A 113,862-nucleotide genomic window follows, 5' to 3' on the forward strand; every position below is an offset into this window, starting at 1 on the left:
TCTGACTGGGGATCGGCGCTGGTTTCAGCCGATTTGACCGGGTTGGTCGTTTCAGGGCGATAGTCTGGTTATAATGTCGCGATTATGCAACTGGAATCAAGGAGTCGTCGCTGGCTCTGTCGATTCACGCAATCAATTTATCCGGGGTACGGAAGAGCAACATGTTTGAAAACCTCCAAGACCGACTTTCCGGCAGTCTGCGCAAGATTTCCGGCCAGGCGCGCCTCACAGATGACAACATAAAAGAAACTCTCCGTGAAGTGCGGATGGCGCTGCTGGAGGCGGATGTCGCGCTGCCGGTGGTCAAAGACTTTGTTGAAGGTGTCCGCAATCGTGCCATCGGCCAGGAAGTCCAGCGCAGTCTGACGCCTGGTCAGGTGTTTGTGAAAGTGGTCCAGCAGGAGCTGGAGAGGGTAATGGGTGAGGGTAATGAGTCCCTTAACCTGAGTGTCCAGCCGCCGGCTGTGGTTATGATGGCCGGTCTCCAGGGTGCTGGTAAGACTACGACTGTCGCCAAGCTTTCCCGATTCCTCAAGGAACGTCAGAAGAAGTCCGTGCTGGTGGTGAGTGCGGACATCTATCGACCAGCAGCGATTCGTCAGTTGGAGACTCTTGCGGGTGAAGTCGGTGTTGAGTTCTTCCCGAGCAGCACCGACCAGGATCCGGTGGATATTGCCGAAGGGGCGATTGATGCGGCCAGGAAGAAGCACATTGATGTTGTGATTCTTGATACTGCAGGCCGCCTGCATGTCGATGAGCAGATGATGGGCGAGATCGGCAGGCTGCATAAGGCGGTCAATCCGGTTGAAACTCTGTTCGTGGTTGATGCCATGACCGGCCAGGATGCTGCGAATACCGCGAAAGCCTTTAATGACGCTTTGCCGCTCACGGGTGTGGTGCTGACGAAAACCGATGGCGACGCCAGGGGCGGTGCAGCTCTGTCGGTTCGTCACATTACCGGCAAGCCAATCAAGTTCCTGGGTGTGGGAGAGAAATCTGATGCCCTGGAGCCGTTTTACCCGGATCGAGTGGCTTCACGAATCCTTGGTATGGGTGATGTGCTCTCCCTGATCGAGGAAGCAGAGCGCAAGCTGGATCAGAAAAAAGCTCAGAAGCTCACCAAAAAGATCAAAAAAGGAAAGAGTTTTGATCTTGAGGATTTTCGCGATCAGTTGCAGCAAATGAAAAATATGGGCGGCATTGGTGGCTTGCTCGACAAGCTTCCGGGAATGGGGCAGATGGCCCAGGTGGCCCAGCAGCAGGTTAATGACAAGTCTATGGGGCAGATGGAGGCCATTATCTGCTCAATGACACCGAAGGAGCGGCGTTACCCTGATGTGATCAACAATTCCCGTAAACGTCGGATTGCCACCGGGTCGGGCACCCAGATACAGGACGTGAATCGCCTGCTGAAGCAGCACAAGCAGATGCAGAAAATGATGAAAAAGTTTGGCAAGAAAGGCGGTATGGCGAATATGATGCGCGGCATGGGAGGCATGATGCCACCTGGCGGCGGAGGCGGCGGAATGCCCCCGTTTGGCCGTATGTAAAAAGCCTTACATGGAAATCAGTGAAACAACTGGTTTTGCTGTTTTCTTTGGCGTTTATTTAGCATAGAATAGCGCCCCTTTCGAGTATGGGTCTTCGTGTCAGCTGGTGTTCAGCAGGCATGAATCGTACAAAGTTCGTACAACAGAACAGGATATTGGTTAAATGGTAACAATCCGTTTGGCTCGTGGCGGCTCTAAGAAGCGCCCGTTCTACCATCTGACAGTCACCGACAGCCGCAAATCTCGCGACGGTCGTTTTATTGAGCGTGTTGGTTTCTTCAACCCGATTGCCCGCGGACAGGAAGAGCGTCTGCGTGTTGATCGTGATCGTGTCGAGTTCTGGCTCGGTCAGGGTGCACAGACCAGTGATCGCGTTGCGCAGCTGCTTAAGGGCGCTGAGTAAGTTAGTACTGACCCCGGGGTTGATGGCATGACACAGAATTCGCAGGAAACTGTGATCGGCCGGATTACCTCGGTGTTTGGGGTTAAGGGGTGGCTGAAGGTTTTCTCCTTCACCGATCCCAAGGAAGGAATTCTCGACTATCCGGACTGGACTCTCGATCTGGATGGTAAGCGTATTCCGGCCAAGCTTGAGGAAGGTCGCCGCCAAGGGCAGGGGATCGTCGTCAGGTTGAAAGGTATTAATGACCGTGATCTGGCACGCACATACTGTGGTGCTGAAGTCAGGGTATCTACCTCTGAGTTACCTGAGCTCCCTGATGGGGAGTATTACTGGTTTCAGTTGGAAGGCCTTGATGTGTTCACGGTCGAAGATGAGTGTCTTGGTAAAGTGCATCATCTTCTTGAAACCGGATCAAACGATGTTCTGGTGGTGCAGGCGACTGTCGGCTCCATTGATCAGCGTGAGCGTCTGATTCCTTATCTGCCAGGCGAAGTGGTTCAAGATGTTGATCTTGAAGCAAAGCGGGTGGTAGTGGACTGGGATCCGGAGTTTTAACGGGTGTGGATTGGCGCAGTCAGTCTGTTCCCGGAAATGTTCAGTGCGGTGACGGATTACGGGATTACGAGCAGGGCAGTTCGTGATGGTCTTCTGACCTTCCAGAGCTGGAATCCCCGCGAGTTTACTCAAGACCGGCATCGTACGGTGGATGACAGGCCTTATGGTGGTGGCCCTGGAATGCTGATGAAAATTCAGCCCCTCAGGGACGCAATCCATGCGGCAAAAGAGGCAGCACCCGGAAACCCCTGTGTGGTTTACCTCTCGCCACAAGGTGAGGCGCTGAATCAGTCTGTTGTCGAGTCGCTTGCTGCCGAGCAGCAGTTGATTCTGGTGGCAGGCCGGTACGAGGGTGTTGATGAGCGCCTGATAACGGCGGAAGTTGATCGGGAAGTGTCACTGGGAGATTTTGTGCTATCCGGTGGCGAGCTTGCAGCGATGGCTGTTATCGACGCAGTTACGCGCCTCATCCCCGGAGCGCTGGGTCATGCGCAGTCGGCTGAGCAGGATTCTTTCGCCGACGGTTTGCTGGATTGTCCGCACTACACCCGGCCAGAAGTATATGAAGGTCAGGCGGTGCCGGATGTTTTATTGGGCGGTCACCATGATCAGATCCGGCGTTGGCGGCTGAAGCAGTCGCTGAGGCGAACCCGGGAGCGGCGCCCCGACCTGCTTGCAAAGCGGGTGTTTACGGACGAAGAGCGTGAGCTGCTGGAAGAGATTTTGAACGAACCGGGTGCCTCTGAATGATCAGGGCATTAACAGATTGGGTATCAGGAGCATTACGATGAGCGGCAAGAACAACATCATCAGTCAACTTGAAGCAGAACAGATGACCAAGGAAATCCCTGCGTTCGCGCCGGGTGATACCGTGGTCGTACAGGTTCGCGTAACCGAGGGTAACCGTGAGCGTCTTCAGGCGTTCGAGGGTGTTGTCATCGGCAAGCGTAACCGTGGCATGAACTCCTCTTTCACCGTGCGTAAGATCTCTTACGGCGTTGGCGTTGAGCGTACTTTCCAGAGCTTCTCCAAGCTTATTGACAGCGTCAGCGTGAAGCGCCGCGGCGATGTTCGTCAGGCCAAGCTTTACTACCTGCGCGATCTGTCTGGCAAGGCAGCTCGTATCAAGGAAAAGCTGGGCTGATCAGCAATACGCTGGACAGCAGGCAGAAAAAGGCAGCCCATGGCTGCCTTTTTTGTGTCTGACGTTCCGATATTCCTGGTGTGGGGCATTTGCAGTTTGAGGGCTTGCCATGAGAGCGGAAGACGAGTCAGTCGTTGTTCGGTTCGTTGATGCCATCTGGCTTGAAGACGGACTAGGCGAGAAGACACGGCAGGCTTACCGGAGCGATTTGTCCCGATTGTCGGAATGGTTGGAGGGGCAGCCTGGCAGCCCGGTGCTGACAAAAGTTCGCCGAACCGACCTCCTGGCCTGGATGTCCCGGGGACTGGCGGACGGGATCAAAAGCTCCACGGCGGCAAGGCGGTTGTCCGGGCTTCGTCGCTTCTACCGTTATCTGCTGCGCGAAGGACTGATAGCCGAGGATCCAACTCTGCGGATTGATAGTCCAAAATTACCTCGTCGTCTTCCGGACTCGTTGACGGAAGAAGAGGTGGATGCGCTGCTCTCTGAGCCAGATCCGGATGTTGCCATTGAGCTGCGCGATAAAGCCATGCTGGAGATTCTGTATGGTTGTGGCTTGCGGGTCTCCGAACTGACAGAGTTGCGTGTTGATCAGGTGAATCTGCGCCAGGGCGTGGTTCGGATTACCGGTAAGGGAGATAAAGAGCGGCTGGTTCCCTTGGGCGAAGAGGCTGTGGACTGGCTGCTCAAGTATATGAAGGACGGGCGGCCGGAACTTCTGAAGGGGCGGTCCTGCAATGCGCTGTTCCCGGGAAACCGGGCAGCGGCCATGACGCGCCAGACCTTCTGGCATCGGATCCGGCACTATGCCGTGCGGGTAGGGATCAGGAAGCACCTGTCTCCGCACACCCTTCGGCATGCGTTTGCCACGCACCTTCTCAATCATGGGGCGGACCTGCGCGTTGTACAGATGTTGCTGGGGCATTCGGACTTGTCGACCACCCAGATCTATACCCATGTGGCGCGTCAGCGCCTCCAGTCGCTGCATCAGGCTCACCACCCAAGGGGGTGAGTGGCCGGCGACTTGTGCGCGCGCGTGAACTTTCTTATTGCGTGCTTGTCGCATTGAATTGATTCCCGCTCTGTGGCAATACTGCCAGGGTTGTTTAACTGCTGACTGAAAAGGTTATTTCCCAGAATGAATATTAAACATGTGGTTTTGGCGCTTGGTTTCGCTGTCGGCTCTTTCAGCGTGGTGAATGTCAGTGCTGGCGAAGTCGAAGATCAGATTTCCGAGCGACTGACCCAGGCAGTCCCGGGCCTTGAGGTGGTATCGGTAAAAGAGTCCGAAGCCAAGGGGCTGTATGAAGTCCTTAGCAGTAAGGGGGACACGATTTACACAACCGACGACGGTCAGTATCTATTGACGGGGGATCTTTTGAAGGTTACCGATCAGGGTATCACCAATGTCACCGAAGCGGCCCGAGCTGAGGCCCGTCGCGAGATGATATCGGAGTATGATACCAGCAGGATCATCAGGTTCCCCGCCGAGAATGAGAAGGCGGTCATCAGCGTGTTTACAGACATTGACTGCCCCTACTGCCGCAAACTGCATGATGAGGTGTCGGAACTCAACGACTATGGCATCACCGTCGATTATTATGCCTTCCCTCGCTCCGGCCCGAATACTGCGTCTTTCCGTAAGTACGAATCGGTCTGGTGTGCTGATGATCAGCAGGCTGCGATGGATGCCGCCAAAGGTGGTCGAAGCGTTGATGATGCAAGCTGTAATAATCCGGTGGGAGAGCAATTCGAGCTGGGTGGCCGGGTTGGCGTAACCGGTACTCCGGCCATCGTGCTGGAAGATGGCAACATGGTACGGGGTTATGTTCCTGCGCAGCGTCTGGCCGAGGGTCTTGGTCTGCTCTGATAGCCTGTCGGAGTAGTCGCCCAAGCTGAGATACCAGGTATTTTCGATGGATCCGATTCAGGGCTTATTCACTGAGGTCTGAATCGGTATACTATGCGCCGCCTAATATAATTCATCAGCACCCCTTCGGGATCAGAGGTGAGAGTTTGAAAGACGTCAGTGTCGGAATCTGCGGATTGGGAACCGTCGGCGGCGGGACCTTTAATGTGTTGACCCGCAACGCACGGCTGATTGCCGGCCGGGCCGGATGCAATATTCGGATTGCCCGGGTTGCCAGCCGGCGTGCTCGCGACGATATGGACCTGGGAAATGTGCCTTTCAGCACTGACCTCTACGATGTGGTGAATGACCCGGAAATCGACATTGTGGTTGAGCTCATCGGTGGCTACGACGTGGCCCGGGAGTTGGTGCTCGCAGCGATCCGCAATGGCAAACACGTGGTTACTGCCAACAAAGCGTTGATTGCGGTTCACGGCAATGAAATTTTCGAGGCGGCTGAAAAAGCGGGTGTAGTGGTGGCCTACGAAGCGGGTGTTGCCGGTGGTATCCCGGTGATCAAGGCCGTTCGTGAGGGGATGGCTGCAAACCGTATTGACTGGATCGCCGGTATTATTAACGGCACCGGGAACTACATTCTGACCGAAATGCGCGCCGGACGAGAGTTTTCCGAAGTCCTCAAAGAAGCGCAGGATCTCGGTTATGCCGAAGCAGACCCGACGTTTGACGTGGAGGGCATTGATGCCGCCCACAAATTGACCATTCTGGCTTCGGCCGGTTTTGGTGTACCTCTGCAGTTTGAAAAGGGCTTTACTGAAGGCATATCAAAGATCACACCTCACGATATTGCTCATGCCGAGTTGTTGGGGTATCGCATCAAACACCTGGGTATTGCCCGTCGTCGGGATGACGGAATTGAGCTCCGTGTCCACCCGACTCTGGTGCCACGCAGTCATCTGATTGCCCAGGTTGATGGCGTCCTGAACGCTGTCCTGGTGGATGGTGATGCCGTAGGCCAAACCATGTACTACGGTCCTGGCGCGGGGGATGAGGCCACAGCGTCGGCTGTTATTGCTGACATTGTGGATGCAGCCCGTGCCGTGGCTAGTGAAAGCAACCTCCGTGTTCCGTACCTCGGGTTTTTACCCGATGCGATGGAAGACCTGAGTGTGCTGTCCATGGAAGACATTCAGTCCGCCTATTACTTGCGCATCACTGCACTTGACCGTCCAGGTGTTCTGGCCAAGATTGCTTCGATTCTGAGCGAGCACGGCATCAATATTGAGTCGATCATGCAGAAGGAATCGGAGCTGAAAGACGGTCGTATTCCGGTAATTATCCTGACTCATACGGTTCAGGAACGACAGATCAACCGTGCGATCGAGGAGCTGGAAGCCATGTCCGATACCGATGGCAAGGTTGTTCGAATCCGCGCTGAAAACTTTAACTGACAGGTGCGCACGTGAGATACATCAGCACGCGGGGCGAAGCACCCGCACTGGGTTTTGAGGATGTTTTGCTGACCGGACTGGCTACAGACGGCGGCCTTTACGTTCCCGAATCCCTGCCACACTTCAGTCTCGAAGAGATCCGGAGCTGGCGGGGGCTCTCTTACAGTGAGCTGGCTTTCAACGTCATGCATCCGTTTGTTGATGACGCCGTGCCGGCAGACGATTTCCGCAAAATGCTGGACGAGACCTATTCGGTCTTTGCCCACAAAGCTGTAGCCCCGCTGGTTCAGCTGGATACCAACGAATGGGTGATGGAGTTGTTCCGTGGCCCGACTCTGGCATTCAAGGACTTCGCCCTTCAGCTGTTGGGGCGTCTGCTGGACTACGTGCTGGAAAAACGCAAGCAGCATGTTGTGATCATGGGCGCTACCTCCGGTGATACCGGCTCGGCTGCTATTGAAGGCTGTCGACGATGCGAGCATGTGGACATTTTCATTCTGCATCCGCATCAGCGGGTATCGGAAGTCCAGCGCCGTCAGATGACCACTGTCCAGGGCGACAACATTCATAACATTGCTGTACGTGGCAACTTCGATGATTGTCAGCGCATGGTGAAGGAGAGCTTTGGCGACCAGTCCTTCCTGGGTGGCAAAACCCAGCTGGCAGCCGTGAACTCCATCAACTGGGCCCGGATCATGGCCCAGATTGTTTACTATTTCCATGCCTCCCTGGCGCTTGGTGGTCCGGATCGAAGCATGGCATTCTCGGTTCCCACCGGGAACTTTGGTGACATCTTTGCCGGCTATCTGGCCAAAAAAATGGGTCTGCCTATCTCCCAGCTGGTCATTGCCACCAACCGTAACGATATCCTGCATCGTTTCATGAGCGGCAACAAATACGAACAGCACCAGCTGGAGCATACGCTGTCACCAAGCATGGATATCATGGTGTCCAGCAACTTTGAGCGCCTGCTGTTTGATCTGCATGGACGAGATGGGCTGGCGGTGAAAACCCTGCTGGAGAATGCCGCCAAGGGGCCGGTCAGTATCGAGGATTACCGCTGGAAGCACGCACGCAAGCTGTTCGACAGTGATGCGGTGGATGACAAGGGCACCTGCGATACCATTCGTGAGATCTATGAGCAGAACGAATATCTTCTGGATCCTCACACTGCCATCGGGGTTCGCGCTGCGCGCAACTGTCGCCGCGACCAGGCGGTGCCGATGATTACTCTGGGTACCGCACACCCGGCCAAATTCCCGGATGCCGTGGCTGAATCCGGCCTGAGTGTGAAGCCTCCTCTTCCGGCCCATATGGCTGACCTGTTTGAGCGAGAGGAACGCTGCACCGTGCTGGATAACAATATTGCCGGTGTGCAGGAGTTTATCGCCAAGCACTGGAAAAACGCCTGATCGGGTATGACACCAAAAAAGATCCTGCGTCGCCCCCAGTCCGAGACACTCCCGGGCTGGGGGCAAGACCTGCCTCCCTTGCTTCGCCGCCTTTACGCTGCCCGTGGCGTTACGTCAGATGAGCAGCTGAGCTACACCCTGAAACACCTGGCCTCGCCCATGTCGCTTCGCGGCATCGATCGGGCTGTCGAGCTGCTTTGTGACGCGATTGACCAGCAACAGACGGTCCTTGTGCTCGGAGATTTTGACGCCGATGGAGCGACCAGCACAGCGGTAGCCATGCTTGGTCTTTCAATGCTTGGCCTGCAGAGTATTGATTTTCGCGTTCCCAGCCGGTTTGCAGACGGTTACGGCCTGACCCCGGGCATTATTGAGCGCCTGCGTGATGAAGGTCAGCTTCCCGACCTGATGGTTACGGTTGATAACGGCATATCCGCTGTTGAGGGCGTCCGAGCCGCCAAAGAACTTGGTGTGAAAGTGGTGGTGACGGATCACCACCTCGCCGGTGAAGAGCTGCCGGACGCCGATGCCATCGTTAATCCCAACCAGCCTGACTGCCCCTTTCTGAGCAAGAACGCCGCGGGTGTTGGCGTCATGTTTTATGTGCTCACGGCGCTTCGCAAGCGGCTCAGGGAAACCGGTCGTTTGCCTGAGCCGGAACCGAATCTGGGGAGTCTGCTTGATCTGGTAGCGTTGGGGACAGTCGCCGATGTGGTTCCCCTGGATCACAATAATCGCATTTTTGTGGAGCAGGGCCTGCGACGGATACGTCAGGGCCAGGCGCGCCCGGGCATTCTGGCCTTGCTGGATGTTGCTGGCCGGGATCATGGCACCATCAGCTCCACCGATCTCGGATTTGTTGTTGGACCTCGTCTGAATGCAGCCGGCCGGCTTGATGACATGAGTATAGGCATCGCGTGTCTGCTGGCAGACAGCCCGGATGAGGCCGGGCGCCTGGCCAGGGAGCTCGATACGTTTAACCGCGAACGCCGGACCATTGAAAAAGACATGAAGGCTCAGGCTCAGGATCTTCTGGCCTCCATGTCTCTGGATCTTGAAGGTCTGCCCTGGGGGCTGGCCCTGTTTGATCCAGACTGGCACCAGGGTGTCATCGGTATTCTTGCGGCCCGTATTCGTGAGCAAACGCACAGGCCAACCATTGCATTTGCTCCGGACGATAATGGCGAAGACATCAAGGGCTCTGCCCGCTCCATCCCGGGTTTGCATATCCGGGATGTACTGGCGGTGGTTGATTCCCGCCATCCCGGCATCATGAAAAAGTTTGGTGGCCACGCCATGGCTGCCGGCATGACTCTCGCCAAAGCCGATCTGGATGCCTTTTCTGATGCCTTCGATCACGCCGTTCGCGATGCTTTGTCGGCCGAGGATCTGGAGGCGGCGATCACAACCGACGGGCCTCTGGGTGCAGGCGAGCTTTCCCTGGATACTGCGGCACTGCTCAAGCGCGCCGGCCCCTGGGGGCAGCATTTCCCGGAGCCGTTGTTCGATGGCGAATTTCGGGTGGTGAGTCAGCGAATTGTGGGAGAAAATCACCTGAAGCTGGTGCTTCAGCCGTTTGACGGTGGTGGCATTATCGATGGCATCGCCTTCAACACAGGTCCGGAAGTGCCCGACTTCACCCGAACCGGGGCCCGGGTGGTATACAAACCGGATGCCAATACCTTTCGTGGACGTACCAATCTACAGTTGCTGATTGATTACCTTGAGCCGCTGGCCTGATATCTTTGGATTGGTTGGCCGGCCCGCGGCTTCCTTTGAAAACCCGCAGGCTGATTTACAAACCGATTTCCGGTAGAATTTCGCCTCTGTTTTTACTCTCCATTTTCAAGAACGAGTAAGGGTTTCATGGAAATTAATCCCATTGTGACGAAGATTAAAGAGCTTCGTGAGCGCACTGAAGCGCTCAGGGGGTATCTTTGACTATGATCAGCGCAGTGAGCGCCTGACCGAAGTTGAGCGTGAACTGGAGCAGCCAAGTGTCTGGGATGACCCGGAACGGGCTCAGGCTCTGGGAAAAGAGCGCGCGGATCTTGAACTGATCGTCAAGACCATCGACAACCTCACCTCCGGCCTCGAAGATGCCGAAGGTCTGCTGGATATCGCCGCAGAAGAAGAGGATGAGGGTACGGTAGCCGAAATCGAATCAGACCTCGAAGGTCTTGATAAAGATCTCGAAAAGCTCGAATTCCGCCGAATGTTCTCCGGCGAAATGGACGCTAACAATGCCTACCTGGATATTCAGGCTGGCTCCGGAGGTACCGAAGCCCAGGATTGGGGCAATATGCTTCTGCGTATGTACCTGCGCTGGGCCGAGCGTCGGGGTTTCAAGGCCGAAATTGTCGAACTGATGGAAGGTGAAGTGGCAGGCATCAAGAGCGCCACCATTCACATTCAGGGCGACTATGCCTTTGGGTGGCTAAGGACTGAAACCGGCGTTCACCGGTTGGTTCGTAAGTCTCCGTTTGATTCCGGTAACCGTCGCCACACGTCTTTCTCATCGGTGTTCGTGTCGCCAGAAGTGGATGACAGCTTTGAGATTGAAATCAATCCGGCAGATTTGCGGGTGGATGTCTACCGTGCTTCCGGCGCCGGTGGTCAGCACGTTAACCGGACCGAGTCAGCGGTGCGCCTGACTCATAACCCCACCGGCATTGTTGTGGCCTGTCAGGCTGGTCGAAGCCAGCATCAGAACAAGGACCAGGCCATGAAGCAGCTGAAGGCGAAGCTGTTCGAGCGCGAAATGCAGGAACGTAACGCCGAGAAGCAGAAAGCCGAGGATGCCAAGGCCGATATCGGTTGGGGCAGCCAGATTCGCTCTTATGTGCTGGATGACAGCCGCATAAAGGATCTGCGCACCAAGGTCGAAACCAGTAATACGCAGTCGGTGCTGGATGGTGATATTGACAAGTTCATCGAAGCCAGCCTGAAGATGGCGCTGTAATCAGCGCCTTTGCCACGCTAACCCGGACAACCCCGATTCCTAGTGAGCCAAAATGACTGATCAAACTCAGAATGCCACACAGCATGAGGACAACAAGCTGATTGCCGAGCGCCGCGCCAAATTGTCAGAGATGCGCGATCAGGGCAATGCCTTCCCCAACGACTTCCGTCGTGACGCCACCGCCGCCGAGCTTCAGGCGGAGTATGGTGATAAGACCAAGGAAGAGCTGGAGTCCCTGGGCATTAAAGTGGCCATTTCCGGTCGTATGATGCTTGACCGAAAGGCATTCAAGGTGGTTCAGGACATGACGGGCCGGATCCAGATTTATGCGTCCAAGGATGTTCAGAAAGACACCAGACACTGGGATCTCGGTGACATTGTGGGTGTCCGGGGGACCCTGTCTAAATCCGGTAAGGGTGACCTGTATGTCACCATGGACGAGTATGTACTTCTGACCAAGTCCCTGCGCCCGCTTCCAGAAAAGCACAAAGGCCTCACGGACACCGAAGCCCGTTACCGCCATCGTTACGTAGACCTGATGGTGAACGAAGACAGTCGCCGGGTGTTCTACGCGCGCTCGAAAATCATCAGTACGATGCGCCAGTACTTCACCGACCGTGACTTTATGGAAGTCGAAACCCCGATGCTTCAGGTGATTCCCGGGGGGGCTACCGCGCGCCCGTTCGTGACCCACCACAACGCTCTGGGCATCGATATGTACCTGCGTATCGCGCCAGAACTGTTCCTGAAGCGCCTGGTGGTTGGTGGTTTTGAGCGGGTGTTCGAAATCAACCGGAACTTCCGCAATGAGGGGCTTTCCACCCGTCATAATCCGGAATTCACCATGGTTGAGTTCTACCAGGCCTACGCGGACTATAACGATCTGATGGATCTTACCGAGGATATGCTCAGAACAATCACCGAGAAGGTGCTGGGCACGACCACGGTCGTCAATACCCGGACTCTGGCCGATGGCACTGAAGAATCCATCGAGTATGATTTTGGCAAACCCTTCGAACGCCTGACCGTAGTGGATGCCATCCTGCGCTACAATCCGGATATCAAACCGGAACAGCTTGCAGACGACGCCAGTGCCCGTCAGGTAGCGAAGGACCTGGGCATTCATCTGAAGGATGGCTGGGGCCTGGGTAAGGTGCAGATTGAGATTTTCGAGGCGACCGCTGAACATCGCCTGATGCAACCGACGTTTATTACCGAATACCCGAAAGAAGTGTCGCCCCTGGCACGCTGCAAAGACAGCAATCCATTCGTTACCGAACGCTTCGAGTTCTTTGTCGGTGGCCGCGAGATTGCCAATGGCTTTTCGGAGCTGAACGACGCGGAAGACCAGGCGGAACGTTTCCAGGCTCAGGTGGCAGAGAAAGACGCCGGCGACGACGAAGCCATGTTTTACGATGAAGACTACGTGATGGCCCTTGAATACGGGTTGCCGCCGACAGCTGGTGAAGGTATCGGCATCGACCGCCTGGCCATGCTGTTGACCGATTCGCAATCAATCCGCGACGTTATCCTGTTCCCGGCTATGCGCCCTGAGCACAAAGCCGATAACCGGAAAGACGAGGACTGATCCATGACCCCGGTTGAGGTTCTGGCCGGCCAGCTCCGCTCCGACCGGGGCTGGAGCGACTATCTCGCGCAGGAATTCCGGCAGCCCTATATGCAGGGCCTGGCGGAATTTCTTGCCGACGAGGAACAGGCCGGCAAGGTCCTTTTTCCTGCCAGTCACCATTGTTTCAATGCCCTGAACAGCACACCGCTGGATAAGGTAAGGGTGGTTATTCTCGGGCAGGACCCCTACCACGGTCCCGGCCAGGCCCACGGCCTGTGCTTCTCCGTGCGACCGAGCGTCGCGCCCCCTCCTTCACTGGTCAATATCTTCAAGGAAATCCAGGGCGACCTGGGTATTGCTCCACCAGACCATGGCTGCCTGCAACCCTGGGCGGAGCAGGGCGTGCTTCTGCTCAACAGCGTCATGACCGTTGTTCAGGGGCAAGCCGGCGCCCATCAGGGCAAAGGATGGGAAATCTTCACCGACAAAGTGATCGAAACGATCAATCGGGAACGGGAAGGGGTGGTGTTCCTGCTTTGGGGGAGTTATGCCAGAAAGAAAGGGCAGCACATCGACCGAAGCAAACATCTGGTTCTGGAAGGGCCTCATCCGTCGCCGTTGAGCGCTTACCGGGGCTTCTTTGGTTGCAAACACTTCTCGAAAGCAAACGACTGGTTGCAGCAGCAGGGAAAGCCCGAGGTTAAGTGGCAGTTGCCCAGAAAAGCTGAACTGATCGAGAGATACAAGCAAGATTGAAAGGGGAGTCAGTAGGCTTCGGGATGGGAGCCTGACTCCGCTCTGAAGGCCGGCGGCCAGACTCCCGAACGCAAAAAATGTATTACTGCAGCAACGCCATGGCCGCTTCCATCTGAGCGTTCAGATCCTCTTCCTCGCTCATGTCAATATTCGGATCCAGGCCAAGACGGTCAAAGGCTGAAATCCTGGTCCAGTCCATCTCGTTCCAGGGATGTTCTGAGCCCGCACCCAGTTGCAGATTGGCCACCATTACCAGATCCGCGTAATCGGCCGTCGGCACGTCTCTGCTGAAGTTGGTAAACTCCTGGGGAACATTCTGCAATTCCTTCGGGAAGTCCCATGTCTTGAGGATGGTCGCCCCAATCTTCGGGTGAAGCTCATCAATGACATTGTCCAGCATGATGCTGCTGATCTGGATATCCTGGTCTTCCACATAGCGCAGGATTGGCAGCACACCGATGAGATGAACCAGGCCTGCGAGGGTAGCTTGGTCCGGCTTGAGCCTGGTGTAGTGTTGAGCCAGAACATGGCACACACCGGCGACTTCCGTGCTGGTCTGCCAGGTGGCTCGCATACGCGTGTCGATCATGTCGGAAGTGGCCTGGAACATCTGCTCCATGGCCAGACCCATGGCCAGATTGCTGGTGTAGGCCATGCCCAGCCTGCTTACGGCCATGTTCAGGTTTTCAATGGCACGGCTACCGCGAAACAGCGGACTGTTGGTCACGCGGATGATGCGAGCCGAGAGAGCCGTATCGTTACTGATGACCTTCACCAGGTCGGCGATCGAAGAATCCTCGGACTGCGCAATATCTCTGACCTGAAGGGCAACCTCTGGGAGCGTGGGCAGCACCAGCTTGTCATTCTCGATGGCAGTGTTGAGATCGGCTTTGATGGTTTCGACAATATTCGACATGGTCTGTAAAGGTCCGCGTGTAGGTTCCGGCTAATGACCACAGCTTCCGTGGTGCTACCAGAAATATCAACTATGTGGGCTACTGCTTAGCAAAATAGCAAATTCTGATGAATTTGCCTGTCAACTTATGTATCTGATTGTGCGCTTTTTTCCCTTTCAGGTACGGAGTAAGGCAGTGGTATTGGCACCAGTACAGCCTCGGGCATGTCTTTTGGATGCAAGGGGGATTGGGCTGCATCGTGGCGCACGACCGCGAGCAATTCAACGCTGCCATCGCTGTATTCAACCGCGTTTACCACTTCTCCCATGGACCGCTCGTCAGATAACAGTGCGCTCCCGGGAGAGGGCACGTTTGCTGCCCGTTCAATACGAAAGCGGAAAAGACTTTTTTTCAGTTGCCCGAGAAAATGCATCCGGGCAATCACTTCCTGTCCTGTGTAGCATCCCTTCCTGAAATGTACACCACCGAGATGTTGCCAGTTCAACATCTGGGGTACGAAAGACTCCTGCGTGGCGGGTGTGAGGCGGGCAACCCCGGCCGCAATCTCGGATGCCTGCCAGTCCGCCAAAGCTATCTGGGCATTGGCAGATAGTGCTGGTTTGCTCTCGGCAGTCCGCCAGAATTCAAAGCGGGCCGTTCCCTCGGCTGTCGATTGTGTTTTCACCAGGACGCCGTCACTCAGCCGGGTTGATTTGCCCGGGTCCGTCAGAGTGTCCAGAGATTCATCGGCAAGGGTTTCGGCCAACCCGGTACCCAGAATGCCCAGAATCCTGGCTTCCGTGACACGCTCCATGGTGGTTCCACGAAACAGCATCAGGTATTTGCGTAAGTGGTTGATGGTGTCGTCAGCAAGCTCCGAAGGAAGGTCCATCAGGATATCGTCTCCGAACCGGACCATGCGGGTGAGGCAGTAGGCGCGACCCTTGGGGGTCGCCGCTGCAGCTCTTGGAGAGTAGCCGGAGACTACTTCATCCAGATTCTGGCTGAACTGGCCCTGGAGAAATTTGTCGGTGCCAGGGCCGCTGATGCGCACAATCACCCGGTCGTTCAGGACTGCCCAGCCGTCGGTCGGCAGGGGGTAGTCTGCAACCGCTGATACAGGCGTGTTTAAGTCGGTCATGGCGTGCTCCAGGATAGTGAATCAGGTGACTGAGTGCCCGGATCGGCTCAGTCTGAGCCAGACTCTCAGGCGCCGGAACTCTTCTGGCGGAACGTTCCCTGGCCCGCCTGGTGACGGTGCCAGCAGTATCGTGGTGTAAGAACGGATGTTGGTGTCGGCTGTCCGAAGTTTCAAGACTGCCAGCCCAGACCAGATTCGACTGGAAGCCAGCGGAATAACGTGAATCTGCCTGTTGTCCGGGGTTTTGGCGTACATCTTACCGTGTTCAATCAGAAGGCCATTCAATGCGCCGTTGCCCAGAAGTAATCCGTTGGACCGATACTGAAACGTCGCGCCACACAGTGCAATGGGTGCTGCAATGAGTAGCCAGATTTTACCGGCCATTGCCGCGACTGCCAGAAAGGCCAGCAGCAACAGCCAGGGAAACACCGCCAGAATGCCGACCAGCGGAGAGGGGGCTAGCGCCAGCTCAATCCGGTTGGACACGTTTGAGGATGATGTCGACCATGCGTTGAAGATCCGGGTCTTGCGGGCGACTGCGCTGCATGAACCATTCGAACATGTCGTTATCTTCGCAGCTCAGCAGTTTCTTGTAGCGGGCCTGATCCTCGGCGCCAAGGTCGCGATAGGCTTGCTCAACGAAAGGTATCAGGAGGTTGTCCAGTTCAAGCATGCCGCGACGGCTGTGCCACCACAGGCGGTTGAATTCGGCTTTTTCGGACGATGCGGCTGTCTCTGACATAATGTTTACCATCGAATCGTGTGTAACAGTTGGCGTTGTTTCAGGGCGCAAGCGTTCTGTAGGTTGTGGGAACCAGTACGGTATCACGGACCTCATTGAGCAGTCCCGGATAATCCAGCGTGTAGTGCAGCCCGCGGCTTTCCTTGCGTTGTAATGCTGAACAGATAATCAGGTCGGATACGGTCACCAGGTTTCGGAGTTCAAGCAGGTCGTTGGTTACCCGATAATTGCTATAGAACTCACCAATCTCTGCGGACAGCAGATCAACCCGGTGCTTGGCCCGCTGAAGCCGCTTGCTGGTTCGTACAATGCCTACGTAGTCCCACATGAAATGTCTCAGTTCATCCCAGTTGTGGGAGATAACAACGTCTTCATCCGAATCCCGAACCTGGCTTTCGTCCCAGTCAGGGGCCTCCGGCGGAGGCGGAATGTCCGCTTCCCGGCGGGTAATATCCGCGGCAGCAGCACGACCATACACTAAACACTCGAGCAGGGAGTTACTGGCCATGCGATTGGCTCCGTGGAGCCCGGTGAAGGCGGCTTCGCCCACGGCATAAAGCTGGTTTATGTCGGTTCGGGCGCGTTCGTCGCTGAGGATGCCGCCGCAGGTGTAGTGAGCGGCAGGAACGACCGGAATGGGTTCACGGGTGATGTCTATCCCGAACCCCAGGCATTTTTCGTAGATAGTCGGGAAGTGGTGCTTTATGAAGTCGGCAGGTTTGTGGCTGATGTCGAGGTACAGATGATCAGCCCCCAGCCGCTTCATCTCATGGTCAATCGCCCGGGCAACAATGTCTCTGGGTGCCAGTTCACCGCGTTCATCGAAACGGTCCATGAATCTGGAGCCATCCGGCAGTTTCAGCAGCCCTCCCTCGCCCCGAACTGCTTCAGTAATCAGAAACGACTTCGCGTGTGGATGGTAGAGGCACGTTGGATGGAACTGGTTGAACTCCATGTTCGCCACCCGGCAGCCTGCCCGCCAGGCCATAGCGATACCATCTCCAGACGCCCCGTCCGGATTGGTTGTATAGCGGTAAGCCTTGGAGGCACCGCCAGTGGCAATGACTGTGAATCTTGCCCGGAACAGCTCTACGTGATTGTCTTCAAGGTTCAGTATGTATGCGCCAACGCACCGGTTACCGGGCAGGGAAAGCTTGCGGTTCGTAATCAGATCGACTGCAACCCGGCCGGACATAAGTTCAATATTGGGTCTGGCCTGGGCCTGCGACGTCAGAGTGGTTGAAACCGCATGTCCGGTAGCATCCGCTGCGTGAATGATCCTTCGATGACTGTGCCCGCCTTCCCGGGTCAGGTGGTAGTGGGCGTCCTGATCCCTGGTGAAATCAACACCGGAATCGATCAGCCAGTCGATGCTTTCCTTGCCATGTTCCACGGTAAACCGAACTGCGTCCTCGTGGCACAGGCCTGCGCCGGCGTTGAGGGTGTCGGTGATGTGGTGCTCGGTCGAGTCCTGATTATCAAGAACCGCCGCGATTCCGCCCTGCGCCCAGAGTGTGGCTCCGCTGCTGATCTGGGCTTTGCTCACCACACATACTTTCAGATGCGCTGGCAGATTGAGAGCGACGGTGAGGCCGGCAGCACCACTGCCGATAATAAGAACGTCGTATTCGTAAGGCTGTGGCATTGGTTCGTTATCGCAGGCCATAATGTGGACGTGTATTGAACTAAACTTTACGCTTGCTGTCTATTTGGCCTGACAGGGTGAGCCGCCGGGCAGGTGGCCAAACCCGTTTCATGAACGGACGCCGGATAGCACAATGACGCAGCGAAACTTGGTACAGGCCCGACAGCTGGCCATTAAATCAGGGAACCCCGGCAACCAGTCCATGACTCCTGAGACAGAGAAACGACAGGGCGATCATTCCGACAGCCAGACGGATCTTCAGCTGATCCGTAAGGTGCGTAATGGCGATCGTGCCGCATTTGATCTGCTGGTGGTCAAATATCAATCCAGGGTCGCGTCGATTATTAGCCGTTACGTCTACGACAGTCAGGAAGTCATGGATCTGACTCAGGAAACCTTCGTTAAAGCGTTCAGGGCGATCGAACGGTTCCGGGGAGACAGTGCCTTTTATACCTGGCTGTACCGGATCGCGGTGAATACCGCCAAGAATTACCTTGAATCCCGGGGGCGGCGGCCTCAAGGCAGTGCTGATTCTGCGGAAGCGGAAAACTTCGAAGAAGGCTCCCGGCTTCGGGACACCGCTTCGCCCGAACGACTTCTGCAAAGGGAGCAGCTCCAGAAAGAGCTGAACAGGGCCATAGCCCAGCTCCCGGAGGAGTTACGCTCAGCCTTTCTTCTCCGTGAATATGATGGCCTTAGCTATGAGGATATTGCCGGGATACTGGAGTGTCCGATCGGTACCGTCCGTTCACGAATTTTCAGGGCAAGGGATGCGGTTGACCGACATCTCGGGCCTTTGCTCAACCACTCGGTGACGTAATTGAGGTTGCATCCCATGGATGATCGTCTCAGAGAAACATTGTCTGCCATGATGGACGACGAAGCTGATGAACTGTCAGTGCGTCGACTGTTGTCACATGATCGCCAGGACGAACTCCGGGCACAGTGGCAGCGATGGCAGGACGTGCGGGACCTTTTGCATGATGGCCACTCTCCGGCCCATGGAATGGACGTCAGTGTTGCCGTCCGTGAAGAGCTTGATGGGCGAGATTCCGCCGCGCTCGGGGCAACGCTTGCGGGTCGGGACAGCAAGGCACGCGGATGGCACTGGCCAGCGGCTGCCATGGTGGCGATGGCATTGCTGGTAGGATTCGGGGCTGGTGCCGGCTGGGACTCCTCCGGCACCGGACCTGCTCAGCCCCTTGCAGCCGCTGCACCGGAGGCGCCGGCGCCGGCTCCGGATCAGCCAGTCCGGGAGGTTGCCTTGCAGGGACTCGATGAAGAACAGTGGGAATATATGAGCCGTTACCTGCTGGAACATGCGCAACACAACAGTGTTGGTGCCGGGCGAGGTGCCGTCGGGTATGCCCGCCTGGTCAGCGCCAATGGTCCCGGTTACTGACATCCTGGAGTGAATGTAATCATGTATCAGGCTCTCATCGCTGTGTTTCGATGTCGTGTACTGTCAGTCTTGATGTGTCTGGTGCTCGCCCTTGCCGGCTCCGTGCCGGTTCTGGCCGACGATGAGGCATCCGCCTGGCTGAAAAGGCTCGGACCTGCACTGAATATGACCTCTTATCGGGGCGTGTTCGTGTATGCCCGCGGAGAACGTGTGCATTCCATGCAGATTGCCCATCGCTATATCGATGGCGCGGTTGAAGAGAGGCTGGTGTTGCAGGACGGCGGTACCGGCGAAATCGTTCGCAAGGGCATGAATGTTGTCTGCGTTCTTCCTGAAACAGGCCGCGTGCAACTCAATCAGGTTATTCCCTCTGGCCCCTTTGCCGAAGCGTTTACCAGTCAGCTTGTGCCGGTGAACCGTTGGTATCAGGCTGAAATGAAAGGAGAGGACCGGGTCGCAGGATATGATGTCGTTTCGGTGGCGTTGAGTGCCAAAGATCCCTATCGCTACAGTCATCAGCTTTGGCTGGAGAAGTCCACGGGGCTTCTGGTAAAGAGTCATGTGCGGAATTCTGAGGGTGATGTGCTCGAGCAGTTTCAATATACCAGTCTGTACATAGGCGAAGAGATCCCGGATAGCGAATTTGAAATACGTACTCAGGGGCGGGAGATCTCCAGAACGCTCGACGAAACTGCATCTACGGAATCCGTGGTTCAGCGAATGAACGGGTGGCAGTTAGGCTGGCGGCCTGAAGGATTCGTTCCGGCCGCGGCTCCCCGATCTGGCAAGGGTCAGGCAGTTGCTTTCTCTGATGGCCTGGCGGCTTTCTCTGTGTTCGTTGAACCGGCCGGCCCGGTAACAATGCCCACAGGTGCCTCTCTTATCGGTGCCACCACGGTTTACATGCGCCAGGTGAAGGAAGGTGAGAATGTCTTTCTGGTCACCGTCGTGGGTGAACTGCCTCCGCAGACAGCCCGTCAGGTTGCCGAGTCTGTCCGTATTGAAGATTCATTGGCTCTGGGTGCCGGCGGGTCATGATTACCGAAACTGGACGAGTTGTTGCCCTGAGAGGCGACCGGGCCTGGGTGCAAACGATTCGAACCAGCGCCTGTCAGAGTTGTTCAGCCCGGACAGGCTGCGGTCAGAAAGTCCTGGCTGCAGCTTCTGGCGGGCGTGCGAATCAGATACTTGTGTCCAATTCTGTGAATGCCCGGGTCGGAGACGAGGTCACCATCGGTATCGATGATCAGGCGTTGTTGGGTGCTTCTTTCCTGGTCTACGCGGTACCGCTGCTCCTGATGGTCGCTGCGAGTGTTATCGGGCATCAGGTGTCCGGTGGGCATGATGGAGTGTCGATGCTTGCGGCGATCGTTGGCCTTGGGTTGGGCTTTGTTGCGGGGCGGCATCTGCAACGCGCTGGCGATGTTGATTATGAACCCCGTCTGGTTCGGATAAACCGCATTGATTCTGAAAGCTGTCTCTGAACCCTACGCTTTTGTAAGTTGAAAATTGGTGGGGCGAGACCAAAAATACGCCGAGGTGTTTGAACTGCAGGGGGTACATCATGTCGAGTGCAACACACGTTGCCCAATCGTCACGGAGCTTTATACCCGGAAGGATGCCGGCCACTTTTCTGATCATATTATCCGCCATCCTCTTGGTGGTCTGGAGTCAGGCCAGTACGGCCCGAAATTTGCCCGATTTTACTGAGCTGGTTGAGGACAACGCCGACGCGGTGGTGAATATCAGCACCACGACCGAATCCAGGCGCAGCTATTCCCGTTCTCCCGGGATGCCCTTTGATGAGCGGCAGCTGGAACAGCTCCCCGAGTTTTTTCAGGATTTTTTCCGCGGCCCCCAGTCTCCGTTTGGCAGTGGTCCGCAGGGAGCGCAACCGGTTCGCTCCATGGGATCCGGGTTTATCGTATCCTCGGATGGATACGTACTGACCAATAATCATGTGGTTGAGGGTGCTGATGAGATTATTGTGCGCCTGAACGATCGACGCGAGCTGCCGGCAACGCTGGTCGGAACAGATCCCCGTTCGGACATGGCGGTACTGAAAATTGAAAACGGAGATGACCTGCCGGTGGTAAAGGTTGGTCGTTCCGGGGATCTTAAGGTGGGCGAATGGGTTTTTGCGATTGGCTCGCCATTCGGGTTCGATTACACGGTTACGGCGGGGATTGTCAGCGCACTTGGGCGTTCGCTGCCCTCGGAAAACTACGTGCCATTCATTCAGACCGACGTGGCCATTAACCCTGGTAACTCCGGTGGTCCCCTGTTCAACCTCGAAGGGGAAGTGGTTGGTATCAATTCTCAGATTTACACGCGCTCTGGCGGCTTCATGGGGGTCTCTTTCGCCATTCCCATTGACGATGCCATGAACGTATTCCGCCAGTTGCGCGACAAAGGTTCGGTTTCCCGCGGTTGGCTCGGCGTGTTGATCCAGGAAGTGAATCGCGACCTGGCCGAGTCCTTCGGTCTCAAGCGGCCACGTGGCGCGTTGATCGCCGAAGTGATGTCGGACTCACCGGCGCAGAAGGCCGGTCTGCAGGCAGGGGATATCGTTTTGAGCTATGACGGTGACGATGTTCAGCGTTCTTCAGACTTGCCGCCCATGGTGGGTCGCACACCAGTGGGCGAAACCGCCGAACTCCGAGTGCTCCGGGGCGGAGAGGAAATCGATCTCGATGTTGAGATCGGCCGGCTGCCTGAAGAAGGAAGCCAGCAAGCAGCTGCACCTTCTGGTGACGGTGGCGGCCCTCAATCTGCGCCGCTGGGCATGGTGGTCGAGCCATTGCCAGAGGATATGGCAGACTCCATGGGTGTTGACGGGGGTGTTCTGGTCAATAGTGTTGCCCGAGGGGCTGCGTCTGAAGCCGGTATACGGGCTGGCGACGTGATCACTGAAATTAACCGCGAGAGAGTAACCTCGGTTCAGGAGTTTCGCGAAGTCGTGGGGTCGCTTCCTGAGAGCAAAGTGGTCTCTGTTCGGGTTATTCGTCAAGGTCGGGCCCTGTATTTGGTCATGAAACCCTGACTGGCCCAGATCCGCTGAATTGACATTGGATTTCAAAGCCCTCCCGGGTGCCGGAAACGACACCCGGGAGGGCTTTTGTTATACTGGGCGTTCCAAAAACACGTGGTCGGGAAATGGATCAGTCCCATGATGAATAGACAGGAACTCTCTCTCCGCAAGTTACTGGAGTTTCGTAATGCCTGGGTCGGGTGGCTGGTTTTTGCCGTTGCGATTGCGGTCACCGTACTACTTTGGCAGGTGTCTATTTGGCTGGTTGATGACCGCACGGAAGCTCGTTTTCGTACCCAGTCCCTGCAGCTCAAATCCGCAATTGAAGAGCGCTTGCTGAACTACGAACAGGTACTGGCCGGCAGTGCCGGCCTGTTTGCGGTGGCTGGTGATGTTTCCCGAAGCCAGTGGCGCGAATACGTCGATAAGGTTGATATCGACCGGTATTACCCGGGGATTCAGGGTATCGGTTATGTTCGTCGTATTGGTGTGCGTCAGATGGCCGATCATATCGCCTCTGTCCGTTCCGAAGGCGTCCATAATTATCTGGTGAACCCGCTGGGTAGCGGTCCCTATTATTACCCCATGGTTTATCTGGAACCCGGCACAGAGCGTAATCGACGGGCGCTGGGGTACGATGCCTTCAGCGATCCCATCCATCGGCGGGCCATGGAGCGGGCACGTGACGATGCCACGCCTACGGTCACCGCGAAGGTGGTACTGGTGCAGGAAGAGCTTGGTGAAGATCAGGCGAGTTTTCTGATGTATTACCCGGTCTATCAGGGCGGTGAAGTGCCTGAGATCCGGGCCGAACGGCGCATGATGCTGGCGGGATACGTGTTCAGTGCATTCCGCATGAACAACCTGATCGACGGGATTGTCGGTCTGATTTCGCCGTTTCTTGATGTTCGGATTTATGACGCCGGCGTGGTGGAGCGGCAGAACCTCATGTACGGCTCCAATCTCGGTTCCCTTGATAACGAATTCAGTTTCCAGATGAGCCAGACCATAAGCCATGGTGGTCGTGACTGGGTGTTGCAGACCCGGTCCACACCTGCATTTGATTTTCTGGCCTCCGATCCCCGGCCTCCGATCGTTCTGGGTAGCGGGTTGGTGATCAGTGCCTTGCTGTTTCTTTTCGTTCTGGCTCTGATTCGTTCGCGTCTTATGGCTCAGATCAGTGCCGGGCGCTACCGGGCGATCACCGAGAGCGCCGCCAATGTCACTCTGGTGATGGATCGCGCCGGACAGCCACTCTATGCCAGTCCTTCCAGCCTCGATATTCTTGGTTTTGAACCGGATCAGGTTCAGTCTTTGAGCTTTGAGGAAATGGTTCACGTTGACGACTGGCCTCAGTTGCATAATAGCTTTGACGACTCGGTGCAGTCACCGGGCAAGCAGATGCCGGTTATTCGTGCCCGGATTCGTGATGCCGAGGGCCAGTGGCGGGATATGGAAGGTACGTTCACCGCCATGTTGTCGGTGCCGGGGGTGAACGGGATTGTTTTGAGTCTGCGGGATCTGACCCAGCTGAAAGCTGCCCAGTCGGAATTGCACCGGCTGGCGTTTTACGATCCACTGACCGGGCTTGCGAACCGTCAGCTGCTCCGGGACCGGCTCAATCATGTGGTCAGTCGCAGTCGGCGAAGCGGTGAACCGGCAGCGCTGATGTTCCTGGATCTGGATGGGTTCAAACGGATCAATGATACCCTGGGCCATGATTCTGGCGACGAACTGTTGCGTCAGGTGGCCCAGTGGCTTTTGGGTTGCGTGCGTGAAGAGGATTCGGTCGCGCGTCTTGGTGGCGATGAATTTGTGGTTCTGTTGTCCGGGGTTGGCGACGCTGCTTCGGCCGGCAAGGTTGCCGAGACAATTCTGCACAGTCTTTGCCAGCGAATCCGGTTGAATGATCACGAAGTTGGCATCACGGTCAGTATCGGTATTACCTTGATTCCGCACGATAGCGAGGATGCAGGGACGCTGATGAAATACGCCGATCTGGCCATGTACCGTGCCAAAGAGCTGGGCAGGAACACGTTCCAGTTCTTTACGCCGGCCATGAACATCAAGGCGGCGCGACGGCTTCTGCAGCAGGAAGAGTTGGCGTCGGCTCTGAACGGTGATCGCTTCGTTCTGCACTACCAGCCGAAGATTGATCTGGACCGTGAGCGGGTGATCGGTGTGGAGGCATTTTTGCGCTGGCATCACCCGGAGAAGGGCCTGGTTTCAGCACAGCAGTTTATTGGGCTGGCTGAAGAAACCGGCTTGATCGTGCGTCTGGGTGAGTGGGCGCTGAGGCAGGCGTGTATCCAGATCCAGGCTCTGGAGAGAGCCGGTTTCGAATCCCTGAATATGGCGGTGAACCTGTCTGTTCGTCAGCTTACTGACTCCGGTTTCCTGGACATGATACGCCGGGTTATCACCGAGACCGGCGTCTCGCCGGAATGTCTTGAGCTGGAGATGCCGGCGGAGCTGCTTAATGAGGATCCGCGAATGCTCCGGGAGTTGCTGGTGTCGCTCCATGATCTGGGGGTTTGTTTGATTCTGGATGATTTTGGCGCCGGCTCCTGTTCGCTGGTTGCACTGCAACAACTGCCGCTGGATGTGATCAAGATTGATCACCGCTTCATTCGTGATATCCCTTACAATGTCAGCGCCACGGACGTCGCTTCCGCCGTCATTGCCCTGGCTCGAAAGCTCCATCTGACGGTAGTGGCCGAAGGCGTGGAAACCCCGCAGCAGCTCAGCTTTCTCAAAACCCATGGCTGCGCCCAGTGCCAGGGCAATCTGTTCAGCTATCCGCTGGACGAGGATGCCCTGATTGGTTTCCTGATTCGACAGTATGAAGCGCCTCTGATTTCCTGATCATGGCAATGGTGGCCGGTAACCGGTAAAATCACGCCGTTTCCGGATCCGGGTAGCGGCGCTCCGGGCGCAATTCTTCGTCTTAACTGAGTATTCATTGTCTGTGACTGAACTGAGCCGAATCCGTAACTTCTCCATCATCGCCCACATCGACCATGGCAAATCAACTCTGGCAGACCGTTTTATCCAGGTCTGTGGTGGTCTGACCGACCGAGAAATGGCCGAGCAGGTTCTTGACTCCATGGATCTCGAGCGTGAGCGAGGGATTACCATCAAGGCCCAGAGTGTCACGCTGACATACAAAGCCCGTGACGGCCAGGAATACAAACTGAACTTTATCGACACCCCGGGGCATGTGGATTTCTCCTATGAGGTCTCGCGATCGCTCTATGCCTGCGAAGGGGCATTGCTGGTGGTTGATGCCGGGCAAGGCGTTGAAGCCCAGTCCGTAGCTAACTGCTACACCGCGATCGAACAAGGACTGGAAGTGGTTCCGGTTCTGAACAAGATGGATCTGCCTCAGGCTGAACCTGAGCGAGTAGCCGCGGAGATTGAGGATATCATCGGCATTGAAGCCTCTGATGCGGTTCGGTGCAGCGCCAAGAGCGGTCTTGGTATTGAAGACGTGCTGGAGGACCTGATCAAAAGGATCCCGCCTCCTGAGGGTGACCGAAGTGCGCCTCTGCAAGCACTGATCATAGATTCCTGGTTCGACAATTATCTGGGCGTCGTTTCGTTGGTCAGGGTCACCGAGGGTACTTTGAGAAAGGGTGACAAGATCGTTATCAAATCCACCGGCAAAGCCTGGAATGCCGATAAGGTGGGCATTTTCAATCCAAAACCAAAAGACACGGATGTGCTGGAGTCCGGTGATGTCGGCTTCGTGGTTGCCGGCATAAAAGATATCCATGGTGCCCCTGTGGGCGACACCATTGTGCACCAGAAGTTCGCTGACCAGACGCCCATGCTGCCCGGGTTCAAGAAGGTTAAACCCCAGGTGTATGCGGGACTGTTCCCGGTCAGCGCCGATGATTACAACGATTTTCGGGATGCTCTGGAAAAACTGACGCTGAATGACGCCTCATTGTTTTTTGAGCCGGAGAACTCCGATGCCCTTGGTTTTGGCTTCCGCTGTGGTTTCCTCGGCATGCTGCACATGGAAATTATTCAGGAGCGGCTGGAGCGGGAATACGACATCGATCTGATCACCACTGCGCCGACGGTTATCTATGAGGTGGTGACCAAGCAGGGTGAGACTCTGTCGGTAGACAACCCGTCCCGGCTTCCGGATATTGGTTCCATTGAAGAAATGCGTGAGCCAATTGTCGAGGCCAATATTCTGGTACCTCAGGAGCATATCGGCAACGTCATTGCTTTGTGTGAGGAGAAGCGGGGCATCCAGAAGAACATGCACTTTATGTCGACTCAGGTTCAGTTGACCTATGAGTTGCCGATGGCTGAAGTGGTGATGGACTTCTTTGATCGCATTAAATCGGCCAGCCGCGGTTTCGCCTCTCTGGATTACCACTTTACCCGGTTCCAGAATGCCAATCTGGTGAGGCTGGATGTTCTGATCAATGCCGAGCGTGTTGATGCCCTGGCTCTGATCGTGCACAAGGAACAGGCCCATCACAAAGGCCGGCAGCTGATTGAAAAAATGAAAGAGCTGATTCCGCGGCAGATGTTTGATATCGCCATTCAGGCCGCCATAGGAAACCAGGTCGTATCGCGGGTCACCGTCAAGGCGCTGCGTAAGAACGTTACCGCCAAGTGCTACGGCGGTGACGTTAGCCGTAAGAAGAAACTGCTACAAAAGCAGAAAGAAGGTAAAAAGCGTATGAAGCAGCTGGGTAACGTCGAGGTGCCTCAGGAAGCGTTTCTTGCCGTACTGAAAGTGGATAAATAGAAGGCCTCCTGGATGGATATCGATTTTCCCCTGGTACTGGTAGTACTGACCTTTGCAACCGGTCTGATCTGGCTGGCTGACAAGCTGTTTCTTCGAAACCGGCGTCTTTCTGCCTCCCGTGCCAATGGCGCCGGGGAATCAGTCGAGGCTGGCTCCACTACAGAATCAGAAGAGCCCAAGGAACCCTATCTGGTTGATCTGAGCCGATCGTTCTTTCCGGTACTGGCGATTGTACTGGTTCTGCGTTCGTTTCTGGTTGAACCCTTTCAGATTCCGTCAGGATCCATGCTGCCCACCCTGGAGGTGGGCGACTTCATTTTGGTGAACAAATACGCCTATGGATTCAGGCTGCCTGTTGCCGGAACCAAAGTGGTCCCTGTAGGTGATCCCCAACGGGGAGATGTGATGGTGTTTCGCTATCCGGAAGATGGCAAGACCAATTACATCAAGCGGGTGATTGGTCTGCCAGGTGATCAGATCCGTTACCAGGACAAGCAGCTCTTCATCAATGGCGAACGGGTGGAAACCCGCTTTATCGCGAGATTACCTCCGATGGAATTACGTCATGAAAGTCTCGGCGAAGTTGAACACGATATATTCCTGACCATGGGGCGCTCTGGTGTCAGTGGTGAGGGCGAGTGGCAGGTGCCGGATGGGCATTACTTCGTCATGGGTGACAATCGCGATAACAGTAATGACAGCCGCTATTGGGGAATGGTCCCTGATGAGCTGGTAGTGGGCAAGGCCTTTGCTATCTGGATGCACTGGAAATCCCTTACCAGTCTGCCATCCTTTGATCGTGTGGGCGGAATCGAGTAACTAGGACTATCTGGAGCGCAGTGATAATGAAAAAGAATAATTTTTCCGGCATGGGCCGTCAGCGGGGTGCCTCCGCATTGACCATGATGATCATGGCGCTGTTCTTTGGTGGCCTGCTGACGTTGGTGGTCAAGGTTGGCCCTGCCTACCTGGATGACATCACTATTCAGGAGGCGCTCGAGAGCCTGGATGGCACCGAGGGGCTTTCCAGGATGGGGCCGGCCCAGGTGCGCACGATGATTAACAAGCGGCTCAGTGTGAACAATGTCCGGGGATTTGATCCCAAGAATATTACGGTCGAAAAAGAAGACGATCTGGTCGTAATCAATGTTGACTACGAAGTGCGCAACAACCTGATCAGTAATCTGGATACGGTGGTTCGCTTCAAGCATAAATATGAGATGAAGGGCAAGTGAGTTCACAACCGGATCTGGAACAGCTACAGCGACGCATCGGCTATAAGTTCAAGTCGCCAGAGCGGCTTATGCTGGCTCTCACCCATCGGAGCTATGGGAATCAGAATAACGAGCGCCTCGAGTTCCTCGGCGATTCCATTGTCAATATGGTTATTGCCGAGTATCTGTTTCTGCACTTTGAGAAAGCCCGGGAAGGGCAGTTGAGTCGTTTGCGGGCCCGCATGGTGAAGGGGGTTACGCTCGCAGAGATTGGCCGTGAGTTCCAGCTCGGCAATTACCTGCGTCTGGGTTCTGGTGAACTGAAAAGTGGTGGCTTCCGGCGGGAATCCATCCTGGCAGATGCGGTAGAATCCATTATTGGTGCAATTTATCTGGACAGCGATTTTCATACTTGCCGGGAGCAGGTCTTACGTTGGTTCGAGCACCGGCTGGAAAAGCTTGATCTTCAGGATACCCAGAAGGATCCGAAGACCCGTCTACAGGAATATCTTCAGTCCCGCCAGTTCCCCCTGCCACGCTACGACGTTATTTCCGTAGACGGTGAGGCCCACAATCAGACATTCCATGTGTCCTGTGCGTTGCCTTCGCTGGATCGAAAGACCACCGGCACCGGTAGCAGTCGCCGGGTGGCCGAACAGCAGGCAGCCCGTAACGCCCTGAAAGAACTGGGCGTGGAGAATCAGTAATGAACGATATTACCCGTCCTGAAAATCCCGATAGTCGCTGCGGTTTCGTCGCTATCGTCGGCCGCCCGAACGTTGGCAAATCCACGCTGCTGAATCACATTCTTGGCCAGAAGCTGAGCATAACGTCCCGAAAACCACAGACGACTCGCCATCAGGTGCTTGGCATCAAGACAGTGGATTCGGTTCAGGCGATCTATGTGGACACGCCGGGCATGCACGAGGAAGAGCCTCGAGCCATTAATCGCTATATGAACAAGGCGGCCACATCGGCGCTGATTGATGTCGATGTGGTGGTATTCGTGGTGGACCAGTTGGCCTGGACGACAGCGGATGAGATGGTGCTGGAGAAGCTCAGTCGACTGACATGCCCGGTAATCCTGGCGGTTAACAAGGTCGATAAACTCGAAAAGCGGGAAAGCCTCTTGCCTCACCTCGATATGCTCTCGAAGAAGCGCGAATTTACCGAGATCATTCCACTTTCGGCCCTGAAAGAGACCAACCTTGAACCCCTGGAAGAGGCTGTCGGTCGTTACCTGCCGGAGAGTATCCACTTCTATCCGGATGACCAGATCACCGACCGCAGCGAGCGTTTTCTTGCTTCGGAGATTGTTCGGGAGAAAATCACCCGGCAATTGGGAGCGGAGCTGCCATACTCCGTGGCAGTAGAGGTTGAGGAGTTCAAGCGGGAAGGCAAGACGCTGCACATCTCCGCCCTGATACTGGTCGAGCGAGAGGGGCAGAAGAAGATCATCATCGGTGACAAGGGCGAGCGGATGCGCCGTATTGGCCAGGAGGCGCGAACCGATATGGAGCGGTTGTTCGACAGCAAGATCATGCTGAGGCTCTGGGTTAAGGTCAAGCGTGGCTGGGCCGATAACGACCGGGCCCTGAAGAGCCTGGGCATGAACGACCTCTGAGTCGGGTATGAAGGGACCTGAGTTGCAGGAGCCCGCTTACGTCCTTCATCGCCGTCCCTGGCGGGAAACCAGCCTGATGGTGGATGTCTTCTCTCTGAATCACGGTCGAATGACCGTGATTGCCCGGGGCGCTAACAGCGCCAAAAGCCCTCTGAAAGCCCAGCTTCAGCCCTTCCAGCCTCTGGTGATGGATTGGGCCGGCCGGGGCGACCTGAAATCCCTGGTCCAGGTCGAGGTGAGAACCGGCCCGGCACTGACCCGGACAGTAGCTCTCTACAGCGGGCTGTATCTTAATGAGCTGTTGCAGCGAATTCTGCCCGTTGCTGATCCCCATCCGACTCTGTTTGCGGCATACATAGATGCGTTGGGGTGTCTGTCCGCCACCACAGACGTGGAGCCGGTACTTCGGCGCTTTGAGCTCGCCTTTGCTTCTGCACTGGGTTACGACTTTTCCTGGGATCTTGCTACCGATACGGGGCAATCCGTCGAGTCCGCCCGGGAGTATTGTTATGATCCTGAGCAGGGTATTGTTTCCGCTGTGTCGCCTGGTGTGCGTCTGCGAAATCTGCGGGGCGAGGTTTTGCTGGAGCTCGCCCGTGAGGACCTGCAATCTGACAGCTGTCGACGATTGGCGAAACGGGTCATGCGGGTGCTTATTGATCACCTTCTGCAGGGCCGCCCCCTGAACAGTCGCAGCCTTTTCACTCATCTTCGGGGAGAGTCCCATGAATCCTAGAGTACTGCTTGGCGTCAATATTGATCACGTTGCCACTCTTCGTCAGGCGAGAGTGACCCGATATCCGGATCCGGTGCAGGCTGCGCTGATGGCAGAGGAGGCTGGTGCAGACGGTATCACGATACATCCCCGGGAGGATCGTCGTCACATACAGGACCGGGATGTACTGCTACTCAAGGAAGTGCTTCAGACCAAGATGAATCTGGAAATGGCGATTACTGACGCCATGCTGGCGTTTGCCGAGCAGGTTCGTCCTGAATGTGTCTGTCTGGTGCCCGAAAAGCGTGAGGAGCTGACCACTGAAGGGGGGCTGGACGTTGAAGGGCAGGAATCCCGGGTGGCCAAAGCCTGTGAGCGTCTCGCCCGAATAGGGGCAGAGGTGTCCTTGTTTATCGATCCGAATCCAGCCCAGATTGATGCCGCCGTAAGATGCGGCGCGCCAGTGGTTGAGTTGCACACAGGTGAGTACGCCGAGTCCGATACGCCCGAAGCGGAAAACGCTGCGTTCAAAACGATTGCCGATGCGGTGGCCTATGCCCGGCAGAAAGGGCTGATCGTCAACGCCGGTCATGGCCTGCATTATCACAACACCGAACGGGTGGCCGCGATCGAGGGGATCAACGAGCTGAATATTGGCCACGCCATCATAGCCCGGGCGGTTTTTTGCGGTTTGAAAGAAGCGGTTCGGGATATGAAGACCCTTATTGATCAGGCCCGAGGCCGGGGCTGATTCAAGACATCATCAGGTCGCTTCGCTAGTCTGGTGTCGTTCGCGGAACAGTGGTTGCCAGTCGGTCTGGTCACTCCAGATCTGTAAGCGCTCCATGGCCGAGAGAAGTTGATCTTTCTGGTGTTCGAGGTCCGGCGCGCTGCACTTGATGGCGGTTTCCAGATGATTGGCTGCTGCCCGCAGTTCCGGCACACCGCAGTACCGGGTAGCGCCATGAAGCTTGTGAACGCATTCGAGCAATTCCTCTATATTGTTGCTGACCCAGAGCTCCTGCACCCGTTCACGATCTATGTGCACCTGTTCCAGGAGCATGCTGAACAGCTCTTCGGCCAAATCGGCTTTGCCAGCGGCCAGTTGAATGCTTTCGTCAATGCTTACGCAGTCCTGTTGCATTTTTCGTGTCGACGGTCGAAGAACCCGGCGGGTATCCCGGACCTCAGGAATCGGAAGCCGGTCTTCCCTGTCGGACTTTGGGCAGACATAACCTGTGTATTCATGAATGATGTCGGTGAGTTGGCCGCTGCTGATAGGTTTGGGCATGTACCCGTCGAAACCTTGTCTGGTCAGACGTTCCTGCTCGTCTGCCAGAGCATGGGCGGTCAGGGCTATGATCGGCGTCCTGTGATTGCCAGTATCCATCTCCCTGAGTCGGGCCGTGGTTTCCACACCGTCCATACCAGGCATTTGCAGATCCATGAACACGAGATCAAAGGGCTTCTGTCTGGCTTTTGTCAGAGCTTCAAAGCCGCTGGTAGCGCTCACGGCGTCCAGTTGGCAGTCTTCCAACAGGGTCATGACCAGTTTCAGGTTGGCATCGTTGTCATCGACTGCCAAAACCCGGGGAACACTCGCAGTGGTGGCTCGGTGGGAGGTGACCTCATAGTCGGGGACGCGCCCGCTGGCATTGATGCCATGCACCAAAAGCAGAAGTTCATCATACAGGGAGTCGCGGCATACCGGTTTGGTCAGGTGGCCGCTGGCAAGTCCTGCCAACGGTGTGTCGTGGGTCTCCAGGGTGGGGGTCAGCAACAGTGTCCGGCAATCCCGTTCGATCTCCAGGGTACGCACTAGACTGCAGAACTGGCTGGAGTTGAGCAGGTGTCGGGTGATACCAACAATGGCTACGGCGTAACCGGTCTGGCTTTTTTGGGCTTCCTCTATGTGTTCCTGCAACGCGCCGGGTGAGGCCACCCGGTCAACGAGCATGCCCCAGTCCCGGAGCAGGTGCTCAACAGCCAGTCCGGTGGTTTTCTGATGCTCCAGATAGATCACGCGTTCCCCGCGCAGAGCATCCCGGGGGGCAATGGCCTCGCCACTGCTCGCGACTTCCGACGTGAGGGTAAACCAGAAGGTGGAGCCCTTGCCAAGTTCGCTTTCAAGCCCGATTTTGCCGCCCATCTCTTCCACCAGGCGTTTCGAGATGGCCAGCCCGAGCCCGGTGCCTCCGTATTGCCGGGCCGTAGAGGCATCGGCCTGGCTGAAGGCGTTGAACAGAGACTGCTGTTGGGCCCGGGAAAGGCCGACGCCGGAATCCGTGATGCTCAGGCGCAGAGTGACGCGGTTGGTGTCTTTCTCTTCTTCTTCCAGGCTTGCCCGCAGGACCACCTCGCCGGTCTGGGTGAACTTGATGGCGTTGTTGACGAGGTTGGTAATGACCTGTTTAACCCGTAAGGGGTCACCCATGATGTTGTCGGGCACATCGTTGTAGACCAGTGGCACCAGATCGAGGTTCTTGGAATGGGCGGCCGGGGCCAGCATGACCATGACCTCCTCGACGATGTCGCGCAACTGGAAGGGAACGCGGTCCAGGATTAGTTTGCCGGCTTCGATTTTCGAAAAGTCCAGAATGTCGTTGATGATGGTAAGCAGGATCTCGGAGGATTTCCGGATCGTGCTCAGATGATCTCGTTGTTGCCTCGGTAACGGGCCTTTCAGGAGCAATTCGGTGAAGCCAATGATGCCATTAAGTGGCGTGCGAATTTCGTGGGACATGTTGGCCAGGAATTCTGATTTTATCCGGCTGGCTTCAAGAGCTTCTTTCCGCGCGAAATCCAGCTCAATGTTCTGAATTTCGATAGTCTCCAGGGTTTCCCGAAGATCTTCGGTGGCCTGGTCAATGTTCTGCTGCATTTCTGCCTGGGCCTTGCTCAGCTCTTCCGCCATGGCGTTGAGTCCCGACTCAAGTTGTTCAAACTCGGGGCCGGCGCCGGTATGGACGCGGGTGTCAAGCTTTCCTTCCTTGAGTCTGGCAACCGCTTCGTTAAGCTCAAAGACCGGACTCGTAAACGCCCGGCTCAGGCGCAAGGCAATCGCCATACTGAGAAAGACACCGCCAACAACCAGCAGCAGGGATATCAGCAGGGCCTTGTACGTCTCCTTTTCGGTTCGGACGTGGGACATTTCGACAACTACCCAACCCAGGGGCTCCTGCAAGTCAGACATGGACTGGCGAGCACCTGGGTCGAGCATACTCTCGATCATCAGATCCTGGAGAAAGGCAGGGGTGATGAAGCGTGTACTGTTTTCCCTGGATACCCGAGTTGCGTGCTCGGGCGTGAGTTCGTCGGACTGCACTGTTTCGGAGCTTCCCGGTCCGGTGTGGAGCAGGCGAGAGCGGTCACTGCCAAAGAAGGTAATGGAGCGAACGTCCTGTTCTTCCAGAAGGGCATTGGAGAGGCTGCTCAGAAGGCTTCGATTGGCAGTGAAAAGACCATACTCGGAGCCCGCCGCAAGTTGACGTGAAAGCGATTCGCCCCGATCTTTAAGCAGGCTTTCAATGTTTTCAACCCAGCTATAGGTAAAAAACAGCCCAAGCATCAGGGTGGTCAGCAAGGTGGGAACCAGAGTTACCACCAACACTTTCTTGCGAATGCCCCAGCGTCGCATACTGTTGTTCCTGAGTTATTTCTTTTGTCCGCGCTGCGATGCGGAACACTTCCCTGTCAAGAATAGTTGATCCGGAACGGGATAACTGTGGTATCAGTCCCGTCCCTGCCGCAAAGCCATTGTGGCGGATATAGCCTCCGGTCATGGATATAGCGAGAAGCTGTATTGGGAGACCGGGGCGATAACGCGTATCATGCGAAACCAAAAGTGTACCATAGGGTTATCATATGCATTTTCCCACCATTGAAGATTATGTCGGACACACGCCCCTGGTTCGCCTGCAGCGTCTCCCCGGAGAGACCAGTAACGTGATTCTGGCCAAGCTTGAGGGTGACAATCCCGCCGGCTCGGTGAAGGACCGACCGGCTATCAGCATGATCCAGGAAGCGGAGCGCCGGGGCGACATAAAACCGGGTGATACCCTTATCGAAGCGACCAGCGGTAACACTGGTATCGCCCTGGCCATGGCGGCCGCGATCAAGGGTTATCGAATGGTGCTGATTATGCCCGCGAATATGAGTGAGGAGCGTCGGGCATCCATGCGTGCCTATGGTGCGGAGATCGTCACGGTCACCAGAGAAGAGGGTATGGAAACTGCCCGCGATCTGGCTCTCAAGATGCAAGCGGAGGGCAAGGGCAGAGTGCTGGATCAGTTCAGTAATCCGGACAATCCTCTGGCGCACTATCGTACTACGGGGCCCGAGATATGGGAGCAGACCGGAGGGCGTGTTACTCACTTTGTCAGCTCCATGGGAACCACAGGCACGATCATGGGCGTGTCCCGCTACCTCAAGGAGCGTAACCCGGATGTCCGCATCATCGGACTGCAACCCAAAGAAGGTGCATCCATCCCCGGGATCCGGCGCTGGCCCGAAGCCTACCTGCCGAAAATCTACGATGCGGCCCGGGTCGACCAGGTACTGGATATTGGTCAGGAAGAAGCCGAAAACACTATGCGGGCCCTGGCATCTGAAGAGGGTATTTTCTGCGGAGTGTCCTCGGGCGGGTCCGTTGCTGCCGCACTCAAGCTGTCTGAGCAGGTTGAAAATGCCATCATCGTGGCCATTATCTGTGACCGCGGCGATCGTTATCTTTCCACTGGTGTATTCCCGGGCGCCTGAATCCGATTATATCGAGAGATCCAAATATGAGCAGACGACGCAGGAAGGTTCTTCCGAAAGAGCCCGTGCGCTGTGAGATTGAAACTCTGAGCCATGATGGTCGGGGAATTGCCCGGCAGGATGGCAAGACCCAGTTTGTGGATGGCGCCTTGCCTGGCGAAACGGTGATGGCAAAAGTGGTGTCCAGTCGCAGCAAATTTGACGAACTGCGGACCGAAGAGGTTCTGGAGGCTGCCCCTGATCGCCAGACCCCGCCTTGCGAGTTTGCCGACCTGTGCGGCGGCTGCAGCCTCCAGCATATGAGTGGTGATGCCCAGATCGAGTTCAAGGAAAACACCCTCAGGGAGCATTTTGCCCATTTCGGGGGCATCGAGCCCGAGCAGTGGATCGAGCCGCTTCGCTCGGAGGACAGTCTCGGTTATCGCCGCAAGGCCCGCCTGGGTGTTCGGTACGTCAAGGCCAGAGAGTCTGTGCTGGTCGGTTTCAGGGAAAAGCGTAACAGCTTCCTGACCGACATCGATCGTTGTGTGGTACTCGATCCTCGTATCGGCGACCGGATATTGCCCCTGCGCAATATGCTTCATGAACTGGATGCGTACAGTCGGATCGCCCAGGTAGAGGTCGCCTGCGGCGATGATGTCGCAGTGATGGTGTTCCGCAATATGGATGAGCTGTCGGCCGGCGACCGGGAAACGCTGATTGCCTTTGGTCAGGCCCACGATTTGCATATCTATTTACAGCCGAAAGGGCCGGACACCGTGCACCGTATCTGGCCTGAGTCCGCCGGTCGGGATGACGAACGACTGAGTTACCGGCTGGATGAATTCGATCTGACCATGAAGTTTCATCCGATGGATTTTACCCAGGTCAACGCAGGCATTAACCGCGCCATGGTGCACAGGGCTGTGGAATGGTTGGATATTCGGCCAGATGAGCGTGTGCTGGATCTTTTCTGTGGTCTGGGTAATTTCACGTTGCCGCTGGCACGCAAGGGTGGACAGGTTGTAGGTGTAGAGGGTGACGAGACCATGGTTGTCCGTGGCCGCGAAAATGCGCAGCTGAATGGTCTCGACAATGTCGCGTTTCACGGGACTGATCTGCATGGTGATTTCACCGGTCAAAGCTGGGCAAAGGAAGGGTTCGACAAGATTCTCATTGACCCGCCGCGCTCTGGTGCCGAAGAAATCTGCAAATACCTGACAGCCTTTGGTGCCAGGAAAATTGTCTATGTGTCCTGCAATCCGGCCACTCTTGCGCGGGATGCGGGGGTCATGGTGCGTAATGGCTATCGTCTGGTGCGCGCTGGTGTGATGGACATGTTTCCTCATACCACCCATGTGGAATCCATCGCTTTGTTCGAGCGGGATTCCGGCTGAAGATGATATGGGCGGCCTGGGATGGCTGCGGTAACCATCAGGGTTAACAAGACTGATATGGTAAAAGTTCGCGAAGATTACGCAATGACTGGCGATGGCCAGGTGGATATCGAGGGCTGGGTCCAGCAGATTGGCTCGCAGACGTATCTTGAGGACGCGGATCAGTTCCGGCAGGCGTGCGAAAAAGCCGCCGAAATCGATCTTCAGGCGTTTCGCGAGGACCGTCTTTGGACTCCGGGCGCCAGCAGTTTCCGGATAGGCATCGAGATGGCTCAGGTGCTGGCGGAATTGCACCTTGATCAGGCCAGCCTTGTGGCGGCAATTCTCTACCGCGCCGTGCGTGAGGAACGGGTTCCGCTTGAGGATATCCGAAAGGAGTTTGGAGACGAAGTTGCAGGCCTGATCAATGGCGTGCAACAAATGGCCGCAATTTCCTCCATTCACCACCCGCTGAAGGGCAACGTCCTGGGGCAGAGTGAGGGCCAGCTCGACAACGTACGCAAGATGCTCGTCACCATGATTGACGATGTCCGGGTTGCCTTGATCAAGCTGGCGGAACGTACCTGTGCTATCCGGGCGGTCAAGAATGCCCCGGAAGAAAAACGCATGCGTGTGGCCGGGGAAGTCTTCGATATCTATGCGCCGCTGGCTCACCGCCTTGGCATCGGGCACATCAAATGGGAGCTGGAGGACCTTTCTTTCCGCTATTTGCATGGCTCTGCGTACAAGAAAATTGCCAAGCTCCTTGATGAAAAGCGACTGGATCGTGATGGTTACATCAAGCGGGTCATAGATACCCTGCAGACCGAACTGAAAGCCTATGGTATTGAGGGTGAGCTCTCGGGCCGTGCCAAGCATATCTACAGTATCTGGCGGAAAATGCGGAGAAAGGGTATCGATTTCTCCCAGGTCTACGATGTCCGTGCCGTGCGCATTCTGGTGCCTGAAGTGCGCGACTGTTACGCAGCGCTTGGTATCGTCCATACCATCTGGCGCCATATTCCCAATGAGTTCGATGACTATATCGCCAACCCCAAGGAAAACGGGTACCAGTCTTTGCATACCGCCGTCATCGGACCGGATGGCAAAGTCATGGAAGTCCAGATCCGAACCCACAAGATGCATGAGGAAGCGGAGTTAGGCGTTTGCGCTCACTGGCTTTACAAAGGGACCGACAAAGGCAACAAATCGACCGGTTACGATGCCAAGATCAACTGGCTGCGCCAGGTTCTGGAGTGGCAGGAGGAGCTGGGTGACCTGTCCGGTCTGGCGGATCATCTGAAATCCGATGTGGCATCGGACAGGGTCTATGTCTTCACGCCTGAAGGCCATGTCGTGGATTTGCCCCAGGGCGCAACCCCGGTGGATTTTGCGTATCGGGTCCATACCGAAATCGGGCATGCCTGCCGCGGGGCCCGGGTGAACAGCCGCATTGTGCCGCTCACCTATCCTCTTAAAACCGGCGATCAGGTGATTATCCTGACATCCAACAATCCGGCCCCCAGCCGTGACTGGCTCAACCCGAGTCTTGGCTACATTCAGACATCCCGGGCCAGGGCGAAGGTAACGCATTGGTTCAAACAGCAGGACCGTGGCCGGAATATTATCGATGGCCGGGCGATTCTCGAGGACGATTTCAAGCGTCTGTCACTTTATGACGTGGACCTTGGTGAACTCGCGCAGAAGGTCAATTACCAGAGTGCCGAAGATATGTTCGCCGCCATCGGTGCCGGTGATCTGAGGCCTACGCACGTGGCCAACGTGGCACAGCAGATGCTCGAGCCGAAATCCGAGCAGCTGGACCTCAAGCTCAGCACCCAGCGCCGCAAGCCCTACGATACCGAATCGGATATTCAGATTCTGGGCGTGGGAAAACTCAAAACCCAGGTGGCGAAATGCTGTAAGCCTTTGCCGGGGGATGCGATTGGCGGTTATATCACGGTCGGGCGAGGCGTTACGGTGCACCGTCAGGACTGTCTGACGTTTCTGAATTTGTGTGAGTTTGAGCCGAACCGGATCATTGAGGTGAGCTGGGGCGGGCAGCCGGCAGCCGTCTACCCGGTTGACGTTGAAATTGAAGCCTATGATCGCTCCGGATTGTTGAGAGACATAACTCAGGTGCTGTCATCCTCCAAGAGTGATGTTCTGGCACTCAACACGCTGAGCAACAAGGATGAAAATACGGCGACCATGACCGTGACCGTGGAGATCTCAAGCCTCGAACAGCTGGCGCGATTGCTGGCGCAGATCCGTAACCTGCCCAACATCATTGACGTAAGGCGTAAGCGCGGATGAGTTATACCATCGATGATCTGAAGACCCTGATGGCACGGCTCAGGGATCCGGAGACCGGATGTCCCTGGGACACCCGGCAGACCTACAAGTCCATTGTTCCGCATACTCTCGAAGAGGCTTACGAGGTTGCAGATGCTATTGATCGTGAGGATTACCCACATCTGAAAGACGAGTTGGGGGATCTCCTGTTTCAGGTGATCTTCTATGCCCAGCTTGGACGGGAAGATGGGCATTTTGACCTTGAGGACGTGGTTGACCACCTGGTGCGAAAACTGCTGCGCCGGCATCCCCACGTTTTTCCGGAAGGTACTCTGGCGAGTCGTATTGACCCGGACAACCGGCCGGATGAGGCCTGGATCAAGGAAAGCTGGGAGCGCATCAAGGCTGAAGAGCGAGCGATGAAGCCGGTGCTGGACGATGACGCAGCCGTCGGCCGGCTTGATGGCATCGCCCGAACGCTGCCGGCCATGGTCCGTGCAGAAAAGCTCCAGAAAAGGGCTGCACGTCACGGCTTTGACTGGCCGGATGTCGGCCCGGTTTTCGACAAGCTTCATGAGGAGATCAACGAGCTCAAGGAGGCGTGGGAAGCGTCTCAATCCGGAGACGGCGACCCGGACGCTGTTGAAGACGAGTTGGGTGATCTTTTGTTCGTCTGTGTGAATCTGGCACGGTTCATGAAAGTTAATCCTGAGCAGGCCCTCAATCGAACCAACCATAAATTTGATGCCCGCTTCCGGGCGATTGAACGTGTGCTTGAGAAAGAGGGTCGGGACATGGACGAAGAATCACTGGAGGCGCTGGACGCCGTCTGGCAGGCGGTTAAAGGCGTGGAGCGGGGCGACAACGGAAGTTGAGTAAATGGAGCCGGTAAGTACAATCCGTTACCAATTTTCTTGCCCCCGGGTCGATGGCTTCGTCTACACTTCCGGAAACGGACGCACAGTTTTCGTGCGCCGTGCGCCATCAAGAAGATGCAGGAGTGAAGGCACCATGAAAATCAAAGATCTGGTCAACTACTGGGACAAACATGCGCGTGGTCGGCTTACCCGCGATGCCTATTTCATGGCGTTGTCTGACCAGCATCACAAGCGCCTTGAGAAGCTTGCGGCGCTATATCCGATGAAATCCCCCCAGGATCTGATGCGAGACCTGATTTCTGCGGCACTGGATGAGATGGAAACCAGCTTTCCGTACGTTCAGGGATCCAAGGTGGTGGCCTACGACGAGGATGGTTTCGAACTCTATGAGGATCAGGGGCTGACCCCGAAATTTGTCAGCCTGAGCCAGAAGCACATCCAGCGCCTCAAGGCTCGTCAGCTGGAGTCAGTGGCCTGACGGGCAGGGTGCTGCCCGTCGTTACTTATTTGTCCTTACCTTCCAGCTTGTCCTTCAGCGGGCTCTGGCGCACCAGATCGTCCAGAGCCGCACCAATCATATCGTTCAGAATATCGCTCTCACTGCGATCCGGGTAAAGCTCCGCAAGTGCAGCCACTCGTGCAGCATCCTCCAGCGGCAGGCGCAGGTTGTAGTCGTGGGTGCGCTCCACGGATTCTTTTTGCGTTTCCCAGTGTTTGGGTAGATCTGTGACCTTCATGATGACTCCTTGCAGCGACAGGCTTGAATCGCCAATAGACTTTCTCGACTGTTCCTTAGTATCGTAAGTTTAGTTCGCCTCCGTCAATTCAAAAGGACGCCAATGTGACTGAGCTACATCCGGAACTCCGAGAAAACGTAAGAATGCTGGGTGAATTGCTGGGCCAAAGCATAAGGCGCTATCCCGGGCAGCATTGTTATGAACTGATCGAAGAAATCAGGGCCGCTGCCAAGGCCGATCGCCGCCAGGAAAGCGGCTCTGGTCAGCGCCTGGTTAATCTGCTCGGCAAGCTGAGCGATGATGAGCTGCTGCCGGTGACCCGGGCTTTCAACCAGTTTCTGAATCTGGCGAATCTTGCCGAGCAATACCACGGCATCCGCCGCAAACGGGGCCACCAGTCTGACCTGATGATCGAGTCTCTGGGTGAAGTGTTTGCGCGTCTGAAAAGCCAAGATGTCACGCCAGAGGAATTGCATAAACGGGTTGCGGACTTGCGCATCGAGTTTGTACTGACAGCCCACCCCACCGAAGTTGCCCGTCGCACCCTGATCATGAAATACGACGAAATGTCGGACTGTCTTGCACGCCTGGATCATGATGACCTGATGCCTGCGGAACGGGAAGAGATCGTGGGCCGCCTGTCTCAGTTGGTATCAGAAGCCTGGCACACCGACGAAATCCGGCACGAGCGCCCAACAGCCGTAGACGAAGCCAAGTGGGGGTTTGCGGTTATCGAAAACAGCCTGTGGGAGGCGTTACCACAGTTTCTGAGAAGTCTGGACACCTCTTTACAGGACGCCACCGGACAGGGGCTTCCCTTGCAGGCATCGCCTATTCGGATCGCATCCTGGATGGGCGGTGATCGCGATGGAAATCCGAACGTTACCCACAGTGTCACCCGTCGGGTATTTCTGCTCGGTCGCTGGATGGCTGCAGACCTCTATCTTCGCGATATTCAGTCACTGCGCGCGGAATTGTCAATGTGGCAGGCCAGTGACGAACTTAAAGCAGTCGCCGGTAATTCCCGGGAACCTTACCGTCATGTGCTTGCGGATCTCCGCGAACGGCTGATCAAAACCCGGGACTGGGCCGAGGCTAGCGTTAATGGAGATGCTGCCGATCCCACCGGTATTCTTTTTGAAAATGAGGATTTCACTGGCCCACTGGAGCTTTGTTATCGATCACTGATTGAGTGCGGTCTGGAAGATATTGCCAATGGTCCGCTGCTGGATACCATCCGGCGAGCGCATACCTTCGGCTTGCCTCTCATTCGGCTGGACATTCGCCAGGAAGCAACCCGCCATGCAGAAGCGGTTGCCGAGATGGTCGATTACCTCGGGCTGGGGAACTATTTGTCGTGGTCTGAGCAGGAACGTCAGGCTTTTCTGGTGCAGGAACTTCAGGGGCGACGCCCACTGGTACCCCGTAACTGGGAGCCTTCAGAATCGGTCCGGGAGGTGTTGGCGACCTGTGAAGTGGTGGCACAGCAAACTCCGGAAGCTCTGGGCTCTTATGTTATTTCCATGGCCAGCAAGCCTTCGGATGTTCTGAGTGTGATTTTACTGTTGCGGGAATCCGGCATGAGATTTCCGATGCGGGTCGTTCCTCTGTTCGAAACCCTGGATGATCTTCGTGGGGCGCCCGAAAGCATGGCGGCACTGTACGAGGTCGAGTGGTACAGAGAGTACTGCCAGGGCCGGCAGGAAGTGATGATCGGCTACTCGGATTCCTCCAAGGATGCCGGCCAACTGATGGCCGCCTGGGCTCAGTATCAGGCTCAGGAAAAGCTCACCAGGGTTGCCCGGCAATATGGTGTACATCTGACCCTGTTCCATGGCCGTGGCGGTACTGTAGGCCGGGGTGGCGGACCAGCCAATCGGGCGATTCTGTCTCAGCCGCCGGGTTCAGTAAACGGCAGCTTCCGAATCACTGAGCAAGGGGAAATGATCCGGTTCAAGTTTGGTTTGCCGAGACTTGCGATTCAGAGCCTGACGCTTTACACCACCGCCGTTATTGAAGCCACTTTGGCGCCGCCACCGGAGCCGGAGGACAGTTGGCGGGACACCATGGACTGGCTCACTGAGCGTTCGCTCGCAGCCTACCGCGATGTGGTACGAGAGAATCCGGATTTTGTGCCCTATTTTCGTCAGGTCACGCCGGAGCAGGCACTTGGCAAATTGTCGCTCGGTAGCCGGCCTGCTCGCCGAAAAGCGACTGGCGGCGTGGAAAGTCTACGGGCTATACCCTGGATATTCGCTTGGACTCAGATGAGACTGATGCTACCGAGTTGGCTCGGTAGTGATGTTGCACTTGAAGACGCTGCCGCCGAAAATCGCCTTCCGATTTTGAGGGAGATGATGCAGGGATGGCCATTCTTTCGAACTTACGTGGATATGTTGGAGATGGTTCTGGCCAAGGCGGATCTGCGCATCGCCAGCTACTATGAGCAGACGCTCCTGGACGACGAACGGTTAAAGTCTCTAGGTGAAAGTCTCCGAATGCGTCTTCGGGGCTGCATTGAGCGACTTCTGGAACTCAAGGAGCAAAGCGATCTGCTGGAGGGAGAACCCGTATTCGCACATTCTATGCGGGTGCGCAGCCCCTACACCGATCCCTTGCATTACCTTCAGGCCGAATTGCTCCGGAGAGATCGTGAAAGTGAAGGCAAAGGTGAGGTGCCAGAGCTGGTAGAGCGGGCTTTGAAAGTGACTATGGCAGGTATCGCGGCAGGTATGCGTAACACTGGCTGATTATAGGTTTCAGGAAGAGGGCCGGGTAGCCTGGCCATTGACCAGCAATAAAGGGAGTAAGCTGTGGCGCTGGCTGCACGATTGGAACGTTTTCTTGCCCGCAAGGGTATCAGCTATCGGGAATTGCAGATTGATCAGGTGACCAGCCTGGATGCGGCAGTTATCGCCTCAGGGCTGCCGCAGGATGTGTTTATTCAGGGTACTCTGCTGATCGACATCACCGGCGTGGTGATTGTTGTTCACAAGTTTGACAGTTCACTTGATCCAGATGCGATCAGTCAACTGACGGGCCGCCGCTTGCAGCCTCTGACCGCGCGTCAGACGACACGCTTGTTTGGGGATTGCGATCCGGGCTTCACCCCACCAATAGGGCAAGCTTACGAACTGCCCGTGTTTGTCGATGAGGACGTGTGGAAGGCGGAGCGGTTGGTGTTCTCTAGTGGCACTGACCATTCCCTGATAGAGATGGATCGTCGATCACTGAGGTTGGCACTGGCTGGTGCCAGGGAAGGGCGCCTGGTTATCCGGGGGCCAGGAAATGCTGACAGAGAGGCACTGACGCTGGAGGAAGTCGCCGATAAACTCCAGAAACTCTATCGTCTGCCACCCATGCCGGCCCTGGCTTTGCGTATTCTGCGACTAACCGCCAATTCTGATGCTACCGCCAGGGAGCTTGCCGAACTCATTGAGTTTGATCCCAGCCTGACCGCCCAGATAATGCGCTACGCCCGTTCGGCCCTGTTCAATTACCCCGGACAGATCAATTCCGTACAGGAGGCCGTTACACGGGTACTGGGCTTTGACCGTGTGGCCCATATTGCCCTGGGCATTGCCTCCGTCCGTGCCTTTGAAGTGCCTCGCCGGGGCATTCTCGGCATGGATAATTTCTGGCGTCACTCTCTGTACTGCGCCTTCCTGTGTCAGATGATTGCGCCAAGATGTGGTGGTGAGAAAGGGTTGGGTTATCTGTGTGGACTGTTACACAACTTCGGCCTGTTGCTGGTCGGACACCTTTTCCCGGCTGAATTTGACGAACTCAATGAACTTCGCGAGGCCAATCCCGAAGCCAGCATGCAATCCCTTGAGCAACAGGTATTCGGGCAGGGTAATGGCCAGGAAATCCTGTCGGTGGGCCACGGTGCAATAGGCGGAATTCTGCACCGTTTGTGGCAACTGCCAGATCCGGTGGTCAAGGCGGCCGGTGTTCACCAGCAACCCGGGTATCATGGCGAGCACGAAAACTACGTTTTGATGGTGCAATTGTCCAATGCGCTGCTGAAGGACCGTGGTATCGGAGACGAATTCAACCCCGACGATGTGTCAACCCTGCTGGAAGGCCTCGGTTTACTGCCCGATGTAGTGAACGAGCTGAATACGGAACTGGATCGCGTGGCCCCTGATCTGGACGTACTGGCGAACTCCCTGTCATCCTGACAAAAACGGACCGAATTCTGTGAGAAACGTGTACTTCCGTTGCATGATACGGAGGTCGACTTTCTCTGACGTGGCTGACTTCGTATAATGCGCCTTCGCCGTTTCCGGCTGACACCTGTTCCGTGCAGGAGAGGCTGTCGCAAAGGCAGGGTTTTTGCCACAGCTTTTCAAATGATAATGACTAAAACGGGAGCACAGCGTTATGCGAATCATCATGTTAGGCGCACCGGGCGCAGGTAAGGGAACTCAGGCTCAGTTCATCACGGAGCGCTTTGATATTCCCCAGATCTCTACCGGTGACATGCTGCGGGCCGCGGTTAAAGCCGAGTCTGAGCTGGGCAAACAGGTCAAAGAGGTTATGGCATCTGGCGGCCTGGTGTCCGACGACATTATTATTGCGCTGATTGAGGAGCGTATCCAGCAGCCGGATTGTAAAAACGGCTTCCTGCTGGATGGCTTCCCCAGGACTATTCCCCAGGCAGAGGCTCTTAAAGAGCAGGGCATTGCCATTGATTACGTGGTCGAAATTTCCGTTGATGATGAGGAAATCGTCAGCCGCCTGTCCGGTCGCCGGGTCCATGAGGGCAGTGGCCGTATCTATCATGTCAAATATGACCCGCCCAAGGCGGAAGGCAAAGACGATGAGACCGGCGAGCCGCTGGTTCAGCGTGAGGACGATAAAGAAGAAACGGTTCGCAAGCGTCTGAAAATCTACCATGATCAGACTGCACCCCTGGTAGGCTATTATCAGGACTGGGCGACAAAAGCCGCTGCTGCTGCACCGAAATATGTTCGGGTGGAAGGTATCGGCAGCCTGGACAGCATCCGCGATCAGATTCTGTCCGAGCTCAAGTAATCTATTGGCATCCTGACCTGAGGCTTTCACACCTGTGAAACTGTTGGCACTGGATACGTCATCGGAAGGCTGCTCAGCAGCCCTCCTTGTTGATGGCGAGATCTCCGAACGCTTTGAACTTGCTCCCAGGGGGCATACCCGGCTGTTGATGCCCATGGTGCGGGAATTGCTGGCTGAGAAAAAACTGCCACCGGCAGATCTGGGTGCTCTGGCCTTTGCGTGTGGCCCCGGCTCTTTCACGGGCGTGAGGATTGCTACCGGTGTTGTCCAGGGTCTGGCCTGGGGTCTGGACATCCCGGTTGTGCCTGTATCGTCGCTGGAGGCGGTCGCCCTGGGCGCGATTGAACGCATGGATGCCCGCGATGAAACCGGCATTGCAGTGGCCTTTGATGCTCGCATGGGTGAGGTCTATTGGGGCTGCTTTGCTTCCCGGGCGGGACTGCCCGTGGCGCTGGCTGCGGAACAGGTTTGTCCGCCCGAAGCGGTAACCCTGCCAGCCGGCCCCGAATCCTGGTGCGGAGCGGGTCAGGGCTGGCACTATCGGTCTGACATGCCGGCGGACGTATCAAAGCGAGTTGTTACCATCGACGATACTCTGGTGCTTCGTGCAGCCTGGGTCGCGCGATTGGCAGCGATTGCATATGAGCAGGGAAAGACCGTTGTCGCGGAGCAGGCTCAGCCGGTGTATATCAGGGATGAGGTGACCTGGAAAAAACTGCCCGGCCGATAGTCTCCCCGGTTGTTTGTTTGCGTGCGGGCGAGGTTAACTGCGCTGGGCAAATAATGATCAGCTGCCTTTTCTTCCATGCCAGAATGTTCCATACTTTCTGCGCATGTCTTCCTGTCATCCGGCCAGCGGTATCTGAACATGATTGGCGGTATTAACCCGGGTAACCAAGTCAATTTCCAGACCGGCAATAACAGCCCGGTTCGTGAGCGCAGTGATGCAGCTCGTGCGCCCGCGTCAGCACCGGAGAAAACCTCCGATCTTGCCCGCCGAGACCTTGCCGATGCCAGTCAGGGATTGGCCAGCGAACGTGATACCACTGAAAGCCTTGAACGCCGCGTTGAGGCCCGCCGTGCTGCCGAGGATGTCCGTTTGGAGCAGTTCCGTGCTGACGATGTATCCCTGCCAGCCGCCAGGGCTTTATCAACGTTTGCCTCTGTAGCCGCTGCCGGACAGGAAACTGGCAACAGCGGTAACCTTGCTGGCATCGATATTCTGGTCTGATGCCCGATTCTACGTTCTCACAACCGTCTGCTGTTTGCCCAACCACTATTTCTGTTGCCCGCAGTGCGCTGGGAGACCGATTCCAGGCTGAGGCGCTTGCGGAGTCCCTGGCGTTGGATAATCTGGGTGTCGTGCGGCCCAGGGATGTTCGTGATTTCCCGATTGTGTTGTTCCTTGATGAGCAGGGCCTGAGCGTGCAGGTTACCGGCAAAGGCGCACCCGGGCCAGTCCGCGCAGAATTCGTTACCGGCAAGATGGGGTATCGGCGTGAACATGGAGGGGGGGCCGGACAGATGGTGGCCAAGGCGGTTGGTCTTCAGAAAACCCGGGCATCGCTGCATGTGGTTGATGCGACCGCGGGGCTGGGCCAGGACGGCTTTATCCTTGCAAGCCTTGGCTGCAGGGTGACACTGTTTGAGCGTAACCCGGTTATCCATGCATTGCTGGCTGACGGACTGGCCAGGGCATCCCTGAATTCGGATTGCTCGGCCATTGTCGAGCGTATGCAATTACGGGAAGGCAGCAGTATTGATTGGCTCGCGCAGCCGGACACTGAGGCCGCAGATGTTATCTATCTGGATCCGATGTTTCCCCACAGGGACAAATCGGCGCTGGTAAAAAAGGAAATGCAGGTCTTCCGCACCATCGTTGGCGATGATGGGGATTCCGGGCAACTGCTCGCTGGCGCTCTCGAACGTGCCCGCTACCGTGTGGTCGTCAAGCGGCCCCGCAAGGCACCGATCATTGAGGGGCCGGAGCCGACCACTCGCATAGAAGGTAAGAGCAGCCGCTACGACGTATACTCAATAAGGGCGCTGCCACCCCAGTGAGCGCAGTCAGGCGCCCATCATGGTGACCTGCTGGATTGCTTGCCGCTTCTCGACACTCAGCACGAGGCGGGCATCGTCCGCCACCTCATCCAGACCTTCTTCGTAACATAACAAGCCATTGTCATCGGTAGTGATGACACCGTTATTCTGCATATTGGCGATAAAGTTCCGGAACAGACTCTTGTCAAAGAACTCCGGCGCATTAAGGCCGAACAGTATGGACATGCGTTCAGCCAGCAGTGCACTCTGCTCCTCCAGTTCGGTAGCACTGATCTTGCCCGAGCCGTACTTGCGGAGAATACCAAGGGCAATGTGGTAGCGTTCGACGGTCTGGATGATAAAACGGGAAAGGATCCTCAGCCTCAACATCGCCTCTGTTCCCTCTTCGGGCCTACCTATTCTGTCGTCCTCCAGGGACTTCAGCAGACCCTGCTCAATGAGGACATTGATCCACATATTTATGACGTTTTTGGCTTCATCTGGCTGGTATTTCAGGAACAGCTCAGATTGCAGGTAGGGATAGGCCACGCTGGCCAGGAATATGATCTTTTCCCGGCCCAGGGAATCTTTGTTTTCAAACAGACTGGCAATCAGTGCCGGCAGAGCGAACAGATGTTGGATGTTATTGCGATAGTAAGTCATCAGGATGGCGTTGCTGCCTTCCAGCGCAATAATGTCGCCGAGCTTCTGCGGCTGACGACTGACCAGCCCCATTTCTTCGCAGTAGGCGACCCAGTCCTTGCCGGAGCCTTCCGGCAGGGTTACCGTTTCCGAGTATGGAAAAGCCTTGAGCAACGTGGCGTACTGATCCATCAGGCGGACGAGCTGGTCTTCGTCCATGGCCAGCCGCTCAGCGCCCAGGAGAACGGTCGCGGCCATGCCGATGGGGTTGACGGCAACAGAGGCATTGATATTGGACGCCACCCGGAAAGATAGTTCTGATACTGCTGTGTTAAGCCAGCTCGGGCGGTATTCAGAGTCGTAGGCTTCTTCTCGCCAACTGTCATGGACATCATCGAGAACCTCTGACAGATGAATGGCTTCGCCAAAGTTGACTGCGACGCGTCCAAAAGAATTGCTGAGTTTGCGAACCGCTTTTGCCAGGCCGAAGATGCTCTCTTTTTCTTTTTTCTTGCCGCGAAGTTCACCGAGGTAGGAGCGTCCTTCCATGACCTTTTCATAACCAATATAGACGGGCACAAACACAATGGGTTTTCGGGGGTCTCGAAGATAACTGCGCACGGTCATGGCGAGCATTCCGGGTCGAGGCTGCAGCATCCGGCCCGTTCTGCTCCGGCCGCCTTCGACAAAATACTCAACAGAATAACCCCGGGAGAACATCACGTGCATGTATTCATTGAATACAGTGGCATACAGCGGATTGTCCTTGAAGCTGCGGCGCATGAAAAAGGCACCGCCACGACGCAGGATAGGCCCAACAACAGGCATGTTGAGGTTGATCCCGGCAGCAATGTGCGGCGGCATGAGGCCGTTCTTGTAGAGAACATAGGATAGCAGCAGGTAGTCGATGTGTGACCGGTGGCACGGGACGTAAACGACCGCATTGTCCTGTGCCACGTCTTTTACAACCCTGACATTGTTGATGGCAACGCCGTTGTAGATCCGGTTCCACAGCCATGACAACACGACTTCCAGAAACCGAATGGTGACGATGGACATGCTGGCGGCAATCTCGTCTGCGTATTTGTAGGCCTTGGCACGAACCTTCTCTGGTGGGATGTCGTCTCTGGCTGCGGTTTCCCGTATGGCTTCCTTCACTGCCTGGGTGCGCACCAGGCCCGCCACGAGAGTTCGGCGGTGGGAGAGATCCGGCCCCAGAACTGCCTGGCGAACCCGGCGAAAATGGGTTCTCAGGATTCGCGCCAGCTTACGGTTGGCGCGTTCCTCACTGTGCCTGTATTCATCAATAACCTGCTTCAAGGACAGCGGCTGGTTGAACTGCACATAGGTATTGCGACCGTGAACCATGATGATCAGGAATTTCTGCAACCGACCGGCAATGGACCAGGTGTCAGACAGCAGTAGTTTTACCAGGGATTTTTCTTTGTCCGGCGACCGCCCCCAGAACATGGAAACGGGCACGATCTGAACGTCCTGGTCAGGGTGTTCGAGACCGTAGTGCACGAGTGCCTGAAATTCGTTCGTGGGTGCCGGAGCCTGGCGCCCTTTGAAAAAGCCGCCAATCCGGCGATAGAGAAAAAAGAAGGAGTGAGAAGGGCCGTTCTTCACGGGTAGCGCATCGGTGGCGCCCGGCAAACCGGCACGGATCACTTCGTGCTCCAGAACCAGTCGGCTGGAAAGGGAGCTGTACTGCAGCACGTAGCAAACGGGTTTGTCGGGATCCAGGGCGAGGGCGTCCAGATTGTTTCCGCTTGCATCAGTCCGGACCCAGATGAACAGTATCTTGCGAAAAAGGGTCAGTATCAGGCTGCGAATGCCCTGGTAAAGACGCATAAATTGCAACTCCGTTGAAGAAACAGGTGCCAAGTTTACTTGGTTGAGTACAGAGCGGAAAGTCGGAGGTTTCATTCTGGGGCAGTGCCGCAATGTGGTACATTTTGAGCCTACCTCTCAATCACCCTGTTGACACACAAATGGTGGTCGCAATGACTCAGTGGATACCTGGCTGGACGACCAGGAAGCCGGAAAGGCGCGATCTGATCCTCGCGCTGTCGGGATCGGATGTGGTCAAGCCTGATACCGGCTGGCTGCATTCTGGTGACAGCAGCCTTTTCCGGGATAACTTGCCGGATTCGGTTTCTCTGGGCAGTTACGGCGGGCGTGATGTTTTTGTGACCGAGTTGCCGGACACCGACACTGGCAGCCAGGAGCTCATCCCTCTGAGGGACGCGCTGCTGGTGCTCGGAGATGCCCCGGTAGAGATGCTCAGCACCGGGTTCCAGGTTTGGCAGTGGTGGCTGGACCACCGGTATTGCGGGCGGTGTGGTGCTCAAACCGGGTTTCATCCCAGGGAGCGAGCCAAGTGGTGTGATGCCTGTGGCATTCCCTGGTATCCGAGGCTTGCCCCCTGCGTGATAGTGGTCATTCGGCGGGATGACAGGCTGTTACTCGCCAAGTCGTCGCGGACCAAAAGGCACTTTTACAGCCTGATTGCGGGTTTTGTCGAACCGGGCGAGAGCCTTGAAGGTGCTGTACATCGGGAGGTGAAGGAAGAAACAGGGCTGGAAGTCACCAACATCCGGTACCACGCGTCTCAGGCCTGGCCTTTTCCTCATCAGCTTATGGTTGGCTTCTTTGCTGATTATGCCGGTGGTGAGTTGGTTCTTCAGGAGGACGAAATTGCCGATGCCAACTGGTTTCTGCCCGGCGATACTCCACCTGTCCCGCCCGAAACCACGATTTCGGGACAACTGATCCGGGCCATGGAAAACGAGATTTCACGGGGAGGCATTCCGGTGTGAGCGGGCATGCGCCTCCAAGGATTCTGTTGTTTGACTCGGGTGTGGGAGGGTTGAGCGTTGCGGCCTGCATTCATCATCATTTGCCCAGCCTCGAGGTTGTTTATCTGGCTGACAACGCAGGCTTCCCCTACGGCGATAAATCCGAAACAGTTGTAATTGACCGTACCTGCGGTCTTATCTCCAGCGCACTCAGGCTATATCCGTCAGATGTCATCGTTGTGGCTTGTAATACCGCAAGTACCGTGGTCCTTCCGCATTTGCGGACCATGACATCAGTGCCTGTTGTCGGTGTGGTTCCAGCCATCAAGCCGGCAGCGGCAAAAACGCAGAACCGGAGAATCGGACTTCTGGCGACGCCAGCGACGGTCCGCCGACCCTATCTGGACAGACTGATCGAGGAATTTGCCAGCGACTGCAGGGTTGAACGCATCGGCCACCCGGAATTGGTGCGTTGGGCGGAAGAACTGGTGTCCGGGGGCGTGGTTCCACTTGGCGAACTACACGCGGCAACGAAGCCATTTCGAGACGCCGATGTAGACACGGTGGTACTGGGCTGCACTCACTATCCGTTGTTACTGGAAAGTCTGAAACAGAGCTTACCGTCGGTTCGTTTCTGGGTCGACTCGGGAGAGGCCATTGCCCGTCGCGTAGCATGGCTGCTGGATCAGGCAAAGCAGCCTGTCGTGGCCCACAGTGAAGCCTTGGAGGAGGGGCAATTCCCCGTCAGCGCTATCCTTTTTTCCGGTCAGGCACCCAAAGGCATCGTATCTTTTATGATCGGGCTGGGAGTGGCGCCAAAAGTTGTGACTGAATACTGGCCAGACGAGCTTCGCAGCGCTACAGCAATCGAGTCAGTTTAAACATGGCCAGGAATTCCAGCGCGGGAATGGCCCGTCTATGACAGCAGTAAGTCTTGAAGTTGTTGCCCCGGAAACGCGACTTAGTGAACTCCAGGCCCTTGAAATTATATAGGAAATTTCCCTTGTCATAGACCTCGTGCAGCAGACGCTTAAGGAGTCGGCTCTCCTGGTGCTCTGTCGCCGGATCCAGCGACAGGGGAACCAGCCCGAGATCCAGGTAGGGAACGCCCTCAGCTCTGAAAACGTCCATTGCGTGAGCCATCAGTGTATAGAAAATACCCTGGCGGAAATCGGCATTGGCCCGGGAGATATTGGGCACATAGCTGATAATCTCGTTGTTCCGGTAAATCGGGTCGAAATAGATAAATCCAACGGCCTTGCCGTCCTGATAGGCGTAAAAATGCCTTTCGTTCTCGCGATAGTCCATTTCCATGGGGCGGATCAGAAAACGAATCTCGTTGCTCTTGCATTTACGGGTGCGAATCCAGGCTTCGGAAATTTCACGGGTGTGGTCGTCGCTAAAACGTTCCTTGACAGTAATCCCGCTTTTTTCCGCCTGATTCAGTGCGGTTCTCAAAATCTGCTTTTTCTTTCCACTGAGGGACCAGTGTTTCAAGTTGATGCGGGATTCGCTGCCAAACTGAGTCCCGTAGAGGCCAAAGCGCAGGTGCAAAAAGTCAACAACGGGCTTGGACACCTGGATGTAACTGGCATTCGGAAATCGCTCGTGAAAGCTCTCAAGCAAATTGCCAAAATTCTCCGGGGCACACACAGGATCCGAGAGTACGAAAGTGGCGCCCCATTTCCGCATGTAGGCGATGTAGCCGATGCCGGGGACATCGAAATACTGCATGCCGGGTTGCAGCGTAGAAAACGACTGGGAGTGAGTACCGAATTTCTTCAGGAAACCGACGCGTTCTGTAAAGGTGAATGAGCCACTTTCCAGTGCGCCAATTCCGTCCAACGCCAGGATCTGATCCGACATGCTGTTGCCCCCTATCTGTTTTTATTGGTGAACCTGTTACCAAGGGCGCTCAGGCCTGTTTGCGTCCCAGAATGGACCAGTAGCAATTCATGTTCAGAAGTTTGAAGTGCTTCTTGTCGGTAACCTGAAGACCAAGGCGCTGCATGTGTTCGGGGTAGTTGTAGATTTTGTGAAAGGCGTTGTTTGCGAACAGCCAGAAGATAAAAACAGCCATGTACCAGTAGAGCTTTTTGAACATTCTGGAAAGCAGGTTACCGGTAGGGTAAGAAAAGTCGCCAACCACAACGCGGGCATCCGGCTTACCCAGGCGGATAAGATGCTCAAGAACCCTGACCATCATGTCCTCATCGAAAACGTTCAGGAAGAAATTGGCTACCACCATGTCGTAGTGCTCAAATTCTTCCACCTGCATGATGTCGCTGTGAATGCGACGGATGGTAAGTTGAGGTGCTTCTTTTTCCTGAGCTTCGGCAAACTTTCGCAGCATGGTTTCGGACAGGTCTACCACGGTCACATCTGCACCCAGTTCTGCAGCACGGATGGCGTCCCGGCCATGACCGACGCCGGCGAACAGAATCCTGTTTCCTGGCCGCACGGTTTCAACGTCCAGCATGGCAGTTTTGCACCGGTGAATGTTCTTGCCGCTATAGAGGTTACTCAGAAAGTCGTATACGGGGCCGATGTACTTGTACTTGTCGCGCATGATGACGAGAGCCTGTTCTTGTTCCTTGGATGCCGTCACCGTTTTTGTCGTTATTGGTCCGAGAGTGTCGGACATTCCGGTGATCAGCGCCTTGTGGAATTGAGCTTAGAGAACGCGGCGGGATAAATATGTGCAGCAATGCGCATTTTCAGATACACAAAGTAACGTTCAGTAATACTTTGCAAACCAGATCGCGGATCCACATAGGAGTGTCCGACAATAAATAGTCGGATGTTCAGAGTGACGCAGCTTTGGCGCTGCCTGTTCCGAGGGTTCTTGAAATCTCGGTGGCCGGTCTTGCCGGACCATAGAAAAAGCCCTGAACCTGGTGGCAGCCAAGGCTTCGCAGGTATTCAAGCTGTTCTTCTGTTTCCACACCTTCCGCAACAATCTCCAGCTTCAGTCCTTGCGCCATGGCGACGATGGCATTCACGATGCAGGCACCGTCGTCTCCGCTGCGAATGCCTTTTACGAACGACTGGTCAACTTTAAGCGTATGAATAGGCAGGCGATGCAGGTAATTCAGAGAAGAGTAACCTGTGCCAAAATCGTCAATGGCGATCCGAACACCTTGAGCCGCCAGTTCCCGGAGTTTCTGGGAGATCTGTTCAAGATCGTTCATGATCACGTTTTCGGTGATTTCGATTTCCAGGTTACCGGCCGGAAAGTGGTGGGCCTTTACCTGTTGCATCAGGGTTTCCACAAATTGAGGGTGTTCGACCTGGCTGGGAGACAGGTTTACCGCGAGCCTGAGGTTGGAGCGACCTGCCTGGATCCAGCGTCCGACATCTTTGCAAGCCTTCGCGAGTACGCACTCACTGAGCTGGTCAATCAGTTTGGTTTCTTCCGCAAGGGGCAGAAAATCGCCGGGATAGAGCAGTCCTCTTTCCGGGTGCTGCCAGCGAACCAGAGCCTCGAGACCGACGATGCGATTGCTGGTGGAGCAAACCTGGGGCTGGTAGAACACCCTGAGCTCGTCTCGTTCAAGGGCAAGGCGGAGATCCCGCTCCAGGTTGAGCCGGTTGTCGGAATCGATGCTCATGCTATCGGAATAGAAGCGGTAACCGTCTTTGCCTTTGCCTTTGATGTGGTACATGGCGATGTCGGCGTTCTGGATAAGTTGATCCATGGTCTCGCCAGCTTCCGGAAAAATAGCGATGCCGATACTCACACCGACGAACACCTCGTGGTCGCCCAGTTGAAAGGGCGCACGAAGTGAGTCGATCAGCTTTCCGGCGATCTGCCTCGCGTCTTCGTGATTGTGAATGGAGGGCAGCAACAGAGTGAACTCGTCGCCACCAAATCGGGACAGGGTGTCGCCTTTGCGCAGGCATTTCTCGAGACGGTGTGTTACGGCCTGAAGCAGACGATCGCCCATGGCGTGGCCGAGCGTATCGTTGATGACTTTGAAGCGATCAAGATCGAGGAACATTACGGCCAGCTTTTGGCTTCCACGTTTGGCGTGGGTAATCGCCAGTTCTAGTCGATCTTTGAAAAGTGCACGGTTTGGCAGTCTTGTAAGCAGGTCATGATAAGCCTGAAAATTGATGAAAGCTTCAGCTTCCTTCCGTTCAGTGACATCCCGGGCGGTGCCATAGTAACTTGCGCCGTTTCCATGGCCGCCCCCTTGGGTTGTCCCGGAGTGAGGCCAGGTTTGAGGGTCGATTGGAAAGGCGGTTATCTCGAAGTGCCGGGTTGCCCGCTGGCTGCCCCGGGTTCTCAATCGAACTTCCAGAGTTCTCGGGTTGTCTGCGCTGATGTTGGGGCCTTGCAGGGCCAGGGTCCCGCGGGTGACATCCCGATCATCAAGAATCTGTCGGAAGTGCTGGCCGCAGAGTTCGGCGGGCTGATATCCGAGCAGGCTCTCTACTTTACTGTTCACGAAGCAAAAATGGCCATCACGATCGAGCATGAACACAATGTCGGGAGAACTGTTAACGATGTAACGGTGCAGGGCTTCGGATTTCTCCAGCCGTCTCTGGACGTGCTCATGGGCTTCGAGCAGAGATTTCTTTCCGATAACACTCTCGACCGTGGCCAGTAATTCTTCAGGGTCAAAGGGCTTACGAATATAGTCCAGAGCGCCTCGTCGGAGGGCGCGGCTCACTGCACTGAAAGAGCTCTCGCCACTGACCACAATGATCCCGCAATCCGGCTGCACGCGGCTAAGGTGGACCATGACGTCGAATCCACTGACTTCGGGCATTCTGAGATCCAGCAGGGCAAGATCGAATCTTTGCTGGTCAATCAGTTCACAGGCTTCTCGGCCGCCATGGGCTTCTGCGACCTCATAGTCCCGGCTTCGCAGCAGTGCAGCGAGAGTGTGCAGTAGTAGGGGTTCGTCATCCGCTACCAGTATCCGTGCCGTTAACCCGTGACTGAAAGGCTGGTCAGTGTGTTCAGGTGCCATCGGTCTGCGTCCGTTGTGTCTGCGTCAGTCGGTCTCGTTCTCTTGATCGCCGGCCGCTGGTAGCAAAATCCGGAAGGTTGTGCCTTCCTGCCCCGTGCGACATGCAATGATGCCCTCCATGTCATCAACAAGCTGTTTCACAATGCTCAGGCCCAAACCACCGTGGCCTTTTCCTTTTGTGGTGTTCACCGGTGCAAACAGAGTCTCCCTGATGTGATCAGGTATTCCGCTGCCGGTATCCGCAATTTCAAGCTCCACCCAGGCTCGGTCATTCTGCCACACTGGGGAAGACGTATGTATTTCAACTGTGCCGCCGGTTTCCTGAAGGCTTTCTGCCGCGTTTCGAACCAGGTTGATAACAACCTGACGAATGTGGGGGGCGTCGGTTGCCACTCGTGTTGGCTCACCGCAGAGTGATAATTTCAGGCGGCGGTTGTCAGGGCTGAACAGGCTATCTTCGAAGATCCGGGCCAAACTTTCCAGTTCGGCATTGAGCTCAACTCTGTCGGCATTCTGTTCTGACGCGTCAGTATGGCTCATTTGCAGCAAAAGGTTACCGGCCCGGTCCAGCTCATCACGTATCACATCCAGTTCCTGCCTGACTCCGGTATCCTTCAGTCTGCTGCGTAACTGGTAAATGTACTGCCTGATAATGGTCAGTGGGTTGCTGATCTCGTGCACCTGCCTGCGCAGCTGGTCCCGTGCTATTTCCCGGTCAAGCTGGTCGTTACCATTCGCAGCGTCGCTCGGTGATGGCATACGATCTGTCAGCACGATGGATAGCTGATGGGTAAAGGCGTCAGTCAGCTCAAGGGTTGTGGTTTGCTGCTTGTTGTCGGTGCCAAGGGCGAATACGGCGAGGCAATTGCCTCCGCAGATTATTGGTACGGCCAACATGGATGGCGTGTGTAACAGTGACATCAACTGCCGGTCGAGTACCGTTGGTGAACGCTCGCCAAGGCTGACTAAACGTCCGGAAATGAAAGCTTCCGTGAGAACGCTGTCGCCAGATTTGGCGGATACCGACAGTTCGGGGATATGACCAATGGTCCCGGACAAAAGTACAAGATCGTCACCTGCCTGGCTAAAGCAAAGTGCTGGTAGCCCCGTGATCAGTGTGAGACTGTTAACCGATTCGGCGAGAATGTCCCCGGCGTCTCCGGTCTTATCGGCAAGGTTGATAGCCTGAGTCGTCATCGTCTGGCGCAAAACCGTTTGCTTCAGTTGCCTGGAGGCGTTTTCATTGCAGTAGTCTTCGTCTAATGGAATTCCAAGAGAGGCGGCCGTGCCAGATACTTCATGCCCTATGCGACGGTTGATCTCCCGGGTAAGTTCTTCATTAAGCCCGAATATAGTTCCTGCGGCTGCAATGCCTGCGGCATCGGACAGAGCCAGACGGGTAGCGAGGCTGATCAGTTTCACCAGATGTCCGGCATCCCTGAGTTCCGAGGGCAATGCCTGCTGATAACGCATGGCATCGGCCGCCATGGGCCCCAGGCCCCAGGAGGCAACGAGTTCGGCGGCAATTTCGGACTGATGGTCAAGATAGTATTGCTTCGCCTCGGTGGCTGGCGTTTTAATAGCGATCAGTTCACCGATGTTGTGAAGCATGCCTAACATGAACGCTTCATCAGGTTCCGGATAGCGGGTGAGCGTTGCCAGGGCCCGGGCGGTCAGCGCTGTGGTCAGCGAATGCCGCCAGAAATCTCTGAGTTGTTGCCATTCGTCTCCGCCCAGTTCGAATAGCAACTGTCGCAAGGCTGCAGTCATAACCAGCGTATGGAAACGGTGGGTGCCGAGTCTGAGGAGTGCTTGCTCGACCGAGCGGATTGGTGCGGGCGGGCCGTAAAGAGCAGAGTTGGCCACGGCCAGTATGCGTGCAACCAGCGCTGAATCGGAGGAGACGATCTCGCTGATCGTTCGGTAGCACTTGTCCTGACGACATGCCTCAAGCACCCGCAAGGTGACTTCCGGGAGGCTCGGTAGCTGTATATCGGGCGCAATGAGCATGGGCTTTCCTGCTGTGCAGCGAAAAAGTCAGTATACAAACAGTGTATTCGTTCTTGTTGTTGGAAGAGAGCTTAGACAATAATCCGTCGTTATTAAATACTTATTGTGCTTTTTTCAAGCAACATGTTATCTGATCAAAGCTATATGTAGAATTTATACAGGTTGAACCGCCCGATACTGAAAAATCAGAGACCTAGATTGCCGGTGATGAACGCCAGAAAACCTGTCCAGCATAATCCGAACCAGCCACGTACCATCGCCATCTCTGGAGGCAAGGGTGGGGTGGGTAAGACTTCGGTCGCCCTTAATCTGGCACTTACGCTGGCGAGGCAGGAAAACCGGGTCCTGTTACTGGACGGCGACACCGATCTGGCCAATGTCAGCATCATGGTTGGCCTGTATCCCACAAAGACCCTTGCCAATGTGATGTCCGGAGAATGTCGGCTGGACGACGTGATTCTTGAGGCTGATTACGGTCTGCACATTGTTCCCGGGGCCTCGGGTGTTCAGGAATGTATGGACATGGGGCCAGCTGAGAGTCTCCGGATGCTTCGGGCACTCCATAACCTTGAAAATCGCTACGATTACGTCATCACCGATACTGCCGCCGGTTTGCAGGCCGCCGGGCTGCATATGATTGCGGCTACAGAACTGGCCTGTCTGGTGGTGACTCCGGATCCGGCCTCTCTGACGGACGCTTTTTCGCTGATCAAGGTTCTGCGTCGCAGAGGCTATAACCGGGCGCCAAGCATTCTTGTGAATATGGCCCAGGGAGCCAGTCAGGCCCGGTCTGTGTTTCAGCGTCTGGATGCTGCTGCACAGCGCCATCTCGGATTATCGCTTCACTATATGGGGGGAATCTGGCGGGACGAAACCCTTCGTCAATCGGTTCTCAACCAGCGGCCAGTTGCGCTTCTCCCGGTTTCGGATCCGTCATGCCGTCAGTTCCATACCCTTGCAGATATGATGAATGTGCGACTGTCCCATTTGCCGAGACGCAAAGCTGGTATTGCGGCCTACTGGCACAGAGTGTCGAAGAGAGAAGCGGCCAGCTCGCAAAGCAAATTGACCAGGTCAGAGCCTTCAGCCATTAATGGGGCTCAGGCTCAAAAGGATCGATGCCTGAATGCCGTGGGTGAGATTGAGGCTGTGTTCGGTCAGGCGCCGTTCGATCCACTGCTGCGTTATGAGGCATTCACCCGGCTTTTTGCACTGCTGGGGAGCACGCTGGACAGCGATGCCATTGAGATTGTCCAGGCTGGATTAGGGTCATTGCGGTGGGAGACCCTTGATCTCGAACACAAGAAACACCTGGCTGACCACCTCCGTGATCTGGCTGATCAGGTTTCGCCCCCCAGATCTGAATCAGAAATCCCGCAGCCGACGCACCTGTTGTCTCGCGAACCCTGTTACGACCGTGTCAGCTTTGGTGAACAGGAGCGTCTGGTTCGGGTATTGAAGGAGCAGCCTGCGGATATTTCACTGGATCAGCTTCTCCAGTCTCTCTCGGGCAATAATCAGGGCCACTCCTGACTGGTAGAAAAACCTGCATTCTTTTCCTCCATTTCAACAGTGCTTTTTGTCGCGTAACTTTGCTGTGTGTCACCACTCTGTCACCGGAGTTGTGCAAAGATTGAACATAAATCTAAGTCGTGGCCCGCAATATGCAGTGAATCTGTCGTACTTGATTCGCAAACTTTCCCCCGCTGGCAGGTGTATGCCGGCGATGAATTGAGTTGAGAAGGAGTTCTCCCATGGCAACACAGCAGCTGAATCCCGGAGCGTCATCAAAAGTACTTGAGCAGCTCTCGGGCAAGCATGTCCTGATTACTGGAACGACCGGCTTTCTCGGCAAGGTGGTTCTCGAAAAGCTGATTCGTGCCGTTCCTGATATTGGCGCCATTCACCTGCTAATCCGCGGTAACAAACGCCACCCCAATGCCCGAGAGCGATTTTTTGAGGAGATTGCCACCTCGTCGGTCTTTGACCGGTTGCGTCAGCACGACAACGAAGCCTTCGAAACCTTTATAGAAGAGCGTGTTCACTGCATTACGGGAGAAGTGACTGAGCCGTTGTTTGGGCTGCCCAGTGACCATTTCCGCAGGCTGGCAGGTAGTCTGGACGTGGTGATCAATTCTGCCGCCAGTGTGAATTTCCGAGAAGAGCTCGATAAAGCTCTGACGATCAATACCCGATGCCTCGAGAACGTCGCTGAACTCGCCCGTCAGAACACCGAAATGGCTGTTCTCCAGGTTTCTACCTGCTATGTGAATGGAATGAATTCGGGTCAGATTACCGAATCTGTGATCAAGCCGGCGGGTGAGCCCATTCCCCGAAGCACGGAGGGCTACTACGAGATTGAGGAACTGGTCAGGCTACTGGAAGACAAAATTGCTGATGTCCGGTCCCGGTACTCGGGGAAAATGCTTGAAAAGAAACTGGTTGATCTTGGCATCAGTGAGGCCAACCGGTATGGCTGGAGTGACACTTACACTTTCACCAAGTGGCTGGGTGAGCAACTTCTGCTCAAGGCCCTTTCCGGTCGTGCGCTCACGATTGTGCGTCCTTCTATTATTGAAAGCGCAATTGAAGAGCCGGCACCTGGCTGGATTGAAGGGGTGAAGGTGGCGGACGCCATTATCCTCGCTTATGCCCGGGAAAAAGTTACGGTGTTCCCGGGTAAACGCTCGGGGATTATTGATGTCATCCCCGTTGATCTGGTGGCCAACGCTATCATTCTGGGGGCCGCCGAAGCTGCTGCTGATGCTCCGCGTCACCGGATATACCAGTGCTGCAGCGGCAGCTCCAACCCGGTTTCCCTGGGGCAGTTCATCGATCACCTCATGGCGGAATCGAGAGTGAACTTCGAGGAATACGACCAGTTGTTTTACCGGCAGCCGACCAAGCCCTTTATTGCGGTTAACCGTCGGCTGTTTAATGCCTTTGTCGGTGGGGTGCGCCTTCCCCTGAGCATTACCGGGAAGGTCTTGCGCATGCTCGGACAGAACCGTGAGTTGAAAGTGCTTCGGAATCTGGATACCACCCGTTCGCTTGCAACTATCTTTGGTTTCTACACTGCGCCCGACTATATCTTCCGGAACGACGAATTGCTGGCTTTGGCGACGAGAATGGGGGAGCTGGACAAAGTACTGTTTCCGGTAGATGCCCGGCAGATTGACTGGGCGGTCTATCTACGCAAGATTCACCTTGCAGGGCTCAACCGATACGCTCTCAAAGAGCGTAAGGTATACAGCCTGCGTTCTGCCAAGGCTCGTAAAAAGGCAGCGTGAACTCCCGGGTCCGGCTGCAGTAGCCGGGCCTTGTTCTACAGGCCGGTCTCCCTTCCCGATTTGCCATTGGCTTCAATCGAACTATCATTAGAGAAGCTTCTCGTTCGGCGCAATTTATCGTTGTTTTCTTGCAGGTTATCGACCCTTTTTGGCTAAAAGTTCAGGCTGATTAGGACGTTAGTCTAATTCATTGTGTGGTGGCTCACATGGTGAACTACCGCTATCCGTCTAAAGGGCCGGAGAGGCCCTAACGTCTGAATTCCAAAACCGACAATGACAACAGACTCTGACTAAAGGGGGAGCACAATGACTGATAAACAGGTATATCCGGTAAGCCCGGAAGTGGCGAAACAGGCACTGCTGAACCGGGAACAATATGAACAAATGTATCGTCAGTCAGTTGAAGACCCGGACACTTTCTGGGGTGAACACGGCAAACGCCTTGAGTGGATCAAACCCTACACCAAAGTAAAAAACACCAGCTACGATTACAATAATCTGTCCATCAAGTGGTTCGAAGATGGCCAGTTGAACGCGTCTGCCAACTGCCTGGATCGGCACCTGGAGACTCGTGGCGACCAGACCGCCATCATCTTTGAAGGCGATGATCCTGCCGATTCACGCAACGTCACCTATCGCGAGCTGCACGAGGAAACCAGTAAGTTTGCGAATGTCCTGAAAGGTCTGGGCGTGAAGAAAGGCGATGTTGTTACCATCTACATGCCGATGATTGTCGAGACTGCTGTTGCAATGCTGGCGTGCGCGCGCATTGGTGCCATCCATTCTGTTGTCTTCGGCGGCTTCTCTCCTGAAGCATTGGGAGCCCGGATTGTTAACGGTAAATCGCGTTTCGTTGTCACCGCTGATGAAGGGCTTCGTGGTGGCCGCAAGATTCCGTTGAAGAAGAATGTGGATGCGGCCCTGAAAAACGAAGAGGCCGCTAATGTTGAGAAAGTGGTCGTTGTGAGCCGTACTGGTAACTCAGAAGTGCCCTGGAACGAGGCCCGGGACGTGCGTTATGAGGATCTGATGAAGTCTGCGTCTGCAGACTGCACACCGGAGCCCATGAACGCGGAAGATCCCCTGTTCATGCTGTATACCTCCGGTTCTACCGGCGCGCCCAAGGGTGTTCTGCATACCACCGGTGGTTACATGGTCTATGCGTCAATGACCCACGAGTACATCTTTGATTACCACGAAGGTGATGTTTACTGGTGTACTGCCGATTTCGGCTGGGTTACAGGCCACAGTTACATCCTGTACGGTCCGCTGGCGAATGGCGCCATCTCTGTTCTGTTCGAGGGCGTTCCCAACTACCCGGACAGCTCCCGCATGGGGCAGGTAGTTGACAAGCATAAAGTGGACATCCTTTACACCGCTCCGACCGCTATCCGCGCCCTGATGGCCGAAGGCGAGTCCTGCATGAACGGTACCACCCGTGAGAGCCTGAAACTGTTGGGTTCCGTAGGTGAGCCAATCAACCCGGAAGCCTGGGAGTGGTATCACCGGGTTATCGGTAACAGCAAATGCCCGATTGTGGACACCTGGTGGCAGACCGAGACCGGTGGCATCCTTATTTCACCCCTGCCCGGAGCAATTGACCTGAAGCCCGGATCGGCAACGGTTCCGTTCTTTGGTGTTCAGCCGGCGCTGGTGGATAACGACGGCAATATCCTTGAAGGCAAGACCGAGGGCAACCTGGTTATCCTGGACAGCTGGCCGGGTCAGATGCGCACCATTTATGGCGATCATGAGCGCTTTGCCCAGACCTACTTCAGCACTTACAAGGGCATGTATTTCACCGGTGACGGCGCACGTCGTGATGAGGACGGCTACTTCTGGATTACCGGACGTGTCGATGACGTTCTGAACGTATCGGGCCACCGTCTGGGCACCGCCGAAGTTGAAAGTGCTCTGGTTGCCCATGATAAAGTGGCTGAAGCGGCAGTCGTTGGCTATCCGCATGAAATCAAGGGGCAGGGCATCTACGTCTACGTCACCCTGGTTCATGGAGAGGAGCCATCGGATGAACTGAAGAAAGAGTTGGTCCAGTGGGTTCGCAAGGAGATTGGTCCGATTGCGTCTCCCGATGTGATCCAGTGGGCACCAGGCCTGCCAAAAACACGTTCGGGCAAGATTATGCGTCGGATTTTGCGTAAGATTGCTTCAAACGAGCATGATCAGCTGGGTGATACCTCCACGCTGGCAGATCCAGGTGTAGTGGATGACCTGATCAGCGGTCGTGCGAATCAGTAACGCCTGTGTGTTATCAGGCCATGTAGCTGTAAGGAATCTGTTGAATGGCACAAACAATTATCGTCGCTGATGATCACCCGCTGTTTCGCGCAGCATTGAAACAGGCGGTCAGTCAGGCGGTGCCGGATGCCGAGACGGTAGAAGTTGATAGCATCAAGGCATTGCAGGCGGCGGTAGAGTCGCACCCGGATGCGGATCTTGTTTTACTGGATCTCAATATGCCGGGTGCCCACGGCTTCTCGGGGCTCGTATTCATGCGGGGGCAGTATCCGGGATTGCCGGTGGTGGTTGTGTCAGGATCGGAAGAGTTGCAGGTAATGCGCCGCTCGATTGATTATGGTGCCTCTGGCTTCATTCCGAAGTCGGCGCCGTTGCCGACCATCACCGAGGCAATTCAGGCTGTTCTCGAAGGGGATGTCTGGTTGCCTGATGGTGTGGCAGACAAGATCGAGCAGATGCATTCGGATGCCACGGATTTTTCGGAGAAACTGGCGTCTCTGACCCCACAACAGTTTCGTGTGCTGGGTATGCTGGCCGAAGGGCTTCTCAACAAGCAGATTGCTTACGATCTGGACGTCTCGGAAGCGACCATCAAGGCACATATCACAGCCGTATTCCGAAAACTGGGGGTTCGTAACCGGACCCAGGCTGTGATTGCGATCCAGCAGATGGAAATTGATCCTTCCGAAACCTCATTGTCGGGCAGCTGAAACGGTTGCCTGAGATTCCAGTAGTTGATGGTTGATAATAGATTTCAGCACGCTTGGGCTAATGGGCTTTTGAACCATTCTTAAGCCCGATGCCCGGGCTTGCTGTTACTCTTCCGCGTCTATCTACCACTGATCAAAAAGGGTTATTCCGGGGAGCCTTAAGGCTCCCCCTTTCTGGTCATCAATTCCTGCCCGCGTACCCCAGCTCCTTGTCGACCAGGTTGAACAGCGCCTCATCCTTGTGCCAACGATCGAAGTTCTCCAGGAACTGGTCTGTCAGTGCCCGCTTCCAGCCGATAAAGTCACCGGCCATATGGGCTGTCATTGTGACGTTCTCCATCTCCCATAGAGGATGATCTTCTGCCAGTGGCTCTTCCTCGAAAACGTCGAGGCCGGCCCCGGCAATCTCACCGTTCTGAAGGGCTGAGATCAGATCATTGGTCTTGACGATCGGGCCGCGACCAATGTTGATCAGACGGGCTGATGTTTTCATCGCCTTGAAGGCTTTTTCGTCAAACAGGCCTTCGGTCTGGGGGGTCAGCGGGGCGGCAATAACAACATAGTCTGCGTGCCCCAGCTGCTCGTAAAGATCGTCATTGCCGTGTACGGCCACGAAGTCCGGATCGTCGTTTCTCGGTTTACGGGCAATGCCGTGGGCCTTCAATCCGGCCGCGCGAACCAGGCGGCCGATCTGGCGACCGATAGAACCGGCGCCAACAACCAGAACCTGCTTGCCTTCTGCCCGTTCAGTATCCCGGTGCTTCCACTGATGCTGCATCTGCAGCCGGATGGAGTTCGGAAAGTCTTTGGCAAACATCAGGATGGTGCAAAGCACGTATTCGGCAATGGTGCGGTCAAAAATGCCGCGGGCATTTGTAACGGTTACATCGTCTTTGATCAGATCCGGGAACATCAATGCGTCGACTCCGGCACTGGTTGCGTGGATCCATTTCAGCTTGTCTGCCGTGTGCCAGGCTGCGGCCAGGGCTTCGGTACGGAAGTCGGTTACCATCATGACTTCAGTGCCGGGCAGAGTATCCCGCAGGGTCTGTTCGTCACAGGCGAAGCGCACTTCCGCGCGGGCCCTGAGAGCGTCCATTCCCGGAGGTTCCTGTTCCCCCGGCGCGGTGAGAACGGTAACAACAGGTTTGCTGTGTTGAGTCATTGAGCCTCCGCCTTAGTAGTGTGACTGATGATCACCCGTGAAGGGTATCTACAGTCTGGTCGGCGGGCCTTGTCGGGTCAACTTGCGAAGCAACAGATTTGCTCGCGACGGCGGTGATGCCGGTACTTTCACGTACATCATCTTTATTACGTTTTGTCTTGTAGAGCACTTTCATACTGACTAACCTGCAGGAGTAGATTCTATTTGCCCCGTTAGCAGGAGGTGTTTATGGCAGAAGGCGCCAACAAAGAAACTGGTCAGGACAAACCACGCAGAGTGAAATATCGGAAAACCAAGGCCAGTTGGAACCCTGCCATGCAGGCTATCCCGGTGCCAGGCATTCGGCGCATGGTGAACATGGCGGCCACCATGAAGGATGTTATTCATCTTTCCATCGGTCAGCCGGATCTGCCAACGCCCAAGCACGTGATTGATGCCTACATTGATGCACTGAATGCGGGACAGACCGGTTACACCATGGATGCCGGGTTGCCAGAGCTACTGGTAGCTCTGCGCGACTACTATGGCAAGCGCTATAACCGGAAACTGACCCGGGACAATATCCTGATCACCAGCGGTGCCACAGAAGCCATGTACCTGGCTATTTCTGCCACCTCAGCGCCGGGCCGGCAGTTTATCGTGACGGATCCGTCGTTCCTGCTCTATGCACCCCTGATCCGGATGAATGGCGGTGAAGTAAAATTCGTACCGACCCGGGCGGACAACAACCATCAGCTGGATCCCGATGAGGTTATCCGGGCCATGGGCCCACGCACCTTCGCGCTCATCCTGAATAACCCCAACAACCCGACCGGGGCTGTTTACCCGCGCACTACGGTGGAAACCATTCTCGAAGAGTGTGCCTACAGGGGTATCCAGGTATACGCCGACGAAGTCTACGATCACATGATTTTTGATGAAGAGGATTTCGCCAGCGTGCTGAACTGCTCGATGGATCTGGACAACATCATGTGCATCAGCAGTTTCTCGAAGACCTACAGCATGGCGGGGCTGAGGGTCGGCTGGGTTATTTCCAGCCAGGCTGCCATCAAGTCTCTTCGGCGTTATCACATGTTCACTACCTCGGTAGCCAATACGCCCTCCCAGTTTGCCGGTGTGGCCGCATTGACCGGTGACCAGCAATGTGTACGCGACATGGTGGACATCTACCGTGAGCGCCGGGATAAAGTGGTTGAGCTTATAGATCAGACTCCCTACATGACGGGCTACAAACCCGGAGGTGCCTTCTTCGCGTTTCCGGAACTGCCGCCCCACGTGGATGGTTCAGACCTGTGCCTGCGGATGCTGAAGGAAACCGGCGTATGCATGGTTCCGGGCGACGCCTTCGGGGAGGGATGTACCAACGCTGTACGGATAAGTTTCTCCACCACCTGTGAGAAACTGGAAGAGGCGTTCGATCGTGTGATCCCATGGATGGCTAAACAACAGTTCTGAGGTGATGCCATGTCAGCCCTGGATTCGGTATTGATTCAGTGTCCGTACTGTTGGGAGACGCTGGATATCAGCGTCGACCCGTCGGTGCCGGAGCAGGAGTATGTCGAGGATTGCCAGGTCTGCTGTCGACCCATTCTTTTACGTGTGGTTTTTGATGACACTCTTACGCCTCATGTTGAGGCCAGGGCTGAAAATGAATAGAACACTTCTGAACGGTTTCCGGGCGCTGCTGGTTCTGGCAGTGGCTGTCGCCAGCGGCTGTGCCAGCCTGTCGCCCTATTCGATTTCCGAAGGCGAACTGGAGCGGCATCTCCAGGATGTGGTGAGCGAGTTTGATCGTAGCCAGTTGAGCAGCGGTTCACCGTTGAGTCTGAGTCTGAGCGACGCAGACATTACCCTCGGGCCGGATGGCCGGGATGTTGCCGTGATCGATGTGAGAGGGCAGGTTGCTCTGAATGCGCTAATGGCGAAGCTGCCCGTTGATATAGCCCTCAAGGTAGAGGGTGCACCAGTCTACGACAGTGCAGAAAAGGCCATTTTCATCAGAAGGCTTCAGTTACTGGAAAGCAGTATCGACTCACCGTTCTTCAAAGGGGATCTCAAGCCTGTTACCGATACGGTGATGCGACTTGTTGCCCAGATGCTGGAAACCATGCCAGTTTACCGGCTTGATGAAACGGATTTTACCCAGCGCATGTTTGGCATGGTGCCCCTCGACGTGAGAGTGGCTTCTGGCCGGCTCGAGTTTGTCATGGCCGACCAGTAGCCTGATTTTGCTACGACAGCCGTTGGCAGATAGCTGAGCCGATTTCGTGGGTGCCTCGCCGTGTGCCCGGGTTTTCGGCGAGATCCGCAGCCACTGCCTCGAACAGCTCTTTGCCAGCCGCTGCGATGGCAGGATCTTTACGGCCCAGCCAGTCGAGCATGCGGGCGGCGGTGAATAGCATGGCGGTAGGATCTGCCAGGCCCTGTCCGGCGATATCCGGGGCGCTGCCGTGTGTGGGCTCGAACATGGAGGGCATGTCCGGATCCGTCGGGTTCAGGTTGCAGGAGGGTGCAACGCCCATGCCCCCTGAGAGGACCGCAGCCAGGTCCGTCAGAATGTCCCCCTGAAGATTGCTTGCCACCACCACATCAAACGCCCAGGGGCTTTGTACGAACTTCATGCACGCTGCGTCGACCAGTTCGTGGTGGGTGGCGACATCCGGGTACTCTTTGCTGATTTCGTCAAAGGCCTCAGTGTACATGTCGCCCCAATAGCGCAGGGCATTACGCTTGGTGACCAGGCATACCTGGCTCTCGCAGGTCCGGCCATCCAGTGTCCGGAAGCTGCGTGTTCGTCCTTCGCTTACCCGGTCTGCCGCGCGGTTTCGGGCCTGTTCAAAGCCGTACCGGATGATCCGGTCTGTGGCCTTGCGAGTAAACACTTCCATCTGGGTTGCTACTTCATCCGGCGTGCCTTTGCGTAACCGGCCACCCTGGCTGACGTACTCGCCTTCGGAATTTTCCCGGATTACCAGCATGTCGATGTCCCGGGCTCGCTCATCTGCCAGGTATTGTCTGGCCCCGGGGAGAAGCCTTGCCGGGCGCTCACAAACCCATTGGTCGAACCCCTTACGCATATCAAGAAGCGGAGCCAGGGAAATGCTGTCCGGCAGCAGGTAACGGTTCGGGTCATCCATCGGGCCCGGATCGCCAAGAGCACCCAGTAAAATGGCATCGTATGCTTTTAACTGCTCAAGGGCGTCCGCCGGCATGGATTCTCCGTGCTCCTCATGCCACGCATGGGAGGGCCACGGGAAGCGGGTCCACTCCAGGTCAAGGCTGTGCTTCGCGCGCAGGATTTCCAGGCAGCGCACAGTTTCAGCCACCACTTCGGGGCCTATGCCGTCGCCGGGGGTGACTGCGATACGAGTAGATTGGGCCATTCGGAAAACTCCTTTTGGGGACAGACACGTATAAAAGACAAGTCCCAGTTTAGTCATGTAAACAGGGGATGCCACCGTTTGTCTTTCTTTCACCGGAAAGTGGTTTCGTCCAGAATGGCTTCGGGGCTATAGTGGCCCGAAACAGGCCGGTCTGTCGGGCCGAATACGCAATTCGAATCACTCTTTGGCTTGAAATGCCTTTAATCTGACTGGAAGAACACTTTGCTCTATCGAATCATAACCATTGTCGGCGGTCTGGTATTTGTTGTCGCTCTGTTCGCTCTGATCTGGTTTTTCTGCAAGAAATTTCTGGAGCATCATGGCGTAACGGACCAGGTGAAAGATCGGGCAACGGTTCTGGCCACCTGGACCTTTGCCGGAATCAGTGTGGGGTTGGTCTTTGCGGTGGTGGGGGCGTTCGTTCTGGGCCCCTGGGCGTTCTACCGAACCCTCAGGGGGCATGGTGTTGAGCTGTCCGACGCCGCCGCCGTGTGGTGGGGGCTTGGTATTGTCCTGGCCTCTCTTGGCATTACAGCGATCGGATTTTTCGGATTCCTTACGGTTGTGGGGGCGTATTAGTAATGGCCGTCAACTGCTCCCGGAACCAGACCAGTGCCGGTTCTTTTTCATAGGCCTTGTGCCAGTACAGGTGCACGTCCAGAGAAGGCAGGTCTGCGGGCGGGTTCATGATCCGGATGTTGGCCCGCTCCGCGATAATGCGGGCGTACGCTTCCGGCATGGTCAGTAACAGATCCGAACTCTCTACAACCCTGCAGGCGGCATAGTAATGCTGGCACCTCAGCCGGATACTGCGTTGGACGCCCAGCCTCGAAAGCTCAAAGTCCTCGATACCAGGTCCCTCTGTGCGTGATGATACCAGGACGTGTTTCGCGGACAGATACCCTTCCATATCCAGCGTTGCCTCCGCCAGTGGGTGGCCCTCCCGGGCCAGGACAACCAGTCGGTCACGTTGCAAGAGTTCGTGAGAGGTCTGGTTACTGACCGGCAACAGCACATCCACGGCAAAATCCAGTTTTCCCGCCGCCAGTTGTGTCTCCATGTCGCGCCGGGCAATCCGCTGGCTGACGATCTCCAGTTCCGGGTAAACCTCCAGACGTTGCATCAGACGTGGCAGGAACGTGGATTCCAGGATATCCCGCAACCCGAGCGAATAGGTTTTGCGCTGGGTGGCCGGATCAAAGGCATGAAACTGGTTTACCGCACCCTGAATCTGGGTGAGCCCCGGTCGCATGGTTTCCAGAAACCGCCTCGCCAGCGGCGTTGGCACCATCTGATTGCCCTGGCGGGTAAACAGGGGGTCATCAAAATGCTCCCGCAACCTGGACAGCGAGTGGCTCACGGCCGGCTGTGTCAGGTGCAGCGCCCTGGCGGCGCGAGTCAGGCTGCCTTCGCGGTAGATGGTGTCGAAGACATGCAGAAGGTTCAGGTCCAGGCGATTGAGGGCCATTGTCAGGGTCCGTTTCTTGGATGACTTTAAATAAGTATGATTAATAATAAATGATAAGAATAATTCAGTCGCGTAATAGTTTGACCCTCCCTAGACTGTCCCCAGCGTGATTAATCCGTGCACGCCAGCGTGCAATCGTTAGCGAGGAGACGGTGATGGATTTCAATATTTCCGAGAAAGGCCAGGATTATCTCAACCGCGTGAAACAGTTCATGAAGGATGAGATCTTTCCCATCGAAGAGCAGTATCACAAGGAGCTTGCCTCCCTGGATAATCGCTGGGTGGTACTTCCGATCATCCGGGAACTGAAGGAAAAGGCCAGGGCCCAGGGGCTCTGGAACATGTTTTTTCCGGACGAAAAATACGGCTGTGGTCTGCTTAACTCCGATTATGCCCTGATTGCCGAAGAAACCGGGCGCAGCTTTATTGCCCCGGAGATCTTCAATTGCAATGCCCCGGACACCGGCAATATGGAGGTGCTGATTCATTACGGTTCTGAGGAGCAGAAAGCCGAGTGGCTGCCCCGACTGCTGAGCGGTGAGATCCGCTCCGCCTTCTGTATGACAGAGCCTGCCGTCGCCTCCTCGGATGCCACCAACATGGAGGCCTCGGCGGTTGTTGACGGTGACGAAGTGGTTCTGAACGGTCGCAAATGGTGGAGCACCGGGATCGGGCACCCCGATTGTAAGGTGGCTATTTTCATGGGCCTGACGGATCCGAACGCCCACAAGCACGGTCGTCACTCCATGGTATTGGTGCCACTGGATACACCCGGTGTGAAAGTGGAACGCATGCTGCCGGTATTCGGTGCATACGATGAGCCATACGGCCACGGCGAGGTGGTGTTCGATAATGTACGTTTGCCCAAAAGTGCCTTCATCGCCGGTCCGGGGCGCGGGTTCGAGATTGCCCAGGGGCGCCTGGGGCCGGGCCGGGTTCACCACTGTATGCGGGCTATCGGTGCGGCGGAGCGCACACTGGAGATTCTGATCAAGCGTGCGACCACCCGCGAGGCTTTCGGGCGACCGATTGCCAAGCTGGGGGGGAATCCTGACATCATTGCCAATGCTCGAATGGCCATTGAGCAGGCGCGTCTGCTGACGCTGAAATGTGCCTGGGCATTGGATACCAAAGGTATCACCGGGGCGCTCCAGGAGGTCTCCATGATCAAGGCGGTGATCCCGTCGATGCTGCAGACCATTGTTGACCAGGCCATTCAGATTCACGGCGGTGCCGGGGTCAGTGATGATGACTTCCCGCTGACACAATTGTTCGCTTATGCTCGTGTCTTGCGCCTGGCGGATGGCCCGGATGAGGTGCATCGGGCTATGGTCGCGAGGCTGGAGCTTCGAAAATATAAAGGTTAACGCCAACTCCATCGTATTTCGGAGGCGGTTTCAGTTTCTAGCGAGATAACAACAGGGAAGCACTGATGACTCAGAGAGTATTCATAACCGGAGGCGCCAGCGGCCTTGGTCGTGCCATTGCACTGCGCTATGCCAAAGAGGGTGCCAGGGTCTGCATCGGCGACATCAACCCGGAGCAGGGCGTTGGTGTCGAGAATGAGATCAACGCGGCCGGTGGCGAAGGCTACTTCGTTGAGTGTGATGTTCGCCGGCTAACCGATTTCGAGAAGGTCCGGGACGACCTGGTGAAGAAATGGGGCGGCGTCGATGTGGTGGTTAATAATGCGGGTGTTGCCTCTGCCGGTTCTATTGAAGACACCACCATGGCCGACTGGGAGTGGATTCTCGATATTAACGTATTGGGTGTGGTTCGGGGCTGCAAGGCGTTCACGCCGCAGTTCAAGCAACAGGGCTCCGGAGCGTTTGTGAATGTTGCTTCCATGGCCGGGCTGATGCTGGCGCCTTTGATGGACAGTTACAATGTCACCAAGGCCGGGGTCATTGCGTTGTCCGAAACCTTGAGCCAGGAATTGCGGGATGCCGGTATCCACGTGAGCTGTGTATGCCCGGCGTTCTTCCAGACGAACCTTGCCAGTACGATGCGTTCGGACCTTCCCGGTATTCAGCAGAATGTCAGCAAGCTGATGAAGCGGTCCAGTATAACGGCAGAAGATGTGGCAGAAGATATTTTCCGCTCGGTTGAAGGCAAGAACTTCTGGGTGTTGCCCCATGCCAAAGAGCGCCGCATGTGGATGTTAAAACGCCATGCGCCCAAAGCTTTCGACTGGCTGATGCATCAGGAAAGCAAGCGCTGGATAAGCAAGATGGGTGGTGGTAAGGCCTGATAGCATTGATGAGACGCTGTCTCCAACTGAAGAATCAAAAGGAGAGTCCTGAATGACCCAGATCGACCAGGCCGTGGACATCCGTGAAGGTGAGGAGCTGGATACGGGGGCTGTGGACCGGTTCATGAAACAGGCGATCCCGGGCCTGCAAGGCGAGCCAGCGGTTCGCCAGTATCCGGGCGGCGCTTCCAACCTGACTTATCAGGTGGATTATGGCGAGCGCTCCTATGTTTTACGTCGCCCCCCGTTCGGCAAGATTGCCAAGTCTGCGCACGACATGCTGCGAGAGGCGAGAGTCATGCGGGCGCTCAAACCGGTCTATCCTTACGTGCCGGATATTATCGCTATCTGCGATGATCACGACGTTCTGGGATGCGATTTCTACGTGATGGAGCGGTTGAAGGGCATTATCCTGCGGCAGGACTTTCCGAAGGATTTTGAGCTCGGTGCAGCCGATACCCGAAAGCTTTGCCTGAACGTCATCGACAAGCTGGTGGATCTTCATCGTGTCGACGCCAAAGCGGCAGGGCTGGATAAACTGGGCAAGGGCGAGGGCTACGTTCAGCGCCAGATTGGTGGCTGGAGTGACCGGTTCCGCAAGGCTCGCACGGAAGATGTGGGGGACTTTGAACAGGTGATGAGCTGGCTCCACGACAAGATGCCACAGGACCTTGCCCAGGTGGTGATCCACAACGATTTCCGGTTCGACAATGTGGTACTGAACCCGGATAACCCGTTTGAGGTCATCGGTGTCCTGGACTGGGAAATGGCAACCATAGGTGATCCACTGATGGATCTAGGCAACAGTCTGGCCTACTGGATCGAGGGCGATGACGAAGGTCCGTTCCAGATGCTGCGCCGACAGCCTACCCATCGGCCGGGAATGCTTACCCGCAAGGAGGTGGTCGAGTATTACATGGAACAGTCGGGTTTCAAGGTAGATAACTTTGATTTCTATGAGATCTATGGCCTTTTCCGGCTGGCAGTCATCATCCAGCAGATCTATTACCGGTTCTATCATGGTCAGACCAAAGACAAGCGTTTCGCAGCCTTTGGGCACGCCGCGAATTACCTGGAGACTCGCTGCCGGCGACTGATTGCGGAGAGCCCACTGTAATGGCAACGATTTATCTGGTCCGTCACGGCCAGGCCAGTTTCGGAAAAGAGAATTACGACAAACTATCTCCCACAGGCTGGCAGCAGGGCCGGGTGCTGGGTCGTTGGCTTGAAGGCAAAGTTGAACCGGCGGCAGTGTTCGGTGGCAATCTTGAGCGCCACCGGGAAACCGTTGAGGCGATTGCCGCCGGGTTTGGGGCAGAATTTCCGGATATGCAGGTAGTTCCAGGTTTCAACGAATTCGACCACACGACGGTTGTGGCACGCTACCGCCCGGAATGGACTGACCGTGCGGTGATGGCGCGGGATCTCAAGGCGTTTCCAAAACCGGCCAGAGCGTTTCAGGAGGCCTTTGTACAGGCAGTACGCCGTTGGGCTTCCGGCGAGTTTGATCATGACTACGAAGAAACCTGGCCTGACTTCAAGGCGCGGGTTCTTGCTGCCTTCGAAGAGATGATCGAGTTCGCTGATGGCGGCGACGTGCTGGTGGCCACCTCTGGCGGACCGATTTCAGTGATCGCCCAGTATCTGCTTGGCCTGGACGATGGCAAGGCGCTGGGCCTGAACGAGGTGATCGCCAATACCAGTGTTTCGCGGGTCCTGTATTCGGGTGCCCGACGCAGCCTGGCCGTTTTTAATAACTACAGCCACCTGGAAGCGGATGACCCCGCCCTGGTGACATTCCGATAGCGAATTGAGGTGAACGAATGAGCAGTAAGAATCTGTTTGATCTGACGGGCAAGGTTGCGCTGATTACCGGTGCCAGCCGCGGCATTGGCGAGAGTATTGCCCGCACCCTGGCTGAGTACGGTGCTCATGTGATTGTCAGCAGCCGCAAGATTGACGGTTGCGAAGCCGTGGCCAGCAGCATCCGGGATGCCGGCGGCAGCGCTGAAGCCTATGCCTGCCATATCGGTGAAATGGATCAGATCGACGGCATCTGGAATCACATTGAACAGACTCACGGAAAACTGGATATCCTGGTCAATAATGCCGCTGCCAATCCCTATTTCGGGCCAGTTGAAGATACCGATCTTGGCGCATTCAACAAGACCGTGGATGTGAATATCCGGGGTTATTTCTTTATGTGCGCCCGCGGCGCCCAAATGATGAAGAAAGCTGGCGGTGGCTCGATTGTTAACGTAGCGTCGGTGAACGGTGTGAATCCGGGGCACTATCAGGGTATCTATTCAGTCACCAAGGCGGCTGTAATTTCCATGACCAAGTCCTTTGCCATGGAACTGGGTCAGCAGAAAATCCGGGTGAATGCGCTGCTGCCGGGTCTTACCGATACCAAGTTTGCCAGTGCTCTGACCACTAATGAAGCAATCAAGAAACAGGCGATGGCCCATATCCCCATGAAGCGGGTGGCGGATCCGTCTGAGATGGCCGGTACGGTGCTGTATCTGGTCTCTGATGCATCGAGTTACACAACCGGCGCCTGCATCAATGCGGACGGTGGTTACCTGACGGTCTGAGGTTTGCCCGGGGTTGGATGAAAACCTTCATCTGACCTCGTTTTACGGTACCGGAGGCATCAGGCTGGCGAGCAGGTCAGCACCTCAAAATCACTGTTGAGCTCCGCTGCGCGATTCTGCAGATGGGCCAGTGTTGCGGAATCATCGGCAATGATCAGGTCATGCATCAGGGACGTCATGGCCACGCGACTTTCTGCCATCATGGCTTTGTAGGCATCGCCCCGCACCGACTCGGAATTCAGGATCAGATATTCCAGTTCCGCCTCGAACGTCGGCTCGTTTCTTTTCTCCAATGCCGTCAGCAGTGCCTGTTGCCAGTTTCTGCGCCCCTGCAGCCAGATTTCAGTCTGACCGCTACGGTTGGCAGACCACTGCCGGACGATGTCACGCTGCTCACGATTGAGTTCGCCGAGCCAGCGCTCAACCCTCTCTGCTGTTCTCTCGGCCCGGGCTTCGGCCGTCGCCTCCGGGGAATCGGCCAGGAATTCCTGTTCCATTTCCTGCTGGCTCTGCGCCATGTTCTCTGTCAGTTCCTCAACTTGTTTGTTATTGAGGCTGGAGAGCAGGTTTACCGCCACCGGCGTTGCGCGCTCAAGAAGGCTGGGGAAAAAGCTGAATAGCTGCTGCTGATGGTGCTTGATGGTGGTCTGATCGGGAGGGCCATCCGATACATCCGATTGAAGTTGCTCCAGCCAGGCCTGATAGCGGGGCAGTTCGGTACTGCAATGCCATTGCCGCAGTTGCTCAATGTCGCTGTTGAGTTGCTGCTTCTGGTCGGTGGTAAGGGAAACATAGTCCTCCACCCACCAGACGACGCCCCAATCGGCGTATCGGTAGGCGAGTTTGGTAGAACTGCAGCCGGCCAGTGTGATGAGCAGTAACAGAACTGGAAGATTGAGAATATTGCAGAGGTTCCTGTTTTCGAAACTCATGGCTTACCTGTTCTGGGAAAATGCGTGTCGAAAAAAGTTTGGAAGCTCATTATGATTCAGGGCTGCCCGCATAGCAGTGTACGACATTCCAGATTATATGGATGGGGCTTGCGCGGGCATTGTCATGTCTATCAGGAGAAGTTATGAGCAGAGTGAAGCTTTCACGTCTACGTCAGCTGGTCTTTGGCTTTTATATGTCCGGTATCATGTCGGTGCTGATGTCCGGCGTGATTACGCTCCTCAATACAGGCCTGGATGGCGGGTTCTTCTACCGCTGGGGGCCCGCATTTCTGGTCGCCTGGGCGGTTGCCTTCCCGCTGGTCACCTTCATTGCTCCTTTTGCAGGAAAGCTGACTGCTTCCACCATGCGACGGTTTGAGTCGTAGCAAGTAGTCGGCATCGATGTTTTCAGGTGTGGTTGAAAGGGAACGAAAAGCCCCGGCAATCGCCGGGGCTTTTTATTGAATGCTGGTTGCAGGCTTATCAGAGCCAGCCTGTGAAATTGCGGTCCCTGTTGGCGGACGGAAATGCAGGGAGTAGAGAAGGCGGTCTAACACGCCCTGGCCGTTCCACGCCGGATCGTTATTGACCATGCCAACCACCGCCCAGGTGGTATTGTTGGTGTCGCGGGTAAAGCCGGCGATGGATCTTACATTTTCCAGATAGCCTGTCTTGATGCGTCCCTCTCCATCCATGCCGGTATTGCGAAGCCGGCGGGCCATGGTTCCGTCCATGGCAATAATGGGCATGGAAGCCATCAGATCTGCCGAGTAGGCGCTGTTCCAGGCATGCTCCAGTATCTGGGCACCCTGACGGGCGGTAATGCGGCCGTGCCGGGTGAGGCCGGCGCCATTGTCGATGACCATGCCGGCGGTGTTGATGCCCTTATCTTCAAGCCACTCATAGACCACCCGGATGCCCGCTGCGCGATCGTCACGCTCGTCCTCCAGGCGGTTTTCAGCGCCAATGGTAAGCAACAACTGACGAGCCATGACGTTGCTACTCCACTTATTGATATCCCTGACCATGGTCACCAGATCTGGCGAGGTGGTTTTCATCACCAGTCGTGCATCTTCTGGTGTTATTCCGGTACGGTTTTCACCGGAAACTGTTACCCCTTGGTCAGACAGTAGCGAACGGATCAATGATGCGCTGTATTGTTCGTGCGGCAATAAAGACAGGTATCGAGTGGTGCGACAGCCTTGCGGTAACTCTCCGGATACCCGGACAGTGACCTGATTGTCTTCATGCAGTATGGGCTCCCACTTGAAACTTCTGCGCGACGGACAACGCCCCTCGGCTGTAGCGATCACACGATTGTCGATGGCGATTTCGCCCAGTGAAGGGGTACTCCAGGCTTGCGTGCCACGCTCATCGGCCCGTACCTGGAAACGGATCAGGTTCAGGTTGGTCAGGAAGGCAGATGGCTCAACCAGAAAGGGCGCATGGGGATTGTTGCCATTGTCTTCAAATGATGGAACACCGTCGTCCATTCCAAAGTAGGTTCCATCAAGAACAAGGGCGCCCTCAATACTCGTGATCCCCATGCTGCGAAGCTCGGAAAGTGTTGTCCAGAGCCGTTCGATGGTGAGCTTGGGATCGCCACCGAAGCGTACATAAAGATTACCTTTGAGTGTGTCACCGACCATGACACCGTCAGTCAGAAAGTCTGTATCCCAGTGGTGATTGGGGCCGAGGATCTCCAGGGCCGCAAAGGTTGTTACCAGTTTCATGATGGAGCCCGGGCTCATCAAAGTGTCGGCATTGATATACTGGTTGATGCCGGGGCCATTCAGTGGAATGGCGGCCATACCCATGGCATCTTCATTGTGAAGGGACTGGAGCGCATAATCCCGGAGCTGGTTGGACCAGAGGCGATCGTCGGAGAATTCTGGTTCGTCGTCCTCGGCGGCAGAAACGGAGGGTGTTGCAAGCACCGCAAGGGCTGCAAGGGATGCCAGCACAAAACGTCTGAACTCAAGACACTTCTTTTCTGTATTTCCAGAGCGTTGCATAGCCGGGGTTACCATGATCATCATCCAACGAGTTCCTGTAGTTCAACAATAGCCCATCCCGTCCGTTTGTACTATGCAGAAAAGCTCTACATGACGTTAAAAAATGGCAGTAGACTCGTTGTTTGTATTGAACTTTTGTGACGCCATGTAAGCGCCTTTGTGAATCATGGGGTTAGGTGGACAAAAATTCACAATTACCGGGAGGGTTCCGGAGGCCAATGGAAAATGGTCTGGTTGCGTGATAATGGGGAGTCTCCAATAGAAGGTTTTTTTATGTCGAATACGTTGTCTCACAATGTTCATGTGTTGGGGTCGGTTGCCACCTCATCGTTGTCCGCCTGGCGCGGTTGCCTGGTGGTAAAGGCAGTGGCCCAGCCGGAAAAGCCGATCGTGCTTTACGACATGGAGGGCTGTCCATACTGCCGCCGTGTTCGTGAGGCCCTGACCGCACTGAACCTGGATGTGGACATCCGGCCCTGCCCGCAAGGCGGCGCGGTATTCCGGGCCCAGGCGGAAGCGCTGGGAGGCCGGCAACAGTTCCCGTTGCTGGCGGATCAGAACACGGGGACGGTGATGTACGAATCCGAGGAAATCATCGAGTACCTGTTTCGTCAGTATGTCGGGCAGCCGGTGCCGTCATACTATCGCGGGCGGGTCTGGCAGCCGGTCCTGGGATCATTTGCAACCGTCGCCAGCGCTATGCGGGGGTTGCGGTTGAATCCGGGCAAGCGTCCGGAGCAACCGCTGCATTTGTGGAGTTTTGAAGGCAGTCCGTTTTCCCGTCTGGTGCGTGAGCGGCTCTGTGAACTGGAGATTCCCTATACCCTGCATAATCTGGGCAAGGAGCACTGGACAGAGCTTGGGCCGGCGAAGCAGCGCATCAAGCCGGGGCCCTACACGCCGATTCCTGGTGGCAAGCGGGATGCGTTTTTCCAGGTGCATAAGCGGGTTCAGGTGCCTTATCTGGAAGACCCCAATACCGGGGAAGGCCTGTTTGAATCTGCGCGGATTCTGACATATCTGAATAGCCACTACGGGACCTGATCTTCGACGGAGGCTGTCGCTATTGCTGTTCTGGCTCAGTCCCAGGCCGGAGCAAAGCCTGGATTAGCGATCCGCTCGTTGCGGTCCAGCGCATCAATCGCCCGGATTTCCTCTTCGCTCAATGCAATTTCCAGTGCCTCAAGATTGGCCTTCTGGTGGGTTGGCCGAGTCGAGGAAGGAATGGGTACAACGCCTCTGGAGGCAACCCAGGCGATTGCAATCTGGGCCGCAGTCACGTTTCTGGCAGCGGCAATGCGCTGCAGGGTTTCATCTTCCATTACCTTACCTACAGCCAGTGGCATATAACCGGTTACGGTGATGCCGAGCTTTTTAGCGTGCTCCACAACGTCGCGATTGGCCAGGAAGGGGTGAACTTCCACCTGATTGGTAAAAATGGGAGCGTCACCGAGAATGTCCTTTGCCTCGTCCATTTGCGCACAGGTGAAGTTGGAAATGCCGATGTGTTCTGCCAGGCCTTCGTGCTGGGCATCGCGCAGGGCGCCCAGATATTCTTTCATGGAAACTTCATCATCCGGTGACGGCCAGTGAATCAGGGCCAGATCGACGTGGTCGGTCTTCAGCCGCGCGAGGCTGTCGTGCAAACTGTTGATCAGGTCGCTGGTGTGCAACTGGTCATGCCAGATTTTGGTGGTGAGAAAAATTTCCCGGCGCGGAATTCCGCTTGAGGTAATGCCATCACCAACTTCCGCTTCGTTTCCGTACATCTGGGCGGTATCAATATGGCGGTAGCCCAGAGACAGGGCGCTCTTGACGGCGTCGCGGGCGTCATTGCCCTTGAGCCGGAACGTTCCCATGCCGATCTTTGGAAGTGCGCTGAATGACATAGTGTCCTCCTTAGCGAATGGTGTGTTCTTAACGTGGTGCCGGGACTCTGGTTCTTCAAGTGGCCGCCGGGTATCATCGCGCCTTACGTAATCTGTGAACTGAACGAATGAGGCCCGGATCATGTACACCGGTCGTTGCCTGTGTGGCGATGTAAATTTTGAATACGATGGCCCCCTTGGCCCCGTTTCCCTGTGCCACTGTAGCCAGTGCCGCCGAGCCCATGGAAGTGCTTTTTCCGCCAGTGCACCGGTTCAGAAAGTACGGTTTCGCTACGTCTCGGGTGAAGACCGTATTGCCGAGTTTGAATCACGTCCTGGCAAATACCGGGGTTTCTGCAGTCGTTGCGGCAGCCAGCTATACAGCCGTGTTGATGCGATTCCCGGAATCCTGCGTTTGCGGGTCGGATGCATCAACGAGCCCCTGCGTAAGGGGCCGGCCCAGCATGTTTTTGTCGGCTCGAAATCTGACTGGTTCGAGATTACCGACGAGTTGCCGCAGTTCGAGAAAACCGAGCGAACCAACGATCCTCACTGAGGCGGCACCATCCGGTAGACCTTGCCCCGTGGTGAGTCTGTCAGCAGCCACAGGGCACCGTCAGGGCCCATGCGCACGTCGCGGATCCGTTCGCCGAGGTCGGTCAACAGGTCTTCTTCCTCGGTCACATCACCATCCTGAATGCGCAGGCGCACGAGTTTGCGCATCTTGAGCGCTCCGACAAACAGATCCCCCTGCCATTCGGGAAACAAATCGCCTGTATAGAACGCTATGCCAGATGGCGCAATGGACGGGTCCCAGTAATGCAGTGGCTGGGCCAGGCCTTCCTTGCTGGTTTTGCTGGTGATGGGCAGGCCAGAATAGTCGATGCCGTAGGTAATCGTTGGCCATCCGTAATCGGCGCCTGCCCGGATGATGTTGATTTCGTCGCCACCCCGGGGACCATGTTCGTGGCTCCAGATTTCGCCCGTTTCCGGGTGGATGGTCATGCCCTGGATATTACGATTGCCGGTTGTATAGAAGGTATCGTTAGCGCCGCTGGTGTTGAGGAAGGGGTTGCCGGGGGCAGGGCCGCCATCGGTCGCAATCCGGTGGACGCCTCCGGCATCGTCACGGTTGTCCTGCGCCCGATCCATCTCGCCGCGATCTCCAACGGAGAGGTAAAGATTGGCTTCCCGGTCGAATTCCATGCGACCGGCAAAGTGCCTGCCAGTGTTCGAGCGGGGTAGCGCTTCAAAGATGATGTCAACGTTGGTAAGGCGCTCCCCGTCCAGTTGCGCGCGTGCCACGCGGGTGGTCATACCGTCCCTGTTTCGGTGGGCATAGCTCAGGAACAGGATCTGATTCTGCTCGAAATCCGGGTGCAGTATTACGTCCAGCAGCCCGCCCTGGCCAGATACGACAAGCTCCGGTACCCCGCTGACAGGGTCACTCAACAGCTCACCGTTACGGATCATTCGCAGCCTTCCCTCCCGCTCTGTCACCAGCATGGAGCCATTTGGTAAAAACGCCAGGCTCCAGGGATGCTCGAGGCCAGTAGCTACGGTCTCCAGCTGGAAATCTGCTTGATCGGAGGAAAAGGTCTGGTTTGCCATGCCGGGAATGACAACCAGCAATAGACTGCCTGTCAGGACAAGGTGTTTGAGTATACCCATTGGAGCCTCCTTTCATGCAGATGCCGTGTGAACAATCAGGGTAGCAGTTAAAGCGAGCTTCCCAGAAGCGTGTCCGATTACCAGATGTATAGGGCTTCGGATCACTTACAGATCAGTGGCTGCTGTTGCAAATAAAAATTATTCTCAATAAAGTAATGGCCAATGAATTTACGTCAAGCAGGAGGAAACACCATGGCACCCGAACAGGAAATGATTGAAGGCCTGAAACTGGCCGCAGGCGCCGCAGTGCTTATTGGTCTGGGTGCCATTGGCCTGGCGTTGTCTTCGGTTTTTGGTGGGTAAGTGCGGCCAGTCGTTCCTTGCGATAAACGCCACAAGTCCCGCAGTAGCCGCCTTCCGGCAGAAGGTATTTCAGGCAACATCCCTTGCGTTGGGGGATGGCCGTGGTCTGTTCGCCGAACACCGCCGGAATCCAGTTTATGAACTGGTTTGCATCGTTCCCGAACTGCTCAAGCCAGCTCTGGGCCAATTGGCAGAGCGACTGCGGCTCTGCCTGGTTCCACACGGCTGAAAATGGTGCCCCCAATCCCAGACCGATACTGCTCCAGTAGGCGCCGGGACTGACGCCCAGTTGTCGCCTGAAGACTGGGTACCATTGGTTAGTCATTTCTCCTACTGACTGTACAAAGGTCTCCTCATCAACCGGATCTCCCCCCGGCACCTGAAACCATCGGGATATTGTCTGCGTGTTCCCGTTGGCCGGTGCCAGGAAGATTCGATTGGGGTCTGGTAAAGGAGCATGGCCGTCGCGAAACAGCTGGATAGTCAGAGGCGCAATGATACTCAGGGCCAGGTCCTGCTGAAGCACAGACAAGAAGGCACGGAGGGTCCGGGGACCTGGGTTGTTGGGGTAGTCGGTGCCAACCTGCCGGGTCAGTAATGACGGTTCTTTCAGGCACTGGGCCAGAGAGAAGAGGCCGGTTTGTGCGCCGGAAGAGGGTGGCAGTGCCTGATCGAGAATCGACTCCCTATCCAGTCCTGACAGGGTCAGGAGGTGGCTGTATTGGTGGCCCCACTGGCCCAACCCTGGGGTGCGCTCAGGCTCTGCCATGACGACTCAGCCCCCAGAGGAAATAAAGACCACCAACCAGAGCGGCCAGTAGGCCCGCCGGCAGTTGGTTGGGATAAACCACAATTCTGGACAGGTAGTCTGCGATACCCAGTAGCAGACCACCGGCAAGAGCGGCGACAATCAGCTGTCGACCAACGGTTTGCTGACCGAGAACCCGAGCCAGATGAGGCGCGATCAGACCAACGAAACTCAGTGGACCAATAACCACGGTTGCTGAGGCTGTCAGCAATGCCGCCAACAACAGCAACAACAGGCGCACCTTCGCCACTGGTAAACCGAGCGAGCTGGCGGATGTTTCCCCCAGGGGGAGTATGCTCAGGGGACGGACAGTCAGGAGCAAGGTGGCAGCGATCAGCAGGATCAGCCCCAGGAGTCCCAGTGCCTCGGTTTCCGAGACCAGCCAGGTGGCGCCGTACATCCAGTTGAGCAACCTTGAGGCCACGGTGCCACCAGATGCCATGACCAGACGAAGGCCCGCGTCCATAAAGACATAGAGAGCGAGCCCGCCAAGCAGAAGCTGGTTACCGGCAAACCGGTGTCTGCGAGCCAGCAGAATCAGCAAGCCCAGCGCAGTAGCAGCGCCCAGGGTGGCGGCTCCCAGCTGTCCGGCCCTGCCGATATCAGCGCCGGACAGTACAATCAACACCATGACAACCGCTGCACCGCCGCTGATACCCAGCATTTCCGGGCTTGCCATAACGTTGCCTGTCATTCGCTGGATCAGGGTTCCCGCAAGGCCCAGGGCCATGCCTGCAAGAACAGCAGCCAGTAATCGGGGGCCGCGCCAGATCCAGGCTTCATGCCATTGAGCTATCGGGGTCCAGGACCAATCCGTTAGCCCGGGTGACCAGCTCATGGAAGTGACAAGGGTGATCAGAAGAAGCACGGCGATGGCACCGCCGATCGCCAGAGTGGAGCGTCTTTTGGGTAGAAAGCCGGTGTGGCTGTCGTCCTGACCCGGCATATGATGGGTATTCTTCAGACCTTGCAGGGCAATCAGAATTATCGGCCCACCGATCAAGGCGGTGGTCGTACCTGTGGGCACAAGAGACCCATCGCCCCAGGTCGATGCCCAGTGGGCAGCCGTATCGGCAAGCAGCAGCAGGCCTGAGCCAAGAAGGCTGCTCCAGATCAGTCGTTGTAACAGTGTGCGCGCGCCCAGCAGTCTGGCCAACACCGGCGCCGCCAGGCCAATAAATGCCACTACGCCGACCCGACTGACGACGGTAGCACTCATCAATACCACCAGAAACAAAGCCAGCAAACGAATCAGGCCCACTTTTGCACCGAGGGAGCGGGCAGACGCCTGACCCAATTGCATAACCTGGAGTGGCCGCATCAGCAGAACCATAAGCACTCCAAGCACCAGTACCCGGGGCCAGAGGTCCATGAATGGATGCCAGTTGTTCTGAGCCAGGGAACCCGCGCCCCAGATAAACAGATTCCCCAGCCATTCGCCTTTGAGTAACAGGAACGCCATGTTGACGGCACCCAGGAAAAAAGTAACCACAAGGCCGGCCAGGATGACGGTTACCGGTGAGAACCCCAGGCGCCAGGTCAGCGCGATTACCAGCCCGATAGCGAGTAAGCCGCCGGTGACGGCGACCAGGTCGGGACTGAAGGCCAGCAATCCCGGAAAAAACAGGGTAGCAACGCTTATCCCGAACTGGCTGCCGGCCTCCACGCCGAGGGTCGAGGGTGAGGCAAGTGGGTTACCCAGGATTTGCTGGGTGACCGCGCCAGCGAGACCAAGACCACAGCCAATGAGAACCGCAATGGCGACACGGGGTGCCCAACTGTAATGCGCGAGTACCGACGCATAATCGCTGGCCTCGAAGGTCCAGAAGGCGGCTATCAGAGTGCCTGTGTCGAGTTGGCCGAGCCAGGGCGCTGCGCTGGCGAGAAACGCGCCACACCAGATCAGTGCCACGGCCACCGGTAGCCTGGCCGGCAAGGTTGGCTGACTGACGCCTCTTTCAGAAGGCTCAGCGAACATTGTCAGAACCTCCTTCCAGCAGACTGTCGGTGAGCAGCCTTGCCAACCGTTTGACCGGGAACACCCCGCCGAACGGCCAGACCGGATCAGTCTGGTAAACCTGATTGCGTTGAACCGGTGGCAGATAGGTCCAGAAAGGGCTGTTGGCCAGGGTCTCTGGCAGACCTGGTGAGGTCGGAGAAATGGCAACAATCCGGCTGTCACGATACGGTGCCAGCGCTTCAAGCCCGATGACAGAAAAACCCCAGTAGTTCCCGGGATGGGGCCAGGAATTCTCGAGGCCAAGGGCACTCAGGGCCGATTGAAAGATGCCGTTGGGTGCGTAAACACGAACGTGGCGGTCGTCCAGAAAGCTCACCAGTGCCACCGGGCGGTCGGTGAGACCGGCGTTCTCAAGACGACGGCGCTGGGTCTGAAGGGTCTGGTTGATATCGTCAAGAACGGCTTGGGCGCGCTCTTCCCGATCCAGTATCTCGCCGAGCGTCAGGAGCATATCGCTGGCTTTTTTGAAAGGGTATGAGTTCTGTGTGTAAACGCTGACAACGTAGGTGGGCGCAATGCGCTCAAGCAGCTCGGCGGCGGGCGCCATTTCGGAACTGGTGACAATCAGGTCCGGTTCCAGCTCGGCGATGGCTTCCAGGCTCGGGGCCGTCCGGGTACCAATGTTGGCGACGCCCTCGGGCAGTTCCGGTTCCTTGACCCAGACGCTGTAGCCATCACGATCAGCAACACCGATCGGGGTGATGCCGAGTAACAACAGCGCCTCGGTGGCGGCCCAGTTGAGAGCAATGACCCGTTCCGGTGTGTGGTCCAGAGTCAGAGTCCCCTGTTCGTGCTGCCAGCTTGCGGCACCGGCAAAGGCAGACAGCAGGCTCAACAGCAGTGCGGCGCCATATCGCCAAGGCAATCGGAACCTAGTGAACATAGGATACCCATTGACCAGGAGCCCTTTCCATCACTCCCATGGGCACGTCGTAAATGGATTCCAGAATGCCGGCATCCATGATGTCCCGGGGACTGCCATCGGCGACCAGTTGTCCGGATTTCAGGGCGACGAGGCGATCGCAGAACCGTGCCGCAAGATCTACATCGTGTAACACGACAACAACGGTCAGATCCCGCTGCTGGGCAAGACGATGGACCAGGCGCAGGGTTTCAACCTGATGTTTTACATCCAGAGCCGATATGGGCTCGTCCAGCAACAGGCAACGGGTCTGCTGGGCAAGCAACATGGCAATCCAGGCCCGCTGCCGTTCACCACCTGAAAGCGTGTCGACAGAGCGATGCTGGAACAGGCCAAGGCCTGTGTCCTCAATGGCCTGGGTAATCAGTCTGTGGTCTTCGTCGTTGTAACGGCCGAGAGGGCCGCGCCAGGGATAACGACCGAGGGCGACCAGTTCGCGAACCGTCAATCCATCAGTTCCGGGCGGATGCTGGGGCAGGTAGCCTACATGGCGGGCAAATTCCCGGGCGCCCGTGCTTTGGAAAGGCCGGCCCAGTAGCTGAACCTTGCCCGACGTCGGAGCAAGCTGACGCGCGAGCACTTTCAGTAGCGTGGATTTTCCTGAGCCGTTATGCCCGAGGAGGGCTGTCACCTCACCCTCAACGAAACCGAGATTCAGGTCATGAAGAATAGCGGTGTCGCCAATGCGGACATCGAGACTGGAAACATCAAAAAATACAGGCATGCAGGCTCCCGAACACTGAGGGCCTGCAGGATAATTTAAATGCGAATCACTATCAATGCATATTGCGTTACTCGGCAGCCTGAATCTGCCCGGTCTGCACTCGCCACTGGGTGGCGTAGGCGCCATCCTGTTCCAGTAATTCCCGATGGGTGCCTTGTTCGACGACTTTTCCAGCGTCGATCACGGCAATGGAGTCCGCATCAACGATTGTCGAGAGTCGATGGGCAATCATGATGACGGTCCGGTTGTGGCCGATACGCTTCAGTGAGCGTTGGATGGCGGCCTCCGTTTCATTGTCCACGGCGCTGGTGGCCTCATCAAGGACCAGTATCGGCGGGTTTTTGAGCAGTGCGCGGGCCAGGGACAGTCGTTGACGCTGCCCACCTGACAGGCGAACACCCCGTTCGCCGACCGGTGTATCCAGCCCCTCCGGCAGTGCTTTGATGAACGTCCAGGCTTCGGCCGTTTTCGCTGCCTCATTGATGTCGTGATCGGTGGCGTCAGGATTCCCGTAGGCAAGGTTTTCCCGGATAGTCCCCTCGAACAGATAGACATCCTGGCTCACCAGTCCAATCGCACCTCGCAGTGACTTCAGGCTCAGCTCCCGGACAGGTTGGCCGTCTATGCGGATCTCGCCCCGGCCCGGATCGTAGAAGCGGAGCAGCAGCTTGATCAGCGTTGATTTACCGGAGCCGGTCGTGCCAACCAGGGCAAGAGTGTTGCCGGCTGGAACGCTCAGGCTGACATCCTGTATGCCGGCGCCGCTGGACGGATAGTGAAAGCTTACTTCGTCCAGCACGACGTCACCTTTTACCGGTTCTTTCAGCGGCTTGCCGCCCTCATCCCGTACATGCACCGGTTCGGCCAGAAGATCCAGGATGCGACGGGTACTGGCCATGGCCCGCTCAAACAGGTCGATAACCTCGGCAAGGCCGGTCAGAGGCCAAAGCAGCCGTTGGGTCAGGAACACCAGTACACCATAGGCGCCTACATTCAGGCTGCCCTCAAGCGCCATCATCCCGCCGACTGTAAAGGTGGCCAGGAAGCCGGCCAGAATGGCCATTCGAATCACCGGGATAAAGGCGGAGCTGATGCGGATAGCCCGGCGATTGGCCTCCACGTAGGCTTCACTGCTCTCTTTCAGACGCTTCGCTTCCCGTTGTTCAGCGGTAAAGCTCTTGATGGTTGCAATGCCCCCCAGATTGTTGGCGAGCCGACTGGAGAGGTCTCCTACCTTTTCACGAACATCCGCATAAAGGGGACCGGCCTTGCGTTGGAAGTAGAAGGCGCCCCAGATAATCAGGGGGATAGGGGTGAATGCGAGCAGGGCGATGAGCGGCGACAGCACAAAAAATACCGCACCCACGGCAACCACTGTCACCATTACCTGGATCATGGCGTTGGCGCCGCCATCCAGGAAGCGTTCAAGCTGGTTAACGTCGTCGTTCATTGTGGCGACCAACTGACCAGAACTGCGAGCTTCGAAGAAACTCATGTCCAGGCGCTGGGCGTGTTCATAGGCATCCTGCCGTAAATCGGACTGCAGCCGCTGGGCGAGGTTGCGCCAAAGGATCTGGAACAGATATTCGAACAGGGATTCGCCAGCCCAGATAAAAAAGGTAAGAACGGCCAGTATGGTGATCTGTTCCTGCGCGGTTTCAAAGCCCAGACCGGCGACAAAGCTCTCTTCCTTATTGACCACAACATCGATGGCAACGCCAATCAGTATTTCGGGAGCAATATCGAACAGTTTGTTGATGATGGAGCAGGTGGTAGCCGCAATGATCTGCCTGCGGTATCCCCGGGCGTATCTGAGCAGGCGAGCCAGCGCAGCAAAGCTGCTGGTGGTTTCATGGCTGTGTGAGGACATACTCCGCTTCTCTCCCGTTGAACAGGCAGGGTGATGAATCACCCTGCGTACTTAAAGGCGGGAAGGGTAGCGGATCTGCCTGGAATTTAAAACAGAATCATTATCACCTGCGGGCGTTTTTCTGCAGCCATCGGTCGAGCTTGTCGGCGAACTCCTTGCGGTCAGTCTGGCTAAAGGGAGCGGGCCCGCCAGTGACCTGGCCGGCGTTGCGCATTTCTTCCATGAAATTGCGCATGGCCAGGCGCTGGCGAATGTTCTCCTTGGTGAAGGCCTGGCCCCGCGGATTGAAAACGTCGGCACCTTTTTCAATGGCTTCGGCGGCCAGGGGGATGTCCTGGGTGACGACAAGATCACCTTCGCTCATCTGGTCCATGATTTCGTTGTCGGCGACATCGAAGCCCTGAGGCACCTGCCGGCGTTTGATGTAAGGGCTCGGGGGCAGGGTAATGGCATGGTTGGCAATGAAGGTGGTGTCGATGTGCCAGCGGGTGGCAGCGCGGCAGAGAATTTCCCGGATAGGGACAGGGCAGGCGTCGGCGTCGACCCAGATTGGCATGGTGGTTCCTTCATTTGGTTTGGTTCTGATGAGAGTTTACCTTTTGTTCTTATGAGCCTGATAGGTTTTGCCGGCGTATCTCTCGAAGGCCAATGTCTGTTGATGTAAGAGGCATTGTCAGTTCATCCGCAGATCGTGCAACGTATTCGGATCTTTTCAGGAGGTAGCAACTATGCTTGGCCGATTTTTCCTAACCGTTTCTCTGGTGCTGTTTCTGCCCCTCACTGTGTCTTCCGCCGGGAACAATGAAAAAGCCTGGGACGCGCTCAGGGAGGGGCGGGCTGTTTTGATGATTCGTCACGCATTGGCGCCGGGCACCGGGGATCCGGGGAACCTTGACATCAACGACTGCAGCACGCAGCGAAATCTGAATGATACCGGTCGGGAGCAGGCACGGGCGTGGAAGCCGTTTCTGGCGAAGCATGATATTGACGAGGCGCGGGTGTTCAGCAGTCAGTGGTGCCGCTGTATGGATACGGCCACGGGTATGGATATGGGAATGGTGACGGAGTGGCCGGCGTTGAATTCATTTTTCCGCAATCGTCGTGATGGCCAGACCCAGACGCAGCAGACGATCACTCTGGCCAATCAGTTGGGGCAGGGAGCACCGGTGATTCTGGTTTCCCATCAGGTGAATATCACGGCGCTGACCGGGATTTTTCCCGCTTCCAACGAGGGCGTGATCATGGCGTTGCCTTTGTCGGATGATTCGAGGGTTCTGGCGAGGGTGTCGCCGGGTCGTTAATGGTATAATCTTACGCTCATTCAATTAACAGGAAATGATAATGTCGCAGCTTCCTCCATGCCCGCAGTGCAATTCTGAGTTCACGTATGAAGATGGTGTTCAGCTGGTTTGTCCTGAATGCGGTCATGAATGGTCTGAAGCGGAGGCGGCGGATGCCGAGGCTGGCAAGGTGATTCGCGACGCCAATGGCAATGAACTTCAGGATGGTGATACGGTCACCGTTATCAAGGACCTGAAGGTCAAGGGCTCCAGTTCTGTGGTGAAAGTTGGCACCAAGGTGAAGAACATCCGACTGGTGGACGGGGACCATGATATTGACTGCAAGATTGACGGCATTGGCGCGATGAAGCTGAAGTCGGAATTCGTCAAGAAGGTCTGATGCTGTAATGTCCAGTGGTGGCTGGGTAATGCCCGATACGGAAGGTGCGACTATAGGTCGCACCGAAAAACTTGGATATGAGGAGGGGGCTTTTTATCCTGCCTCTTTACACCGTCGATAAGGAACACTGGACATGAAGTATTGCCTGAGCGCGTTTTTGCTTGCATTGACCCTGGTTGCACCGGCAGCTTTTGCTCATGAATACAGTCAGGGCCAGGTCAAGGTTGATCACCCATGGAGTCGGCCGACACCCCCGGGTACGCCCATGGGGGTGGGGTACATGAGTATTTCCAACAGCGGTGACAGTGACGTCACACTGATTGGCGCAGCAACCCCCAGGGCTGGTCATGTATCAATCCATGAAACCAGCATGCACGATGGAGTCATGCGGATGCAGCCGGTCAAAGGCGGTCTGACCATCCCGGCTGGCGCAACCGTGGATCTCAAGCCTCACAGTTTCCACCTGATGCTGGAAAAGCTGGACAGTCCGCTGCAGGAGGGGGAGCGAATCCCGCTCACCCTTACGTTTGAGGGCGCGAAGAGTATGGACGTCAAACTCGCCGTCGAACCGCTGGATGGGGGGGTAATGAAAGAACACGGAATGGACCACTCCGGTCACGAAATGGACCACAGCGATCATTAAAGGTACCGGCCCGGTGCAGGCTCTTCTGGCCGGGCTACCATTCCTTGTCTTCGGCGCTCTCCTCAGCCTCTATTTCCGCCTTGCGAGCCTGAATTTTTTTCATTTTCTCGTCAGAGATCTTCATGCTGTGCGCACTGTCCCGCAGTATCATCAGGCTGCCCACTATCAGGGCCAGAGCAACAATGATGAAAATCCATCCTATGGCTGGCATACGCACCTCTTCACGCTGATCCGGTTACTTCCATAGTGGACCACTCCTTGCCACGTCACAACCATCAGGTGGTTTGTCGATAGTCGCTCGGGTCCAGTCGGTAATAGCCTCTCAGGGCTTTGTACACTTCCGGTTGTGTTCGCTTCAGGTGATCGGGCTGTTGAAAAAACGCTTCGGTCAGCACGGCAAAAAATTCAGCGGGTTCGGTTGCACCATAGGGATCAAGCCAGGGTTTTTGATGGTGATGCAAGGAGTGCCTCAGGTCTTCGTAGGCTTCCGTCATGGACAGTTTCCAGTGTCTGGCCTGCTCCTCGCTCAGGGGCGGGGCACCATCCGCCATGCCGTCCAGATAATCCAGTTGGTGGGCAAATTCATGGAGCATTACGTTATGGGTGCTGTGGGGATTTCTGGCAGCTTCCTCACATTCCTTCCAGGCCAACACAACCTGGCCCCGGCTTGAGGCTTCACCGGCCCGGATTTGATGGCTTTCGCTGACGACCATGCCGTCGCTTTCAACATCCCTGACGTGGTAGGCGTCGGGGTAGACCAGAATGCTGCTAACTTCATCGAAATCGGAGTATGGGCGGGCGAGAATCAGCAGGCAGGCATGACCGGCAATGGTGACCTTTACACGATCATCAACTTCAAAACCATCACAGCCGTAATACTCTTTTTCAGAGAGAAAGAGTTGCACCCTCTGCTCCAATGCCTGCTTCAGTGGCATCGGAAGACGTCCGTAAAGCTGAACGTGGGAATCAAGGTAGTGACGCCAGGATTCTGGGAAAGGGGCTTTCAGTTCCCGCTCTCTCCGCCAGGTGCGATAGAAGAAAAGGTAGAAAACGGTTGCCGCAATCAGGATCACTGAGAATAGGGCGAAAACAAGCGCTGCTGACATGCTGCTCCGGGCGATCATTGATTGATTTACCCTGCATCTTACAGAAAAATAGTATCCCTAAGCAGGGCGGTTCCGTTTTACCGGTTGTTCCGGAGAGCAGGGGATGGGAAGCTGAGTGAACTATTTTGATCCTTGAGGGGGCTGATATGCCTGGGAAATTTGTTGTGGTCATCACCGGGGCGAACCGCGGTATTGGTCTGGAACTTGTCCGACTCTACGCGGGACGTGGATGTTCGGTGATCGGGGTGTGTCGGGAAGCCTCGCCGGAGCTGCATGAAAGCGCCGCACGAATTATCGACAGCGTAGACCTGACGACCGATGAAGGCGTGGCTAAACTGGTGGCGGGACTGAAGGGAGAGCGCATTGATCTGCTCATCAACAATGCGGGGCTGCTGCAGGACGAGAAGCTGGGCAGCATTGATTTTGATTCCATCCGTACCCAGATGGAAATCAACACTTATGCGCCACTGAGAGTGACTGAAGCACTGGCAGACCAGATCCCTTCTGGTGGAAAAATTGCCAATATCACCAGCCGGATGGGCTCCATCGCCGACAACGACTCCGGCGGCCGGTACGGGTACCGGGCCTCCAAGGCAGCGCTTAATGCGTTTGGCAAGTCCCTGGCGATGGATCTGAAACCCCGTGGTATTGCTGTCGCCCAGCTGCATCCCGGCTATGTGCAGACCCGTATGGTGAATTTTGGCGGGCTGATCACTCCGGAGGAGTCGGCAAAAGGGCTGGCTGAGCGCATTGATGGCCTGAACCTGGAGAATACAGGCTCATTCTGGCACAGCAATGGTGAAGAGCTGCCCTGGTGAGGCTGGAAAAGTTGCAATTGTGCACATTTCTGTAACCAGAATTCCGGGTTTTGAAGTATCCTGACAGCTAAACAAAAGGAATTCTGCAGTATATGGAATCTGTCATTACTCGGGCGACTTATGAGCTTGCGCCGGGGCGCCGGCCCCAGTTCTGGCGACTGGCGATGCGATGTACCCAGATTGCGGGTACCGTGGATGTCATCTTTTTCTTTCTTTTCCAAGCATTAGGGTCACCGGTTCTGGCATGGGTGAATGTGGTCAGCGTGGCCATGTATGCCGGTGCCTATTACGCGCTCAAGAATCACAGGAACAAGATTGCGGTCATACTGATTTGGGCGGAAGTGCTTGGCCATGCCGGTCTAGGTATCGTACTTATCGGATGGCAAAGTGGTTTTCACTACTACCTCCTGATGTTTATTCCAGCGATCTGTGTGTCTGCACCTCGCAGATGGGCGGTTTTTGCACTGTTGGCTTTGTGGGGTTATTACATTGGACTGGATGGTCTGATGTGGTACATCGAGCCGTTGCAGCCCATTCATCAGACGGCTCTGCACGTCGTTCATCTGTTTAATCTGAGTGTTGTCTTTGCCATGTTCAGTTACCTGGCATCCTATTATCTCAGGATGGTAGTCACGGCCCAGCGTAATCTTCGGGAAATGGCAACAACAGATTCACTGACCGGGCTTTTCAACCGTCGTCACATGACCTATCTGGCAGAAAAAGAGGTGGCCCGATTCAGGCGCAGTGGTCATCCGGTTGGTCTCCTGCTGCTGGATATTGATCACTTCAAATTGATCAATGACGCCTACGGCCATGAAGCCGGAGACAGGGTTCTGAGGGTTGTCGCTGATGTGATCCGTGATGAGTTGCGGGCCCAGGATCTGGTCGGCAGGTGGGGCGGTGAGGAATTCCTGGTTATTCTTCCGGATACGGATTCCGCTAACGCACAGGCAAGCGCGGAGCGGATACGGAACGCGTTCTTAGCCAGGGACTGGAGTGCAGTAATTGATCGGGATGCAGATGTAACGATCAGTATTGGTGTGAGCGAACTGCAAGCGGGTGAAGACCTGAGTGCTGCGCTCAGTCGGGCTGACGAGGCTCTTTATCGGGGAAAAAGCGGCGGCCGGAATCGGGTAGAACTGGAAACCGTTTGAGACCCGACTGCCGATATTCGTATCAGTCTTCTTCGGCGTCCCTCATGCGTTCCTGCCGCTCCCACTCTTCTTCTTTCGCAGCATCAATGATTTCCATCAGTTCGTCCACGTCGGCGGCGGTGTCATTGTGCTTGAAGCCACCGGTAAGTTTGCTGTCCGGGTGCAGTTCACCTGACTCGTAGAGTGCCCAGATCTCCTTGCCATAATCCGTTTCCATCAATTCTGGCGCGAAGCGGCCAAAGTACCGGCGCATATTGTCGACGTCACGCTCGAGCATGCGTTCCGCGTTGTTGTTGCCGGCGGCATTGACGGCCTGGGGAAGATCAATGATGACCGGCCCGTTGGCGTCGACAAGAACGTTGAATTCAGACAGGTCTCCATGGATCAGACCTGCACTGAGCATACGGACCACCTCGCGGATTACCTGATCGTGGAAGTCTCTGGCCTGCTCCGGGGTGAGGGTGACGTCGTCCAGTCGTGGTGCAGCCTTACCGTCTTCATCAGCCACCAGTTCCATGAGCAGTACACCGTCCACAAAGCCCAGTGGTTCGGGAACACGGACCCCGGCAGCAGCAAGCCGGTAAAGGGCGTCCACTTCGGCGTTGAGCCAGGCATCTTCCTGTTCTTTCTGGCCATACTTTGTTTTCTTGCTCATGGCCCTTGCCCGGCGGCTGTTCCGGACCTTTCGTCCTTCCTGGTATTCCACCGCCTGTTTGAAGCTTCGTTTTGAGGCTTCCTTGAATACTTTGGCGCAGCGTGTCTGGTCTCCGCAACGCACGACATAAACCTGCGCTTCCTTGCCGCTCATGAGCTGATAGAGCACTTCGTCCACCATGCCGTCGTCGACAAGCGGTTGTAATCTTTTCGGTACCTTCATAAAACCTTTCAGACTGACAGTAAATGTGTCGACCGTGTTCATTGATCCGGAACCGGGCCGAATGTGGGCAAGGCAAGGAACACGACTGCTTTGGAGTATAGCTTACATGAAAATCTCTCTGTTCATCCTGTTGATTCAGTTGGATGTGGCAGTCGCTCTATGGCCCTGGCAACAGGCTTGCCGGATCCCTCCCGTTCCCCATGGCCAGGATCAGGCGCGCAGGATTTCTGAAGGCTGACTCCTGCGGGCATCCGGAAACGGAGTCCGGATGCCCGCGTATGAGAGGGTATCCTTAGCGCACGACAAACACTGAAATATTACTGTGTTTGACGATATTGGCACCGTTGGAGTGGAGAATATGAAGCCTGTCGCCGATGCCCGGAGGATGCGACGCCATGACCACCAGGTCGGCACCGGTTTTCTTTATGGCTTTCAACAGCTTGTCATCCAGCTCTACGGCGGTATCTGCTGATTCTATGACCATACTGTCTGTTTTGATGCCGTGGGACTGACCCTGCTCTTCCGCAAAGACGCGGAGCTTTTCCGCGAGTTCCTTCGGATTGTGTGCGGCGGCTCCGGGCGTACTGTTGGTTACGGTCACGTAGCAGAGAGTAGCGTTGTAGTGTTTGGCAATATCAATGGAGGTATTGAGCGCCTTTGCCATTTTATCGGTGTGGGCGAGGTCGATCGGAACGAGGATCTTGCTGTACATGGGAGTTCTCCTTTTCCATGTGAGCTGCAGAACATGTGTCCATTGTTCTGTTTTCAGATTGGCAGTACCCGGTTGAGTCTGTCAAAAAAAAGCCCGGTGAAGTTCACCGGGCGTTTGTAGTCACAAGTGCAGCCTGCCTTCACACCAGGTTGTAAAGGAACACCACGGCGATACCGGCAGGAGTCACATACCGGAGCACAAACATGAACGCCTTGTAGGTGCTTCCTTGCAGACCAATGTCTGACGGCAGACGCTCTGGCTTCATGGCCCAGCCGGCAAACAGGGCAATCGCCAGGCCTCCCAGAGGCATCATCAGGTTGGAGACCAGGAAGTCGAGCAGGTCGAACACTGTCTTGCCCTCGAAGAACGGGATGAAACCGAGCGGATGCACACTGTCCCAGATGTTGAACGACAATACGGTACCAATACCGATAAACCAGATCGCCAGACCACCGCCCAGCGCGCTTTTAGCCCGGCTGACGCCTTTATGTTCTTCCAGCCATTCCACCACCGGTTCCAGCATGGAGATGGCCGAGGTGATGGCCGCGACCAGCAGCAAGGCAAAGAAAATACTGCCGAACAGCGCGCCACCACTCATCTGACCAAACGCCAGTGGCAGAGTTACAAAGATCAGGCCAGGACCCGCGCCAGGTTCCAGGCCATTGGCAAAGACCAGCGGAAAGATGGCAAGCCCTGCAAGAAGCGCGACGCTGGTGTCCAGAACCGCGATGGTTATGGCGGTTCTGGCAATGTTGACGTGCTTCGGCAGATACGAGCCGTATGCCATGATCACGCCAATGCCGATGCTCAGGGTAAAGGCGGCGTGCCCCAGGGCTGTCAGAACGCCGGCCGTGGTGATCTTGCTGAAATCCGGCGAGAACATGAAGCTCACCGCCTGGCCAAAGCTGCCGCTGTTCATGGCGTAGATGACCATCGCGATCAACAGTACGAAAAGCAGGGGCATCAGCATGTTTACCGCTTTCTCCAGTCCTGAGCGGATGCCTCGTCCAACAATAAACACCACAATGGCCATAAACACGGTGTGCCACAGCAGCAGTTCCCAGGGGTTCGCCAGCAGTCCACCGAACTGGCTGCCAATGGTTTCGGCGTCTGCGCCGGTAAACAGCCCGGCAGCGGCCTTGCCGATATAGACGAGAGCCCATCCGCCGATCACTGCATAGAACGACAACACCAGAAACGAGGCAATAACGCCATTCCAGCCGATGGCTCTCCAGCCTCTGGCGGTGCCTTCGGTCTCGGTCAGGGTGCGCATGGTAGCCACAGGGCTCTGGCCGCCGCGGCGGCCGATCATGGTTTCAGCAATCAGTACCGGCACACCAATCAGGAAGATGCAGGCAAGGTAGATCAGCACGAAGGCGCCACCGCCGTTCTCACCGGTAATGTAGGGGAACTTCCAGATATTCCCGAGGCCGACTGCCGAGCCGGCAGCCGCCAGGACAAAGGCCATTCTCGACGACCAGAGGCTGTTGGCTTGCTGATGGGGTTGTGTGCTCTCACTCATTCTTTTCTCCGGCTAATTGTTTTTGTCGGATTGAAGGTTTCTGATGTTCTGAAATGTTTACTTGCCAAGAACCTCGCGCAGTGCTGAAGCCACCTGTGGCAAAACCCGATCGTTCAGACCGGCGACGTTTACCCGGCTGCTCTCCAGCATGTAGATCCCGTGTTCCTTGCGCAGCTGGCCAACCTGCTCCGGGCTGATACCGAGGAACGAGAACATGCCGCGCTGATGGGCGATGAAACCGAAGTCACCCACCGGTGCAAGTGCATCCGAAAAGGCATGACGCAGGTGCAGGATGCGCGCACACATGCCCTCAAGCTCCGCTTGCCACTGGGTTCGAAGACCGTCGTCGTCCAGAATGGTCTCGACGATTGCGGCACCATGGGCCGGTGGCATCGAATAGTGAGACCGGATAACACTCAGCAGCTGGCTGGTGGCTGCTGCGTTGATGGTCGCTGTTCCTGAAATCAGAGCCAGCGCGCCTGTGCGTTCCCGGTATAACCCGAAGTTCTTGGAACAGGACGCCGCAATCAGCATTTCCGGCACCGCGCCGGCCAGATGTCTCAGGCCTGCCGCATCCGCATCGAGGCCTTCGCCAAGGCCCTGGTAGGCGATGTCGACAAACGGCAACAGGCCCTTACGTTGGATCAGCCTGGTCACCTCCTGCCATTGGGGCAGACTCAGGTCCGCGCCCGACGGGTTGTGGCAACATCCATGAAGCAACACCACATCGCCCGGAGCTGCCTGCTCAAGGCTTTCCAGCATGGCAGCGAAGTCTACCTGCAGTGTCTGTGGATTGAGGTACGGATATTCTCGAATAGTCAGACCGGCACCACCAAGCAGCGGTATGTGGTTGGCCCAGGTGGGCGTGCTTACCCAGACGTTTGTATCCGGCTTGCAAAGCCTCAGAAACTCGGCCGCCATACGCAGGGCCCCGCAGCCGCCCGGTGTCTGGATGACCGATACACGGCTGTCACGGATCAGCGGGCTATTGCTTCCCAGGATCAGTTCCGCCATGGCCTTGTTGAACCCGGCGGAACCGGCGGGCCCAACGTAGCTTTTGGTGGTTTCACCCTCAAGCAGACGGCGTTCGGCTTCGTGCACGGCGGTCATGATTGGGGTATTGCCGGCGTCATCCTTATACACGCCGATGCCCAGATCCACCTTTTCCGGCCGATTGTCCTCACGAAAGGTCTGCATCAGCTGCAGAATCGGATCCTGGGGCAGGGGCTGGAGTGCTTCAAACATGGTGTGTTCCCTCCTCGGCCTGTTGAGTGCGAATCAGAGTTGGTCGACCGGTGTCCAGAGCCTTGATCAGCTGTGTCTGTTTTTCACGGATACTCTCTGCCGCCTGTTCCCGTACCGGGCCGTAGCCCCGCACATCAGCAGGCAGCTCGGCAAGTTGCAGGAAAGTCTCATAGTTGCTGGCGTTGAGCTCCCGACCGATCCTGGCAACCAGGGTCTGGTAGTCCTTCAGCAGGGCACGATCGAGCTTGCGGTCGGTGGAATAGCGGAACGGGTCCATGGGAGTTCCGCGCAGGCTGCGAAGTTTCGCCAGAAAACGGAAGGCCCGGAACATCCAGGGGCCGAACCGACGTTTTTTCGGCCGACCCTGGGCATCGGTCTCACTGCTGAGCAGAGGCGGGGCCAGGTGGAAGTGGACCTTGTAGTCTCCCTCAAAGGTTTTCTCCACTTCTTTCATGAAGTCGGTTTCGGCAAACAGCCGGGCCACTTCGTACTCATCCTTGTAGGCCATGAACCGGTATAACTGCTGGGCCACTGCGCGGGTCAGCAGAAGGTTGGTCTCACCGAGAGCTTCCTCCGCCTTCCGGACGCCGGCAACGCTGGCCCGATATTGATCGGCCCAGCGTTGGTTCTGGTAGCTGACCAGATGCTTGTGACGGATGGTGATCAATTCATCCAGGGTTGGTTCGGGTTTCACCTCAACAACCTGAGCCTTGTTGTCGTCCAGCAGATCCGTCACTGCGCTCAGATCCACAGCCGCCAGTCGGCCCCACCCGAAGGCTTCCTTGTTGCGCTCGATGGCGACGCCATTGAGTTCAATGGCCTTTTTCAGGGCGGCCTCTGAAAGGGGCAACAAGCCCTTTTGCCAGGCGAACCCGAGCATCATCACGTTGGAAAATACGGTGTCACCCATCAGCTTTTCGGCAATGCCATTGGCGTCCAGCTGATCGAAATGGTTCTCGCCAACGGCGTCTTTCAGCAGGCCAAGCCGCTTGTCGGCCTTCATATCGGCATCGCGGTAGAGTACGTAGTCAGCGGTGGGCAGTTCCGCTTCGTTGGCGACAATCCGGGTATGGTTTGGCCTGAGCACGCTCAGGGCTTTCTGGGATGACGCTACTACCAGATCACAGGCGATGACCGCGTCGGCCTGGCCATTGCTGATCCGCACCTGATGGAGCTTGTCCGGAGACGGTGCCATCCGCACGTAGCTCAGGACTGTGCCGCCTTTTTGCGCAAATCCCATGAAATCCAGTACCGAGGCACCACGGGATTCCAGATGGGCCGCCATGGTGATCAGCTGGCCTACAGTTACCACGCCAGTGCCGCCAACACCGCCCACGAGCAGATCATAGGAGCCCGGCATTTCCGGCAAACGGGGGGCTGGAATGTCAGCCAGCTTGCGGGAGAGTATGGAGCCGGTATCAACACCCCGGGATTTACGCAGCTGTCCACCTTCAATGGTCACGAAGCTGGGGCAGAAACCCTTCACGCAGGAGAAGTCCTTGTTGCAGGAGGACTGATCGATCTTGCGCTTGCGGCCCAGTTCCGTATTGCGGGGCACAACCGAGAGACAGTTGGATTGAACCGAACAGTCACCGCAACCTTCACAGACATGGTGGTTGATGAATGCACGCTTGGCGGGATCCGGGAACTGCTTGCGTTTGCGCCGACGGCGTTTCTCAGCGGCGCAGGTCTGGTCGTAGATCAGCACGGTGCAACCGGGTATATCCCGAAGCTCACGCTGAACCGTATCCAGTTCGGAACGGTCGTGGAAGGTTACGTCTTTCGGGAACTGATCTTTATGACCATCGTATTTTTCCGGCTCATCGCTAAGTACGACGACACGGCGAACGCCTTCAGACGCTACCTGTTGGGCGATCATCGGAACCGTGATCTGACCATCAACCGGCTGACCGCCGGTCATGGCGACGGCGTCGTTGAACAGGATCTTGTAGGTAATGTTGATACCCGCAGCCACCGCCTGACGGATCGCCATGGAACCGGAATGGAAGTAGGTGCCTTCACCGAGGTTCTGGAAAACGTGAGGATTGCCGGTGTAACGGCTCTTGCCAATCCAGTTAACGCCTTCGCCTCCCATCTGTATAAGCGACTCTGTCTTCCGACCCATCCAGGAAGCCATGAAATGGCAGCCAATACCGGCGAGGGCCTTGCTGCCCTCCGGAACCCTGGTGGAGGTGTTGTGGGGGCAGCCGGAGCAGAAATAGGGCAGGCGCCTGACACCGCCCGGATCCTGGGCGGTGGTCATTGCGCTGATTTCGGCCATGCGGGCACTGAAATCCAGCGAGAAGAACCGGCCGAGCCTGGCGGCCAGGAAACCGGCCACCAGCTTCGGGCTCAGCTCGCCCACGTAGGGAATCAGCGGGCGCCCAAGTTCATCCTGTTTGCCGGTAATCAGAACCTCTCCGGGGCGATCCGGCTCAGACATGTACTCCTTGATCTGACTCTCGATGATGCCCCGCTTCTCCTCGATAACCAGGACTTCTTCTTTGCCATGAACAAAGTCGAGAATGCCGCGGCGTTCCAGGGGCCAGACCATGCCGACCTTGTAGATGTCCAGCCCCATATCCCGTGCCTGGGCCTCATCGATGCCCAACAGCTCAAGGGCTTCAAGCAGGTCCAGATGGCCCTTGCCGGTAGTGACAATGCCGAAGCGGGCTTTCGGGTTCCCGAACAGGCAGCGGTCTATGCGGTTGGCTCGGGCAAACGCCTGTACGGCAGCGAGCTTGTGCTCAATGCGAGTTTCAAGCTGGGGCCCGGGCAGATCCGGCCAGCGGTAATGAAGCCCGCTTTCAGGTGCGGTGAAGTCGTCCGGGGTAACAAAATCCGGTTCTGGCGGAATTTCAACGGAGGCCGCGCTTTCCACGGTTTCCGAGACGGCCTTGAAGCCGACCCAGCAGCCGCTGTAACGGGACAGGGCGTAACCCCAGAGACCAAATTCCAGGTACTCGGCGATGTTGGCCGGGTTAATGGTGGGCATGAAGAAGCTCATAAATGCCACATCGGATTGATGGGGCATGGATGATGACACGCAGCCGTGGTCGTCACCTGCCACCACCAACACACCGCCATGGGGTGAAGATCCGTAGGTGGTGCCATGTTTCAGGGCATCGCCGGCGCGGTCCACACCTGGCCCCTTGCCATACCAGAGGCCGAAAACGCCCTCTACCTGTCGGTCTTCATCGCTCTCCACCTGTTGGGTGCCCAGCATGATGGTGGCTGCGAGATCCTCGTTGATGGCCGGGACAAAGTCGATCCGGTTCTCGTCCAGCAGGTCTTTGGCCTGCCAGAGCGCCTGATCGACTGCGCCGAGGGGGGAGCCCCGGTAGCCACTGACCATACCGGCGGTGTTCAGTCCCTGTTTGCGATCCAGCGCAGCCTGCATCAGAGGAATTCGAACCAGCGCCTGTGTGCCGGTCAGAAAAACCCGGCCGGATTCCCGCAGGTACCGGTCTTCGAGTTTGTAATCGTCGAGTTGTGGGGTATCGGCGGACATGGTGCCCTCCTTTTTGTCGATTTTATGATCAAAATTCTAGGTCGAAGTCCGCAAAAGGTGCTTGCTTATTGGCTTAAATTCTCGCTGATTTGCGAAAGAATATTTGATCAATGACAATAAAAAGAAAGAACCTTTGACAAAAATCAGGTGTTACCAAATGAAACAGGTTGATCTCGACAAACTGGATCGGAAAATCCTATCGGTACTGCAGCAGGATGGACGTGTCAGTAACCAGTTATTGGCAGAGCAGGTAGGTTTGTCACCGGCCGCTTGCTGGCGTCGGGTGCGGACACTGGAGGACAGCGGTGTGATTCAGGGGTACAGCGCAAGAGTAGATCCGGAGCGCATTGGTCAGGGTCTGTGTGTGCTGGTCAATCTGTCGCTGCAACGGCACAACATTGACAGTACGGCCGAGATTGAACAGCAGGTGAGCAGTTATCCAGAGGTTCTTCAATGCTTCGCGGTGACCGGTAATGCCGATTTCGTGCTCAGAGTCATTGTGCCGGATATGGCCAGTTACGACCGGTTTTTGAATGAGAAGATCTTCACCCTGCAGGGTATCGCCCAGGTGAACTCAAACTTTGCTTTGCGGGAGATCAAGAATACCGAGACGATCCCGGTAGAGGGTATTTCCTAGGGTAAGAAACGCAAAAAGGCAGCCGAAGCTGCCTTTTTCTATACGTGTCGTCTGTTATTTACAGAGCAACTACGTTTTCCGCCTGAGGACCTTTCTGGCCCTGAGTAACGGTGAACTCGACCTGCTGGCCTTCAGCCAGAGTCTTGAAACCGCCGCCCTGAATGGCGCTGTAGTGAACAAAAACGTCCGGGCCGCTTTCACGAGTAATAAAGCCAAAACCTTTTGCTTCGTTGAAAAACTTAACGTTACCGGTAACTGTAGACATAATATACTTTCCTGATTTCAATCATTTTATGTGCCGCCAGAGCATCTTGTGACGCCTGGTCAGCGGTATGCGGAAACAAAAAACTAACGTGATCAAAAACAGGACGTGCTACGTGTTACAACTGAGCGGTCTTATTGATGAAATGCTTTGCTAAATCTTTCCAACGAGGCCCACTGTACTCCTGCCACCAGGAAAAGCAAAGCTATTTTTTATAGGCACTAACCGGGGTACCGGTTGAACCGGTTCCCAGGCTATCCAGTCTGCGCGGCCTGGCAATGGCAAAGCCCTGGGCGTAGTCCACCTGAATTTCCCTCAGGGTATCCATGATGTCCATGTCCTCCACGTATTCGGCAATGGTTTGCAGATCCAGGAAGTGGCACAGTTCGTTGATCGAGCGAACCATGGCGTAATTCGTGAGATTGGAGGCCATGTCCCGGACGAAAATGCCATCGATCTTCACGAAGTCCACCGGAAGTTTCTGCAGATAGGCGTAGGACGACAGCCCCGTGCCAAAGTCATCTAGGGCGAACCGGCAATTGAGCCGCTTTATCTCACGCATAAAGTCGGATGCAAAGTGGAGATTGGCCACAGCGGAGGTCTCGGTGACCTCAAAGCAGAGCTTGTGCGTCAGCTCCGGGTTTGCCCGGAGACTGGATTCCAGACCGAGCATAAACGTGTCGTCGCTTAACGAAGCGCCTGACAGATTGACGTTCAAGGTACTGATTTTTTCCAGTGCTTCCGGGTTGTTGCGCATCCAGGACATCGCTTCGGAAACGACCCACAAATCAACCCGCGTGCTTCGTTTGAACTGCTCGGCAGCCTCAATATAGCCCTGAGGCGAAATCTCTTTGCCAGAGCTGTCTTTAAGACCGAGCAAAAGTTCATACATTTCGCCCTGACCGTTTTCCTGATCCAGTGGGGCAATTGTCTGGGCCCGCAGATAAAGGCTGCCATCACGAATGCTCCGGTCAATCTCAGTCACCCACTGTGGCATGCTGATACTCGACGGCTCATGGGTTTCCCGGGCGAGTTCGATCCGGTTGCCCCCGTGCCGTTTGGCAGACTTAAGAGAAAGGCTCGCCTGGTTGAGAAGGTCTCCAGCCGATGTGGTTGAGCCTGCTACCGGCCGGATGCTGATGCTGACGGTAGCCCCAAATTCGGACTCGCCATGCTGGAAGGACTTTTGCTCAAAATCGCGTCGCAGGGATTCGGCAAAGTCCAGACAATCTGCCATGCTGATGCCACCAATGAGCACTGCAAACTCATTACTACCGATCCGACCAATATGCGCCTCGCGGAACCGGCTCTTGCAGCCATTCTGAAGGGTATCAGCAACGTGTCGTAACAGCGTGTCGCCAGCCTCCGCGCCGTAGGACGCATTGATAACGCTGAACTCATCAATATCGAGAGCCATCAAGGCCCCGTGGTCATCGCCCGATCCGGATTCAGAGGCAGTAATCAGGCGGCATAGCTGTTTTTCGAAATCATGACGATGCATGCATCCGGTCAGGGAATCATGGGTGGCCTGAAAATTCAGCTTCCGATAGACATCTTCGACGATGGTGAACAGGCTTTGATCAAGGAACGGGATGTCCTCATCCTCAACAAGCCAGACTGCCCCCTCGGCCAGTTTCTGCACGAATTCCGGGAACCCGTAATTGATTTCACTCATGCCCTTCGGGGAGAGAAAGACAAATCGCAACGAATTTTCGCCTCCCCAAACCAGCCGCATTCGGCGCATCTCGCCATTGTCGAGGAGGATCTCAACCCAGTCGCCGACCGAGATATTCTTTGCTCTCGATACCCAGCGGCTGTCTTCGAGCTCCTGAGGCAGATCCGGGGCTGAAGTGTCTGCTTCGCCATACTCGTCCACCCAGATGGTCTCTGGTTGCATCTCGCCCTGCAGAATGCAGGCTAACTCGTCCATGACCGGACGGATTCGGGATACCTCCCCGGCTGTCAGGAGTTCGCGTTCAATAAGCTGGAGCATGACGCTGCTTTCAAGCTCGCGCTCAAACGCCAGCTCACCAGCGGCTCCGACAGGAGAAAGCCAGGCTTGCAGTTGTGTTACCACGTCAAACAGTTCTTCGCAGTGGCGACTGTCCGGTCCCTCTCGCAGCATCGTGAGAACAATCAACTGCTCCCAGCCGGCCTCAAGAAGGTGGATCACAATAGCCGGAACCTGTCTGCCTCCCAGGAGCGTGTTCAGCCTTTGACGGGCATCCAGGCGTGTCTTGCGCAGGCGTTCCTTGCCTTCCAGGGTTTTGGCCAGTCTTTCTGAATTGCGTATAAACGACTGATCCTGGCGCTGTACCAGCTGTTTGAGCTTCTGACCAAGGCTTTCCAGCAAGTCGGGATCTGAGGCTTCAATCTGTGTGAGTTCCCGAACGATTTCCGCAACTGTCGACTCGAGTTTTTTGCTTGATACCCGCTCGGCAAGGCAAATGTGCATCAGATCGTTGATGATGTCCCTGGCCGGATGGTCTTTGCCATTCAGAAAGTTCGGAGTTTCAACGAGAGTCTCGAACACCGGTAGCCGCAATTGTTGCAGCTGGTGACGTAGAGAATCTGATAGCTCTTCGTGGGCGCCCAGAGGCGCAAACAGGCGGTCTACCAGATTGGCTTTCTCGACGGCCATATGGTCAAGCGAGTTCGCCAGGTCCGAGTCGGAGTGAGCCAGTTCCTGAAGCAGCTCTGCCATATCAGCTTCGCCGTCACGCAAGCGATCAAGGAGCTCTGTGCGACGGGATCGGAGATTTTCCGAGAGTTGGGGGTTGGGTTCTTCCCATTCGGCAATCTCAGAGGTTCGATTGTCTTCCAGGGCCATAAGCTGGAACAGGGAGCGCCCGGCCGAGGGTATCCCGGGTTCCGCTTGTCCGATGTTTTCGATGTCCGGAGCGTCGGCTGCACGGTCTTCTGAATTGTCTGTCATCAACCCCGCATCGTCCGAAGCCAACTCCCTTTGGAACCAGTTTGCCGGGAGCTCGGTCATCTCGAGTGCGTCAAGTCCGGCCCGCCGGCAATCGTTGATCAGAGAGCGAATGGCCGAGGGCCATATGGTGCTTAATGCAGTCTCCCAGGCACGGTACATCGTCAGACGATGCTGTCGCGCAATGCCCAGGTGATCGACCATGTATTGCAGACAAACACACAAGGCCCTGGGAGTCAGTGGATTGTTGTTCTCGTTGATGTTCTGCCGGAATATCTGGTTGAGAAGCTGGTTGAGTATGAAGATTGCTCCGGGGTTTGCCTTGCTGACTTCGTTGGCAATGGCCTGTAAATCCAGCCAGTCTTCGAACTCATGCTGTTGCAGCAGGTGCAGTTCCTTGCGGTTGGTTCTGGGTTTCGTCGCGGGCTCAAGAAGAGCCAGGTTGGCCTGAAACTGCGCCTGAAAGTCTTGAAGCATGCGCTGTTGGCGGCTCTGGAAGATAAAGCGCATATCCTTGAGTCGGGTCATTTCACGCAGTTCGGCTGCCTGTTCCAGCTCGGCTTCAATGCCCTCAAACGTGCCTTCCATAAACTCGGGAAGCAACTGTTCGAGAAGCCGATGGCAATGCTGGTTGAAGAGCTTTTTCAGGGAAGAATCTGGAGTTTCTTCTGTTTGCCTGCTCGCGCCCGTGTGTTCCAAAAGGGTGTCAGCGTCGTCTTTGAGGGTCTTGCCGGGCCCGTAAATCTCGAGCGAAATACTCTTGCCGCGACCGGCACGGACTGCTCCCTTGAAGTGAATGTGCTGCTTGCCATTTTCGTGATCGAAGAAAACGTGCAGCTCCGCCCGCGAAGCGGCAGATGATGATAGCTGGTCAAATACAGCGGGAGACGAAAAATGCTTCAAGCCGAGGCGTAGTACGTTCGCATCCAGAGTCAGGCTGTGAATGACACAACCGCAAGGAATAAGGCCCGGCGTTACCACAACCGCATCCTTGCTGAGTCTGGAGTGTTTTCCCTTGGACTGGCTCATTGACCGCTTTCCTGAGCAGTGAAACGTGAATCAGTTTTCAGTTTATTGCCTGGCGCAGTGTAATTTGAACGTTATCAAACGCAAAGTGAAGCTACAAAAGTGACCCATGTAAACCTCGTCGGCATCATGAACCCATGATCGCATTATAGACGCTCGGTGGTGCTCAGTATGAGATCTTTGCCCAGGGTATAGCGCGCGAAATCTTGAGCCAGATAAAGGTTGCCGCGGTAGATGCCTCTGGCTTCGGATTCGATCTCTCCAATGTGAGGGGGCGCATTCGGGTTGATCTGGTAGCGGGAACTGAAATGGGTAAGAACGAGATTCGGAATGCCTGCAGTCTGAGCGAATCGTGCTACCTGGGCAGCTGAACTGTGCTGTGGCCAGGGTCCTACCCGGTCAGCGACTTCCTGAGTGTAGGTCGCTTCGTGAATAACTACCTGAACACCGGAACTGGCTTTCAGGAGCAGCTCGGGCTGATCGTTGTCACCTGCAACGATAACTTTGCGCGGTTGTCTGGCAATGTGAGTGTAGTCATCGCTAAGGGCAAGGCGTCCGTCATCCAGCACCACGTCGTGGCCCTGTTGCAACCGGCCCCAGGCTGGCCCGGCGTCAATGCCATCGGCCTCAAGCTTGTCCCGGAGCAGTTGGCGTTCCAGGTTCTTTTCGGTAAAGACAAACGCCCGGCATGACACCCGGTGAGACAGGGAGACTGCCGCAACCCGCAGAGCGTCGTCTTCCCAATGGAAACTCTCTGCTTCGGAGTCCACAAACCTCAGTTCAAAGCTGAGGCTGGAATCACTGTTTCCAACGGCCGCGTCAATAAAGGTTTTCACTGGCCTGGGGGCAATCAGATAGAGAGGGTCAGTACGGCCGAGCATTGAGGCACTGGTGAGCAACCCCGGCAATCCGAATGTGTGGTCGCCATGGATATGGGTGATAAAGATGGCCTGCAGTTGCATCACGGAATGGTGCGTTCTCAACAACTGATGCTGGGTGCCTTCGCCGCAGTCAATCAGGTACCAGCGTTTCTGCCCGCCGTGACTCAGTGCGAGGCCGGTCACATTGCGTGCTTTGGTTGGCGTTCCGGCGGAAGTGCCGAGAAAGGTGAATTCCATACCAGGCCTTTTCGGGTTAACGTGTCGTCTCGTTGCTCGCCATACTACGAAGGTAGCAGATTCAAGAGTATATTAGCCGGGGCTCCCGCTAATAAGCCGCAATAAGAAATTTACAGAAGGAGTGCAGTCTTGTCTGAGTTGTCCAGTTACGAGAGTTTTTCGATCGAGGTAAAAGACCATATCGCCCATGTCCAGTTCAGCCGCCCTGAAGCGCTGAACACCATGAACAAGGCGTTCTGGCTTGAATTGCCCCGCTGCATGCAGGATATCGAAACCAATACCGATGCCCGCGTCATCGTAATCTCCTCCACCGGCAAGCACTTCTCGGCCGGTATGGATCTGGGTGTATTCAGTGATCCGAAAGCAGTACCCATGGGCGGGGATCCCGGTCGCATGGCCGAAAACCTGCGCAGGGTAGTGCTGCAGTTACAGGATACTCTGACGTCCCTTGAAAAAGTCCGTCTTCCGGTCCTGGCCGCGATTCACGGCGGTTGTATTGGCGGTGCCCTGGATCTGGTTTGCGCGGCTGACAGCCGGTACTGCACGGAGGATGCCTACTTCACGATCAAGGAAACTGAACTGGGTATGACGGCCGACGTCGGCACACTCCAGCGTCTGCCCAAACTGATGCCGGAAGGCGTGGTACGGGAACTGGCCTACACCGGGCGCAAGTTTTCCGCCAGTGAGTCTCAGAATCTGGGCTTTGTGAATGCGGTTTACCCGGATCAGGAATCCATGCTCGCGGCAGTGTTGGATATTGCCCGGCAGATTGCCGCCAATTCTCCCCTGGCCGTCACCGGCTGCAAGGAAATGCTTAACTACAGCCGTGATCACAGTGTTGAAGACAGCCTGAAATATATGGCGACCTGGCAGGCAGGGATGTTCCGCCCAACGGACATGATGAAATCCTTCCAGGCCAAGGCCCAGAAGCAGGCACCGCAGTACGACGCGCTGTTCCCGGTAAAGCCACTGTTTGAGCAGTAAATGGCTCTGAGAGAACAGCAGAAATCCGGTCTGTCCTCCAATGCCGCCGTGTTGTTCCAGGGCGGCATTGGTGTGCTTGGGTTACTTGCCATACTGTTCTTCGGGATTCCCGTATGGGTCCTTGGTCCTGGCTTGTGGGCGAGCATTCTCTATGGGGTTTGCGGCGCGGTGGCTACCTACGCTGTGTTGCTGATGCTCTCTCGAATACCCGGGTTATTCCCGGAGAGTCTCGAACGGCAGATGCAGGGGTTGTACGATTTCGCTTCTGGCTATAGCCCGGCCGTTCTGGTTCTGCTGTCTTTGCTGGCGGGTATCGGCGAGGAACTGCTTTTCCGGGGTGCGCTTCAGGGCTGGCTGATGGCAAACACCGATGCGCTGACCGCTGTTGCGGCGGCATCGGTGTTGTTCGGGCTGGTGCACTATGTGTCGTTTACCTATTTTCTCGTCGCAACCGGGTTGGGGCTGATTCTGGGCGTGGTCTACCTGGTCTCGGAGAGCCTGGTGCTGGTGATGATCTGGCACGCGGTGTACGACCTGATAGCTCTGTTTTGCCTGCTCAGGTTTCCGCACTGGTTTGGTGTCAGAGTTGTAGATCACCGCCAGAACGGGCGTCAGGAGTAATCAATATCTATTCTGACGTTCTTCCGGGCCTCAAAACTGGCCAGCTCAACATTGATGGCGTTCGTTGAGATCTGTATTTCGTAAAGGGAATACAGCAGCGACATAGACAGCAGTACCAGGCTGGTGCCAAACGCGATCACCCCGGGCAGATCGGCACCGAGAAACAAAAGGAACATGGACACTGTGCACAGGAAGAAACTGAGCACCCCGAAGGTCTGCATCCGCTTTGTCAGGACAATCCTTCTGCGCAACATGCCAATCTGCCGTGCGATCAGGGCATTGTCCTGTTCGGTGTCCATCTGTTTGAGTTGTCGTATCAGCTGGGCCAAAACAAGAAACCGGTTGGTATAGGCCAATAGCAGAAGCGAGATGGCAGGGAAGAGTAGCGCGGGCGTTGTCAGATCCAATCGTCTTTCCTTTCTCTTAATGGTGGGTGTTCAAGCATGATCTTGTTACTCCCCCAGTCAATCCCCGGGGCTGAGCATGGCGGCCGAACGCAAGGCCTGGGTCAGGCGATCCATTATGCCGCCGCCATGGCGCCAGAAGTGCCAGTATAGTTGTACTTCCAGGGTGTGCCCGGGAGCGATGCTTGTCAGGCGGCCGGCATCGATTTCCGGACGGGCCTGCATTTCCATAATCATGCCGTAGCCCATGCCGGCCAGTGCCAGTTTTACAAAACCTTCCGAAGAAGGGCAAAGGTGGTAGGGGAAGCTGCCATGATACCCGCACTGGGCGAGAAATCGGTGTTGCAGCTGATCATTGGGCCCGAAGACAATTGCCGGAGCATTTCGAAGGCTGGTTTCGCTCAGGCCCGCCTCGAAAAACCGATGAACATAGTCCGGGGTCGCCAAAGGCATGTACGTCACGGTGCCGATGGGAACGCAGCGGGCACCGGCAACCGGTTGAGGGCTGCTGCACAGGCAGGCAGCTACATCGCCTTCGCGCATCCGGCGCAGACCTACGTCCTGATCCTCAATTACCAGGTCCAGCAACAGGCCTTCATTCGCGCAGAAAGCACCTACAGCAGCTGCCCACCAGGTATCCAGGCTGTCTGCATTCAGGGCAATGCGCAGGCGCGCAGCGGGTTCGGAAAGTGCCGGGATAGATTTTGTCAGGTCCCGCTCCAGAAGCTGTACCTGTTGAACGTGGTTCAGCAGGCGTTGCCCGGCCGGTGTCGCCTTGAGCACCGGGCTGCGCACCAGAACCGGTTGCCCGAGCCGAATCTCCAGGGTGCGGATGCGTTGGGAGACAGCCGACTGACTCAATCCGAGAGCGACACCTGCGCGCTCGAATCCCCCGCATTCAATGACCGTTGCCAGCGCTTCCAGGAGTTTGTAATCAATCATAAGGAATACTTATGCAGTATTAGTAGTATGAATTTCAAGTATAGAGGCAAACCGGTAATCTTGCTTCATCAATTTAGGAGGAACCGACGTGCTTGAGAGTTACCTGACCGGACTGATTGTTTGCGGAGGCATTATTGTGGCTATTGGTGCGCAGAATGCCTATCTGCTGAGCCAGGCCATTCGCCGGGAACACCATTGGTGGTCAGCGGGCTTGTGCATGGTGGGGGACGTCACCCTGTTTACTTTGGGTATGTTCGGGATCAGTGCGGCTTTAATGGCCATGCCTGAGGCGCTGGAACTTCTTCGCTGGTTAGGCGTGGCTTTCCTTGGCTGGCTGGCCACCCAGTCCTTTATCCGCGCTGGCCGCGGCAGGGCAGCCCTTGAGGCCGGAGAAGTGACCAAGAGAAGTCTGAAAGCCGTGGTGCTTACAACCCTGGCCGTTACCTTGCTCAATCCTCAGGTGTATCTGGACACCCTGCTGCTGATCCCCGCGGTGGGTGCTCAGCAGGAAGATGCCACAACCTTTGTTGCCGGCGCCAGCAGTGCATCGATTCTCTGGTTTGGTCTGCTGGCCTGGGGTGGTTCAGCGCTCGCCCCGATTCTTTCCCGGCCTTTGGCGTGGCGGATTATTGATGGTGTTATAGGCGTCATGATGGCCGCGATTGCACTGCATCTCACCTTTGGTGGTCTCTAGCGCTCAGACGGGTATGAGTTTCTTGTGACGGGCAAAGCGATACATCAGACAGGACGCGAGGCTTCAGTCAAAGCGCCGCGCTTCCGTAAGGCGGCCCGTCCAGTAGTAGCCGCTGATTGAAGACTGGGTGACGCCAGACGAGGTAGAGGCGTGAATAAAACGATCTCCGCCCATGTAGATTCCCGCGTGCTGTTCCTTGCCGCCAATCCTGAAGAACACCACATCGCCCGGCTCGATCTCGCCGGGGTGAATCACGTTACCGCTTGCCAGCATCTGCCCGGTGGTTCGTGGCAGACGTTTTCCAAGGCCTTCCTGGTAGGCAGTCATTATGAAACCGGAGCAATCGAAACCGCTGCCGGATGCGCCGCCGTACTCATACGGCGTGCCTCTGTAGCGTTCAAATACTTGCCAGAGTTGTCTTGCCTTGCCGGGTTCTTCTGCTGCTTCCGGAATTGACTGAAGCATCCGGCCCGATGGGTCGGGCTGCAGATTGCCGCTGCTGGCACAACCGCCGAGGACGAGCGACAGTGCCGCCAGGAAGAGGATGTTCTGCAGCGAAAGAAGCATTCGTAACCCTGTACAAGTGTCTGTTCGTCTGACTATAAGGTTCCGGGACGAGTATGTCAGGTTACGGTTCGTGAGAATGTGTTGATAGGCCGTGCTTCAGTGTGCGGTTTCAGTCGATAGGTCTGACAGGCCGGATTCACCGGAACGGGTCTTGAGAATGCGATCTGCATCAAGAGAGCCAATCGATACTCCTGTATCTCTTGGAACGTCCCCGCTGAGTTGCAACTCAAGATACCTGAGCGCACAGACTCGAAGGAAGGACGTGAAATTTCCCAGATCGTGGCCGGCATCGATGGATTCGTGGTAGAGCCGGGTAATCATCTGTGGCAGGTTCATGTCATCCCGCGCCGCCAACTCTGTGAGTGCCTGCCAGAATGCATTTTCCATTCGTACGCTGGTTACCATGCCGTCAATGCGCAGGGAGTGTGTCCGGCTTACCCAAAGCTCGGGATCGGCGTTAATAAATAGTTTGCACATACATGCCTCCCTGGAAGCGTTGCGGGGCCGGCAGGCCGGCCCCCTGCTGCATTATTGATCCAGCAGCTTGAAGAACTGCGCCAGCCAGGCAGGATGAGCGGGCCAGGCAGGCGCAGTTACCAGATTAGCATCCGTTACGGCCTGATCAACCTCAATGCCTGCGAAGGAGCCTCCGGCCAGTTCCACCTCCGGTTGACAAGCGGGGTAGGCAGAACAGGTTCGTCCTTCAAGAACGCCTGCGGCTGCCAACAATTGAGCGCCATGACAAATCGCTGCCACCGGCTTGTTGGTTTCGAAGAAGTGACGAACCAGATTCTGCACCTCGGTGTTCAGGCGAAGGTATTCGGGGGCGCGGCCACCGGGAACCACTAAAGCGTCATAGTCGGACGGATCCAGGCCCTCAAAATCCGCATTCAGGGCGAACCGGTGACCGGGCTTTTCGGTGTAGGTCTGGTCGCCCTCGAAATCATGAATGGCCGTTGCAACGGTGTCGCCGGCTTTCTTGTCCGGACAGACGGCGTGCACGGTATGACCAACGGCCTGCAGTGCCTGGAAGGGCACCATGGTTTCGTAGTCTTCGGTGAAATCACCGGTAATCATCAGAATTTTCTTCCCGCTCATGGCTGTCTCCTTGTGATTGTATTGCCAGGTCCGGGAACATTAGCAGCGGTATTGGAGCAGCGGGTATTAAGGGACTACTACAGGCTTTACAGCTCCCGAATCAGCTCCGGTGTGTTATGCCTCGGATTGTTCACTTCTGCAGAAACGGATATGGCCGTCAGCTGGTCTGTGTCCAGTCTTCGGGTAACTGCCCGAACCCGGGCCCGATCAGTGATTCCGGGATTCAGCCAGTCCTTCAGGCAGGTGGGATCGAGAACCACGGGCTGTCGGTCATGGATGTGCTTCAGTTGCCGGGCGGCGGGTTCTGTAATGATGGCGCAGGTGGAGGTCTCGTCTCCTTCCCTGGGTGTCCAGAGTCCAGCGAAGAAAATAGCCGGGTGCTTCTGGTCATCGGCCGGGCTGATGTAGCAGGGTTGCTTGCCCTGATCCGTTTGCTGCCACTCGTACCAGCCATTGGCAGGAATCAGGCAGCGATGGTGGGCAAAGGCGTCCCGGAAGTACTTTGAGGTAGCCACGCTTTCCGCGCGAGCATTAATCGGAGAGGGGGCCTTGTCGCCGGCCCAGGCCGGGCGGAAACCCCAGAGGGAGTGCGTCATCACGAGGGAGCCGTTCATGCTCATGCGGATCATGGGAATGCCGGTACCGGGTGGCATGTTGTAGCTGGGATCAAAGT

Annotated in this window: 106 protein-coding genes (1 of these 106 cut by a window edge); 65 read left to right on the forward strand and 41 right to left on the reverse strand. The window is 56.1% G+C overall.

Translation table 11 applies throughout. From position 1 onward, the window contains the following. Positions 1 to 161: 161 nt before the first annotated feature. From ffh to ung, 13 genes are all read left to right on the forward strand, one after another. Positions 162 to 1,550 (forward strand): signal recognition particle protein, encoded by a 1,389-nt coding sequence (gene ffh / locus KO499_RS09875; protein WP_215983573.1) that lies wholly within the window; start codon positions 162 to 164, stop codon positions 1,548 to 1,550. 163 nt (positions 1,551 to 1,713) lie between these two features. Continuing rightward, positions 1,714 to 1,953, forward strand: coding sequence for a 30S ribosomal protein S16 (gene rpsP, locus KO499_RS09880; protein ID WP_215983574.1), 240 nt, complete (start codon positions 1,714 to 1,716; stop codon positions 1,951 to 1,953). 27 nt (positions 1,954 to 1,980) lie between these two features. Next, complete coding sequence (gene rimM / locus KO499_RS09885; RefSeq protein ID WP_215983575.1) at positions 1,981 to 2,508, forward strand: ribosome maturation factor RimM; 528 nt, start codon at positions 1,981 to 1,983, stop codon at positions 2,506 to 2,508. Positions 2,509 to 2,511: 3 nt separating this feature from the next. Next, positions 2,512 to 3,258: a tRNA (guanosine(37)-N1)-methyltransferase TrmD gene (gene trmD / locus KO499_RS09890; protein WP_215983576.1), complete on the forward strand. Its 747-nt coding sequence runs from the start codon at positions 2,512 to 2,514 to the stop codon at positions 3,256 to 3,258. 37 nt (positions 3,259 to 3,295) lie between these two features. Next, on the forward strand, positions 3,296 to 3,652 hold the full coding sequence (gene rplS, locus KO499_RS09895) for a 50S ribosomal protein L19 (protein ID WP_215983577.1): 357 nt from the start codon (positions 3,296 to 3,298) through the stop codon (positions 3,650 to 3,652). Between the two features lie 109 nt (positions 3,653 to 3,761). Continuing rightward, complete coding sequence (gene xerD, locus KO499_RS09900) at positions 3,762 to 4,664, forward strand: site-specific tyrosine recombinase XerD (protein ID WP_215983578.1); 903 nt, start codon at positions 3,762 to 3,764, stop codon at positions 4,662 to 4,664. A gap of 126 nt (positions 4,665 to 4,790) precedes the next feature. Continuing rightward, complete coding sequence (locus KO499_RS09905; RefSeq protein WP_215983579.1) at positions 4,791 to 5,522, forward strand: DsbC family protein; 732 nt, start codon at positions 4,791 to 4,793, stop codon at positions 5,520 to 5,522. A 146-nt stretch (positions 5,523 to 5,668) separates the two neighbouring features. Next, positions 5,669 to 6,970, forward strand: a complete 1,302-nt coding sequence (locus KO499_RS09910) for a homoserine dehydrogenase (protein ID WP_215983580.1) — start codon at positions 5,669 to 5,671, stop codon at positions 6,968 to 6,970. Positions 6,971 to 6,981: 11 nt separating this feature from the next. Next, positions 6,982 to 8,382 carry a threonine synthase gene (gene thrC, locus KO499_RS09915; RefSeq protein ID WP_215983581.1) on the forward strand — a complete coding sequence of 467 codons (1,401 nt, stop codon included), beginning with the start codon at positions 6,982 to 6,984 and terminating at the stop codon, positions 8,380 to 8,382. A 6-nt stretch (positions 8,383 to 8,388) separates the two neighbouring features. Beyond that, positions 8,389 to 10,122, forward strand: coding sequence for a single-stranded-DNA-specific exonuclease RecJ (gene recJ, locus KO499_RS09920; RefSeq protein WP_215983582.1), 1,734 nt, complete (start codon positions 8,389 to 8,391; stop codon positions 10,120 to 10,122). A 126-nt stretch (positions 10,123 to 10,248) separates the two neighbouring features. Beyond that, positions 10,249 to 11,344 (forward strand): peptide chain release factor 2 gene (gene prfB / locus KO499_RS09925; protein WP_215983583.1). Its coding sequence is split into 2 segments (ribosomal slippage): positions 10,249 to 10,320 and positions 10,322 to 11,344, totalling 1,095 coding nucleotides; the frame shifts between segments, so codons are not numbered across the junction. Between the two features lie 52 nt (positions 11,345 to 11,396). Continuing rightward, positions 11,397 to 12,932 carry a lysine--tRNA ligase gene (lysS, locus tag KO499_RS09930; protein WP_215983584.1) on the forward strand — a complete coding sequence of 512 codons (1,536 nt, stop codon included), beginning with the start codon at positions 11,397 to 11,399 and terminating at the stop codon, positions 12,930 to 12,932. A gap of 3 nt (positions 12,933 to 12,935) precedes the next feature. Then, positions 12,936 to 13,670: a uracil-DNA glycosylase gene (gene ung, locus KO499_RS09935; protein WP_215983585.1), complete on the forward strand. Its 735-nt coding sequence runs from the start codon at positions 12,936 to 12,938 to the stop codon at positions 13,668 to 13,670. A gap of 82 nt (positions 13,671 to 13,752) precedes the next feature. Here ung and KO499_RS09940 read toward each other — a convergent pair whose 3' ends face one another. The 5 genes from KO499_RS09940 to nadB all read right to left on the reverse strand — a co-directional run bounded on the left by KO499_RS09940 (position 13,753) and on the right by nadB (position 18,094). Continuing rightward, positions 13,753 to 14,586: an HDOD domain-containing protein gene (locus KO499_RS09940; protein WP_215983586.1), complete on the reverse strand. Its 834-nt coding sequence runs from the start codon at positions 14,584 to 14,586 to the stop codon at positions 13,753 to 13,755. A gap of 125 nt (positions 14,587 to 14,711) precedes the next feature. After that, complete coding sequence (locus KO499_RS09945) at positions 14,712 to 15,707, reverse strand: YgfZ/GcvT domain-containing protein (RefSeq protein ID WP_215983587.1); 996 nt, start codon at positions 15,705 to 15,707, stop codon at positions 14,712 to 14,714. Positions 15,708 to 15,728: 21 nt separating this feature from the next. Then, positions 15,729 to 16,193: a hypothetical protein gene (locus KO499_RS09950; protein ID WP_215983588.1), complete on the reverse strand. Its 465-nt coding sequence runs from the start codon at positions 16,191 to 16,193 to the stop codon at positions 15,729 to 15,731. Further along, positions 16,177 to 16,449, reverse strand: a complete 273-nt coding sequence (locus tag KO499_RS09955; protein WP_215983589.1) for a succinate dehydrogenase assembly factor 2 — start codon at positions 16,447 to 16,449, stop codon at positions 16,177 to 16,179. Before KO499_RS09955 ends, KO499_RS09950 begins: the two co-directional genes overlap by 17 nt. Before the next feature lie 40 nt (positions 16,450 to 16,489). Then, positions 16,490 to 18,094 carry an L-aspartate oxidase gene (gene nadB, locus KO499_RS09960; protein ID WP_215983590.1) on the reverse strand — a complete coding sequence of 535 codons (1,605 nt, stop codon included), beginning with the start codon at positions 18,092 to 18,094 and terminating at the stop codon, positions 16,490 to 16,492. Between the two features lie 133 nt (positions 18,095 to 18,227). Here nadB and rpoE point away from each other — a divergent pair, with 133 nt between their 5' ends. From rpoE to pdxJ, 13 genes are all read left to right on the forward strand, one after another. After that, entirely contained in the window at positions 18,228 to 18,914 is a 687-nt protein-coding gene (rpoE, locus tag KO499_RS09965; RefSeq protein WP_323133336.1) for an RNA polymerase sigma factor RpoE, read from the forward strand. 15 nt (positions 18,915 to 18,929) lie between these two features. Further along, entirely contained in the window at positions 18,930 to 19,496 is a 567-nt protein-coding gene (locus tag KO499_RS09970; RefSeq protein WP_215983591.1) for a sigma-E factor negative regulatory protein, read from the forward strand. Between the two features lie 21 nt (positions 19,497 to 19,517). Further along, complete coding sequence (locus KO499_RS09975; protein ID WP_215983592.1) at positions 19,518 to 20,534, forward strand: MucB/RseB C-terminal domain-containing protein; 1,017 nt, start codon at positions 19,518 to 19,520, stop codon at positions 20,532 to 20,534. Then, the gene (locus KO499_RS09980; RefSeq protein WP_215983593.1) at positions 20,531 to 20,980 is read left to right on the forward strand and encodes a SoxR reducing system RseC family protein; all 450 of its coding nucleotides are present in this window, start codon (positions 20,531 to 20,533) and stop codon (positions 20,978 to 20,980) included. Before KO499_RS09975 ends, KO499_RS09980 begins: the two co-directional genes overlap by 4 nt. 134 nt (positions 20,981 to 21,114) lie before the next feature. Next, positions 21,115 to 22,539 carry a DegQ family serine endoprotease gene (locus tag KO499_RS09985; protein ID WP_215983895.1) on the forward strand — a complete coding sequence of 475 codons (1,425 nt, stop codon included), beginning with the start codon at positions 21,115 to 21,117 and terminating at the stop codon, positions 22,537 to 22,539. Between the two features lie 126 nt (positions 22,540 to 22,665). Further along, positions 22,666 to 25,392, forward strand: a complete 2,727-nt coding sequence (locus tag KO499_RS09990; RefSeq protein ID WP_215983594.1) for an EAL domain-containing protein — start codon at positions 22,666 to 22,668, stop codon at positions 25,390 to 25,392. 103 nt (positions 25,393 to 25,495) lie between these two features. Continuing rightward, the gene (gene lepA, locus KO499_RS09995; protein WP_215983595.1) at positions 25,496 to 27,298 is read left to right on the forward strand and encodes a translation elongation factor 4; all 1,803 of its coding nucleotides are present in this window, start codon (positions 25,496 to 25,498) and stop codon (positions 27,296 to 27,298) included. A 12-nt stretch (positions 27,299 to 27,310) separates the two neighbouring features. Then, positions 27,311 to 28,117, forward strand: a complete 807-nt coding sequence (gene lepB, locus KO499_RS10000) for a signal peptidase I (RefSeq protein ID WP_215983596.1) — start codon at positions 27,311 to 27,313, stop codon at positions 28,115 to 28,117. Positions 28,118 to 28,143: 26 nt separating this feature from the next. Then, positions 28,144 to 28,533: a DUF4845 domain-containing protein gene (locus tag KO499_RS10005; protein WP_215983597.1), complete on the forward strand. Its 390-nt coding sequence runs from the start codon at positions 28,144 to 28,146 to the stop codon at positions 28,531 to 28,533. Then, positions 28,530 to 29,219, forward strand: a complete 690-nt coding sequence (gene rnc, locus KO499_RS10010) for a ribonuclease III (protein WP_215983598.1) — start codon at positions 28,530 to 28,532, stop codon at positions 29,217 to 29,219. The genes KO499_RS10005 and rnc overlap by 4 nt, the downstream gene beginning before the upstream one ends. After that, positions 29,219 to 30,136, forward strand: a complete 918-nt coding sequence (era, locus tag KO499_RS10015; protein ID WP_215983599.1) for a GTPase Era — start codon at positions 29,219 to 29,221, stop codon at positions 30,134 to 30,136. Before rnc ends, era begins: the two co-directional genes overlap by 1 nt. Positions 30,137 to 30,143: 7 nt before the next feature. Further along, positions 30,144 to 30,872: a DNA repair protein RecO gene (recO, locus tag KO499_RS10020; RefSeq protein ID WP_215983600.1), complete on the forward strand. Its 729-nt coding sequence runs from the start codon at positions 30,144 to 30,146 to the stop codon at positions 30,870 to 30,872. Beyond that, positions 30,862 to 31,602, forward strand: a complete 741-nt coding sequence (pdxJ, locus tag KO499_RS10025) for a pyridoxine 5'-phosphate synthase (RefSeq protein ID WP_215983601.1) — start codon at positions 30,862 to 30,864, stop codon at positions 31,600 to 31,602. The genes recO and pdxJ overlap by 11 nt, the downstream gene beginning before the upstream one ends. A gap of 12 nt (positions 31,603 to 31,614) precedes the next feature. Here the strand turns inward: pdxJ and KO499_RS10030 are convergent, their stop codons facing one another. After that, on the reverse strand, positions 31,615 to 34,488 hold the full coding sequence (locus KO499_RS10030; protein WP_215983602.1) for an ATP-binding protein: 2,874 nt from the start codon (positions 34,486 to 34,488) through the stop codon (positions 31,615 to 31,617). A gap of 227 nt (positions 34,489 to 34,715) precedes the next feature. On the opposite strand from KO499_RS10030, the gene cysM reads away from it, so the two are divergent. The 5 genes from cysM (at position 34,716) to KO499_RS10055 (ending at position 40,615) form a co-directional block, all read left to right on the forward strand. After that, complete coding sequence (cysM, locus tag KO499_RS10035; RefSeq protein WP_215983603.1) at positions 34,716 to 35,609, forward strand: cysteine synthase CysM; 894 nt, start codon at positions 34,716 to 34,718, stop codon at positions 35,607 to 35,609. A gap of 26 nt (positions 35,610 to 35,635) precedes the next feature. Beyond that, entirely contained in the window at positions 35,636 to 36,985 is a 1,350-nt protein-coding gene (gene rlmD / locus KO499_RS10040) for a 23S rRNA (uracil(1939)-C(5))-methyltransferase RlmD (RefSeq protein WP_215983604.1), read from the forward strand. A 57-nt stretch (positions 36,986 to 37,042) separates the two neighbouring features. Beyond that, positions 37,043 to 39,280 carry a GTP diphosphokinase gene (gene relA / locus KO499_RS10045; protein WP_215983896.1) on the forward strand — a complete coding sequence of 746 codons (2,238 nt, stop codon included), beginning with the start codon at positions 37,043 to 37,045 and terminating at the stop codon, positions 39,278 to 39,280. Next, complete coding sequence (gene mazG / locus KO499_RS10050) at positions 39,277 to 40,134, forward strand: nucleoside triphosphate pyrophosphohydrolase (protein ID WP_215983605.1); 858 nt, start codon at positions 39,277 to 39,279, stop codon at positions 40,132 to 40,134. Before relA ends, mazG begins: the two co-directional genes overlap by 4 nt. Before the next feature lie 136 nt (positions 40,135 to 40,270). Then, positions 40,271 to 40,615, forward strand: coding sequence for a pilin assembly protein (locus KO499_RS10055; RefSeq protein ID WP_215983606.1), 345 nt, complete (start codon positions 40,271 to 40,273; stop codon positions 40,613 to 40,615). A 25-nt stretch (positions 40,616 to 40,640) separates the two neighbouring features. Here the strand turns inward: KO499_RS10055 and KO499_RS10060 are convergent, their stop codons facing one another. Further along, positions 40,641 to 40,874 carry a hypothetical protein gene (locus KO499_RS10060; protein WP_215983607.1) on the reverse strand — a complete coding sequence of 78 codons (234 nt, stop codon included), beginning with the start codon at positions 40,872 to 40,874 and terminating at the stop codon, positions 40,641 to 40,643. Positions 40,875 to 40,978: 104 nt separating this feature from the next. On the opposite strand from KO499_RS10060, the gene ppc reads away from it, so the two are divergent. From ppc to KO499_RS10090, 6 genes are all read left to right on the forward strand, one after another. Beyond that, a complete protein-coding gene (ppc, locus tag KO499_RS10065) occupies positions 40,979 to 43,624 on the forward strand; it encodes a phosphoenolpyruvate carboxylase (RefSeq protein ID WP_215983608.1) in 2,646 nt (881 codons plus the stop codon). Positions 43,625 to 43,687: 63 nt separating this feature from the next. Further along, positions 43,688 to 45,058, forward strand: a complete 1,371-nt coding sequence (locus KO499_RS10070) for an HDOD domain-containing protein (protein WP_215983609.1) — start codon at positions 43,688 to 43,690, stop codon at positions 45,056 to 45,058. 202 nt (positions 45,059 to 45,260) lie between these two features. Beyond that, positions 45,261 to 45,914 carry an adenylate kinase gene (gene adk, locus KO499_RS10075; protein WP_215983610.1) on the forward strand — a complete coding sequence of 218 codons (654 nt, stop codon included), beginning with the start codon at positions 45,261 to 45,263 and terminating at the stop codon, positions 45,912 to 45,914. 34 nt (positions 45,915 to 45,948) lie between these two features. Next, the gene (gene tsaB, locus KO499_RS10080; protein ID WP_215983611.1) at positions 45,949 to 46,644 is read left to right on the forward strand and encodes a tRNA (adenosine(37)-N6)-threonylcarbamoyltransferase complex dimerization subunit type 1 TsaB; all 696 of its coding nucleotides are present in this window, start codon (positions 45,949 to 45,951) and stop codon (positions 46,642 to 46,644) included. Between the two features lie 138 nt (positions 46,645 to 46,782). Then, positions 46,783 to 47,145 carry a UDP pyrophosphate phosphatase gene (locus KO499_RS10085; protein WP_215983612.1) on the forward strand — a complete coding sequence of 121 codons (363 nt, stop codon included), beginning with the start codon at positions 46,783 to 46,785 and terminating at the stop codon, positions 47,143 to 47,145. Then, complete coding sequence (locus KO499_RS10090; protein WP_215983613.1) at positions 47,145 to 47,975, forward strand: class I SAM-dependent methyltransferase; 831 nt, start codon at positions 47,145 to 47,147, stop codon at positions 47,973 to 47,975. The genes KO499_RS10085 and KO499_RS10090 overlap by 1 nt, the downstream gene beginning before the upstream one ends. Before the next feature lie 6 nt (positions 47,976 to 47,981). On the opposite strand, the gene plsB is transcribed toward KO499_RS10090, so the two are convergent. Further along, positions 47,982 to 50,450 carry a glycerol-3-phosphate 1-O-acyltransferase PlsB gene (plsB, locus tag KO499_RS10095; RefSeq protein WP_215983614.1) on the reverse strand — a complete coding sequence of 823 codons (2,469 nt, stop codon included), beginning with the start codon at positions 50,448 to 50,450 and terminating at the stop codon, positions 47,982 to 47,984. Between the two features lie 152 nt (positions 50,451 to 50,602). On the opposite strand from plsB, the gene nudC reads away from it, so the two are divergent. Beyond that, the gene (gene nudC, locus KO499_RS10100) at positions 50,603 to 51,418 is read left to right on the forward strand and encodes an NAD(+) diphosphatase (protein WP_215983615.1); all 816 of its coding nucleotides are present in this window, start codon (positions 50,603 to 50,605) and stop codon (positions 51,416 to 51,418) included. Next, entirely contained in the window at positions 51,415 to 52,278 is an 864-nt protein-coding gene (gene murI / locus KO499_RS10105) for a glutamate racemase (RefSeq protein ID WP_215983616.1), read from the forward strand. The genes nudC and murI overlap by 4 nt, the downstream gene beginning before the upstream one ends. Here murI and KO499_RS10110 read toward each other — a convergent pair. The 4 genes from KO499_RS10110 to KO499_RS10125 form a co-directional block, all read right to left on the reverse strand. Beyond that, entirely contained in the window at positions 52,256 to 53,263 is a 1,008-nt protein-coding gene (locus KO499_RS10110) for a DUF2156 domain-containing protein (RefSeq protein WP_215983617.1), read from the reverse strand. The two genes, murI and KO499_RS10110, sit on opposite strands and share 23 nt — an antisense overlap. A gap of 49 nt (positions 53,264 to 53,312) precedes the next feature. Continuing rightward, a complete protein-coding gene (locus KO499_RS10115; RefSeq protein WP_215983897.1) occupies positions 53,313 to 53,966 on the reverse strand; it encodes a class I SAM-dependent methyltransferase in 654 nt (217 codons plus the stop codon). Between the two features lie 235 nt (positions 53,967 to 54,201). Further along, positions 54,202 to 56,376: a putative bifunctional diguanylate cyclase/phosphodiesterase gene (locus KO499_RS10120; protein ID WP_215983618.1), complete on the reverse strand. Its 2,175-nt coding sequence runs from the start codon at positions 56,374 to 56,376 to the stop codon at positions 54,202 to 54,204. A gap of 24 nt (positions 56,377 to 56,400) precedes the next feature. Continuing rightward, a complete protein-coding gene (locus tag KO499_RS10125) occupies positions 56,401 to 58,386 on the reverse strand; it encodes an HDOD domain-containing protein (RefSeq protein ID WP_215983619.1) in 1,986 nt (661 codons plus the stop codon). 207 nt (positions 58,387 to 58,593) lie between these two features. On the opposite strand from KO499_RS10125, the gene KO499_RS10130 reads away from it, so the two are divergent. The 4 genes from KO499_RS10130 (at position 58,594) to KO499_RS10145 (ending at position 64,642) form a co-directional block, all read left to right on the forward strand. Further along, the gene (locus KO499_RS10130; RefSeq protein ID WP_215983620.1) at positions 58,594 to 59,919 is read left to right on the forward strand and encodes a MinD/ParA family protein; all 1,326 of its coding nucleotides are present in this window, start codon (positions 58,594 to 58,596) and stop codon (positions 59,917 to 59,919) included. A gap of 221 nt (positions 59,920 to 60,140) precedes the next feature. After that, positions 60,141 to 61,676, forward strand: coding sequence for a fatty acyl-CoA reductase (locus tag KO499_RS10135; RefSeq protein ID WP_215983621.1), 1,536 nt, complete (start codon positions 60,141 to 60,143; stop codon positions 61,674 to 61,676). Between the two features lie 306 nt (positions 61,677 to 61,982). Next, the gene (gene acs, locus KO499_RS10140) at positions 61,983 to 63,932 is read left to right on the forward strand and encodes an acetate--CoA ligase (protein ID WP_215983622.1); all 1,950 of its coding nucleotides are present in this window, start codon (positions 61,983 to 61,985) and stop codon (positions 63,930 to 63,932) included. A 44-nt stretch (positions 63,933 to 63,976) separates the two neighbouring features. After that, positions 63,977 to 64,642 carry a LuxR C-terminal-related transcriptional regulator gene (locus KO499_RS10145; protein ID WP_215983623.1) on the forward strand — a complete coding sequence of 222 codons (666 nt, stop codon included), beginning with the start codon at positions 63,977 to 63,979 and terminating at the stop codon, positions 64,640 to 64,642. Between the two features lie 181 nt (positions 64,643 to 64,823). Here the strand turns inward: KO499_RS10145 and KO499_RS10150 are convergent, their stop codons facing one another. Continuing rightward, on the reverse strand, positions 64,824 to 65,807 hold the full coding sequence (locus KO499_RS10150; protein ID WP_215983624.1) for a D-2-hydroxyacid dehydrogenase: 984 nt from the start codon (positions 65,805 to 65,807) through the stop codon (positions 64,824 to 64,826). 228 nt (positions 65,808 to 66,035) lie between these two features. On the opposite strand from KO499_RS10150, the gene KO499_RS10155 reads away from it, so the two are divergent. Genes KO499_RS10155 through KO499_RS10165 form a run of 3 tightly spaced genes read left to right on the forward strand, consistent with a single transcriptional unit; the run spans position 66,036 to position 68,028 of the window. Further along, positions 66,036 to 67,262: a pyridoxal phosphate-dependent aminotransferase gene (locus KO499_RS10155; protein WP_215983625.1), complete on the forward strand. Its 1,227-nt coding sequence runs from the start codon at positions 66,036 to 66,038 to the stop codon at positions 67,260 to 67,262. A 9-nt stretch (positions 67,263 to 67,271) separates the two neighbouring features. Then, on the forward strand, positions 67,272 to 67,463 hold the full coding sequence (locus KO499_RS10160) for a CPXCG motif-containing cysteine-rich protein (RefSeq protein WP_215983626.1): 192 nt from the start codon (positions 67,272 to 67,274) through the stop codon (positions 67,461 to 67,463). Beyond that, positions 67,456 to 68,028 (forward strand): DUF1439 domain-containing protein, encoded by a 573-nt coding sequence (locus KO499_RS10165; protein WP_215983627.1) that lies wholly within the window; start codon positions 67,456 to 67,458, stop codon positions 68,026 to 68,028. The genes KO499_RS10160 and KO499_RS10165 overlap by 8 nt, the downstream gene beginning before the upstream one ends. Positions 68,029 to 68,038: 10 nt before the next feature. Here KO499_RS10165 and KO499_RS10170 read toward each other — a convergent pair whose 3' ends face one another. Continuing rightward, positions 68,039 to 69,190: an isocitrate/isopropylmalate dehydrogenase family protein gene (locus KO499_RS10170; RefSeq protein WP_215983628.1), complete on the reverse strand. Its 1,152-nt coding sequence runs from the start codon at positions 69,188 to 69,190 to the stop codon at positions 68,039 to 68,041. Between the two features lie 222 nt (positions 69,191 to 69,412). On the opposite strand from KO499_RS10170, the gene KO499_RS10175 reads away from it, so the two are divergent. Then, positions 69,413 to 69,769 (forward strand): hypothetical protein, encoded by a 357-nt coding sequence (locus tag KO499_RS10175; protein WP_215983629.1) that lies wholly within the window; start codon positions 69,413 to 69,415, stop codon positions 69,767 to 69,769. Here KO499_RS10175 and KO499_RS10180 read toward each other — a convergent pair. Continuing rightward, the gene (locus KO499_RS10180) at positions 69,747 to 70,658 is read right to left on the reverse strand and encodes a LysR family transcriptional regulator (protein WP_215983630.1); all 912 of its coding nucleotides are present in this window, start codon (positions 70,656 to 70,658) and stop codon (positions 69,747 to 69,749) included. The two genes, KO499_RS10175 and KO499_RS10180, sit on opposite strands and share 23 nt — an antisense overlap. A 155-nt stretch (positions 70,659 to 70,813) precedes the next feature. On the opposite strand from KO499_RS10180, the gene KO499_RS10185 reads away from it, so the two are divergent. The 5 genes from KO499_RS10185 (at position 70,814) to KO499_RS10205 (ending at position 75,503) form a co-directional block, all read left to right on the forward strand. Continuing rightward, positions 70,814 to 72,025, forward strand: coding sequence for an acyl-CoA dehydrogenase family protein (locus KO499_RS10185; RefSeq protein ID WP_215983631.1), 1,212 nt, complete (start codon positions 70,814 to 70,816; stop codon positions 72,023 to 72,025). Positions 72,026 to 72,090: 65 nt separating this feature from the next. Then, complete coding sequence (locus KO499_RS10190) at positions 72,091 to 72,909, forward strand: SDR family oxidoreductase (RefSeq protein ID WP_215983632.1); 819 nt, start codon at positions 72,091 to 72,093, stop codon at positions 72,907 to 72,909. A gap of 52 nt (positions 72,910 to 72,961) precedes the next feature. Continuing rightward, the gene (locus KO499_RS10195) at positions 72,962 to 74,026 is read left to right on the forward strand and encodes a phosphotransferase family protein (protein WP_215983633.1); all 1,065 of its coding nucleotides are present in this window, start codon (positions 72,962 to 72,964) and stop codon (positions 74,024 to 74,026) included. Beyond that, positions 74,026 to 74,715 (forward strand): histidine phosphatase family protein, encoded by a 690-nt coding sequence (locus KO499_RS10200; RefSeq protein WP_215983634.1) that lies wholly within the window; start codon positions 74,026 to 74,028, stop codon positions 74,713 to 74,715. Before KO499_RS10195 ends, KO499_RS10200 begins: the two co-directional genes overlap by 1 nt. A 17-nt stretch (positions 74,716 to 74,732) precedes the next feature. Further along, the gene (locus KO499_RS10205) at positions 74,733 to 75,503 is read left to right on the forward strand and encodes an SDR family oxidoreductase (RefSeq protein WP_215983635.1); all 771 of its coding nucleotides are present in this window, start codon (positions 74,733 to 74,735) and stop codon (positions 75,501 to 75,503) included. Between the two features lie 59 nt (positions 75,504 to 75,562). Here the strand turns inward: KO499_RS10205 and KO499_RS10210 are convergent, their stop codons facing one another. Further along, positions 75,563 to 76,435: a DUF6279 family lipoprotein gene (locus KO499_RS10210; RefSeq protein ID WP_215983636.1), complete on the reverse strand. Its 873-nt coding sequence runs from the start codon at positions 76,433 to 76,435 to the stop codon at positions 75,563 to 75,565. Positions 76,436 to 76,578: 143 nt separating this feature from the next. Here KO499_RS10210 and KO499_RS10215 point away from each other — a divergent pair, with 143 nt between their 5' ends. Continuing rightward, a complete protein-coding gene (locus KO499_RS10215; RefSeq protein ID WP_215983637.1) occupies positions 76,579 to 76,821 on the forward strand; it encodes a DUF2798 domain-containing protein in 243 nt (80 codons plus the stop codon). Between the two features lie 72 nt (positions 76,822 to 76,893). On the opposite strand, the gene dacB is transcribed toward KO499_RS10215, so the two are convergent. Then, on the reverse strand, positions 76,894 to 78,450 hold the full coding sequence (gene dacB, locus KO499_RS10220) for a D-alanyl-D-alanine carboxypeptidase/D-alanyl-D-alanine-endopeptidase (protein WP_215983898.1): 1,557 nt from the start codon (positions 78,448 to 78,450) through the stop codon (positions 76,894 to 76,896). 273 nt (positions 78,451 to 78,723) lie between these two features. Here dacB and KO499_RS10225 point away from each other — a divergent pair, with 273 nt between their 5' ends. Next, the gene (locus KO499_RS10225; RefSeq protein WP_215983638.1) at positions 78,724 to 79,494 is read left to right on the forward strand and encodes a glutathione S-transferase N-terminal domain-containing protein; all 771 of its coding nucleotides are present in this window, start codon (positions 78,724 to 78,726) and stop codon (positions 79,492 to 79,494) included. 35 nt (positions 79,495 to 79,529) lie between these two features. On the opposite strand, the gene dkgB is transcribed toward KO499_RS10225, so the two are convergent. Continuing rightward, positions 79,530 to 80,339, reverse strand: coding sequence for a 2,5-didehydrogluconate reductase DkgB (gene dkgB / locus KO499_RS10230; protein WP_215983639.1), 810 nt, complete (start codon positions 80,337 to 80,339; stop codon positions 79,530 to 79,532). Between the two features lie 121 nt (positions 80,340 to 80,460). On the opposite strand from dkgB, the gene KO499_RS10235 reads away from it, so the two are divergent. After that, on the forward strand, positions 80,461 to 80,874 hold the full coding sequence (locus KO499_RS10235) for a GFA family protein (RefSeq protein WP_215983640.1): 414 nt from the start codon (positions 80,461 to 80,463) through the stop codon (positions 80,872 to 80,874). Here the strand turns inward: KO499_RS10235 and KO499_RS10240 are convergent. The 7 genes from KO499_RS10240 to KO499_RS10270 all read right to left on the reverse strand — a co-directional run bounded on the left by KO499_RS10240 (position 80,868) and on the right by KO499_RS10270 (position 89,192). Then, entirely contained in the window at positions 80,868 to 81,989 is a 1,122-nt protein-coding gene (locus KO499_RS10240) for a PQQ-dependent sugar dehydrogenase (RefSeq protein WP_215983641.1), read from the reverse strand. The two genes, KO499_RS10235 and KO499_RS10240, sit on opposite strands and share 7 nt — an antisense overlap. A 250-nt stretch (positions 81,990 to 82,239) precedes the next feature. After that, the gene (locus KO499_RS10245) at positions 82,240 to 83,061 is read right to left on the reverse strand and encodes a (2Fe-2S)-binding protein (protein WP_215983642.1); all 822 of its coding nucleotides are present in this window, start codon (positions 83,059 to 83,061) and stop codon (positions 82,240 to 82,242) included. Beyond that, the gene (gene fhuB / locus KO499_RS10250) at positions 83,048 to 85,078 is read right to left on the reverse strand and encodes a Fe(3+)-hydroxamate ABC transporter permease FhuB (RefSeq protein WP_215983643.1); all 2,031 of its coding nucleotides are present in this window, start codon (positions 85,076 to 85,078) and stop codon (positions 83,048 to 83,050) included. The genes KO499_RS10245 and fhuB overlap by 14 nt, the downstream gene beginning before the upstream one ends. Beyond that, on the reverse strand, positions 85,068 to 86,003 hold the full coding sequence (locus KO499_RS10255; RefSeq protein WP_215983644.1) for an ABC transporter substrate-binding protein: 936 nt from the start codon (positions 86,001 to 86,003) through the stop codon (positions 85,068 to 85,070). The genes fhuB and KO499_RS10255 overlap by 11 nt, the downstream gene beginning before the upstream one ends. Further along, entirely contained in the window at positions 85,993 to 86,766 is a 774-nt protein-coding gene (locus KO499_RS10260) for an ABC transporter ATP-binding protein (RefSeq protein ID WP_215983645.1), read from the reverse strand. Before KO499_RS10260 ends, KO499_RS10255 begins: the two co-directional genes overlap by 11 nt. A 67-nt stretch (positions 86,767 to 86,833) precedes the next feature. Further along, positions 86,834 to 88,636 (reverse strand): ABC transporter ATP-binding protein, encoded by a 1,803-nt coding sequence (locus KO499_RS10265; protein WP_215983646.1) that lies wholly within the window; start codon positions 88,634 to 88,636, stop codon positions 86,834 to 86,836. A 103-nt stretch (positions 88,637 to 88,739) separates the two neighbouring features. Next, a complete protein-coding gene (locus KO499_RS10270; RefSeq protein WP_215983647.1) occupies positions 88,740 to 89,192 on the reverse strand; it encodes a YaiI/YqxD family protein in 453 nt (150 codons plus the stop codon). Between the two features lie 172 nt (positions 89,193 to 89,364). Between KO499_RS10270 and KO499_RS10275 the strand changes: the two genes are divergently transcribed. The 3 genes from KO499_RS10275 to KO499_RS10285 all read left to right on the forward strand — a co-directional run bounded on the left by KO499_RS10275 (position 89,365) and on the right by KO499_RS10285 (position 90,959). After that, positions 89,365 to 89,937, forward strand: a complete 573-nt coding sequence (locus KO499_RS10275; RefSeq protein ID WP_215983648.1) for a histidine phosphatase family protein — start codon at positions 89,365 to 89,367, stop codon at positions 89,935 to 89,937. 40 nt (positions 89,938 to 89,977) lie between these two features. Further along, complete coding sequence (locus KO499_RS10280) at positions 89,978 to 90,316, forward strand: zinc ribbon domain-containing protein YjdM (RefSeq protein ID WP_215983649.1); 339 nt, start codon at positions 89,978 to 89,980, stop codon at positions 90,314 to 90,316. 133 nt (positions 90,317 to 90,449) lie between these two features. Beyond that, on the forward strand, positions 90,450 to 90,959 hold the full coding sequence (locus KO499_RS10285; protein ID WP_215983650.1) for a copper chaperone PCu(A)C: 510 nt from the start codon (positions 90,450 to 90,452) through the stop codon (positions 90,957 to 90,959). 34 nt (positions 90,960 to 90,993) lie between these two features. Here the strand turns inward: KO499_RS10285 and KO499_RS10290 are convergent, their stop codons facing one another. Together KO499_RS10290 and KO499_RS10295 are read right to left on the reverse strand one after the other, a co-directional pair. After that, complete coding sequence (locus KO499_RS10290) at positions 90,994 to 91,170, reverse strand: DUF2897 family protein (protein ID WP_148608007.1); 177 nt, start codon at positions 91,168 to 91,170, stop codon at positions 90,994 to 90,996. Between the two features lie 64 nt (positions 91,171 to 91,234). Further along, positions 91,235 to 92,065: a zinc-dependent peptidase gene (locus tag KO499_RS10295; RefSeq protein WP_215983651.1), complete on the reverse strand. Its 831-nt coding sequence runs from the start codon at positions 92,063 to 92,065 to the stop codon at positions 91,235 to 91,237. Positions 92,066 to 92,211: 146 nt separating this feature from the next. On the opposite strand from KO499_RS10295, the gene KO499_RS10300 reads away from it, so the two are divergent. Continuing rightward, positions 92,212 to 92,883, forward strand: coding sequence for an SDR family oxidoreductase (locus tag KO499_RS10300; protein WP_215983652.1), 672 nt, complete (start codon positions 92,212 to 92,214; stop codon positions 92,881 to 92,883). A gap of 92 nt (positions 92,884 to 92,975) precedes the next feature. After that, positions 92,976 to 94,037, forward strand: a complete 1,062-nt coding sequence (locus KO499_RS10305; protein ID WP_215983653.1) for a sensor domain-containing diguanylate cyclase — start codon at positions 92,976 to 92,978, stop codon at positions 94,035 to 94,037. Positions 94,038 to 94,059: 22 nt separating this feature from the next. Here the strand turns inward: KO499_RS10305 and KO499_RS10310 are convergent, their stop codons facing one another. Next, positions 94,060 to 94,914: a PA4780 family RIO1-like protein kinase gene (locus tag KO499_RS10310; RefSeq protein ID WP_215983654.1), complete on the reverse strand. Its 855-nt coding sequence runs from the start codon at positions 94,912 to 94,914 to the stop codon at positions 94,060 to 94,062. Positions 94,915 to 95,020: 106 nt separating this feature from the next. On the opposite strand from KO499_RS10310, the gene KO499_RS19835 reads away from it, so the two are divergent. Beyond that, the gene (locus KO499_RS19835) at positions 95,021 to 95,152 is read left to right on the forward strand and encodes a hypothetical protein (RefSeq protein WP_266100641.1); all 132 of its coding nucleotides are present in this window, start codon (positions 95,021 to 95,023) and stop codon (positions 95,150 to 95,152) included. Positions 95,153 to 95,206: 54 nt separating this feature from the next. On the opposite strand, the gene KO499_RS10315 is transcribed toward KO499_RS19835, so the two are convergent. The 4 genes from KO499_RS10315 to KO499_RS10330 all read right to left on the reverse strand — a co-directional run bounded on the left by KO499_RS10315 (position 95,207) and on the right by KO499_RS10330 (position 101,904). Then, positions 95,207 to 95,626, reverse strand: coding sequence for a universal stress protein (locus tag KO499_RS10315; RefSeq protein ID WP_215983655.1), 420 nt, complete (start codon positions 95,624 to 95,626; stop codon positions 95,207 to 95,209). 139 nt (positions 95,627 to 95,765) lie between these two features. After that, positions 95,766 to 97,148 carry a sodium-dependent transporter gene (locus tag KO499_RS10320; protein WP_215983656.1) on the reverse strand — a complete coding sequence of 461 codons (1,383 nt, stop codon included), beginning with the start codon at positions 97,146 to 97,148 and terminating at the stop codon, positions 95,766 to 95,768. A 57-nt stretch (positions 97,149 to 97,205) separates the two neighbouring features. After that, positions 97,206 to 98,393 (reverse strand): aromatic amino acid transaminase, encoded by a 1,188-nt coding sequence (locus KO499_RS10325; RefSeq protein WP_215983657.1) that lies wholly within the window; start codon positions 98,391 to 98,393, stop codon positions 97,206 to 97,208. After that, positions 98,386 to 101,904, reverse strand: a complete 3,519-nt coding sequence (locus KO499_RS10330; RefSeq protein WP_215983658.1) for an indolepyruvate ferredoxin oxidoreductase family protein — start codon at positions 101,902 to 101,904, stop codon at positions 98,386 to 98,388. Before KO499_RS10330 ends, KO499_RS10325 begins: the two co-directional genes overlap by 8 nt. Positions 101,905 to 102,061: 157 nt before the next feature. On the opposite strand from KO499_RS10330, the gene KO499_RS10335 reads away from it, so the two are divergent. Beyond that, complete coding sequence (locus KO499_RS10335) at positions 102,062 to 102,541, forward strand: Lrp/AsnC family transcriptional regulator (RefSeq protein ID WP_215983659.1); 480 nt, start codon at positions 102,062 to 102,064, stop codon at positions 102,539 to 102,541. A 58-nt stretch (positions 102,542 to 102,599) separates the two neighbouring features. Here the strand turns inward: KO499_RS10335 and KO499_RS10340 are convergent, their stop codons facing one another. From KO499_RS10340 to KO499_RS10350, 3 genes are all read right to left on the reverse strand, one after another. Further along, positions 102,600 to 102,806, reverse strand: coding sequence for a cold-shock protein (locus KO499_RS10340; protein WP_008176018.1), 207 nt, complete (start codon positions 102,804 to 102,806; stop codon positions 102,600 to 102,602). A 202-nt stretch (positions 102,807 to 103,008) separates the two neighbouring features. Then, positions 103,009 to 106,764 carry a DUF1631 family protein gene (locus KO499_RS10345; RefSeq protein ID WP_215983660.1) on the reverse strand — a complete coding sequence of 1,252 codons (3,756 nt, stop codon included), beginning with the start codon at positions 106,762 to 106,764 and terminating at the stop codon, positions 103,009 to 103,011. Positions 106,765 to 106,907: 143 nt separating this feature from the next. Continuing rightward, entirely contained in the window at positions 106,908 to 107,879 is a 972-nt protein-coding gene (locus KO499_RS10350) for a ribonuclease Z (protein ID WP_215983661.1), read from the reverse strand. Positions 107,880 to 108,008: 129 nt separating this feature from the next. Between KO499_RS10350 and KO499_RS10355 the strand changes: the two genes are divergently transcribed. Further along, the gene (locus tag KO499_RS10355; protein WP_215983662.1) at positions 108,009 to 108,863 is read left to right on the forward strand and encodes a crotonase/enoyl-CoA hydratase family protein; all 855 of its coding nucleotides are present in this window, start codon (positions 108,009 to 108,011) and stop codon (positions 108,861 to 108,863) included. Further along, positions 108,864 to 109,484 (forward strand): CPBP family intramembrane glutamic endopeptidase, encoded by a 621-nt coding sequence (locus KO499_RS10360; protein WP_215983663.1) that lies wholly within the window; start codon positions 108,864 to 108,866, stop codon positions 109,482 to 109,484. It begins immediately after the preceding gene. Here the strand turns inward: KO499_RS10360 and KO499_RS10365 are convergent. Next, on the reverse strand, positions 109,475 to 109,891 hold the full coding sequence (locus KO499_RS10365; protein ID WP_215983664.1) for a DUF2721 domain-containing protein: 417 nt from the start codon (positions 109,889 to 109,891) through the stop codon (positions 109,475 to 109,477). The two genes, KO499_RS10360 and KO499_RS10365, sit on opposite strands and share 10 nt — an antisense overlap. A gap of 57 nt (positions 109,892 to 109,948) precedes the next feature. Further along, on the reverse strand, positions 109,949 to 110,830 hold the full coding sequence (locus KO499_RS10370) for a LysR family transcriptional regulator ArgP (protein WP_215983665.1): 882 nt from the start codon (positions 110,828 to 110,830) through the stop codon (positions 109,949 to 109,951). An 88-nt stretch (positions 110,831 to 110,918) separates the two neighbouring features. Between KO499_RS10370 and KO499_RS10375 the strand changes: the two genes are divergently transcribed. Continuing rightward, on the forward strand, positions 110,919 to 111,524 hold the full coding sequence (locus KO499_RS10375; protein WP_215983666.1) for a LysE/ArgO family amino acid transporter: 606 nt from the start codon (positions 110,919 to 110,921) through the stop codon (positions 111,522 to 111,524). Between the two features lie 63 nt (positions 111,525 to 111,587). Here KO499_RS10375 and KO499_RS10380 read toward each other — a convergent pair whose 3' ends face one another. From KO499_RS10380 to KO499_RS10395, 4 genes are all read right to left on the reverse strand, one after another. Beyond that, a complete protein-coding gene (locus KO499_RS10380; RefSeq protein WP_215983667.1) occupies positions 111,588 to 112,091 on the reverse strand; it encodes a C40 family peptidase in 504 nt (167 codons plus the stop codon). 96 nt (positions 112,092 to 112,187) lie between these two features. Continuing rightward, positions 112,188 to 112,568 carry a ribbon-helix-helix domain-containing protein gene (locus KO499_RS10385; protein ID WP_215983668.1) on the reverse strand — a complete coding sequence of 127 codons (381 nt, stop codon included), beginning with the start codon at positions 112,566 to 112,568 and terminating at the stop codon, positions 112,188 to 112,190. Positions 112,569 to 112,619: 51 nt separating this feature from the next. Further along, the gene (locus tag KO499_RS10390; protein WP_215983669.1) at positions 112,620 to 113,189 is read right to left on the reverse strand and encodes a DJ-1/PfpI family protein; all 570 of its coding nucleotides are present in this window, start codon (positions 113,187 to 113,189) and stop codon (positions 112,620 to 112,622) included. Positions 113,190 to 113,275: 86 nt separating this feature from the next. After that, a protein-coding gene (locus KO499_RS10395; protein WP_215983670.1) for an SOS response-associated peptidase crosses the window boundary here: on the reverse strand, positions 113,276 to 113,862 show its 3' portion. Its footprint extends 82 nt past the window's final position; only the last 587 of its 669 coding nucleotides appear in the window; its start codon lies off the right edge, out of view — the gene reads right to left on this strand; it ends in the stop codon at positions 113,276 to 113,278.

It is taken from the genome of Marinobacter sp. F3R08, from assembly GCF_018860425.1.
In the GTDB taxonomy this organism is placed as follows: domain Bacteria; phylum Pseudomonadota; class Gammaproteobacteria; order Pseudomonadales; family Oleiphilaceae; genus Marinobacter.

What these genes read in the sequence shown, in the direction of transcription:
- KO499_RS10370 (WP_215983665.1), bottom strand. Translation starts at nt 110,830, where the DNA reads ATGATTGATTACAAACTCCTGGAAGCGCTGGCAACGGTCATTGAATGC.
- KO499_RS10265 (WP_215983646.1), bottom strand. Translation starts at nt 88,636, where the DNA reads ATGTCCTCACACAGCCATGAAACCACCAGCAGCTTTGCTGCGCTGGCT.
- relA (WP_215983896.1), top strand. Translation starts at nt 37,043, where the DNA reads ATGGTAAAAGTTCGCGAAGATTACGCAATGACTGGCGATGGCCAGGTG.
- rpoE (WP_323133336.1), top strand. Translation starts at nt 18,228, where the DNA reads ATGACGCAGCGAAACTTGGTACAGGCCCGACAGCTGGCCATTAAATCA.
- KO499_RS09975 (WP_215983592.1), top strand. Translation starts at nt 19,518, where the DNA reads ATGTATCAGGCTCTCATCGCTGTGTTTCGATGTCGTGTACTGTCAGTC.
- ung (WP_215983585.1), top strand. Translation starts at nt 12,936, where the DNA reads ATGACCCCGGTTGAGGTTCTGGCCGGCCAGCTCCGCTCCGACCGGGGC.
- KO499_RS10150 (WP_215983624.1), bottom strand. Translation starts at nt 65,807, where the DNA reads ATGACTCAACACAGCAAACCTGTTGTTACCGTTCTCACCGCGCCGGGG.
- KO499_RS09940 (WP_215983586.1), bottom strand. Translation starts at nt 14,586, where the DNA reads ATGTCGAATATTGTCGAAACCATCAAAGCCGATCTCAACACTGCCATC.
- KO499_RS09945 (WP_215983587.1), bottom strand. Translation starts at nt 15,707, where the DNA reads ATGACCGACTTAAACACGCCTGTATCAGCGGTTGCAGACTACCCCCTG.
- KO499_RS10350 (WP_215983661.1), bottom strand. Translation starts at nt 107,879, where the DNA reads ATGGAATTCACCTTTCTCGGCACTTCCGCCGGAACGCCAACCAAAGCA.
- KO499_RS10340 (WP_008176018.1), bottom strand. Translation starts at nt 102,806, where the DNA reads ATGTCTACAGTTACCGGTAACGTTAAGTTTTTCAACGAAGCAAAAGGT.
- KO499_RS09955 (WP_215983589.1), bottom strand. Translation starts at nt 16,449, where the DNA reads ATGTCAGAGACAGCCGCATCGTCCGAAAAAGCCGAATTCAACCGCCTG.
- acs (WP_215983622.1), top strand. Translation starts at nt 61,983, where the DNA reads ATGACTGATAAACAGGTATATCCGGTAAGCCCGGAAGTGGCGAAACAG.
- KO499_RS10115 (WP_215983897.1), bottom strand. Translation starts at nt 53,966, where the DNA reads ATGCGCGACAAGTACAAGTACATCGGCCCCGTATACGACTTTCTGAGT.
- KO499_RS10120 (WP_215983618.1), bottom strand. Translation starts at nt 56,376, where the DNA reads ATGGCACCTGAACACACTGACCAGCCTTTCAGTCACGGGTTAACGGCA.
- pdxJ (WP_215983601.1), top strand. Translation starts at nt 30,862, where the DNA reads ATGAATCCTAGAGTACTGCTTGGCGTCAATATTGATCACGTTGCCACT.
- KO499_RS10390 (WP_215983669.1), bottom strand. Translation starts at nt 113,189, where the DNA reads ATGAGCGGGAAGAAAATTCTGATGATTACCGGTGATTTCACCGAAGAC.
- adk (WP_215983610.1), top strand. Translation starts at nt 45,261, where the DNA reads ATGCGAATCATCATGTTAGGCGCACCGGGCGCAGGTAAGGGAACTCAG.
- KO499_RS10345 (WP_215983660.1), bottom strand. Translation starts at nt 106,764, where the DNA reads ATGAGCCAGTCCAAGGGAAAACACTCCAGACTCAGCAAGGATGCGGTT.
- fhuB (WP_215983643.1), bottom strand. Translation starts at nt 85,078, where the DNA reads ATGTTCGCTGAGCCTTCTGAAAGAGGCGTCAGTCAGCCAACCTTGCCG.
- recJ (WP_215983582.1), top strand. Translation starts at nt 8,389, where the DNA reads ATGACACCAAAAAAGATCCTGCGTCGCCCCCAGTCCGAGACACTCCCG.
- KO499_RS10280 (WP_215983649.1), top strand. Translation starts at nt 89,978, where the DNA reads ATGTCGCAGCTTCCTCCATGCCCGCAGTGCAATTCTGAGTTCACGTAT.
- ffh (WP_215983573.1), top strand. Translation starts at nt 162, where the DNA reads ATGTTTGAAAACCTCCAAGACCGACTTTCCGGCAGTCTGCGCAAGATT.
- KO499_RS10380 (WP_215983667.1), bottom strand. Translation starts at nt 112,091, where the DNA reads ATGCTTCTTTCGCTGCAGAACATCCTCTTCCTGGCGGCACTGTCGCTC.
- KO499_RS09980 (WP_215983593.1), top strand. Translation starts at nt 20,531, where the DNA reads ATGATTACCGAAACTGGACGAGTTGTTGCCCTGAGAGGCGACCGGGCC.
- xerD (WP_215983578.1), top strand. Translation starts at nt 3,762, where the DNA reads ATGAGAGCGGAAGACGAGTCAGTCGTTGTTCGGTTCGTTGATGCCATC.
- KO499_RS10090 (WP_215983613.1), top strand. Translation starts at nt 47,145, where the DNA reads ATGCCCGATTCTACGTTCTCACAACCGTCTGCTGTTTGCCCAACCACT.
- rlmD (WP_215983604.1), top strand. Translation starts at nt 35,636, where the DNA reads ATGAGCAGACGACGCAGGAAGGTTCTTCCGAAAGAGCCCGTGCGCTGT.
- KO499_RS10235 (WP_215983640.1), top strand. Translation starts at nt 80,461, where the DNA reads ATGTACACCGGTCGTTGCCTGTGTGGCGATGTAAATTTTGAATACGAT.
- KO499_RS10290 (WP_148608007.1), bottom strand. Translation starts at nt 91,170, where the DNA reads ATGCCAGCCATAGGATGGATTTTCATCATTGTTGCTCTGGCCCTGATA.
- KO499_RS10195 (WP_215983633.1), top strand. Translation starts at nt 72,962, where the DNA reads ATGACCCAGATCGACCAGGCCGTGGACATCCGTGAAGGTGAGGAGCTG.
- KO499_RS10245 (WP_215983642.1), bottom strand. Translation starts at nt 83,061, where the DNA reads ATGGCAGAGCCTGAGCGCACCCCAGGGTTGGGCCAGTGGGGCCACCAA.
- KO499_RS10205 (WP_215983635.1), top strand. Translation starts at nt 74,733, where the DNA reads ATGAGCAGTAAGAATCTGTTTGATCTGACGGGCAAGGTTGCGCTGATT.
- dacB (WP_215983898.1), bottom strand. Translation starts at nt 78,450, where the DNA reads ATGCAACGCTCTGGAAATACAGAAAAGAAGTGTCTTGAGTTCAGACGT.
- dkgB (WP_215983639.1), bottom strand. Translation starts at nt 80,339, where the DNA reads ATGTCATTCAGCGCACTTCCAAAGATCGGCATGGGAACGTTCCGGCTC.
- KO499_RS10155 (WP_215983625.1), top strand. Translation starts at nt 66,036, where the DNA reads ATGGCAGAAGGCGCCAACAAAGAAACTGGTCAGGACAAACCACGCAGA.
- KO499_RS10285 (WP_215983650.1), top strand. Translation starts at nt 90,450, where the DNA reads ATGAAGTATTGCCTGAGCGCGTTTTTGCTTGCATTGACCCTGGTTGCA.
- rimM (WP_215983575.1), top strand. Translation starts at nt 1,981, where the DNA reads ATGACACAGAATTCGCAGGAAACTGTGATCGGCCGGATTACCTCGGTG.
- KO499_RS10055 (WP_215983606.1), top strand. Translation starts at nt 40,271, where the DNA reads ATGAAAATCAAAGATCTGGTCAACTACTGGGACAAACATGCGCGTGGT.
- rplS (WP_215983577.1), top strand. Translation starts at nt 3,296, where the DNA reads ATGAGCGGCAAGAACAACATCATCAGTCAACTTGAAGCAGAACAGATG.
- KO499_RS10305 (WP_215983653.1), top strand. Translation starts at nt 92,976, where the DNA reads ATGGAATCTGTCATTACTCGGGCGACTTATGAGCTTGCGCCGGGGCGC.
- era (WP_215983599.1), top strand. Translation starts at nt 29,219, where the DNA reads ATGAACGATATTACCCGTCCTGAAAATCCCGATAGTCGCTGCGGTTTC.
- KO499_RS10215 (WP_215983637.1), top strand. Translation starts at nt 76,579, where the DNA reads ATGAGCAGAGTGAAGCTTTCACGTCTACGTCAGCTGGTCTTTGGCTTT.
- KO499_RS10125 (WP_215983619.1), bottom strand. Translation starts at nt 58,386, where the DNA reads ATGCTCATTGCGCCCGATATACAGCTACCGAGCCTCCCGGAAGTCACC.
- KO499_RS10260 (WP_215983645.1), bottom strand. Translation starts at nt 86,766, where the DNA reads ATGCCTGTATTTTTTGATGTTTCCAGTCTCGATGTCCGCATTGGCGAC.
- KO499_RS10315 (WP_215983655.1), bottom strand. Translation starts at nt 95,626, where the DNA reads ATGTACAGCAAGATCCTCGTTCCGATCGACCTCGCCCACACCGATAAA.
- nadB (WP_215983590.1), bottom strand. Translation starts at nt 18,094, where the DNA reads ATGCCACAGCCTTACGAATACGACGTTCTTATTATCGGCAGTGGTGCT.
- KO499_RS10320 (WP_215983656.1), bottom strand. Translation starts at nt 97,148, where the DNA reads ATGAGTGAGAGCACACAACCCCATCAGCAAGCCAACAGCCTCTGGTCG.
- recO (WP_215983600.1), top strand. Translation starts at nt 30,144, where the DNA reads ATGAAGGGACCTGAGTTGCAGGAGCCCGCTTACGTCCTTCATCGCCGT.
- KO499_RS10255 (WP_215983644.1), bottom strand. Translation starts at nt 86,003, where the DNA reads ATGTTCACTAGGTTCCGATTGCCTTGGCGATATGGCGCCGCACTGCTG.
- KO499_RS10385 (WP_215983668.1), bottom strand. Translation starts at nt 112,568, where the DNA reads ATGTGCAAACTATTTATTAACGCCGATCCCGAGCTTTGGGTAAGCCGG.
- cysM (WP_215983603.1), top strand. Translation starts at nt 34,716, where the DNA reads ATGCATTTTCCCACCATTGAAGATTATGTCGGACACACGCCCCTGGTT.
- lepB (WP_215983596.1), top strand. Translation starts at nt 27,311, where the DNA reads ATGGATATCGATTTTCCCCTGGTACTGGTAGTACTGACCTTTGCAACC.
- KO499_RS10030 (WP_215983602.1), bottom strand. Translation starts at nt 34,488, where the DNA reads ATGCGACGCTGGGGCATTCGCAAGAAAGTGTTGGTGGTAACTCTGGTT.
- nudC (WP_215983615.1), top strand. Translation starts at nt 50,603, where the DNA reads ATGACTCAGTGGATACCTGGCTGGACGACCAGGAAGCCGGAAAGGCGC.
- plsB (WP_215983614.1), bottom strand. Translation starts at nt 50,450, where the DNA reads ATGCGTCTTTACCAGGGCATTCGCAGCCTGATACTGACCCTTTTTCGC.
- KO499_RS09990 (WP_215983594.1), top strand. Translation starts at nt 22,666, where the DNA reads ATGATGAATAGACAGGAACTCTCTCTCCGCAAGTTACTGGAGTTTCGT.
- KO499_RS10275 (WP_215983648.1), top strand. Translation starts at nt 89,365, where the DNA reads ATGCTTGGCCGATTTTTCCTAACCGTTTCTCTGGTGCTGTTTCTGCCC.
- KO499_RS10335 (WP_215983659.1), top strand. Translation starts at nt 102,062, where the DNA reads ATGAAACAGGTTGATCTCGACAAACTGGATCGGAAAATCCTATCGGTA.
- KO499_RS10130 (WP_215983620.1), top strand. Translation starts at nt 58,594, where the DNA reads ATGAACGCCAGAAAACCTGTCCAGCATAATCCGAACCAGCCACGTACC.
- KO499_RS10225 (WP_215983638.1), top strand. Translation starts at nt 78,724, where the DNA reads ATGTCGAATACGTTGTCTCACAATGTTCATGTGTTGGGGTCGGTTGCC.
- KO499_RS10360 (WP_215983663.1), top strand. Translation starts at nt 108,864, where the DNA reads ATGGCTCTGAGAGAACAGCAGAAATCCGGTCTGTCCTCCAATGCCGCC.
- KO499_RS09985 (WP_215983895.1), top strand. Translation starts at nt 21,115, where the DNA reads ATGCCGGCCACTTTTCTGATCATATTATCCGCCATCCTCTTGGTGGTC.
- lysS (WP_215983584.1), top strand. Translation starts at nt 11,397, where the DNA reads ATGACTGATCAAACTCAGAATGCCACACAGCATGAGGACAACAAGCTG.
- KO499_RS10270 (WP_215983647.1), bottom strand. Translation starts at nt 89,192, where the DNA reads ATGCCAATCTGGGTCGACGCCGACGCCTGCCCTGTCCCTATCCGGGAA.
- mazG (WP_215983605.1), top strand. Translation starts at nt 39,277, where the DNA reads ATGAGTTATACCATCGATGATCTGAAGACCCTGATGGCACGGCTCAGG.
- KO499_RS10185 (WP_215983631.1), top strand. Translation starts at nt 70,814, where the DNA reads ATGGATTTCAATATTTCCGAGAAAGGCCAGGATTATCTCAACCGCGTG.
- KO499_RS10190 (WP_215983632.1), top strand. Translation starts at nt 72,091, where the DNA reads ATGACTCAGAGAGTATTCATAACCGGAGGCGCCAGCGGCCTTGGTCGT.
- KO499_RS10200 (WP_215983634.1), top strand. Translation starts at nt 74,026, where the DNA reads ATGGCAACGATTTATCTGGTCCGTCACGGCCAGGCCAGTTTCGGAAAA.
- KO499_RS10330 (WP_215983658.1), bottom strand. Translation starts at nt 101,904, where the DNA reads ATGTCCGCCGATACCCCACAACTCGACGATTACAAACTCGAAGACCGG.
- KO499_RS09970 (WP_215983591.1), top strand. Translation starts at nt 18,930, where the DNA reads ATGGATGATCGTCTCAGAGAAACATTGTCTGCCATGATGGACGACGAA.
- KO499_RS10060 (WP_215983607.1), bottom strand. Translation starts at nt 40,874, where the DNA reads ATGAAGGTCACAGATCTACCCAAACACTGGGAAACGCAAAAAGAATCC.
- KO499_RS10160 (WP_215983626.1), top strand. Translation starts at nt 67,272, where the DNA reads ATGTCAGCCCTGGATTCGGTATTGATTCAGTGTCCGTACTGTTGGGAG.
- KO499_RS10310 (WP_215983654.1), bottom strand. Translation starts at nt 94,914, where the DNA reads ATGAAGGTACCGAAAAGATTACAACCGCTTGTCGACGACGGCATGGTG.
- KO499_RS10180 (WP_215983630.1), bottom strand. Translation starts at nt 70,658, where the DNA reads ATGGCCCTCAATCGCCTGGACCTGAACCTTCTGCATGTCTTCGACACC.
- KO499_RS10085 (WP_215983612.1), top strand. Translation starts at nt 46,783, where the DNA reads ATGATTGGCGGTATTAACCCGGGTAACCAAGTCAATTTCCAGACCGGC.
- KO499_RS10300 (WP_215983652.1), top strand. Translation starts at nt 92,212, where the DNA reads ATGCCTGGGAAATTTGTTGTGGTCATCACCGGGGCGAACCGCGGTATT.
- KO499_RS10170 (WP_215983628.1), bottom strand. Translation starts at nt 69,190, where the DNA reads ATGGCCCAATCTACTCGTATCGCAGTCACCCCCGGCGACGGCATAGGC.
- KO499_RS09905 (WP_215983579.1), top strand. Translation starts at nt 4,791, where the DNA reads ATGAATATTAAACATGTGGTTTTGGCGCTTGGTTTCGCTGTCGGCTCT.
- KO499_RS10135 (WP_215983621.1), top strand. Translation starts at nt 60,141, where the DNA reads ATGGCAACACAGCAGCTGAATCCCGGAGCGTCATCAAAAGTACTTGAG.
- KO499_RS10210 (WP_215983636.1), bottom strand. Translation starts at nt 76,435, where the DNA reads ATGAGTTTCGAAAACAGGAACCTCTGCAATATTCTCAATCTTCCAGTT.
- KO499_RS10240 (WP_215983641.1), bottom strand. Translation starts at nt 81,989, where the DNA reads ATGGGTATACTCAAACACCTTGTCCTGACAGGCAGTCTATTGCTGGTT.
- KO499_RS10165 (WP_215983627.1), top strand. Translation starts at nt 67,456, where the DNA reads ATGAATAGAACACTTCTGAACGGTTTCCGGGCGCTGCTGGTTCTGGCA.
- KO499_RS10005 (WP_215983597.1), top strand. Translation starts at nt 28,144, where the DNA reads ATGAAAAAGAATAATTTTTCCGGCATGGGCCGTCAGCGGGGTGCCTCC.
- KO499_RS10110 (WP_215983617.1), bottom strand. Translation starts at nt 53,263, where the DNA reads ATGTCGGATCAGATCCTGGCGTTGGACGGAATTGGCGCACTGGAAAGT.
- KO499_RS10325 (WP_215983657.1), bottom strand. Translation starts at nt 98,393, where the DNA reads ATGTTTGAAGCACTCCAGCCCCTGCCCCAGGATCCGATTCTGCAGCTG.
- KO499_RS10295 (WP_215983651.1), bottom strand. Translation starts at nt 92,065, where the DNA reads ATGTCAGCAGCGCTTGTTTTCGCCCTATTCTCAGTGATCCTGATTGCG.
- KO499_RS10145 (WP_215983623.1), top strand. Translation starts at nt 63,977, where the DNA reads ATGGCACAAACAATTATCGTCGCTGATGATCACCCGCTGTTTCGCGCA.
- KO499_RS19835 (WP_266100641.1), top strand. Translation starts at nt 95,021, where the DNA reads ATGAAAATCTCTCTGTTCATCCTGTTGATTCAGTTGGATGTGGCAGTC.
- rpsP (WP_215983574.1), top strand. Translation starts at nt 1,714, where the DNA reads ATGGTAACAATCCGTTTGGCTCGTGGCGGCTCTAAGAAGCGCCCGTTC.